Annotated in this window: 114 protein-coding genes, 2 tRNA genes, 1 other RNA gene and 1 riboswitch (1 of these 118 only partly in view); of the genes, 52 read left to right on the top strand and 65 right to left on the bottom strand. The window is 72.7% G+C overall.

What is annotated here, in order from left to right:
- From J3473_RS15930 to J3473_RS15895, 8 genes are all read right to left on the bottom strand, one after another.
- On the bottom strand, positions 1–388 hold the start of the coding sequence (locus J3473_RS15930) for a histidinol-phosphate transaminase (RefSeq protein ID WP_207024885.1). The gene continues 737 nt to the left of window position 1, outside the view; only the first 388 of its 1125 coding nucleotides appear in the window; it begins with the start codon at positions 386–388; its stop codon lies beyond the left edge, outside the window.
- An 88-nt stretch (positions 389–476) separates the two neighbouring features.
- Positions 477–1526, bottom strand: coding sequence for a ribonucleotide-diphosphate reductase subunit beta (locus J3473_RS15925; protein ID WP_030529392.1), 1050 nt, complete (start codon positions 1524–1526; stop codon positions 477–479).
- Positions 1523–3949, bottom strand: a complete 2427-nt coding sequence (locus J3473_RS15920) for a ribonucleoside-diphosphate reductase subunit alpha (protein WP_207024884.1) — start codon at positions 3947–3949, stop codon at positions 1523–1525. Before J3473_RS15920 ends, J3473_RS15925 begins: the two co-directional genes overlap by 4 nt.
- 158 nt (positions 3950–4107) lie before the next feature.
- A riboswitch (cobalamin riboswitch) is annotated at positions 4108–4317 on the bottom strand.
- A gap of 376 nt (positions 4318–4693) precedes the next feature.
- Positions 4694–6043: a histidinol dehydrogenase gene (gene hisD / locus J3473_RS15915; RefSeq protein WP_207024883.1), complete on the bottom strand. Its 1350-nt coding sequence runs from the start codon at positions 6041–6043 to the stop codon at positions 4694–4696.
- Positions 6044–6110: 67 nt separating this feature from the next.
- On the bottom strand, positions 6111–6773 hold the full coding sequence (locus tag J3473_RS15910; protein WP_207024882.1) for a PAS and ANTAR domain-containing protein: 663 nt from the start codon (positions 6771–6773) through the stop codon (positions 6111–6113).
- Between the two features lie 57 nt (positions 6774–6830).
- Positions 6831–9821, bottom strand: coding sequence for a bifunctional [glutamine synthetase] adenylyltransferase/[glutamine synthetase]-adenylyl-L-tyrosine phosphorylase (locus tag J3473_RS15905; protein WP_207024881.1), 2991 nt, complete (start codon positions 9819–9821; stop codon positions 6831–6833).
- A gap of 10 nt (positions 9822–9831) precedes the next feature.
- Complete coding sequence (locus J3473_RS15900) at positions 9832–11169, bottom strand: glutamine synthetase family protein (RefSeq protein WP_030529397.1); 1338 nt, start codon at positions 11167–11169, stop codon at positions 9832–9834.
- A gap of 107 nt (positions 11170–11276) precedes the next feature.
- A complete protein-coding gene (locus J3473_RS15895; protein WP_084696904.1) occupies positions 11277–13550 on the bottom strand; it encodes an immune inhibitor A domain-containing protein in 2274 nt (757 codons plus the stop codon).
- Between the two features lie 308 nt (positions 13551–13858).
- Between J3473_RS15895 and panB the strand changes: the two genes are divergently transcribed.
- Complete coding sequence (panB, locus tag J3473_RS15890; RefSeq protein WP_207024880.1) at positions 13859–14734, top strand: 3-methyl-2-oxobutanoate hydroxymethyltransferase; 876 nt, start codon at positions 13859–13861, stop codon at positions 14732–14734.
- A complete protein-coding gene (locus J3473_RS15885; protein WP_207024879.1) occupies positions 14731–15420 on the top strand; it encodes a bifunctional 2-polyprenyl-6-hydroxyphenol methylase/3-demethylubiquinol 3-O-methyltransferase UbiG in 690 nt (229 codons plus the stop codon). Before panB ends, J3473_RS15885 begins: the two co-directional genes overlap by 4 nt.
- A 9-nt stretch (positions 15421–15429) precedes the next feature.
- Here J3473_RS15885 and J3473_RS15880 read toward each other — a convergent pair whose 3' ends face one another.
- Positions 15430–15621: a hypothetical protein gene (locus J3473_RS15880; protein ID WP_030529401.1), complete on the bottom strand. Its 192-nt coding sequence runs from the start codon at positions 15619–15621 to the stop codon at positions 15430–15432.
- A 44-nt stretch (positions 15622–15665) separates the two neighbouring features.
- Between J3473_RS15880 and map the strand changes: the two genes are divergently transcribed.
- The 3 genes from map to J3473_RS15865 are packed head-to-tail and all read left to right on the top strand — an operon-like array spanning position 15666 to position 17783.
- Positions 15666–16538, top strand: coding sequence for a type I methionyl aminopeptidase (map, locus tag J3473_RS15875; RefSeq protein WP_207024878.1), 873 nt, complete (start codon positions 15666–15668; stop codon positions 16536–16538).
- The gene (gene ppgK / locus J3473_RS15870) at positions 16535–17314 is read left to right on the top strand and encodes a polyphosphate--glucose phosphotransferase (protein ID WP_030529403.1); all 780 of its coding nucleotides are present in this window, start codon (positions 16535–16537) and stop codon (positions 17312–17314) included. The genes map and ppgK overlap by 4 nt, the downstream gene beginning before the upstream one ends.
- Positions 17315–17318: 4 nt before the next feature.
- Positions 17319–17783, top strand: a complete 465-nt coding sequence (locus J3473_RS15865; protein ID WP_207024877.1) for an anthrone oxygenase family protein — start codon at positions 17319–17321, stop codon at positions 17781–17783.
- Positions 17784–17790: 7 nt separating this feature from the next.
- On the opposite strand, the gene J3473_RS15860 is transcribed toward J3473_RS15865, so the two are convergent.
- The 4 genes from J3473_RS15860 to J3473_RS15845 form a co-directional block, all read right to left on the bottom strand.
- Complete coding sequence (locus J3473_RS15860; protein ID WP_207024876.1) at positions 17791–18447, bottom strand: MBL fold metallo-hydrolase; 657 nt, start codon at positions 18445–18447, stop codon at positions 17791–17793.
- A 20-nt stretch (positions 18448–18467) separates the two neighbouring features.
- Positions 18468–19181 (bottom strand): B12-binding domain-containing protein, encoded by a 714-nt coding sequence (locus J3473_RS15855; protein ID WP_207024875.1) that lies wholly within the window; start codon positions 19179–19181, stop codon positions 18468–18470.
- A 102-nt stretch (positions 19182–19283) separates the two neighbouring features.
- Positions 19284–19665, bottom strand: an RNA gene (gene rnpB, locus J3473_RS15850) — RNase P RNA component class A.
- Positions 19666–19678: 13 nt separating this feature from the next.
- Positions 19679–21130 (bottom strand): RNB domain-containing ribonuclease, encoded by a 1452-nt coding sequence (locus tag J3473_RS15845; protein ID WP_207024874.1) that lies wholly within the window; start codon positions 21128–21130, stop codon positions 19679–19681.
- 32 nt (positions 21131–21162) lie between these two features.
- Between J3473_RS15845 and J3473_RS15840 the strand changes: the two genes are divergently transcribed.
- The 3 genes from J3473_RS15840 to J3473_RS15830 all read left to right on the top strand — a co-directional run bounded on the left by J3473_RS15840 (position 21163) and on the right by J3473_RS15830 (position 24012).
- The gene (locus J3473_RS15840) at positions 21163–21909 is read left to right on the top strand and encodes a YaaA family protein (RefSeq protein ID WP_207024873.1); all 747 of its coding nucleotides are present in this window, start codon (positions 21163–21165) and stop codon (positions 21907–21909) included.
- Positions 21906–23000 carry an SLC13 family permease gene (locus J3473_RS15835; RefSeq protein WP_207024872.1) on the top strand — a complete coding sequence of 365 codons (1095 nt, stop codon included), beginning with the start codon at positions 21906–21908 and terminating at the stop codon, positions 22998–23000. The genes J3473_RS15840 and J3473_RS15835 overlap by 4 nt, the downstream gene beginning before the upstream one ends.
- 115 nt (positions 23001–23115) lie before the next feature.
- Entirely contained in the window at positions 23116–24012 is an 897-nt protein-coding gene (locus J3473_RS15830) for an oxygenase MpaB family protein (RefSeq protein WP_207024871.1), read from the top strand.
- Here J3473_RS15830 and J3473_RS15825 read toward each other — a convergent pair.
- Genes J3473_RS15825 through J3473_RS15815 form a run of 3 tightly spaced genes read right to left on the bottom strand, consistent with a single transcriptional unit; the run spans position 23996 to position 26143 of the window.
- On the bottom strand, positions 23996–24463 hold the full coding sequence (locus tag J3473_RS15825) for an SRPBCC family protein (protein WP_207024870.1): 468 nt from the start codon (positions 24461–24463) through the stop codon (positions 23996–23998). The genes J3473_RS15830 and J3473_RS15825 overlap by 17 nt on opposite strands.
- A 25-nt stretch (positions 24464–24488) precedes the next feature.
- Positions 24489–25733, bottom strand: coding sequence for an O-succinylhomoserine sulfhydrylase (locus tag J3473_RS15820; protein WP_242525912.1), 1245 nt, complete (start codon positions 25731–25733; stop codon positions 24489–24491).
- On the bottom strand, positions 25730–26143 hold the full coding sequence (locus J3473_RS15815) for a rhodanese-like domain-containing protein (RefSeq protein WP_030529413.1): 414 nt from the start codon (positions 26141–26143) through the stop codon (positions 25730–25732). Before J3473_RS15815 ends, J3473_RS15820 begins: the two co-directional genes overlap by 4 nt.
- Positions 26144–26668: 525 nt before the next feature.
- On the opposite strand from J3473_RS15815, the gene J3473_RS15810 reads away from it, so the two are divergent.
- Positions 26669–27235 carry a GNAT family N-acetyltransferase gene (locus J3473_RS15810; protein WP_207024869.1) on the top strand — a complete coding sequence of 189 codons (567 nt, stop codon included), beginning with the start codon at positions 26669–26671 and terminating at the stop codon, positions 27233–27235.
- Between the two features lie 24 nt (positions 27236–27259).
- Here the strand turns inward: J3473_RS15810 and J3473_RS15805 are convergent, their stop codons facing one another.
- Positions 27260–27733 carry a GNAT family N-acetyltransferase gene (locus J3473_RS15805; RefSeq protein ID WP_207024868.1) on the bottom strand — a complete coding sequence of 158 codons (474 nt, stop codon included), beginning with the start codon at positions 27731–27733 and terminating at the stop codon, positions 27260–27262.
- Between the two features lie 51 nt (positions 27734–27784).
- Between J3473_RS15805 and J3473_RS15800 the strand changes: the two genes are divergently transcribed.
- On the top strand, positions 27785–28372 hold the full coding sequence (locus tag J3473_RS15800) for a maleylpyruvate isomerase N-terminal domain-containing protein (protein WP_207024867.1): 588 nt from the start codon (positions 27785–27787) through the stop codon (positions 28370–28372).
- 43 nt (positions 28373–28415) lie between these two features.
- Here J3473_RS15800 and J3473_RS15795 read toward each other — a convergent pair whose 3' ends face one another.
- The 8 genes from J3473_RS15795 to J3473_RS15760 form a co-directional block, all read right to left on the bottom strand.
- Complete coding sequence (locus tag J3473_RS15795; protein WP_207024866.1) at positions 28416–29360, bottom strand: reverse transcriptase-like protein; 945 nt, start codon at positions 29358–29360, stop codon at positions 28416–28418.
- Positions 29357–30097, bottom strand: a complete 741-nt coding sequence (locus J3473_RS15790; protein WP_030529418.1) for a zinc ribbon domain-containing protein — start codon at positions 30095–30097, stop codon at positions 29357–29359. The genes J3473_RS15795 and J3473_RS15790 overlap by 4 nt, the downstream gene beginning before the upstream one ends.
- The gene (locus tag J3473_RS15785) at positions 30094–30942 is read right to left on the bottom strand and encodes a Nif3-like dinuclear metal center hexameric protein (RefSeq protein WP_207024865.1); all 849 of its coding nucleotides are present in this window, start codon (positions 30940–30942) and stop codon (positions 30094–30096) included. Before J3473_RS15785 ends, J3473_RS15790 begins: the two co-directional genes overlap by 4 nt.
- 1 nt (position 30943) lies before the next feature.
- Positions 30944–31016, bottom strand: a tRNA-Val gene (locus J3473_RS15780).
- An 83-nt stretch (positions 31017–31099) separates the two neighbouring features.
- Positions 31100–31579: a peroxiredoxin gene (locus J3473_RS15775; RefSeq protein WP_030529420.1), complete on the bottom strand. Its 480-nt coding sequence runs from the start codon at positions 31577–31579 to the stop codon at positions 31100–31102.
- Between the two features lie 73 nt (positions 31580–31652).
- The gene (locus J3473_RS15770; protein ID WP_030529421.1) at positions 31653–32093 is read right to left on the bottom strand and encodes a DUF3052 domain-containing protein; all 441 of its coding nucleotides are present in this window, start codon (positions 32091–32093) and stop codon (positions 31653–31655) included.
- A 12-nt stretch (positions 32094–32105) separates the two neighbouring features.
- A complete protein-coding gene (locus J3473_RS15765) occupies positions 32106–33623 on the bottom strand; it encodes a PH domain-containing protein (protein WP_207024864.1) in 1518 nt (505 codons plus the stop codon).
- Positions 33624–33658: 35 nt separating this feature from the next.
- Positions 33659–34192, bottom strand: a complete 534-nt coding sequence (locus J3473_RS15760; RefSeq protein ID WP_242525911.1) for a PH domain-containing protein — start codon at positions 34190–34192, stop codon at positions 33659–33661.
- A gap of 247 nt (positions 34193–34439) precedes the next feature.
- Here J3473_RS15760 and fdhD point away from each other — a divergent pair, with 247 nt between their 5' ends.
- From fdhD to J3473_RS15745, 3 genes are all read left to right on the top strand, one after another.
- Positions 34440–35279, top strand: coding sequence for a formate dehydrogenase accessory sulfurtransferase FdhD (gene fdhD / locus J3473_RS15755; RefSeq protein WP_207024863.1), 840 nt, complete (start codon positions 34440–34442; stop codon positions 35277–35279).
- 125 nt (positions 35280–35404) lie between these two features.
- Positions 35405–38188 (top strand): pyruvate dehydrogenase (acetyl-transferring), homodimeric type, encoded by a 2784-nt coding sequence (aceE, locus tag J3473_RS15750; RefSeq protein WP_207024862.1) that lies wholly within the window; start codon positions 35405–35407, stop codon positions 38186–38188.
- Between the two features lie 98 nt (positions 38189–38286).
- A complete protein-coding gene (locus J3473_RS15745) occupies positions 38287–38589 on the top strand; it encodes a thiamine-binding protein (protein WP_207024861.1) in 303 nt (100 codons plus the stop codon).
- A 34-nt stretch (positions 38590–38623) separates the two neighbouring features.
- On the opposite strand, the gene J3473_RS15740 is transcribed toward J3473_RS15745, so the two are convergent.
- The 5 genes from J3473_RS15740 to J3473_RS15720 are packed head-to-tail and all read right to left on the bottom strand — an operon-like array spanning position 38624 to position 43992.
- Complete coding sequence (locus J3473_RS15740) at positions 38624–39550, bottom strand: DUF4332 domain-containing protein (RefSeq protein WP_207024860.1); 927 nt, start codon at positions 39548–39550, stop codon at positions 38624–38626.
- Complete coding sequence (locus J3473_RS15735; RefSeq protein ID WP_207024859.1) at positions 39547–39969, bottom strand: hypothetical protein; 423 nt, start codon at positions 39967–39969, stop codon at positions 39547–39549. The genes J3473_RS15740 and J3473_RS15735 overlap by 4 nt, the downstream gene beginning before the upstream one ends.
- Positions 39970–39971: 2 nt before the next feature.
- A complete protein-coding gene (locus J3473_RS15730; RefSeq protein WP_207024858.1) occupies positions 39972–40829 on the bottom strand; it encodes a hypothetical protein in 858 nt (285 codons plus the stop codon).
- Between the two features lie 15 nt (positions 40830–40844).
- Complete coding sequence (locus J3473_RS15725; RefSeq protein ID WP_207024857.1) at positions 40845–41897, bottom strand: hypothetical protein; 1053 nt, start codon at positions 41895–41897, stop codon at positions 40845–40847.
- Between the two features lie 31 nt (positions 41898–41928).
- Positions 41929–43992, bottom strand: a complete 2064-nt coding sequence (locus J3473_RS15720) for a S8 family serine peptidase (RefSeq protein ID WP_207024856.1) — start codon at positions 43990–43992, stop codon at positions 41929–41931.
- Positions 43993–44065: 73 nt separating this feature from the next.
- Here J3473_RS15720 and argG point away from each other — a divergent pair, with 73 nt between their 5' ends.
- The 6 genes from argG to fabF all read left to right on the top strand — a co-directional run bounded on the left by argG (position 44066) and on the right by fabF (position 50496).
- A complete protein-coding gene (argG, locus tag J3473_RS15715; RefSeq protein ID WP_207024855.1) occupies positions 44066–45493 on the top strand; it encodes an argininosuccinate synthase in 1428 nt (475 codons plus the stop codon).
- A 170-nt stretch (positions 45494–45663) separates the two neighbouring features.
- Entirely contained in the window at positions 45664–46842 is a 1179-nt protein-coding gene (locus J3473_RS15710; protein ID WP_242525910.1) for a CdaR family transcriptional regulator, read from the top strand.
- Between the two features lie 102 nt (positions 46843–46944).
- A complete protein-coding gene (locus J3473_RS15705; protein WP_207024854.1) occupies positions 46945–47859 on the top strand; it encodes an ACP S-malonyltransferase in 915 nt (304 codons plus the stop codon).
- Entirely contained in the window at positions 47856–48869 is a 1014-nt protein-coding gene (locus J3473_RS15700) for a beta-ketoacyl-ACP synthase III (protein WP_207024853.1), read from the top strand. Before J3473_RS15705 ends, J3473_RS15700 begins: the two co-directional genes overlap by 4 nt.
- Positions 48870–48934: 65 nt before the next feature.
- Positions 48935–49180: an acyl carrier protein gene (locus tag J3473_RS15695; RefSeq protein ID WP_030529436.1), complete on the top strand. Its 246-nt coding sequence runs from the start codon at positions 48935–48937 to the stop codon at positions 49178–49180.
- 74 nt (positions 49181–49254) lie between these two features.
- Entirely contained in the window at positions 49255–50496 is a 1242-nt protein-coding gene (gene fabF / locus J3473_RS15690) for a beta-ketoacyl-ACP synthase II (RefSeq protein WP_207024852.1), read from the top strand.
- A 124-nt stretch (positions 50497–50620) separates the two neighbouring features.
- On the opposite strand, the gene J3473_RS15685 is transcribed toward fabF, so the two are convergent.
- Positions 50621–51133: a DUF3145 domain-containing protein gene (locus tag J3473_RS15685; RefSeq protein ID WP_207024851.1), complete on the bottom strand. Its 513-nt coding sequence runs from the start codon at positions 51131–51133 to the stop codon at positions 50621–50623.
- Positions 51134–51326: 193 nt separating this feature from the next.
- Positions 51327–51902, bottom strand: a complete 576-nt coding sequence (locus J3473_RS15680) for a hypothetical protein (RefSeq protein WP_207024850.1) — start codon at positions 51900–51902, stop codon at positions 51327–51329.
- Positions 51903–52073: 171 nt separating this feature from the next.
- On the opposite strand from J3473_RS15680, the gene J3473_RS15675 reads away from it, so the two are divergent.
- A tRNA-Ile gene (locus tag J3473_RS15675) sits at positions 52074–52150 on the top strand.
- Positions 52151–52279: 129 nt separating this feature from the next.
- Here J3473_RS15675 and J3473_RS15670 read toward each other — a convergent pair.
- Positions 52280–52942, bottom strand: a complete 663-nt coding sequence (locus J3473_RS15670; protein ID WP_207024849.1) for a hypothetical protein — start codon at positions 52940–52942, stop codon at positions 52280–52282.
- A gap of 53 nt (positions 52943–52995) precedes the next feature.
- Entirely contained in the window at positions 52996–53226 is a 231-nt protein-coding gene (locus tag J3473_RS15665) for a hypothetical protein (protein WP_207024848.1), read from the bottom strand.
- A gap of 148 nt (positions 53227–53374) precedes the next feature.
- Between J3473_RS15665 and J3473_RS15660 the strand changes: the two genes are divergently transcribed.
- The 4 genes from J3473_RS15660 to J3473_RS15645 all read left to right on the top strand — a co-directional run bounded on the left by J3473_RS15660 (position 53375) and on the right by J3473_RS15645 (position 55971).
- The gene (locus J3473_RS15660; RefSeq protein ID WP_207024847.1) at positions 53375–54376 is read left to right on the top strand and encodes an SDR family oxidoreductase; all 1002 of its coding nucleotides are present in this window, start codon (positions 53375–53377) and stop codon (positions 54374–54376) included.
- Entirely contained in the window at positions 54373–54723 is a 351-nt protein-coding gene (locus J3473_RS15655; protein ID WP_030529446.1) for a hypothetical protein, read from the top strand. The genes J3473_RS15660 and J3473_RS15655 overlap by 4 nt, the downstream gene beginning before the upstream one ends.
- A gap of 179 nt (positions 54724–54902) precedes the next feature.
- A complete protein-coding gene (locus J3473_RS15650; protein WP_207024846.1) occupies positions 54903–55070 on the top strand; it encodes a hypothetical protein in 168 nt (55 codons plus the stop codon).
- A 46-nt stretch (positions 55071–55116) separates the two neighbouring features.
- A complete protein-coding gene (locus J3473_RS15645; RefSeq protein ID WP_207024845.1) occupies positions 55117–55971 on the top strand; it encodes a potassium channel family protein in 855 nt (284 codons plus the stop codon).
- Here J3473_RS15645 and J3473_RS15640 read toward each other — a convergent pair.
- The 6 genes from J3473_RS15640 to J3473_RS15615 are packed head-to-tail and all read right to left on the bottom strand — an operon-like array spanning position 55863 to position 63392.
- Positions 55863–57770, bottom strand: coding sequence for a DUF6541 family protein (locus tag J3473_RS15640; protein ID WP_207024844.1), 1908 nt, complete (start codon positions 57768–57770; stop codon positions 55863–55865). The two genes, J3473_RS15645 and J3473_RS15640, sit on opposite strands and share 109 nt — an antisense overlap.
- Positions 57767–58498, bottom strand: coding sequence for an ABC transporter ATP-binding protein (locus J3473_RS15635; RefSeq protein ID WP_030529449.1), 732 nt, complete (start codon positions 58496–58498; stop codon positions 57767–57769). Before J3473_RS15635 ends, J3473_RS15640 begins: the two co-directional genes overlap by 4 nt.
- Before the next feature lies 1 nt (position 58499).
- Entirely contained in the window at positions 58500–59345 is an 846-nt protein-coding gene (locus J3473_RS15630) for an ABC transporter permease (protein ID WP_207024843.1), read from the bottom strand.
- Complete coding sequence (locus tag J3473_RS15625) at positions 59342–61273, bottom strand: glycosyltransferase (protein WP_207024842.1); 1932 nt, start codon at positions 61271–61273, stop codon at positions 59342–59344. The genes J3473_RS15630 and J3473_RS15625 overlap by 4 nt, the downstream gene beginning before the upstream one ends.
- Positions 61270–62448: a UDP-galactopyranose mutase gene (gene glf, locus J3473_RS15620; protein WP_207024841.1), complete on the bottom strand. Its 1179-nt coding sequence runs from the start codon at positions 62446–62448 to the stop codon at positions 61270–61272. The genes J3473_RS15625 and glf overlap by 4 nt, the downstream gene beginning before the upstream one ends.
- Positions 62445–63392, bottom strand: coding sequence for a glycosyltransferase (locus J3473_RS15615; protein WP_207024840.1), 948 nt, complete (start codon positions 63390–63392; stop codon positions 62445–62447). The genes glf and J3473_RS15615 overlap by 4 nt, the downstream gene beginning before the upstream one ends.
- Before the next feature lie 169 nt (positions 63393–63561).
- Here J3473_RS15615 and J3473_RS15610 point away from each other — a divergent pair, with 169 nt between their 5' ends.
- Complete coding sequence (locus tag J3473_RS15610) at positions 63562–64461, top strand: glycosyltransferase (RefSeq protein WP_207024839.1); 900 nt, start codon at positions 63562–63564, stop codon at positions 64459–64461.
- 182 nt (positions 64462–64643) lie between these two features.
- Positions 64644–65276 carry a hypothetical protein gene (locus tag J3473_RS15605; RefSeq protein WP_207024838.1) on the top strand — a complete coding sequence of 211 codons (633 nt, stop codon included), beginning with the start codon at positions 64644–64646 and terminating at the stop codon, positions 65274–65276.
- Positions 65277–65317: 41 nt separating this feature from the next.
- Here the strand turns inward: J3473_RS15605 and J3473_RS15600 are convergent, their stop codons facing one another.
- A complete protein-coding gene (locus tag J3473_RS15600; protein ID WP_207024837.1) occupies positions 65318–66724 on the bottom strand; it encodes an FAD-binding oxidoreductase in 1407 nt (468 codons plus the stop codon).
- Between the two features lie 141 nt (positions 66725–66865).
- Between J3473_RS15600 and J3473_RS15595 the strand changes: the two genes are divergently transcribed.
- From J3473_RS15595 to J3473_RS15575, 5 genes are all read left to right on the top strand, one after another.
- Positions 66866–67201 carry a cupin domain-containing protein gene (locus tag J3473_RS15595; RefSeq protein ID WP_207024836.1) on the top strand — a complete coding sequence of 112 codons (336 nt, stop codon included), beginning with the start codon at positions 66866–66868 and terminating at the stop codon, positions 67199–67201.
- A 133-nt stretch (positions 67202–67334) separates the two neighbouring features.
- Positions 67335–68063 (top strand): amino acid ABC transporter ATP-binding protein, encoded by a 729-nt coding sequence (locus J3473_RS15590; RefSeq protein ID WP_207024906.1) that lies wholly within the window; start codon positions 67335–67337, stop codon positions 68061–68063.
- A gap of 63 nt (positions 68064–68126) precedes the next feature.
- A complete protein-coding gene (locus J3473_RS15585) occupies positions 68127–68954 on the top strand; it encodes a glutamate ABC transporter substrate-binding protein (protein WP_030529458.1) in 828 nt (275 codons plus the stop codon).
- A 90-nt stretch (positions 68955–69044) separates the two neighbouring features.
- The gene (locus tag J3473_RS15580; protein WP_030529459.1) at positions 69045–69710 is read left to right on the top strand and encodes an amino acid ABC transporter permease; all 666 of its coding nucleotides are present in this window, start codon (positions 69045–69047) and stop codon (positions 69708–69710) included.
- On the top strand, positions 69707–70609 hold the full coding sequence (locus tag J3473_RS15575; protein WP_207024835.1) for an amino acid ABC transporter permease: 903 nt from the start codon (positions 69707–69709) through the stop codon (positions 70607–70609). The genes J3473_RS15580 and J3473_RS15575 overlap by 4 nt, the downstream gene beginning before the upstream one ends.
- A gap of 39 nt (positions 70610–70648) precedes the next feature.
- Here J3473_RS15575 and J3473_RS15570 read toward each other — a convergent pair whose 3' ends face one another.
- The 4 genes from J3473_RS15570 to J3473_RS15555 all read right to left on the bottom strand — a co-directional run bounded on the left by J3473_RS15570 (position 70649) and on the right by J3473_RS15555 (position 76966).
- Positions 70649–72025, bottom strand: coding sequence for an AbfB domain-containing protein (locus J3473_RS15570; RefSeq protein WP_207024834.1), 1377 nt, complete (start codon positions 72023–72025; stop codon positions 70649–70651).
- Positions 72022–72876 carry a S26 family signal peptidase gene (locus J3473_RS15565; RefSeq protein WP_207024833.1) on the bottom strand — a complete coding sequence of 285 codons (855 nt, stop codon included), beginning with the start codon at positions 72874–72876 and terminating at the stop codon, positions 72022–72024. The genes J3473_RS15570 and J3473_RS15565 overlap by 4 nt, the downstream gene beginning before the upstream one ends.
- A 26-nt stretch (positions 72877–72902) precedes the next feature.
- Positions 72903–73601, bottom strand: coding sequence for a hypothetical protein (locus J3473_RS15560; RefSeq protein WP_207024832.1), 699 nt, complete (start codon positions 73599–73601; stop codon positions 72903–72905).
- 278 nt (positions 73602–73879) lie between these two features.
- Positions 73880–76966, bottom strand: a complete 3087-nt coding sequence (locus J3473_RS15555) for a PAS domain S-box protein (protein WP_207024831.1) — start codon at positions 76964–76966, stop codon at positions 73880–73882.
- A gap of 159 nt (positions 76967–77125) precedes the next feature.
- Here J3473_RS15555 and J3473_RS15550 point away from each other — a divergent pair, with 159 nt between their 5' ends.
- The 4 genes from J3473_RS15550 (at position 77126) to J3473_RS19815 (ending at position 81469) form a co-directional block, all read left to right on the top strand.
- Positions 77126–77521 (top strand): response regulator, encoded by a 396-nt coding sequence (locus J3473_RS15550; protein WP_207024830.1) that lies wholly within the window; start codon positions 77126–77128, stop codon positions 77519–77521.
- Positions 77518–79611, top strand: coding sequence for a PAS domain-containing sensor histidine kinase (locus tag J3473_RS15545; RefSeq protein ID WP_207024829.1), 2094 nt, complete (start codon positions 77518–77520; stop codon positions 79609–79611). The genes J3473_RS15550 and J3473_RS15545 overlap by 4 nt, the downstream gene beginning before the upstream one ends.
- 9 nt (positions 79612–79620) lie before the next feature.
- The gene (locus tag J3473_RS15540; protein ID WP_207024828.1) at positions 79621–80391 is read left to right on the top strand and encodes a hypothetical protein; all 771 of its coding nucleotides are present in this window, start codon (positions 79621–79623) and stop codon (positions 80389–80391) included.
- A gap of 109 nt (positions 80392–80500) precedes the next feature.
- Positions 80501–81469 carry a cold-shock protein gene (locus tag J3473_RS19815; RefSeq protein ID WP_207024827.1) on the top strand — a complete coding sequence of 323 codons (969 nt, stop codon included), beginning with the start codon at positions 80501–80503 and terminating at the stop codon, positions 81467–81469.
- Positions 81470–81511: 42 nt separating this feature from the next.
- Here J3473_RS19815 and J3473_RS15530 read toward each other — a convergent pair whose 3' ends face one another.
- From J3473_RS15530 to J3473_RS15520, 3 genes are read right to left on the bottom strand one after another with little or no spacing between them, the layout of a single operon-like run.
- Positions 81512–81754: a hypothetical protein gene (locus tag J3473_RS15530; RefSeq protein WP_207024826.1), complete on the bottom strand. Its 243-nt coding sequence runs from the start codon at positions 81752–81754 to the stop codon at positions 81512–81514.
- Between the two features lie 48 nt (positions 81755–81802).
- On the bottom strand, positions 81803–82294 hold the full coding sequence (locus tag J3473_RS15525) for a hypothetical protein (RefSeq protein WP_207024825.1): 492 nt from the start codon (positions 82292–82294) through the stop codon (positions 81803–81805).
- Positions 82288–82581, bottom strand: a complete 294-nt coding sequence (locus J3473_RS15520; protein ID WP_207024824.1) for an STAS domain-containing protein — start codon at positions 82579–82581, stop codon at positions 82288–82290. The genes J3473_RS15525 and J3473_RS15520 overlap by 7 nt, the downstream gene beginning before the upstream one ends.
- 122 nt (positions 82582–82703) lie before the next feature.
- Between J3473_RS15520 and J3473_RS15515 the strand changes: the two genes are divergently transcribed.
- From J3473_RS15515 to J3473_RS15505, 3 genes are read left to right on the top strand one after another with little or no spacing between them, the layout of a single operon-like run.
- Entirely contained in the window at positions 82704–83414 is a 711-nt protein-coding gene (locus J3473_RS15515; protein WP_207024823.1) for a response regulator transcription factor, read from the top strand.
- Entirely contained in the window at positions 83411–84790 is a 1380-nt protein-coding gene (locus J3473_RS15510) for a HAMP domain-containing sensor histidine kinase (RefSeq protein WP_207024822.1), read from the top strand. The genes J3473_RS15515 and J3473_RS15510 overlap by 4 nt, the downstream gene beginning before the upstream one ends.
- The gene (locus J3473_RS15505; RefSeq protein ID WP_207024821.1) at positions 84787–85377 is read left to right on the top strand and encodes a GerMN domain-containing protein; all 591 of its coding nucleotides are present in this window, start codon (positions 84787–84789) and stop codon (positions 85375–85377) included. The genes J3473_RS15510 and J3473_RS15505 overlap by 4 nt, the downstream gene beginning before the upstream one ends.
- 104 nt (positions 85378–85481) lie before the next feature.
- Here the strand turns inward: J3473_RS15505 and J3473_RS15500 are convergent, their stop codons facing one another.
- Positions 85482–85739 carry a hypothetical protein gene (locus J3473_RS15500; RefSeq protein ID WP_207024820.1) on the bottom strand — a complete coding sequence of 86 codons (258 nt, stop codon included), beginning with the start codon at positions 85737–85739 and terminating at the stop codon, positions 85482–85484.
- A gap of 209 nt (positions 85740–85948) precedes the next feature.
- Between J3473_RS15500 and J3473_RS15495 the strand changes: the two genes are divergently transcribed.
- From J3473_RS15495 to J3473_RS15455, 9 genes are all read left to right on the top strand, one after another.
- A complete protein-coding gene (locus J3473_RS15495) occupies positions 85949–86632 on the top strand; it encodes a DUF4396 domain-containing protein (RefSeq protein WP_207024819.1) in 684 nt (227 codons plus the stop codon).
- A gap of 88 nt (positions 86633–86720) precedes the next feature.
- Positions 86721–87380 (top strand): Type 1 glutamine amidotransferase-like domain-containing protein, encoded by a 660-nt coding sequence (locus J3473_RS15490; RefSeq protein WP_207024818.1) that lies wholly within the window; start codon positions 86721–86723, stop codon positions 87378–87380.
- Between the two features lie 352 nt (positions 87381–87732).
- Positions 87733–88071 carry a hypothetical protein gene (locus J3473_RS15485; RefSeq protein ID WP_207024817.1) on the top strand — a complete coding sequence of 113 codons (339 nt, stop codon included), beginning with the start codon at positions 87733–87735 and terminating at the stop codon, positions 88069–88071.
- 6 nt (positions 88072–88077) lie between these two features.
- Positions 88078–88497 carry a hypothetical protein gene (locus J3473_RS15480; protein ID WP_207024816.1) on the top strand — a complete coding sequence of 140 codons (420 nt, stop codon included), beginning with the start codon at positions 88078–88080 and terminating at the stop codon, positions 88495–88497.
- 55 nt (positions 88498–88552) lie between these two features.
- Positions 88553–89002, top strand: coding sequence for a Mov34/MPN/PAD-1 family protein (locus J3473_RS15475; RefSeq protein WP_207024815.1), 450 nt, complete (start codon positions 88553–88555; stop codon positions 89000–89002).
- A complete protein-coding gene (locus J3473_RS15470; protein WP_207024814.1) occupies positions 88999–90621 on the top strand; it encodes a hypothetical protein in 1623 nt (540 codons plus the stop codon). Before J3473_RS15475 ends, J3473_RS15470 begins: the two co-directional genes overlap by 4 nt.
- A 62-nt stretch (positions 90622–90683) precedes the next feature.
- Positions 90684–91277, top strand: coding sequence for a sigma-70 family RNA polymerase sigma factor (locus tag J3473_RS15465; protein ID WP_207024813.1), 594 nt, complete (start codon positions 90684–90686; stop codon positions 91275–91277).
- Positions 91270–91971 carry a helix-turn-helix domain-containing protein gene (locus J3473_RS15460; RefSeq protein ID WP_207024812.1) on the top strand — a complete coding sequence of 234 codons (702 nt, stop codon included), beginning with the start codon at positions 91270–91272 and terminating at the stop codon, positions 91969–91971. Before J3473_RS15465 ends, J3473_RS15460 begins: the two co-directional genes overlap by 8 nt.
- Positions 91968–92966, top strand: a complete 999-nt coding sequence (locus J3473_RS15455; RefSeq protein WP_207024811.1) for an ImmA/IrrE family metallo-endopeptidase — start codon at positions 91968–91970, stop codon at positions 92964–92966. Before J3473_RS15460 ends, J3473_RS15455 begins: the two co-directional genes overlap by 4 nt.
- A gap of 120 nt (positions 92967–93086) precedes the next feature.
- On the opposite strand, the gene J3473_RS15450 is transcribed toward J3473_RS15455, so the two are convergent.
- A complete protein-coding gene (locus J3473_RS15450; RefSeq protein ID WP_207024810.1) occupies positions 93087–93566 on the bottom strand; it encodes a DUF4265 domain-containing protein in 480 nt (159 codons plus the stop codon).
- Positions 93567–94460: 894 nt separating this feature from the next.
- Positions 94461–94757 carry a hypothetical protein gene (locus J3473_RS15445; RefSeq protein ID WP_207024809.1) on the bottom strand — a complete coding sequence of 99 codons (297 nt, stop codon included), beginning with the start codon at positions 94755–94757 and terminating at the stop codon, positions 94461–94463.
- 138 nt (positions 94758–94895) lie between these two features.
- Between J3473_RS15445 and J3473_RS15440 the strand changes: the two genes are divergently transcribed.
- Positions 94896–96404, top strand: coding sequence for a type IV secretory system conjugative DNA transfer family protein (locus tag J3473_RS15440; RefSeq protein ID WP_306790190.1), 1509 nt, complete (start codon positions 94896–94898; stop codon positions 96402–96404).
- 104 nt (positions 96405–96508) lie between these two features.
- Here the strand turns inward: J3473_RS15440 and J3473_RS15435 are convergent, their stop codons facing one another.
- Positions 96509–97777 carry an ATP-binding protein gene (locus J3473_RS15435; RefSeq protein ID WP_256437951.1) on the bottom strand — a complete coding sequence of 423 codons (1269 nt, stop codon included), beginning with the start codon at positions 97775–97777 and terminating at the stop codon, positions 96509–96511.
- Between the two features lie 206 nt (positions 97778–97983).
- Between J3473_RS15435 and J3473_RS15430 the strand changes: the two genes are divergently transcribed.
- Positions 97984–98625, top strand: a complete 642-nt coding sequence (locus J3473_RS15430; RefSeq protein ID WP_207024806.1) for a hypothetical protein — start codon at positions 97984–97986, stop codon at positions 98623–98625.
- Positions 98626–98952: 327 nt separating this feature from the next.
- Positions 98953–99501, top strand: coding sequence for a dihydrofolate reductase family protein (locus J3473_RS15425; protein WP_207024805.1), 549 nt, complete (start codon positions 98953–98955; stop codon positions 99499–99501).
- A gap of 119 nt (positions 99502–99620) precedes the next feature.
- On the opposite strand, the gene J3473_RS15420 is transcribed toward J3473_RS15425, so the two are convergent.
- The 5 genes from J3473_RS15420 to J3473_RS15400 form a co-directional block, all read right to left on the bottom strand.
- Entirely contained in the window at positions 99621–99917 is a 297-nt protein-coding gene (locus J3473_RS15420; protein ID WP_207024804.1) for a putative quinol monooxygenase, read from the bottom strand.
- A 405-nt stretch (positions 99918–100322) separates the two neighbouring features.
- Entirely contained in the window at positions 100323–100598 is a 276-nt protein-coding gene (locus J3473_RS15415) for a helix-turn-helix domain-containing protein (protein ID WP_207024803.1), read from the bottom strand.
- Complete coding sequence (locus J3473_RS15410) at positions 100595–100999, bottom strand: VOC family protein (protein ID WP_207024802.1); 405 nt, start codon at positions 100997–100999, stop codon at positions 100595–100597. Before J3473_RS15410 ends, J3473_RS15415 begins: the two co-directional genes overlap by 4 nt.
- Before the next feature lie 210 nt (positions 101000–101209).
- Positions 101210–101767 carry a hypothetical protein gene (locus J3473_RS15405; protein WP_207024801.1) on the bottom strand — a complete coding sequence of 186 codons (558 nt, stop codon included), beginning with the start codon at positions 101765–101767 and terminating at the stop codon, positions 101210–101212.
- 174 nt (positions 101768–101941) lie between these two features.
- Positions 101942–102529: a TetR/AcrR family transcriptional regulator gene (locus J3473_RS15400; protein WP_207024800.1), complete on the bottom strand. Its 588-nt coding sequence runs from the start codon at positions 102527–102529 to the stop codon at positions 101942–101944.
- Between the two features lie 61 nt (positions 102530–102590).
- Here J3473_RS15400 and J3473_RS15395 point away from each other — a divergent pair, with 61 nt between their 5' ends.
- Entirely contained in the window at positions 102591–103760 is a 1170-nt protein-coding gene (locus J3473_RS15395) for an MFS transporter (protein ID WP_207024799.1), read from the top strand.
- A 411-nt stretch (positions 103761–104171) separates the two neighbouring features.
- On the opposite strand, the gene J3473_RS15390 is transcribed toward J3473_RS15395, so the two are convergent.
- The 5 genes from J3473_RS15390 to J3473_RS19670 form a co-directional block, all read right to left on the bottom strand.
- Complete coding sequence (locus J3473_RS15390) at positions 104172–104411, bottom strand: hypothetical protein (protein ID WP_207024798.1); 240 nt, start codon at positions 104409–104411, stop codon at positions 104172–104174.
- Positions 104408–105034: a DUF2306 domain-containing protein gene (locus J3473_RS15385; protein WP_207024797.1), complete on the bottom strand. Its 627-nt coding sequence runs from the start codon at positions 105032–105034 to the stop codon at positions 104408–104410. The genes J3473_RS15390 and J3473_RS15385 overlap by 4 nt, the downstream gene beginning before the upstream one ends.
- Before the next feature lie 56 nt (positions 105035–105090).
- Positions 105091–105777 (bottom strand): hypothetical protein, encoded by a 687-nt coding sequence (locus J3473_RS15380; RefSeq protein WP_207024796.1) that lies wholly within the window; start codon positions 105775–105777, stop codon positions 105091–105093.
- 112 nt (positions 105778–105889) lie between these two features.
- Positions 105890–106486: a LuxR C-terminal-related transcriptional regulator gene (locus J3473_RS19675; RefSeq protein WP_207024795.1), complete on the bottom strand. Its 597-nt coding sequence runs from the start codon at positions 106484–106486 to the stop codon at positions 105890–105892.
- Positions 106431–108599 (bottom strand): helix-turn-helix transcriptional regulator, encoded by a 2169-nt coding sequence (locus tag J3473_RS19670; protein ID WP_207024794.1) that lies wholly within the window; start codon positions 108597–108599, stop codon positions 106431–106433. The genes J3473_RS19675 and J3473_RS19670 overlap by 56 nt, the downstream gene beginning before the upstream one ends.
- A gap of 396 nt (positions 108600–108995) precedes the next feature.
- On the opposite strand from J3473_RS19670, the gene J3473_RS15365 reads away from it, so the two are divergent.
- Positions 108996–110231 carry a site-specific integrase gene (locus J3473_RS15365; RefSeq protein WP_207024793.1) on the top strand — a complete coding sequence of 412 codons (1236 nt, stop codon included), beginning with the start codon at positions 108996–108998 and terminating at the stop codon, positions 110229–110231.
- A 330-nt stretch (positions 110232–110561) separates the two neighbouring features.
- On the opposite strand, the gene J3473_RS15360 is transcribed toward J3473_RS15365, so the two are convergent.
- The 3 genes from J3473_RS15360 to J3473_RS15350 all read right to left on the bottom strand — a co-directional run bounded on the left by J3473_RS15360 (position 110562) and on the right by J3473_RS15350 (position 112945).
- Positions 110562–111179 (bottom strand): DUF305 domain-containing protein, encoded by a 618-nt coding sequence (locus tag J3473_RS15360; RefSeq protein ID WP_242525907.1) that lies wholly within the window; start codon positions 111177–111179, stop codon positions 110562–110564.
- Positions 111180–111290: 111 nt separating this feature from the next.
- A complete protein-coding gene (locus tag J3473_RS15355) occupies positions 111291–112784 on the bottom strand; it encodes a multicopper oxidase family protein (RefSeq protein ID WP_207024792.1) in 1494 nt (497 codons plus the stop codon).
- A complete protein-coding gene (locus J3473_RS15350) occupies positions 112781–112945 on the bottom strand; it encodes a hypothetical protein (RefSeq protein WP_207024791.1) in 165 nt (54 codons plus the stop codon). The genes J3473_RS15355 and J3473_RS15350 overlap by 4 nt, the downstream gene beginning before the upstream one ends.
- Positions 112946–113166: the final 221 nt, after the last annotated feature.

The raw sequence follows: 113166 nt of genomic DNA, 5'->3' as shown, positions 1-113166 counted from the left end.
TCGTGATGATCGGGTGCATCGAGTAGGCCGGGGTGAACCCGAGCGCCACCCGGCCCGGGCCGCCGAAGGCCTGGAGCAGGTGCAGGAGCACCTCGTTCGAGCCGTTGCCGGCCCAGACCTGCTCGGCCGTGAGGGCGGTGCCGCCGCGGGAAAGGTAAGAGGCGAGGTCGGTGCGCAGCGCGGTGAACTCGCGGTCCGGGTAGCGGTTGAGCCCGGTGGCCACCTCGGCCACCGCGCGCGTCATCGCCTCGGCGACGACCGCCGGCACCGGGTAGGAGTTCTCGTTGGTGTTGAGGGCCACCGGCACCTCGAGCTGGGGTGCCCCGTAGGCCGTCCGGCCCCGCAGGTCCGGCCGGAGCATCGCCTCGATCGTCGTGCGGGGGTCCATGCCGTGGAGTCTAGGAGGGCTGCCGGGAGGGGCTGCGCGGCGGACCACCCTGCGGCCCGCCGCGCCGCCCCGTCCCGGCCAGTCCCGGTCAGAAGTCGTCGTCGAACGTCACCGAGCCGCCGACCCCGACCTGGTAGGCCGAGACGCGACGCTCGAAGAAGTTCGAGAGCTCCTGGACGTCCTGCAGCTCCATGAACGCCAGCGGGTTCGGGGAGCCGTACAGGGGCGTGATGCCGAGCCGCTCCAGCCGCCGGTCCGCGACGTGCTCGAGGTAGGAGCGCATGTCGGCGGTCGACAGCCCTGCCACCCCTCCCCCGAGCAGGTCCTGCGCGAACTGCGCCTCGGCGTCGACGGCCTCGGCGAGCATCCGGCGCACGTCGTCGGCGAAGGCGTCGTCGACGAGGTCCGGCTCCTCGGCACGGGCGGTGTCGAAGACGTCGAAGGCGAACGCCATGTGCATCGACTCGTCGCGGAAGACCCAGTTCGTGCCGGAGGCGAGGCCGTTGAGCAGGCCGCGCGAGCGCAGGAAGTACACGTACGCGAAGGCGCCGTAGAAGAACAGCCCCTCGATGCACGCCGCGAAGCACACGAGGTTGAGCAGGAACGCCCGCCGGTCCTCACGGGTCTCGAGGGTCCGCAGGTCGGCCAGGGAGTCGATCCACCGGAAGCAGAAGTCGGCCTTGGCCTTGATCGACGGGATGTTCTCGACGGCCGCGAACGCCTCGAACCGCTCGCGCTCGTCGGGGACGTAGGTGTCGAGCAGCGTCAGGTAGAACTGCACGTGCACCGCCTCCTCGAAGAGCTGGCGCGAGAGGTAGAGGCGCGCCTCGGGGGCGTTGACGTGCTCGTAGAGGTTGAGCACGAGGTTGTTCGCGACGATCGTGTCGCCGGTCGCGAAGAACGCGACGAGGCGCTTGACGAGGTGCTGCTCGGCCGCGCTGAGCCTCCGGAGGTCCGCGAGGTCGGAGTGCAGGTCGACCTCCTCGACCGTCCACGTGTTCTTGATGGCGTCGCGGAACCGGTCGTAGAAGTGCGGGTAGCGCATCGGCCGCAGCGTGAGGCTCATGCCGGGGTCGAGCAGCCGCGCGTCCTGGCCGGAGGTCGAGGCGGTGGTGGGCGTGGTGGCGGGGGTGGTCACTGGCAGGCCTCGCAGCTCTCGGGGTTCTCGAGCGAGCAGGCGAGGGCCTCCTCGTCGGTCGGGGTGGTCGTCGTGGGCAGCGGTGCGGCGGAACGGGTCTCGGACACGGTCGCCTGCTGGATGCGCGTCGCCGGCCGGGAGCGCAGGTAGTACGTCGTCTTGAGGCCGGACTTCCACGCGTGGAGGTACATCGACGACAGCTTCCCGATCGTCGGGCTGGCCATGAAGAGGTTGAGCGACTGGCTCTGGTCGACGTACGGCTGGCGGGCGGCGGCCATCGCGATGAGCGCCCGCTGCGGCAGCTCCCACGCCGTGCGGTAGAGCGTGCGGACGTCCTCGGGCAGGTCGGTCAGGCCCTGCACCGACCCCTCGGCGCGCTTGACGGCGTCCCGCGTGGCCGCGGTCCACAGGCCGCGGGCCTTGAGCTCGCGCACGAGGTGGCCGTTGACCTGGAGGAACTCGCCCGACAGGGTCTCGCGCTTGAAGAGGTTCGAGACCTGCGGCTCGATGCACTCGCCGCATCCCGCGATCGAGGCGATCGTCGCGGTCGGGGCGATGGCGACGACGAGGCTGTTGCGCAGCCCGTGCTCGGCCACGTTCTCGCGCAACCGGTCCCAGCGCTCGGGCTGCGTCGGCGTGACGTCGAAGTGGTCCGGGTGCAGGACCCCGCGGGCCGCCCGGGTGCGCCGGAACGCCGGGTGCGGGCCGTGCGCCGCGGCGAGCTCGCTGGAGCGCTCGAGCGCCGTGAGCAGGACCTCCTCCGCGACCCGCGTCGAGAGGGCGAGGGCCTCCTCGGAGTCGAAGGGGAGCCGCAGCGCGAAGAGGACGTCCTGCAGGCCCATGTAGCCCAGGCCGACCGGGCGCCAGCGCGGGTTGGACGCCGCCGCCTGCTCGCTCGGGTAGTAGTTGACGTCGACGACGCGGTCGAGGAAGGTCACGGCCGTCCGGACGGTCGCGCGCAGCTTGGCCCAGTCGACGTCGGTGCGGTCGGCCGTCAGGTGCCGCGAGAGGTTGACCGAGCCGAGGTTGCAGACGGCGGTCTCCTCGTCGCTGCTCACCTCGAGGATCTCGGTGCAGAGGTTCGAGAGGTGCACGACCTGGCCGGGCTCGGCGGTCTGGTTGCACGCGCGGTTCGCGGCGTCCTTGAACGTCATCCAGCCGTTGCCGGTCTGGGCGAGCGTGCGCATCATCCGTCCCCACAGCTCGCGCGCGGGCACCTGGCGCACGATTCGGCCCTCGCGCTCGGCGGCGCGGTAGGCCTCGTCGAACTCCTCGCCCCAGAGGTCGGTCAGCCCGGGCACCTCGCTCGGGTCGACGAGGCTCCACGGCTCGTCGGCCTCGACCCGGCGCAGGAACTCGTCGGGCAGCCAGTTGGCGAGGTTGAGGTTGTGGGTGCGGCGGGCGTCCTCGCCGGTGTTGTCGCGCAGCTCCAGGAACTCCTCGACGTCGGGGTGCCACGGCTCGAGGTAGACGCACGCGGCGCCCTTGCGCCGGCCGCCCTGGTTGACGGCGGCGACGCTCGCGTCGAGGGTGCGCAGCCACGGGACGATGCCGTTGCTCGTGCCGTTCGTGCCGCGGATCAGCGCGCCGCGCCCGCGGACCCGCGAGAAGGCGATGCCGATGCCGCCGGCGAACTTCGACAGGCGCGCCACCTGCTGGTAGCGCTCGTAGATGGAGTCCAGCTCGTCGCGCGGGCTGTCGACGAGGTAGCAGGAGCTCATCTGCGTGTGGCGGGTGCCGGAGTTGAACAGGGTCGGGCTGCTCGGCAGGTAGTCCAGGCGCGCCATCAGCCGGTAGAGCTCGAGCGCCTCACGGGTGCTCGTCGCGAGCCCGCAGGCGACGCGCAGGAGGAAGTACTGCGGCGTCTCGAGGACCAGCCGGGTCGTCGGGTGGCGCAGCAGGTAGCGGTCGCAGACGGTCCGCAGCCCGAAGTACTCGAAGAGCCGGTCGTTGGCCGGGTCGACGGCGCGGTCGAGCTTGACGGCGTTGGCCGCGACGAACTCCGCCGTCGCGTCGCCGATGAGGCCCTCGGCGTGCCCGAGCGCGACCGACTGGCTGAAGGACGCGACCCCGTGGCCGCGCACCTCCTTGTCGACGTAGCCGGCGAGCAGCCGTGCTGCCAGGCGGCTGTACTCCGGCTCCTCGCCGATGAGCTCGGCGGCGGTCTGGATCGAGAGCCGGTCCAGCTCGGCGGTCGTCGCGCCGTCGTAGAGGCCGCTGATGGTGCGGGTCGCGACGCGCAACGGGTCGACCTCGTCGAGGCCGTCGCTGACGCGCTCGACCGCGCGGACGATCTTCGTCACGTCGACGGGCTCGGTGTCCCCGTCGCGCTTGCGCACGCGCATCGCGGTGCGGTGGGTCCCCGGTGCCGGCTGGTCGGGGGTCGTGGTCGCCGGGGCGGGGCCCTGGGCGGTGGTGGTCATGCTCTCTCCTCGCGAGCTCGATGAGCCTGCCGCGAGCCGCGCGAGGGGTGACGAGGAGCGTCGGGAGCGCCGGGTGGGCGGCGTCGCGCACCGTCCCCCGGACAACCCACCTGCCCTCCGTCGGCCGTCCCACGCGGCCGCGAAAGGTGCCGCCCCCGGGTGGGGACGGCGCGACTGGCAGGTCTTCGGACTCGTGGGCCCGGCTCGCGCCGCCTACTGCCCGTCGCTTCCCAGGCCTCTCGGCCCAGTGCTCTGACGGGGGTCGTTCCCACTCACCGCTGCGGGGCAGTCCCGGACTCTCACCGGGTTCCCTCTTGCCCCTCTCCCCACCCGGAGGTGGATCGAGGACCAGCTGCGAGACACACCATATGTGGGGTCACCGACAACACGTCGCACCCACATGTCGTGGCGTGTCGCCGTCGTCCGGGGCGCTTCTCCTCACCACGCCGGCTCGGGCCGTTCCCCTCCTCCCGGCGACCTGCGCAGGTCCCGGTGCGGTCGCACACGCAGCCGCGCAGAACGCGCGGAGAAGCGGACGGATGCCCGCTCCACGACGGAAAGCCCGCACGTGCGGGGACATCGCGCTCGCCGAACCGGCGCGACCACGGAAAGCCCGCACGTGCGGGGTATCCGTGGGCTCTGGTCCGGTCCGCCGGCTCTGGTCCGGTCCGCCGGCTCTGGCTCGGTTCGTGGGGTGGCGGCCAGATGTCGCCGCCATCCGGCGAACCGGACCAGAGGCGGGCGTCAGGCGCCGGGCTCGACCTCGGGGACGCGGGCCAGGACGGCCTCGCCGTGGCCGGGGAGGTCCTCGGCGCGGGCGAGCGAGACGACGTGCGCCCCGACCTCGCGCAGGGCGTCCTGCGAGTACTCGACGACGTGGATGCCGCGCAGGAAGGACTGCACCGACAGGCCGCTGCTGTGCGCCGCGCACCCGCCGGTCGGCAGGACGTGGTTGGACCCGGCGCAGTAGTCGCCGAGGCTGACCGGCGACCACGCGCCGACGAACACGGCGCCGGCGCTCGTGACCCGGGCGGCGACCGCGGCGGCGTCGGCCGTGATGACCTCGAGGTGCTCGGCGGCGTAGGCGTTGACGACGTCCAGCCCCACCTCGACGTCGTCGACGAGGACGATCGCCGACTGGCGGCCGGCGAGCGCCGTGGCCACGCGCTCGGTGTGCTTCGTCGCCGCGACCCGACGCTCGAGCGCCTCCTCGACGGCCTCGGCGAGCTCCGGGCTGTCGGTGACGAGCACGGCCGCGGCCAGCGGGTCGTGCTCGGCCTGCGAGACGAGGTCGGACGCGACGTGGTCGGCGTCCGCGGTGGCGTCGGCGAGGACGGCGATCTCGGTCGGGCCGGCCTCGGCGTCGATGCCGATGAGCCCCTTGAGCAGCCGCTTCGCCGCGGCGACGTAGATGTTGCCGGGGCCGGTGACGAGCGAGACCGGGTCGCAGACGTCGTCGCCGTCCTCGACCCCGTACGCGAACGCGGCCACGGCCTGCGCGCCGCCCATCGCCCACACCTCGTCGACGCCGAGCAGGTGGCAGGCCGCGAGGATGGTCGGGTGCGGCCACCCGCCGTGGTCGCGCTGCGGCGGGCTGGCGACCGCGAGCCCCGGCACGCCGGCGAGCTGGGCGGGCACGACGTTCATCACGACGCTGCTCGGGTACACCGCGAGACCGCCGGGGACGTAGAGGCCGACCCGGTCGACCGGCACCCAGCGCTCGGTGACGGTGCCGCCGTCGGCGACCTGCGTGGTCGTGTCGCGGCGGCGCTGGTCGGCGTGGACGAGGCGGGCGCGGCGGATGGACTCGTCGAGCGCGGCGCGCACGACCGGGTCCAGGGTCTCGACGGCTCGCGCGATGACGTCGGCGGGGACGCGCAGCGCCGGCGGGCGGACGCCGTCGAAGCGCTCGGCGGCCTCGTAGAGCGCGGCGGCGCCGCGGTCACGGACGTCCTCGACGATGGGGCGGACCGCCGCGAGGGCGGCCTCGACGTCGAACTCGGCGCGCGGCAGCGCGGCCCGCAGCTCGCGCAGGCCGGGGCGGCGTCCGCGCAGGTCGAGGCGGGGGACAACGGTCGTCGTGCGGTCGGGCATGGCGTCCAGTCTAGGTTCGGTGCGCGAGCGCCCCGCGCCGACGTTCGACAGCCGGCGTCCGTCCGGCTCAGCCGGTCTCGGCCTCGTCGTCGTCCCGACCCGCCGCGCGGCGCGGGGGACGCAGCGCCTGCTCCAGCACCTGGAGCAGCGAGCGCTCGGTGCCGGGCTCCGGCTGCGACGCCATCAGGTCCGTCACCCGGCTCGCGATCGTCGCGAGCTTGACGTTGCCCCGCTGCGAGTAGCGCGAGAGCAGCCCGAAGGCGGCGTCGGCGTCGAGCCCGTAGGCGAACATCACCGCGCCCTTGACCTGCTCGATGGCCGCGCGGTCGGCCGTGGCGGCGGCCACCGCCTCGGCCGACACCTGGCGGCTGGCCCGCGACACGTCGAAGGCGATGCCCCGCAGGGCGGTCGGCTCCCCCGCGGCGTCGCGGATGACGTCACCGACGAAGGCGATGACCCGCTCGCGCTCCTCGTCGTCGCGCAGCCGGTACTGCCCGGCGAACGGTCCGGGCTCGCGGACGGCCTGCTCGAGGACCTCCGCGACCACCGGCCGATCGGAGGGGTGCATCCGCTCGAAGACGAGGACCGACGGGTCCCGACCGGTGTCGCGGACGCCGATGAGGACGTACATCTCCGGTGACCACGTCCAGCGCGCGGACGCGATGTCGAACGTCGCCTCCGCGAAGACCGCGCCGCCCTGACCTGCAGGGACACCAGGAGTCGATGCCACGCCGGAAGCATGCCACGGGCCCGCGACACCCCGCACCGCGGTGTCGAAGGATGGGGGTCAGGCGTCGTAGAACTCGGCCTCGAAGGCCGCCCGCGCCCGGCGCGCCACCCGCCGGTAGCGCTCGGCGAGGTCCTGCGCGGTCCCCGAGTCCATCCCGAGGATGCGGGCCACGCCGTCGGCGTCGCGGTCGTAGGTGGGCACGGAGTCGACCCCCTTGCCCCGGAAGAGGACCCCGGCGTTGCGCATCGCGGACGCCAGCCGCCACGCGCCGGCCAGCGCCGACGCGTGCTCGGCGTCGACGAGCCCCAGCTCCGCCGCCGCCTCGAGGGCCGCGAGGGTGGACGGCGTCCGCAGCCCGGGGTGCGCGTGCGCGTGGCGCAGCTGGACGAGCTGGACGACCCACTCGACGTCCGACAGGCCGCCGTGGCCGAGCTTGAAGTGCGTCTTGCGGTCGGCGCCGCGCGGCAGCCGCTCGGACTCCATCCGGGCCTTGAGCGTGCGGATCTCGCGCACCTGCCCGGCGTCCAGACCGCCCTCGGGCCACCGGATGGGGGCGACGAGGTCGACGAAGCGCTGCGCGAGGTCGGGGTCGCCCGCGACGGGGGTGGCGCGCAGCAGCGCCTGGGCCTCCCAGACGAGCGACCAGCGGGCGTAGTACTCGCGGTACGAGGCGAGCGAGCGCACGAGCGGGCCCTGCTTGCCCTCGGGCCGCAGGCCGGCGTCGACGTCGAGGACCGGGTCGGGCCCGGGGCGTCCGAGCAGCGCGACGAGCCGGCGCACGACCTCCATCGCCTGGGCCTGCGCCGCGACCTCGTCGGCACCCGGCAGCGGGTCGTGGACGAAGAGGACGTCGGCGTCGGAGCCGTAGCCCTGCTCGCGTCCGCCGAGCCGGCCCATCCCGACGACGAGCAGCCGGGTCAGCGGCTCGCCCTCCCCCACGACCTCGCGCAGGCACACCTCGAGGGTCAGCTCGAGCAGCGCCGAGGTGAGGTCGGTCATCGCGGCGCCGAGGTCGAGCGGCCCGAGCGTGCCCGCGAGGTCGGCGACGGCGATGCGGAACAGCTCGGAGCGCCGGATGACGCGGGCGGCGAGGACCGCCGACTCGGCGTCGTCCTTGCGCCCGGCCGCCGACCGCATCCGCCGCAGCACGTCGTCGCGCGATCGCGGCGTGAGGCCGCTGGAGTCGCCGAGGAACTGCACGCACTCGGGCGCCTGCTCGAGCAGCGACGCCGCGTACCGGCTGCGGGCGAGGGTGTGCGCGAGGCGTTCCGCCGCGGACCCCTCGTCGCGCAGGAGCCGCAGGTACCAGTGGGTCGAGCCCAGCTCCTCGCTGATCCGGCGGAACGCGAGCAGCCCCGCGTCGGGGTCGGCCTCGTCGGCGAACCAGCCGAGCATGACCGGCAGGAGCTGCCGCTGGATGGCCGAGCGGCGGCTCACCCCGCCGGTCAGGGCCTCGAGGTGGCGCAGCGCGTTCGCCGGGTCGCGGAAGCCCAGCGCGGAGAAGCGCTCCCGGGCCGCCTCGGGGGTCAGGCGCACGTCCTGGTCGGACAGGCGCGCCACGGCCGAGAGCAGCGGCCGGTAGAAGATGCGCTCGTGGAGCCGGCGCACCTCGCGCCGCCGGGCCCGCCACTGCTCCATGACCGTCTCGCCCGGGGCGCTCCGGTGCCCCATCGACCGCCCGAGGCGGCGTAGGTCGTCCTCGCCGGTCGGCATGAGGTGCGTGCGGCGCAGCCGGTACAGCTGGATGCGGTGCTCGAGCGCGCGCAGGTAGCGGTAGGCGTTCTCGAGGACGGCGGCGTCCTCGCGGCCCACGTAGCCGCCGGCCGACAGCGCCGCGAGCCCCTCGAGGGTGGTCGCCGTCCGCAGCGACTCGTCGGCGCGGCCGTGGACGAGCTGGAGCAGCTGGACGGAGAACTCGACGTCGCGCAGGCCGCCGGCGCCGAGCTTGATCTGGCGGTCGGCCTCGGCCTTGGGGATGTGCTCCTCGACGCGGCGGCGCATGGCCTGGACGTCGTCGACGAAGTGCTCGCGGGTCGAGGCCTGCCAGACCATCGGCTGCACCGCGTCGCAGTAGGCGGCCCCGACCTCGACGTCGCCGGCGACCGGGCGCGCCTTGAGCAGCGCCTGGAACTCCCACGTCTTGGCCCAGCGCTCGTAGTAGGCGAGGTGGCTCGCGACGGTGCGAACGAGCGGGCCGTTCTTGCCCTCGGGCCGCAGCGCCGGGTCGACCTGCCAGAGCGACCCCGCGCCGGTCGAGGCCGAGCACAGCCGCATGAGCCGGGTCGCGAGGTCGGTGGCCACCGCCACGGCCTCCTCCTCCGGCACGCCGTCCGCGGGCTCCGCCGCGAAGATGACGTCGACGTCGGAGATGTAGTTCAGCTCGCGCCCACCGGTCTTGCCCATCGCGACCACCGCGAGACGGGTGCGCGCGGCGTCCGGTCCGACCTCCTGCCGGGCCAGGTGCAGGGCGGCCTCGAGGGCGGCGGCCGCGAGGTCGGCGAGCGCCTCCGCGGTGGACGGGAGCACCTCGAGCGGGTCGTCGGCGGTGAGGTCGAGGGCGGCGATGCCGATGAGCTGCTCGCGGTAGCCGATGCGCAGCGCGTCGGCGCCGGTCAGCTCCCCCGGCTCGGCCACCTGCCCGACGAGCCGGCGGACCCGCTCCGCCGCCGGCACGGGGGCGGCCTGCGTCGCCGCGGTCCACTGCTCCGGATGGGCGACGAGGTGGTCGGCCAGCGCGGTCGAGGCGCCGAGGACGGCGAGCAGGCGGTGCCGGGCGACGGGGTCGGACCCGACGACCCGCACCACCTCGGCCCGGCGCGCGCGGTCGACGGCGACGGCCTCCATGAACCGGACCAGCCCGAGCAGCGCCGCGTCGGGGTCGGCCGTGCGGGCCAGCGACTGGCTGAGCCCGCCGGTCTCGATCCGCGCGGGGTCCCCGGCGAGCTCGGCGACGGCGGGGTCGTCGAGCAGGGCGTTGGCGCGCCGGGGGTCGGCGAAGCCGAGGCGGGCGATCCCCGCCGGGACGGACTCGGGCGCTCGGGAGCTCACGGTCCGACGCTCAGAGCGCGGGCAGGTAGCGCTCGAGCTCGAAGGCGGTCACCTGGTTGCGGTAGTCGGCCCACTCGGCCCGCTTGTTGCGCAGGAAGAAGTCGAAGGTGTGCTCGCCGAGGGTCTCGGCCACGAGCTCGCTCGACTCCATCACCTCGATCGCCTCGGACAGGCTCGCCGGCAGCGGCTGGATGCCCATCGCGCGGCGCTCGGAGTCGGTGAGGCTCCACACGTCGTCCTCGGTCTCGGGCGGGAGGTCGTAGCCCTCCTCGATGCCCTTGAGCCCGGCGGCGAGCAGCACCGCGAAGGTGAGGTAGGGGTTGCACGCCGTGTCGATGCTGCGCACCTCGACGCGGGTGCTCTGCCCCTTGTCCGGCTTGTACATCGGGACCCGGACGAGCGCGGAGCGGTTGTTGTGGCCCCACGTGAGGTGCGCCGGCGCCTCGCCGCCGCCCCAGAGGCGCTTGTAGCTGTTGACCCACTGGTTGGTGACGGCCGCGGTCTCGGCGCCGTGGTGCAGCAGGCCGGCGATGAACTGCCGCCCGACCTTCGAGAGCTGGTAGGGCGCGCCGGGCTCGTGGAAGGCGTTGGTGTCGCCCTCGAAGAGCGACATGTGCGTGTGCATCCCCGAGCCGGGGTGCTCGGCGAACGGCTTCGGCATGAACGAGGCGTAGATGCCCTGCTCGAGCGCGACCTCCTTGACGACCGTCCGGAAGGTCATGATGTTGTCGGCCGTCGTCAGCGCGTCGGCGTAGCGCAGGTCGATCTCGTTCTGGCCCGGGGCGGCCTCGTGGTGGCTGAACTCGACCGAGATGCCCATCTCCTCGAGCATCGTGATCGCCGCCCGGCGGAAGTCGGCGCTCGAGCCGTGCGGCGTGTGGTCGAAGTACCCCGAGGTGTCGATCGGCGCGGGGCTCTGCCCCGGCACCCAGCCCTGCTTGAGGAGGAAGAACTCGATCTCGGGGTGGGTGTAGAAGGTGAAGCCCATGTCGGCGGCCTTCGCGAGGGCCCGCTGGAGCACGTGCCGCGGGTCGGCCATGCTCGGCGTGCCGTCGGGCAGCGTGATGTCGCAGAACATCCGGGCGGTGCCGTTGCTCTCGCCGCGCCAGGGCAGCACCTGGAACGTGGACGGGTCCGGCTTGGCGAGCATGTCCGACTCGTAGACGCGGGCGAAGCCCTCGATGACCGAGCCGTCGAACCCGATGCCCTCGGCGAAGGCCCCTTCGAGCTCGGCCGGGGCGACGGCCACCGACTTGAGGGTGCCGAGGACGTCGGTGAACCAGAGCCGGACGAACCGGATGTCGCGCTCTTCGATGGTGCGGAGGACGAACTCCTGCTGACGGTCCATGCGCAGCATCCTGCCGCATCCGTGCGTCACGGGGGCGACGGGACGCCGAAGGGGGCCCGGGCGTCTCGCCCGGGCCCCCTCCGTGTGTGAGCGGGATGCTCGTCAGGTCACTTGAAGGCAACCTTGACCATGAGCGTCCGACCACCGTTCTTCGACTTCTTGACGGTCATCGTCGTGCCCGAGCCCGCGACCTTGGTCGAGTTCCAGGGGTTGATCGAGGACCAGTACTTCGTCGGGTTGCTGTCGTCGAAGGTCGCGATGCCCTTCGAGGACGGCACCGTCGAGGCGGACCCGTTCTTGTGGAACGTCACGCGGTCGGTGCGCTCGAGGCCGAAGGTGGCGTCGAACGGCTGGCGACGGTTGCCGAGGAGCGAGCCGTCGGCGAAGGCCACCGGGTTCGGACGCGCGTCGACCGGGAGGACCTGGCCACCGCCCGGGTGGGCGCTGGTGTTGTTGTCGCCGTACTCACCGTTGGCGAACCAGACGAGCATGCCGTTCTGGTACGGGAAGCGCTCGACCCAGTCGGGACGCGTGTTGCTCCAGCCGAAGTTGTACGGACCCGTCTTGAGGGTCTTGTCGTACCCGCTGTAGGTGCGGTTCTCGGCGAAGTAGGTGTCCTGCACCTGGCGCTCGGTCGTGCCGTTGATGATCTCGAAGCCGCCCTTGGCGGTCCACGCGCCGGCGCCGGACTCGACGTCGTCGGTGGTCGTCATCGTGCCGACCTTGGTGGTGATGTCGTCGACGAAGGCCTCGGAGGCGACACCGCCGTCGGTGGACATCCGGAAGCGGAACTGGACCTTCTTGCCGGCCCAGTCGGAGAGGTCCCAGCTGGCCTTGGTCCAGGCGAGGGCGCTGTCGGTGTCACCGTCGAGCGAGCCGTCGATGCCGTCGCCGACCGGGGTCCAGGTGGCGCCGCCGTCGGCGGAGACCTCACCGTAGAGGTAGTCGTAGTCGACCTCGATGTTGCCCGAGACGAACGCCTCGACCGAGCCGGAGGTCGCCCCCGTGAGGTCGACGTCCTTGGTCAGCGTGGAGGACAGGTCGTTGCCGAGCCCGCTCCACCACTCGCCCTTGCCGGAGTGCGGCGTGTTCTTCTCGGTGACGACCGTGCGCTTGGGCAGCGGCACGATGATCGCCTGCGCCTCGCTGTTGGTCACCTTGTCGGCGGAGCCGAGCTTGACCGTGGTGTCCTGGCCGTAGGGCACGACCACCGGGTCGAGCCAGCCGAGCTGGAGCTTCTCCCACGGGCCCATGTAGCCGGGCGTGGTGCCGATGGAGTCCTTGCCGTGGTTCAGCCACGAGCCGCCGGACATGAGGGTCCAGAAGCCGGTGCCGTTGTCGCCACCCGCGGTGTCGTAGAGGTCCGGCAGACCGAGGTCGTGGCCGAACTCGTGGGTGAAGACGCCGAGGCCGCCGTTCTCGGGCTCGGTCGTGTAGTCACCGATCCACATGCCGGAGTCACCGAGCGGCACACCGCCGAGCTTGTTGCCCGCGGGGCCGGTCTTGCCCTGGTCGGTGGAGTAGGCGTACCAGCGGTGGGACCAGATGGCGTCCTCGCCCTGCGCGCCGCCACCGGCCTCCTCGCCCTCACCGGCGTGGATGGCCTGGAAGTGGTCGATGTAGCCGTCGGGCTCGTTGAAGTTGCCGTCGCCGTCGTAGTCGTAGCGGTCGACCTTGTCGAACTGGGCGAGGTACTTCTTGATCTGCTTGTCGGTCTTGCCCTGGGCCTTCTGGTCGTCGTACCAGGCCTGGGCGGTGTCCTTGACGAACGGCCAGTAGGTGGTCGCGTCCGAGTACTTGTTCGAGCCGTAGCGCGCCTCGTTGTAGGGCACCTTGACCCAGTCGGAGACGTCGCCCTTGGCGAGGAAGCGGCCGTTGGACTGCTTGAGGTAGAAGTCCTTGAAGGACTCGCCGTTGCCGAACATCATGTCGAGGTAGTGCTGGCGGTTGAAGTCCGCGAGCCAGTACGTCGAGTTGTCGTTCTTGCGGTCCGGCTTCGGGATCTGGTTGTGCACGGGGCCGGCGGTGCCGCCGGTCGCCGCGTTGACCTTGTCACCGAAGTCGACGAGGACGGTGAAGATGTCCTCCTCGCGGTCGACCGGGTAGTTGACGTACTTGGTCTTGCCCGCCGTCCTGCCCTTGCGGTTGGCGTCGCCCTTCTTGCTCTTGACCTCGATCACGCGGTTGCCGTTGATCGTGGTCGTCTTCGCCGTGCCGTTGACGAGCTGCTTGACGGCGTCCTCGCGCAGCTCGGCCTGCGCCTCGGCGAGGGGGTTGGGCAGGTTGTCGAGCTTCTTCGCAGTGCCCTTCTCCGGGGTGTCCGGACCGGCGGGGACCGCCTGTGCCGTGGTCGGGGCCAGCGTCAGCGCGAGGGCTGCCACCGCCACACCCGACACCACGTTCACGTGTCGTCTCTTCACGAGATCTCCTCCATGGGTGGATGCCCCGCGTCCTGTCAGCGCAAGGCACCGTGGACGTAACCACAGGATCGGCGGCAGATCGAGGGTTGACCGGTGGGTTTTTCGGCCAACGGTCGTCCGGACGGGACCGAAAGTCACCGTCGGGGGTATCGTCGAGATGGTCGAATTCGTTCGCCCGCACCGGAATTGCGCAAAAAGTCTGCACTTCACCGTGCAAAGGTAAATTCTTTACCAAGGCGCTCGACACGTGTCGGCCTACGATCGGGCCCATGAGCGAGCAGGCCGCGGGCTCCCCCGCACCCGAGTCCACCGCCCCCTACGGCACCGGAGCCCAGGCCGCGCCGCAGCGTCGCGTCCGGGTCCCGCACCTGCTCGCGATGAAGGAGCGCGGCGAGCGCTGGGCGATGCTCACCGCCTACGACATGTACACCGCCGAGATCTTCGACGAGGCCGGCATCCCCGTCCTGCTCGTCGGCGACTCGGCCGGCAACAACGTCTACGGCTTCGAGACGACCGTGCCGGTCACCGTCGACCACCTCGTCCCGCTCGTGCGCGCCGTCACGAGCGCCGCCCGCCGCGCGATGGTCGTCGCCGACCTGCCCTTCGGCAGCTACCAGGCGAGCCCGCAGCAGGCCCTGGCGACGGCGACCCGCTTCATGAAGGAGGGGATGGCCCACGCCGTCAAGCTCGAGGGCGGCGCCGCGATGGTGCCCGAGGTCGAGCTGCTCGTCCGCGCCGGGATCCCGGTCATGGGGCACATCGGCTTCACCCCGCAGAGCGAGCACGTGCTCGGCGGCTACAAGGTGCAGGGGCGCGGGGCGGGGGCCGAGAAGCTCCTCGCCGACGCCCTCGCCCTCGAGGCGGCCGGTTGCTTCGCCGTCGTCATGGAGATGGTCCCGGCGCCGGCCGCGGCCGAGGTCACGAAGGCCCTGCGCATCCCGACCATCGGCATCGGCGCCGGGCCGGAGTGCGACGCGCAGGTCCTCGTCTGGCAGGACATGGCCGGGCTGCGCGGCGGGCGGGCGCCCCGCTTCGTCAAGAAGTACGCCGACCTGCGCGGCGAGCTGCTCGGCGCCGCGCGTGCCTACGCCGACGACGTCGCCGGCGGCACCTTCCCCGCCGCCGAGCACTCCTTCGAGTCGTGACCGGGAACCCGGCCACCGGCAACGAGCGTCCCAGCGCCATGTGGAGCACGACCCCGCCCCCGCCCCGCCCGGGGCCGCCGACCCGCTGGTCGGCCCACCAGCACGGCCCGGAGGCCGCCCTCGCCTACCGCCAGCGCTTCCTCGACCTCGCGGCGTCCGGCCGCGACCTGCACGGCGAGGCCCGGTTCGTCACCGAGCTCGCGCCGCCGCCCTCCCGGGTCCTCGACGCCGGGTGCGGCTACGGACGGGTCGCGAGCGAGCTGACCCGGCTCGGCCACTACACCGTCGGGGTCGACGCCGACCCCGACCTCGTGGCCCTCGCCGAGGAGGACCACCGGACCCGGTTCGTCGTCGCCGACCTCGCGACGCTCGACCTGCGGACGGAGCAGGAGTTCCACGTCGTCGTCATGGCGGGCAACGTCGTGCCCTTCCTCGCGGACGGCACGCTCCCGGCGGTGCTCGAACGGCTGACCGCGCACCTGGCGCCCGGCGGGCACCTCGTCGCGGGCTTCTCGCTCGCGGGGTCGCTGCCCGACGGCGCCGCGGCGGTCGCGCCCGCCGACTACGACCGGTGGGCCCGCGCGGCCGGGCTCTCGTTCATCGGACGCTTCGCCGGGTGGGACCGCAGCCGGTTCACCCCCGACAGCGACTACTCGCTGTCGGTGCACCGCCGCCTCGGCGGCTGAGCCCTCCGCTCAGGACGAGGTGCTCCCGCGCTCGTCCCACTCCTTGTCCTCGGCGTCCCAGCGCTCGGAGTTCTCGCGCGCCTTCTGCAGGGCCCCCTCGGCCGCCTCGCGCGAGTCGTACGGGCCGAGGACGTTCGCGTCCTGGCTGCGGTCCGCGTCGGTCTCGACCTGGCCGGTGTCGACGTTGTACCAGTAGGACATCTCGGGTTCTCCTTCGCCGGGGCGCTCTGCCTAGACTCCAACCTATGCCCCTGACCCACGCCAGCGTGGCGCCCGGTGCGGTGTCCCCGCGTCGCGACGTGCCGGCCGACATCCCCCGGCCCGAGTACGTCGACCGCCCTGCACCCCAGCCGTACACCGGGCCGGAGGTCAAGGACGCCGAGACGATCGAGCGGATGCGCGTCGCGGGCCGCATCGCCGCGGACGCCATGGCCGCGGCCGCCGCCGTCATCGCCCCCGGCGTGACGACCGACGAGATCGACCGGGTCGGGCACGAGTACCTCCTCGACCACGGCGCCTACCCCTCGACCCTGGGCTACCGAGGCTTCCCGAAGTCGCTGTGCACCTCGGTCAACGAGGTCGTCTGCCACGGCATCCCGGACGACCGCCGGCTCGAGGACGGCGACATCGTCAACATCGACATCACCGCGTTCGTCGGCGGCGTCCACGGCGACACCGACGCCACCTACCTCGTCGGCGAGGTCGACGAGGAGTCACGCCTGCTCGTCGAGCGCACCCACGAGGCGATGATGCGGGGCATCCGCGCCGCCTGCCCGGGGCGCGAGATCAACGTGATCGGCCGGGTCATCGAGTCCTACGCGAAGCGCTTCGGCTACGGCGTGGTCCGCGACTTCACCGGGCACGGCATCGGCACCGCGTTCCACAGCGGGCTCATCGTCCCCCACTACGACGCCGCGCCCTCCTACGACACCGTCATCGAGCCCGGCATGACCTTCACGGTCGAGCCCATGCTCAACCTCGGCACCCACGAGTGGGAGATGTGGGACGACGGGTGGACGGTCGTCACGAAGGACCGCCGACGTTCGGCACAGTTCGAGCACACCGTCCTGGTCACCGAGGACGGTCCCGAGATCCTCACCCTGGGAGACGCAGCATGAGCACCGGACACCCCCTCGGCATCGACGTCGGCGGCAGCGGCATCAAGGGGGCGCCCGTCGACCTCGCGGAGGGCACCTTCGCCCAGAAGCGGCTGCGCATCGACACCCCGGCGGTCTCGACCCCCGAGGCCGTCTGCGACGTCATCGCCCAGGTCGTCGACCACTTCGACGAGGTGCGCAGCGACTCCCCCATCGGCGTGACGATCCCCGGCGTCGTCCAGCACGGCGTCGTCAAGACCGCGGCGAACATCGACAAGTCGTGGATCGGCTGCGAGATCGAGAAGCTGCTCGAGGACCGCCTCCAGCACGACGTCGTCGTCGTCAACGACGCGGACGCCGCCGGCGTGGGCGAGCTCAACTACGGCGCGGCCAAGGGGCACGACGGCCTCGTCGTCCTCACGACCCTCGGCACCGGCATCGGCACGGCGATCTTCAACGAAGGCGTGCTGGTGCCGAACTCGGAGCTCGGGCACCTCGAGATCGACGGGCACGACGCCGAGACGCGGGCGGCCAGCTCGGCCAAGACGCGCGAGGACCTCAGCTACCCCGAGTGGGCCGAGCGTCTCCAGCGCTACTACCGCGTCCTCGAGGACCTCATCTGGCCGGACCTCATCGTCGTCGGCGGCGGCGTCTCCAAGGACTCCGACGAGTTCCTGCCGCTCCTCGACATCCGCACCCCGATCGTCCCGGCGGTGCTGCGCAACAAGGCCGGCATCATCGGCGCCGCCGTGCTCGCCACCGCGAGCCAGCAGCGGCACGGCCGCCACACCGGCTGACGCCGTGGGCGGCGCGACCTGGCTCCTCGTCGTCGCGTCGGTCGCGGTCGCGGCGACCGCCGGGGTGTTCGTCGCCTTCTCGACGTTCGTCATGCGCGCCCTCGGCGACCTGCCGCCGGCGGACGCCGTCCGGGCGATGCAGGCGGTGAACCGGCGCGCCCCGTCGCCGGCGTTCATGGCGCTGCTCGTCGGCTCGACGCTGCTCGCGGTCGCGGGGGCGGTCGGGGCGGTGGTCACGGGAGGCCGCGTCGTCCCGGCCGTCGCCGCTGCGCTCCTGGCCGTGGTGGCGTTCGCCGTGACCGGTGTCGTCAACGTGCCGCTCAACGACCGGCTGGCCGCGACGGACCCGTCGGACGGGGCCCGGGCGTGGCCCGCCTACGCCGGCCCGTGGACCCGCGCCAACCACGCGCGGGCCGGGCTCGGGCTGCTGTCGGCGCTGCTGCTCGCCGTGGCCGCCGTCCCGGCCTGAGGCGGGGCTACTCGCCCTCGCGGAACTCGGTCGGGCCGGCGCCGGCGAGGTCGTGGATGCGGGTGTCGGGGCTGCCGAGCTGCTCGGCCTGCCCGAGGTAGAGGGCGCGGCCGCGGGCCTGGAGCAGCCCGTCGTGGACGGGCACCGCGTGGGGCGCCGCGTGCCGGCGCAGGAACGCGGTCATCTCGCGGCTGCGCGCCCACGGCGCCTGGAGCGGGAAGGCGAGGACGTCGACCGGGCCGGGGTCGGCGTCGAGCGCGTCGCCGGGGTGGAAGAACGAGGGCTCGCCGCCCGCGTCGAGACGTACGCCGACGTTGGGGATGCGCGGGATCTCGTCGTGGATGAGGGCGTGCACCTCGCCGACGGGCGTGACGGTCACCTCGCCGACCCGCGTCGGGCCGTCGTGCCCCTGTGCCTCGATGCCGGCCTGCACGAGGACCTCGAGGCTGCCGGGGTCGGCGACGACGAGCGCGCCGGGGTTGGCCGCGAGGAGGGCGGGGACGCGGCCGAGGTCGAGGTGGTCCGGGTGCTGGTGGGTGACGAGCACCGCGTCGAGGTCGCGGACGCCGGTGAGGTCGTCGGCGAAGGTCCCGGGGTCGATGAGCAGACGGGTGCCCGCGCACTCGACGAGGAGGCAGGCGTGACCGAGGTGGGTGATCCGCATGGACCCCACGCTAGGCCGCCTCAGCCCAGCGCGGGCTCCGCGTCGTCGTCCCGTCGGGAGCCGTTCGCCACGGCGGGGTCGGCGACCTCCGCGCTGTCGTGGCGCGGGACGCGGGCGTCGACGACGTCGGCCGCCGCGACGAGGTCGTCGGGCAGCACGGTGAGCTCGGGCGGGCAGCTGGTGAGCGCCTTGGCGCCCTCGCCGGCGACGAAGAGCGGCAGCGAGCGCCCGAGGCGCACGAGCGAGGGCATCCGGGCGTCGAAGGCGGTGCGCCGCACCCCGGCGAGGACGACGGCGTCGGCGCGCAGGAAGCGCGCGGCCTCGCCGATCGCGGTCATCGGGGAGTTGGCGCCGAGGCTCACGACGCGCCACCAGCGGGCGTGCAGCATCGCGCCGAACAGCTCGAGCGGCAGGTCGTGCAGCTCGCGCGGCGGGCAGGCCAGGACGACGGTGCGCGCCTGCGGGCCCGAGACCGGCAGCCGCAGCTCGCCGAGGACGCCGCGGAACGCGCTGGAGACGAAGTGCTCGTGGACGACCCCGAGGCGTCCGGCCTCCCAGTCGTCGCCGACCTCCTTGAGCACCGGCATGATGACGCCTGTCACCGTGTCGTCGACCCCCGAGACGAGCAGCGCGTCGAGGAGCACGTCGCGGACCGCCCCGCCGTCGAGCTCGCGGGTGGCGGCCATGACGCGCTCACGCGCGAGACCGAGGTCGATCGCCGGGTCACCGGGCACCGGAACGCCTGCTTTCTGTCGGGAACCCGAAGAGCCTAACCTTCGACAAGCGCCGATCCTGCATCGCGGGTCGGGGAAAACGCGCTGGTCACAAAGCCGCGGGGGACGAGCCGGGCTGTAGGCCGGGTTCTGTGCCGTGCGCCGTCGCCGGCCGCACGGTGACGGTCATCCATCTCGGGTGGCCGTTGCCGACCACCTCCAGCGCCCTACCCGGATGCTCGGGCGGGCCGCCCTCGAACGCATCCTGTCTGGGCTTGCTCCGGATGGGGTTTACCGAGCCGACCTGGTCACCCAGGCCGCTGGTGGTCTCTTACACCACCGTTTCACCCTTGCCCTGCTCGCTCGCGCGACCGGGGCGGTCTGTTCTCTGTGGCACTGTCCCGCGGGTCACCCCGGGTGGCTGTTGGCCACCATCCTGCCCTTCGGAGCCCGGACCTTCCTCGGCGGTGGGTCTCCCCACCGACGCGACCGTCCGCCCGGCTCGTCCGCGGTGGAGTCTAGCGGTCGTGGACGAAGGTGACGCGCCCCGCCGCGACGTCGGCCGCCTCGAGCCGCACCGGCACGGTCGACCCGAGGGCCGCGCGGTCACCGGTGACCTTCGCGAGGACGGGGAGGTCGACGAGCTGCACCTCCATCCCCTTCTCGAGGTGGTCGACGACGACGGCGTCGAACCGCTCGCCGACCCGGCCGGCGAGCACGGCGGCCTCGGTGGCGTCGGCGCAGGCGCGCTCGGCCGCCCGCGCGGTGCGGTCGGAGGCGGTCATCAGGCCCGGGACCTCCGGCAGGGCCGCCCGGATCTCCGGCGGCACCTCGGCGCCGCGGCAGAGGGCCTCGCACACGACGAGCCCGAAGCGGTCGACGAGCCGGCGCAGCGGCGCCGTGACGTGCGCGTACGGCGCGGCGACGGCGGCGTGCTCGCGCTCGGCCGGGGGCTCGCCGTCGAACGCGGTGTAGGACGCCCCGCGGAAGAGCGAGGTCGCCTCGTGGATGAGCGCGAGGTGGTGCGGGTCGCTGCGGTCCAGGCCGCGCACGAGGTCGCCGTAGGGCATCCCCTGCGGCCACTCGACCCGCAGCGCGCGGGCGGCGCGGCGGAAGCGGGCCACCGCGTCCTCGGTCGGCGCCGGCATGGTCCGCAGGACGCCCACGCCACCCTCGAGCATCATCGAGGCGGCGGCCATGCCGGTCAGGAGGCTCAGCTGGGCGTTCCACTCCTCGGAGGCGACCGGCGGCCGGAACTCGAGCGTGAAGCCGCCGTCGGGTCGCTCGCTCACCTGCTGCTCGGGCATCGGGAGGCTGGCGCCCCCGCGCGCCTGCTCCTGGGCGATGCGCCGCTCCCCCACCTCCCGCAGGAGGACGAGCACCTCGTCGGCGGTGCCGGCGTCGACGTCGGCCTGCACGCCGGCGTAGTCGAGGCGGGCGCGGCTGCGGACCATCGCCCGGTGCACCTCGGCGCCCGTCAGCACGCCCTCGCCGTCGAGCCGCAGGTCCCAGACGAACGCCGGGCGGGTCTCGCCGGGCAGCAGGCTGGCGGCCGCCTCGGACAGCACCGGCGGGTGCAGCGGCACACGCTCGTCGGGGCAGTAGACGGTCTGGCCCCGCTCGCGCGTCACCCGGTCCAGGGCGCCGCCGGGGCGGACGAAGAGCGGGACGTCGGCGATGGCGTAGCGCACCCGGTGCCCCGCGCCGTCGCGCTCGATGTGCAGCGCCTGGTCGAGGTCCATCGAGCCGGGCGGGTCGAGCGTCACGTAGGGCACGTCGGTCTCGTCGGGGCGCGCGACGCGGGGCTGCTCGGCCGCCACGCGCTCGGCCTCGGCGAGGGCGTCGGCGGGGTACGGGGCGTCGAGGCCGAGCTCGGCGCGGACGGCGGCGAACCGGTCCCGGAGGGCCTGCTCGACGGTGCGCGGGGTGTCGGCGTCGGTCGGCCGCAGCGCGACCCTGGGATGCGGCATGGCAGCCAACCTAACCTCCGTAGGCTGTGCCGGTGCTCATCCTGCTCCCGCCGTCGGAGTCGAAGTGGAACCGTCCCCGCGGTGGCCCGGCCGACCCCGGCACATGGTCCTTCCCCGACCTCGCCCCGGCCCGCGCCGCCGTCGCCCGCGACCTCGCCGCGGTGAGCGCCTCGCCCGACGCGGCGGCGGCGCTCGGCGTCTCGGAGGGCCTGCTCGACGAGGTCGCCCGCAACCTGGCGCTCGACCGGCTGCCCGCGACCCCGGCCGCGCAGGTCTACACGGGCGTGCTCTACGACGCCCTCGACCTCGCCTCGCTCGACACCGCGGCGCGCCGGCGGGCCAACCGCTGGCTCGTCGTCGTCTCGGCGCTGCACGGCGCCGTCCGCCCGACCGACCGGATCACCGCCTACCGCCTCTCGATGGGCGTGACGCTGCCCGAGGTCGGTGCGCTGGCGTCGCACTGGCGGCCGGCGCTCGACGGGCCGCTGACCGAGGCCGCCGGACGCGGCGCGGTCGTCGACTGCCGCTCGGCCGCGTACGCCGCCGCGTGGCGTCCCGGCCCCGGGGTCGCCGAGCGCTGGGTGCAGGTGCGCGTCCCGGGGGCCAGCCACATGGCCAAGCACACCCGCGGGCTCGTCGCGCGCCACCTGTGCCTCGAGGGCGTCGCGGCCCGCTCCGTGCCGGCGGTCGCCGAGGTCGTGGCGCGGGCCTTCGACACCGAGCTGCACGAGCCGGCCCGGCGCGGGGCGCCCTGGGTGCTCGACGTGGTCGCGCCGTGACCGGCGCAGAGGCGCTCGACCTCGCCGGCCGCCTCGGCCCGGTCGTCGTCTTCCTCCTCGCGATCACCGTCACCGCCGAGCTCGCCGAGCGGGCCGGCGTCTTCGACGTCGCCGGTCACGCCGTGGCGCGGATGGGCGGGGGCCGACGCTGGGTGCTCTGGGTCCTCTTCTCGGTCTTCGCCGTCGGCGCGACGATCGTCCTCTCGCTCGACACGACGGCCGTGCTGCTGACCCCGGTCGGGCTCGCCATCGCCGCACAGGTCGGCCTCGACCCGCGGCTGCTCGCCGTGACGACCCTCTGGATCGCCAACACCGGGTCGCTCCTCCTGCCCGTCTCGAACCTCACCAACCTCCTGGCGCTGCACACCCTCGGCCGGGCCGGGCTGGGGCACACCGACTTCGTCAAGGCGTCGTGGGCACCGGCGATCGTCGCCGTGGTCGTGACGCTCCTCCTCGTCGCGCTGCTGCACCGGCGCAGCCTGCGCGGCTCCTACGACGTCGCTCCCCCGGCGGAGCCGCACGACGTCGTGCTCCTGCGCGTCGCCGCGGTCGTCTGCGTCGTACTCGGGCCGCTGTTCGCCCTCGGGGCCCCGCCGTGGCTCGTGTCGCTCGTCGCCGCCGCGGTGCTGCTCGCCACGACCTGGTGGCGCGGACGGTCCCTCCTGCGGGGCCTGCCGGTGCCGTGGCTGATGGCCGCCGGCTTCGTCGCCATCTCGGTCGTCGTCGAGGTCCTCCAGCAGCGGGGCCTCTCCGACCTCGTGACGGGGGCGCTCCCGGCGGGGACCGGGGCCGGGGCGCTGCTCGCCCTCGCCGGCGCCGGGGCCGGGCTGTCGAACGTCGTCAACAACCTGCCGGCCTACCTCGCGCTGGAGCCGGCCGCGGCCGGGTCGGTCGAGCGGCTCGTCGCCCTGCTCGTCGGGACGAACGCCGGCCCGCTCGTCACGCCGTGGGCCTCGCTCGCCACCCTGCTGTGGATCCAGCGCTGCCGGGCGCGCGACGTGGTCATCCCGTGGCGGTGGCTCGTGCCCGCCGGGCTGGCCTGCGCGGTGCTCGTCGTCGTCAGCGCGACCCTGTCGCTCACCCTCGTCTGAGCCGACCGCCCACCGGTCCGACCTTCGACAGCCGGAAGCCGGAGGGTGCCGTCGCCCGTTGGGTGGGTAGGAAGGAAGCCCCGGGCGACGTGTCGCCCCCGACGGACGGAGGACGATGAGCGTCGTCGACGACATCGGCAGGCAGGCGCAGCGCCGCCTCGGCAACGCCCTGCGGGCCCGCGTGGCCGGTGACGACGCGTCGGAGCGCGCGGCCGTCATCTGGGGGCGTGTCGGGGAGCGCCGCTTCACCCCGGACGACCCGGTGTGGCGGGTTCACGCGGACGCCGCGATGTTCCCCGGCGGCGTGGGGGCCCTGCTCCTGCAGTCCCTGCACCCGTCGGCGATGGCCGGCGTCGCGGGGCACAGCGGCTACCGCAGCGACCCGTGGGGGCGCCTGCAGCGCACGTCCCACTTCCTCGCGACGACGACCTTCGGGACGGTCGAGGACGCCGACGAGGCCATCGCCCGGGTCCGGTCCATCCACGAGCGCGTGCGCGGCAAGGACGAGGACGGCGTGCCCTACCGTGCCTCCGACCCGGACCTGCTGTCGTGGGTGCACGTCGCCGAGGCGTGGAGCTTCCTCACGGCCTACCAGCGCTACGCGTCGACGCCGCTCGACCCCGACGAGGCCGACGCCTACGTCGAGCAGTCGGCCGTCGTCGCACGCCTGCTGGGCGCCGACGCCGTGCCGACCGACGTCGCGGGGCTGCACGCCGCGCTCGAGGCGTACCGGCCGGTCCTGCGCGCCACGGACGCCGCGCGCGACGCCGCCCGGTTCCTGCTCCTCGACCCCCCGCTGCCCTGGACGCAGCGCGCCGGCTACGGGCTGCTGGCCTCGGGCGGGGTCGCCATCCTGCCGGACTGGGCGCGGCGCGAGCTGCGGCTGCCGGTGCACGGGCCGGTGCGCGGGGCCGCCGGCGTGCTCGGCCTCGTCGGCACCAAGGCGGTGCGGTGGGCGATGGCCGGCGTCGCCGAGGAGCGACAGGTGGAGGGGCTCAGCCCGTCGTCGTGACGAGCGCCTCGATGCGCTCGAGGGTGGCCGCCATGTTCTTGCGGGTCATCCCCTCCATCCGGCGGACGAACGGCTTGCTCATCGCCGCCTCCTCGGAGATGTCCCAGGACTCGGTGACGAGGGTGCCGCCCTCGACCGGCTCGAGGTCGTAGCGCCAGATCCGGCCGCCGACGACCTTGCCGACGGGACCGGAGGCGGTCGTCTGCCACGCGATGCGCCGGTTCTCCTCGAGCTCGATGATGGTGTTGAGGGTCGAGTACGCGAGGCCGATCTTCATGTCCATCCCGAAGCGGTCGCCGAGGGCGAGCCGCCGGCCGCCGCTGCGGGCACCCTGCACCGAGCCGCCGCCGTCGATGCGCGCGTGGCCCGACGGGTCGTCGAGCAGCGCGAAGATCGGCTCGGGGTCGGACGGGATGAGTCGCTGCACGGAGACGACGTCGCGGGAGGTCATGCGCGCGACGCTAACAGCCTGTGGGTCACCGGCGGTGGGTGGCCTCCGCGGCGGCCAGGGCCCGGTCGAGGTCCTCGACGAGGTCGTCCGGGTCCTCCAGCCCGAGGGAGACGCGGACGGTGCCGTCGGTGATCCCGACGGCCGCACGGTCCTCGTGCGAGAGGCGGCGGTGGGTCGTCGTCGCCGGGTGCGTCGTCAGGGACTTGGCGTCGCCGAGGTTGTTGCTGATGTCGACCAGCCGCAGCGCGTCGAGCAGCGCGAACGCCGCGTCCTTGCCCCCCTCGACCTCGAAGGTCACGACGGTGCCGGCGCCGCCCTCGAGCTGGCGCAGGGCGAGCTCGTGCTGGGGGTGGCTCGGCAGGTGCGGGTAGACGACCCGGACGAGGCCGCGCCCCTCCTCCCGCCACTGCTCGAGGGTCTCGGCGACGCGCAGCGCCGTGGCCGCCATCGCGCGGACCCGCAGGTCGAGGGTCTCGAGGCCCTTGGTCATCACCCAGGCGTTGAACGGCGACATCGACGGGCCGGTGTGCCGCATGAGGTTCTTGACCGGGCCCTCGATGAACTCCCTCGGCCCGAGGATCGCCCCGCCGAGCGCGCGGCCCTGGCCGTCGATGTGCTTGGTGGCCGAGTACACGACGACGTCGGCGCCGTGGGCCAGCGGGTGGCTGAACACCGGTGTGCCGAAGACGTTGTCGACGACGACGGTGGCCCCGGCGGCGTGGGCCAGCTCGGAGACGGCGGCGACGTCGACGAGCTCCTGCATGGGGTTGCTGGGGGTCTCGAAGAAGACGGCGGTGGTGGGGACGGCGAGCGCCTCGCGCCACTGGTCGAGGTCGGTGCCGTCGACGAAGACGGTCTCGACCCCCCAGCGCGGGAGGATCTCGTCGACGATGACGAAGCAGGACCCGAAGAGCGCGCGCGAGGCGACGACGCGGTCACCGGCCCCGCAGAGGGCGGCCATCGCCGTGAAGACGGCCGACATCCCCGAGGCGGTGGCGAAGCAGGCCTCGGCGCCCTCGAGGAGGCGCATCCGCTCCTCGAAGGTCGAGACGGTGGGGTTGCCGTACCGGCTGTAGATGTAGTGCTCGACCTCGTCCTTGAAGGCCGCCTCGGCCTGCGCCGCGGACTCGTAGACGAAGCCGGAGGTGAGGTACAGCGCCTCCGCGGTCTCGTCGAAGCCGCTGCGCTGCAGGCCGCCCCGGACCGCGAGGGTCCGCGGGCGCAGCGTCGGCTCGGGGTGGGGGTCGGTGTGCGGGTCGGGAGCCGTCACTGCTGGCTCCACGGCAGGCCGTCGACCTTCCAGCCCGAGACGTGGCGGTGGCCGGCGTGGTCGACCGGGCCCTCGAAGCCCTCGAGGACGTTGTAGGCGGGGCCGAGGCCGGCGGCGGTGGCGGCGTTCGCCGCGGCGACCGAGCGGACGCCCGAGCGGCAGAGGAAGTAGACGGGGCGACCGGGCGTGACACCGGCGGCGCGCAGGTCGTCCACGAAGGAGTCGTTGACGGCGCCGCCGGGGAAGCGGCTCCACTCGACGAAGACGACGTCCTTGCCGGCGCCGGCGAGGTCCGGGACACCGACGAACGACCACTCGGCGCTCGTGCGGACGTCGACGAGCACGGCGTCGTCGGGGCCGGTCACGGCGGCGTAGGCCTCCGGCGGGGTCACGTCTCCTGCGTACGTCATGCCCACGAGGGTAGGACGGTCGCTGCCGGGCCCGCACGACGTCTCAGCCCCGCCGGGTCGAGGTGAAACCCGACCACGACAGGGTCGACCATCACCTCGACTCGCCGATCCCCTGCCGATTCGAGGTGAAACCCGACCACCCCAGCGTCGAACATCACCTCGACTCGCCGATCCCCCGCCGATTCGAGGTGAAACCCGACCACCCCAGCGTCGACCATCACCTCCACCCGCCGACTCCGCTGCCGATTCGAGGTGAAACCCGACCACCCCAGCGTCGACCATCACCTCCACCCGCCGCCTCCCCCGGCAGCACGGGGGTCCGGCGGCCGCTGCCGGTTGCTCCACCCCTCGAAGCAACCGGGACGAGCGGTCCGACCGCTCATCATGACTGCGTCAGGGGGTGACGCGAACAACAGCGGGTCGCGCTCCTCTGCGTCCTCGGGACGGCGCGGCAGGGACCCGGGCGTCGGACGGCGCCGAGAACCCGCTTGATCGCCCGACCGTCCGGCGGGGAGGCTGACGGGCATGGCCCCTGCGACGCCGTTCAGCGAGAAGCCCACCCTCTGCGGCGAGCTCGTGACGCTCCGGCCGGTCACGGGGGATGACGCCGCTCTCCTCGACGCCGTCGTCCGCGACGACCCGGAGGTCGCCGAGCTCACCGGCTCCGTCCACCGCACCGGCGACTCGCCGCCGCCGATCGACCCCGCCCGGCTCCGCGCGATCTACGAGTCCTGGGCCGTCGCCGACGACCGGCTCGTGCTCGCCGTCGTCGACCACGCCACGGACGCCGTCGTCGGCGAGGTCGTCCTCGACGACTGGGACCCCGCCAACCGCTCGTGCGGCTTCCGGACCTTCGTCGGTCGCGCCGGACGCGGGCGCGGCCTCGGCACCGAGGCCACGCGGCTCGTCGTCGAGCACGGCCTGCGCACGATGGGCCTGCACCGCATCACGCTCGAGGTGTACGCCTTCAACCCGCGCGCCCGCCACGTCTACGAGAAGGTCGGCTTCGTCCACGAGGGGACCGGCCGCGACGCCCTGCGCTTCGACGACGGGTGGGTCGACGTGCACCTCATGGCGATCCTCGGCGACTGAGGCGCCGTCCGCCCGGGCGGGGGCTCACCGCAGCGGCAGCTCGAACCGCCGCAGGACGGGGTGCGGCGGGAAGAGCGACCACGACACCTCGTCGGTCGCCACCCATCCCCGCCGCTCGTAGAACCGGATGGCGCGCCGGTTCTCCTCGAACACCCGCAGCCACGCCACCGCGTGCCCGTCGCGGGAGATCGCCGCGACGACCTCGTCGTGCAGCCGGGCCGCGAGCCCGCTCCCCCACGTCGGGCGCGCCGTCCCGAGGTGGAACAGCTCCGCCCCGCGCACCGCCGCGAACCCGACGAGCTCGCCGTCCTCGACCGCCGCGAACGACCGGATGCCCGGGTCCGCCAGCTCGTGCACCCAGCGCGAGCGCACCTCGGCCGCCGGGAAGGGGTGGGTCTCCTGCGGGAAGATGTGACCGAGCGCGGCGACCGCCCCCGCCTCCTGGAGCGGCAGCAGGGCGTCGAGGTCGTCCGGGGTCAGCGGTCGGGTCAGCGGCATCGGCGCGACCGTACCCGCCCGCACCGGTCGAGGCGGTGCGAGGGTGGTCGGGTGCCCACGCTGACCGTCCCCCACGCCGAGGGTCTGACCGCGTTCCGTGCGTCCGTCGTCGCCGTCGCCGACGCCGTCCGCGACCTCCCGGAGCCCGCGCTCTTCGAGCCCTCGCGCTGCGCGGGATGGACCCGGTTCGACGTCGTGGCCCACGTGCTCGCCGGATGGGAGGAGCTGCTCGGCGGTTTCGCCCGGCGGACGGCGGGCCCCGCCACCGTCGATGCCGCGAGCTACTGGGCGGCCTACGCCGAGGCCGGCTCGGGCGACGACCCCGTGCTCGTGCTCATGGACCAGCGGCGATGGACCGACGCCCACCGCCGACCGTCGGCAGCCGTCGCCCGGCTCCTCGACGTCGCCGACCGCGTGCTCGCGGCCTCGGACGCCCTGCCCGACGGGCACCACGGCTTCCAGGGCCACGTGATGACCAGCGGCGACCTGCTCGCGTCCTGGGCCGTCGAGGACGTCGTCCACCTCGTCGACCTCGACCTCGGCGCCACCCCACCCCCGGCCGCCCTCGACCTGGCCCGCCGCACGGCCGAGGCGCTCCCGCGCGACGCCGTGCCCTGGGACCCCGACGCGCTGGGCTGAGGCCCCGGCCGGCACGTCATCGGCCGCACCGGCCGGAGACTCCTCAGGTGCGGTTGGTGAAGGCCACCGAGACGTCGCCGCCGGTCCAGACCTCGACCCCGGTGAGCGACCCCGGCGCCGCCGCGAGCCGGTCGTGGCGCTCGGCCGGCATCCCGAGGACGTGCCCCAGGGCCGCCTGCACGACGGCGGCCGGGCAGACGACGACCGTCGTGCCGCCACGGGAGACGACCCGCTCCCAGGCCGTCGGAGCACCGGCGGCCGAGGCCCAGGCCGCGTCGACGACCGCGTCGACGCCGAGCGCGTCACCGACCTCCGCGGCCGTCTCGGTCGAGGCCTCGGTGCCCGCCTCGAGCAGGCACCGGGGCGCGCCGCCCAGCAGGCGCTCGACGGACCGCGCGGCCTGCTGCGCCGCGCTCCCCTCCGCCTCGGTCACGAGCACGACCCGCACCGGCGTGCCGTCGCGACGCGGGACCGGCGCGCACGCCGCGCCGCCCGACGCCTCGTCGTCACCACCGGCAGCGTCGGCCTCACCCGACGACGCCCCACCCTCGTGGTCGCGATGGACGGTGAGGCCGTCCATGCCGTCGTTCGAGAGGGCGTCGGCGTCCTTGTTCTCGGCGCGCGGGATCCACTCGTAGCGCACCGCGCCGCCCGCGGCCCTGATGGCCTCGACGACGTCGCGGGCCTCGAGCGCCAGCCGGCGCATGTCCTCGTGCTTGATCTTCCAGCGCCCGGCCATCTGCTCGACGACGAGCTTGGAGTCCATCCGCACGAGCACGACCGCCCCGGGGTCGATCGCGTGCGCCGCGGTGAGACCCGCGATGAGGCCGCGGTACTCGGCGACGTTGTTCGACGCCTTGCCCAGCGGCTCCGCACGCTCGGCGAGCAGCGCGCCGGTCTCGGTGTCGCGCACCAGCGCCCCGTACCCGGCGACGCCCGGGTTGCCGCGCGACCCGCCGTCGGCCTCGACGGTGAGCCGGCGGCTCACAGGCCGGACTCGGGCGTGCGCACGAGGATCCGGTTGCACTCCTCGCAGCGCAGCACCTCGTCCTCGTCGGCCGAGCGCAGGCGCTGGATCTCGACGGGGTTGAGCTCGAGCCGGCAGCCGCCGCAACGGCGCTGGTGCAGCGCTGCCGCGCCGGTCCCGCCGGAGCTCTTGCGGATCTTCTCGTAGAGCGCGACGAGGTCCTCCCCGACCTCGGCGGCGACGGTGTCGCGCGGGGCGGCCACGTGGCCGGCCTCGTCGTCGAGGCGCGCGGTCTCACGGTCGCGGGCGGTCTCGAGCGCGGTGATGCGGGCGGTCAGCTCACCCATCCCGCGCTCGAGCTCGGCGACGTCGTGCTCGGCGGCCTCGGCGCGCTCCATCACCTCGAGCTCGACCTCCTCGAGCTCGCCCTGACGACGCGCGAGCGAGACGATCTCGTGCTGCAGCGCCTGGAGGTCCTTGGCCGTGCCGGTGCCCGAGTCGAGCCGGGCCTGGTCGCGCGCCGCACGGTCGCGGACCAGCTGGACGTCGGCCTCGGCCTTGGCGACCTCGCGCTGGACGTCGCCGAGCTCGGTGCGCGAGCGGACGAGCTGGTCCTCGAGGAGGCGTGCCTTGCCGGCGAGGTCCTCGAGCTCCGCGAGCTGCGGCAGGGTCCGGCGGGCGTGCGCCAGCTGGTCCAGCCGCGTGTCGATGGCCTGGAGGTCGAGCAGCCGCTGCTGACGGGACGAGTCGGCTCTCACGGGGTACCTCCAAGGTCGGCACCGACGAGGAAGGTCCACGGGTCGGTGCGCACTGTGCTGATGTGGGTCTCCACCCTAGTCACGTCGTCGCCGAGGGCCGCACCCAGCGCCTGCTGCGCACGGGCCAGCCACAGCCACTCGCTCGCCCAGTGCCCGGCGTCGACGAGGTACGGGGTGCCGCCGCGCGCCTCCTCGCGGGCCTCGAGCGCCGGGTGGTGGCGCAGGTCGGCCGTCACGTACACGTCGGCGCCGCTGGCCCGGACCTCGTCGAACAGGTCGTCCCCCGCCCCGCCGAGCAGCGCCACGCGGCGCACCGGGGCGTCCGGCGGACCGGAGACCCGGACCCCGCCGGCGGTCGGCGGCAGGTGCCGCGCCAGCCCCTCGACGAACGCGCGCAGCGGCAGCGCCGACGGCAGGTCGCCGACGCGGCCGAGCGCCTGGCCCTCGACGACGGCCAGCGGCTCGGTCGCGGCCAGCCCGCACGCGTCGGCGAGCGCCGCGCAGACGCCCTCGTCGGCGACGTCGGCGTTCGTGTGGGCGACGTACAGCGCGACGTCACCGACGACGAGGCCGGTCACCGTCGCGCCCTTGGCCGAGGTCGTCGCGACGGAGTGGACGCCCCGCAGGAGCAGCGGGTGGTGGGTGAGCAGCAGGTCGGCCCCGAGCGAGCGGGCCTCCTCGACGACCTCGAGCGTCGGGTCGACCGCGAGGAGGACGCGGCGAACGGGCTGTTCGGGGTCGCCGGTCACGAGACCGACCCGGTCCCACGACTGCGCGGTGGCCGGCGGGTAGAGGCGCTCGAGCACCTCGAGCACCTCGCGGAGGGTCAGGGCGTCGTCGCTCATGTGGGCCCGGCCGGGATCGAACCGACGACCGACGCGGTGTAAACGCGGCGCTCTACCAGCTGAGCTACAGGCCCCGGGCGGTGGCCCGCCGTGCGCGGCGCCACCGACCGCCGACATCATGGCAGGTCCGGGTGCGGACCGGTCGGTCCACCCGGGCTCAGACCGCCAGCGCGGCGACGGCGGAGGGGATGGCCGAGAAGTCGCGCGGCTCCCCCGGGCCGTTGACGAGCGTCCACGCGACCCGGCCGTCGCGGCCGACGAGGAAGGTGCCCCGCAGCGAGGCCCCGTTGGCCTCGTTGAGCACGCCGTAGGCGCGGGCGACCTCGCCGTGCGGCCAGGCGTCCGACAGCAGCGGGAAGAAGTAGCCCTGGATGTCGGCCCACGCGCGGTTGCTGAACACGGCGTCGCACGAGACGCAGAGCACCTGGAGGTCGTCGGTGACGTACCGCTCGAGGTGGTCGCGGATCTCGTCGAGCTCCCCGGTGCAGATGCCCGAGAACGCCCACGGGTAGAAGACGACCACCACGTTCTTCTCCGCCGTGAGCTCCGAGAGGGTCACGTCGGCGCCGTTCTGGTCGCGCAGCGTGAAGTCCGGGGCGACGTCGCCGACGGCGAGGGGGCTCGGAGCGGGGGTCATGCGTCCATCCTGCCAGTTGGGGAGTGGTCGCGGCCGACCGGTGACGAGTACCCCCCACGGTGTGCAACCCCGGTCAGCGGCGGCCGTTGCCCTTCGGGGCCACGAGCTTGTGCGCCCGCCACTCCCCCGACGCGTTGTAGGTCCCCGCGAGGTGCAGGCCGGCGGTCACCGCGGCCTCGTCGATCTCGGTCGGGTCGACCTCACCCCCCTCGCGCGGCGTGAGGAGCACGACGAACCCGCCCTCCTCGAGGACGCCGACCATGTCGACGAGCGCGTCGCCGAGGTCACCGTCCTCCTCGCGGAACCACAGGAGCACGGCGTCGGCGGCGCCGGTGTACTCGTCGTCCTCGAGCTCACCGCCACAGGCCTCCTCGACGGCGACGCGCAGCGCCTCGTCGACGTCGGCGTCCCAGCCGAACTCCTGGACGACCTGCTCGGGGGCGAAGCCGAGTCGCTCGACGGCTCCGGGGGCGCTGGACCCGGGGTCGACCGGGGGCGGCGTCGGGGTGTTCACGGTGTCAACCTCTCACGTTCGGGGATCGTTCTGGGGAAAGTCCACCAACGGCGCGTGGCCGGGTGCAAGGGGGTGGCCGGCGAGTCGCCGCGCCTCGCGGGCGCGGCGACCGACGAGCTCGAGCAGCTCCTCGGCGTCCGCCTGCGCGAGGTGCGGGACGTCCGGGCCGACCGGGCCGGGCGTGGAGACGAGGCGGGCGCTGGCGAGGCCGAGTCGCTGCTGGAGCGGACCCTGGGCCAGGCCGAGGGACTGGATGCGCGCGTGCGGCACGACGACGGTGCGCCGGGTGAACCGCCCGGTGCGCAGGTAGACGGCGTGCTCGGCGAGGGCGTAGCCGGTCCGCCGCCAGCTCCATGGGTCGAGCCAGCGCGCGACGCGCGGAGGTCCGACCCATCCGTGCTCCCCGCCGGCGCCGTGCAGGGCCTCGAGCAGGACGGGGTCCTCGGGGTGGGCGCCGAGCGCGGCGAGGACGGCGAGCGCCTCGTCGGCGGTGCCGACGGGCAGCATCACGGTCTCGTCGTCGTCGTTGTCGCCGCCGTGGACGCCGGCGACGTTGACGCGCACGCGCCACCATCCCCACGGCCGCCACCAGAGGGGCTGGAGCACCTCGACCGCCTGGACGCGGTGCACCGGCACGGTCGAGACGCGCAGGTCCGTCAGGCCGTGCCGGACGCGCAGGGCCGTGCCGGTGCGGGCGATGGAGAAGTTGCCGTGGACGAGGAGCTCCTTGACCCGGCTGACGCCGAGGCCGAAGACGACGGGCAGCAGGGCCGGCGCCCCGGCCAGGACGGCGAGGCCGGCCTCGGCGACCCCCACCGTGACGGCGGCGCCGAGCAGGATGACCCCGAGGACGATGGTCGAGCCGTGGAGGATCGTCGCGACGAACAGGCGCCCGTTGGGCACGACGACGAGCGGGGGCGGCTCGACCGCCGGGGCCCGGGGCGCGGCACCGGCCGGGACCCCGGGGTCGTGCTCGGCGGCAGGAGGCATCCCCGGCCGGGCGGCCTCGTCGGAGCGGCCGGCCAGCTCGAGCAGGTGCGCGCGCACCTCCTCCGCGCGGTCGGCGCCGAGGAAGGCGAGGGTCAGGTGCGAGTCGGAGCCGCCGGCGGACTGGACGACGACCTGGCTCAGCCCGACGAGGCGCGCGAGCAGCGGGCGCGTCGTCTCCACGGCCTGGACCCGCTCGAGCCGCACCTGTCGGTGCTGGCGGAAGAGGACACCGGTGCGCAGCTCGACCTGCCCCGCGGCCACGCGGAAGCGCGAGAACCGCCAGCTGACCCAGCCGACGGCCGCGACGGCGGCGATGACGACGACGAGCGCGCCGAGGGCGAGGAGCGGGTGGCTCGTCCACGCGAGCTCGTAGTCGGCGCCTGGGTCGGGCTCGGCGGTGGGGTCGAGCGAGGAGAGCACGGAGTCGACGAGGCGGCTGACGGCGTAGCCGAGCACGGCGATGAGCACGACGCCGCCGCGCAGCAGCGGCGAGAGCGGGTGCAGCCGCTGCCAGCCGTCCACGTCCTCGGAGTCCTGCACGGTCCCGACCTCGTCGGGCGCTCCCCCCGGTGTGGTCACAGACCCGCCCGCTGGGTCTCGCCGCGCGCCGCGAGCCGCGCCCGCAGGGCCTCGGCCTCCTCGGTGGGCAGCCCCGGCAACGAGCCGCCGCTCTCGGGGGAGGCGGTGTGGATCTCGCACGAGGCGATGCCGAACGCCCGGGCCAGCGGCCCGGACTGGATGTCGACGTACTGCAGCCGTCCATAGGGGACGCTGACGAGGCTGCGGAACAGGCGTCCCTTGCGGATGACGAGCTCCTCGTCGAGCTCGACCCACGAGATGGCGCTCACCTGGCGCGAGATCAGCCAGGCCGCCCAGGCGCCGAGCAGGACGAGCCCGAGGGTGCCGAGCCACACCCACGGCGTGACGAGCAGCGCGACGACGACGGTCGCGAGCAGCGGCACCGCGAGGACGACCGCGAGGGTGATGAGCCGCACCGTCGCGAGCTGCGGGGCGACCGTGCGCCAGGGCAGGTCGCCGCCGCGCAGGGTGACGGGCCCGGAGGGCGCACCGGGGTCGGCGGTCACGGCGGGAGGCGGGGTCTCGGGCACGCGCCCAGTCTGCCCCAGCGCCCCGACGGCGGTGGGGTGCCCGGGCCGTCAGGGCGCGGAGAGGACGTCGGTGACGACCCGGTGGTCGTTGGTGCCGATGCCGTCGACATCGACCCGCAGGCCGACCTCCGGCGGGGTCGTGGTCTCCGTCGCGCTCACCCGCCCGACGCCAGGACGCGGCCGGCAGGTCGGCACCCGCCGTTCCGCTCCGCGCAACACCGGCGGCCCGGTGTGCTCGAATGGGGCCGTGGGACGGGTGACGACACGGGTGCCGCGGACGCGGATGGACCTCGGCCGCGCGGTCGTCGACCGGCGCCCCGACACCGTGGCCGTCGAGGAGCCCCTCGAGGTCCGGGTCGACGGCAGCTCCGTGACGACGACGATGCGCACCCCCGGCGACGACTTCGACCTCGCCCTCGGTCACCTGCTCACCGAGGGGATGGTCGCGTCGGCCCACGACGTCGCGACGATGATGCACTGCACCGACGTCGGGCCCGACGGCTCGCCGACCTTCAACGTCGTCGAGGCGGCCCTCTCCCCCGGCGTCTCCCTCCTGCGCCCGGCCCGCGAGCGCACGGAGTCGATGACGAGCGCCTGCGGCGTGTGCGGCTCGGCGTCCCTCGACGCCGTGCGCACCGCGAGCCGCTTCGACGTCGCCGCCGACGCGGTGCGGGTCGAGGCCTCCGTCCTCGCCGGCCTGCCCGACGCGCTGCGCACCCACCAGGCGACCTTCGAGCGCACCGGCGGCGTGCACGCGGCGGGCGTCGCGGACGCCGACGGCACGCTGCTCGCCGTCCGCGAGGACGTCGGCCGGCACAACGCCGTCGACAAGGTGATCGGCGGGCTGGCCCGCGAGCGCGAGCTGCCGCTGTCCGGCACCGTCCTCGTCGTCAGCGCCCGGGCGAGCTTCGAGATCGTCCAGAAGGCGGCGGTCGCGGGCATCCCCGTCGTCGTCGCGGTGGGCGCGGCCACCTCACTGGCCGTCGAGCTCGCGGTCGACGCGGGCATCACGCTCGCCGCCTTCGCCCGCGAGGGGCGCATCTCGCTGTACTCCCGCCCGGACCGGGTGCCCGACCCCGCGGCGTGACCTGCGGCTCGACGTACCGTCCAGTAGCACGGACCCGGATTGTGACGCGGGCCGCTCGTGGGTGAAGGATGGGTGGTCCGGCCCCCGACCGGGGCACGGACCGCGACCGCTGAAAGGACGTGCGCGTGGCCCTCCACGAAGACGTCGGCCCCATCCTCAACGGCATCCCGACGCACCTGCCGGACATCGACCCGAGCGAGACCGACGAGTGGCTCGCCAGCCTCGACGCCGTCATCGACGGCCCGGGACGGATGCGCGCCCGCTACCTCATGCTCCGCCTGCTCGAGCGGGCCCGGTCGATGCAGGTCGGCGTCCCGTCGCTGACGACGACCGACTACGTCAACACGATCGGCCCGGAGCAGGAGCCGTGGTTCCCCGGCGACGAGGACACCGAGCGCCGTTTCCGCGCCCTCCTGCGCTGGAACGCCGCGATGGTCGTGCACCGCGCGCAGAAGCCGGGCATCGGCGTCGGCGGCCACATCTCGACGTACGCGTCGGCCGCGACGCTCTACGAGGTGGGCATGAACCACTTCTTCCGCGGCAAGGACCACCCGGGCGGCGGCGACCACGTCTTCTTCCAGGGCCACGCCTCCCCCGGCATGTACGCCCGCGCCTTCCTCGAGGGCCGGATCAGCGCCGACCGCCTCGACGGGTTCCGCCAGGAGCACAGCCACGTCGTCGACGGCTCGCCGCTCGCGCTGCCCAGCTACCCGCACCCGCGCCTCATGTCGGACTTCTGGGAGTTCCCGACGGTGTCGATGGGCCTCGGCCCGATGAACGCCATCTACCAGGCGCAGTTCGACAAGTACCTGCACAACCGCGGCATCAAGGACACGAGCCAGCAGCACACGTGGGCCTTCCTCGGCGACGGCGAGATGGACGAGCCCGAGTCGCGGGGCGCCCTGCAGATCGCGGCGCAGGAGGAGCTCGACAACCTCACGTTCGTCGTCAACTGCAACCTCCAGCGGCTCGACGGCCCGGTGCGCGGCAACGGCAAGATCGTCCAGGAGCTCGAGGCGTTCTTCCGCGGCGCCGGCTGGAACGTCATCAAGGTCGTGTGGGGCCGCGGCTGGGACCCGCTGCTCGCCGCCGACGGCGACGGCGCCCTCGTCCACCTCATGAACTCGACGTCGGACGGCGACTACCAGACCTTCCGCGCCAACGACGGCAAGTACGTCCGCGACCACTTCTTCGCGCGCGACCCGCGCACCCGCAAGATGGTCGCCGACTGGTCCGACGAGGACATCTGGTGGAAGCTCAAGCGCGGCGGCCACGACTACCGCAAGGTGTACGCCGCCTACAAGGCCGCGGTCGAGCACACCGGCCAGCCGACCGTCATCCTCGCGAAGACGATCAAGGGCTACGGCCTCGGCACCTCGTTCGCCGGCCGCAACGCGACGCACCAGATGAAGAAGTTCACGCTCGACGACCTCAAGAAGCTGCGTGACTCGCTGAACATCCCGGTCAGCGACGAGCAGCTCGAGAAGGACCCGTACAACGCGCCGTACTTCCACCCGGGCGCCGACGACGAGGTCATCCAGTACGCGATGGAGCGCCGCGCCAAGCTCGGTGGCGGTGTGCCGGAGCGGCGTTCGACGCACGTCCCGATCCACCTGCCCGACGACTCCGCCTACGGCCAGGTCAAGAAGGGCTCCGGCAAGCAGCAGGTCGCGACGACGATGGCGTTCGTCCGGCTGCTCAAGGACCTCATGCGCGACAAGGAGTTCGGCAAGCGGATCGTGCCGATCATCCCCGACGAGGCGCGCACCTTCGGGATGGACAGCTTCTTCTCGACGATCAAGATCTACAACCCGCACGGGCAGCGCTACACGCCGGTCGACGCGGAGCTGATGCTCGCCTACCGCGAGGCCAAGGACGGCCAGATCCTCCACCTCGGCATCAACGAGGGCGGCTCGATGGCAGCGTTCACGGCCTCCGGCACGTCGTACGCGACGCACGGCGAGCCGATGATCCCGATCTACGTCTTCTACTCGATGTTCGGCTTCCAGCGCACCGGTGACTCGGTGTGGGCCGCGGCCGACCAGATGACGCGCGGCTTCCTCATCGGGGCCACCGCCGGCCGCACGACGCTGACCGGCGAGGGCCTCCAGCACGCCGACGGCCACAGCCCGCTGCTCGCGGCGACCAACCCCGCCGTCGTGCACTACGACCCGGCGTTCGCGTACGAGATCGCGCACATCGTCCAGGACGGTCTGCACCGGATGTACGGCACGGACGAGTCGCTGACCGACGACCAGCGCAACGTCATCTACTACCTGACGGTCTACAACGAGCCGATGGCGCAGCCGGCCGAGCCCGAGAACCTCGACCGCGAGGGCCTGCTCAAGGGCATGTACCTCTACGCCGAGGGCTCGACCGAGGGCATCGGCGACGACGCCCCCCGCGTGCAGCTGCTCGCGTCGGGTGTCGGGATGCCGTGGGCGCTCGAGGCGCAGGAGCTGCTGCGCAACGACTGGCACGTCGCGGCCGACGTGTGGTCGGTGACGTCGTGGAACGAGCTGCGGCGTGACGGGCTCCGGTGCGACGAGGCGAAGTTCCTGCACCCGGAGCAGGAGGCGCCCACCCCGTGGGTGACCTCGCAGCTGTCCGGGCGCCAGGGCCCGGTCCTCGCGGTGTCCGACTACATGCGGGCCGTCCAGGACCAGATCGCGCAGTGGGTGCCCGGCGACTTCTCGTCGCTCGGCGCCGACGGCTTCGGCTTCTCCGACACCCGCCCCGCGGCGCGGCGCTACTTCCACATCGACGGCCCGTCGATGGCGGTGCGCGCCCTCCAGGTGCTCGCCGAGCGCGGCGAGGTCGAGGCGTCGGTGCCGGCCGAGGCCGCCAAGCGCTACCGGCTGCACGACGTGACCGCCGGCGCGTCCGGCAACGAGGGCGGCGACAGCTGACCGCCCACCCCGTCGAGTGAACAGGACACGCCGCCCGCGCACCGTCGCGGGCGGCGTGTTCTCTACTCTCGACGGGTGAGCACCCCAGGAGCAGCCCGATGATCGTCGCCTTCAGCATCGCCCCCGCGAGCCCGGACGACACCGGCTCCTACGCCGAGGCCGTCGCGGAGGCGGTCGGCATCGTCCGCGCCTCCGGCCTCCCCCACGAGACGAACGCGATGTTCACCAACCTCGAGGGCGAGTGGGACGAGGTGTTCGCCGTCCTCAAGCGGTGCACCGAGGCGATGACCGCGCGCCACCCGCGCGTCTCGCTCGTCGTCAAGGCCGACATCCGGCCCGGGCACACGGGGATGCTCACCTCGAAGGTGCAGCGCATCGACGAGGTGCTCGGCGAGGGCTGAGCCCCACCGCTGGTCCCGCCCGAGCGGACGCCGCTCAGGCCGGGGTGGTGGTCAGCGCGGCGGCCGCCTCGACCCAGCGGGTGGCCTCGGCGAGGCTCGGCGTCGTGCCGAGCGCCCGCCGGGGCTTCGCGGCCACCCGGTAGCGCTCGACGAGGTCCGCCGGGTCGGCGGCCGCGAGCGCCGCGACGTCGGTGACACCGGCGTCGTGCAGCACCGCGGCGTTCGTCCGGTCGACCCCGGGGACGCCGAGCAGCCCGGCGAGCACGGTGAACCGGCCGAGCTCCTCGCGGTCGACGCCGAGCAGGCTGACGAGGCTCGCCGAGGCGGTCGCGCGGGTCGCCAGCCGGGCGAACCCGCTCGTCGTCGTCACGTGCGCCCCGCGCAGCGTCGCCACCTGGGCGTCGGTCAGCCCGTCGATGTCCTCGACCGGACGCTCGACGACCGGCGCGGCCACGACCTCGTCCGGCGGCGGCTTGGGGACCGGGACGACGGTCATCGAGACGGTCGAGAGCGCGGCCGCGTTGACCTGGTCACCGGGGCGCACGAACTGGAAGCCGATGGTCCCGACGGCGGTGACGTCGACGTGCACCTTGGACTCCAGGGTGAACTCGCGCACGGCGAAGTTCGACGTGCCGTTGCCCATCGTCCCGAGGCGCTCGGCGATGCCGTCGAGCGCGTGCTGCAACCCGTCGGCGAGGTCGTCGGACGAGCGCGGCGGGTCCGCGAGCGCGGCGAGCTTCGCCTCGAGGGCGGCGTTCTCGGCGCGGGCCGAGGCCAGCTCGCCGCGGAGGGCGTCGACGATCTTCTCGAGGTTCTCCCCGGACGCGGCGGGGTCGGCGCCCGTGACCGGCGTGAAGACACCGGTGATGCCGTCGACCGTGACGAGGCGGTCGACGCCGATGCGGTCGAGGGCCGGGAGCCGGCCGGGGTCGAGCGTCGTGCGGACCTGGGGTGGGGTCATGGCGACGGGCGTCCTTCCTCGGTCGCCGGGAGCGGGGTCGGGGCGACGCGCTGGGGGGTCAGGGTGAGCCGGACGCGGGTGCCGGCGGCGGAGCGGTAGCCGTAGACGCCGACGGTCACGGGGTTGACCGTCCGGCACAGCAGGCGCGTGCGGGCCGGGCCACCGTCGTCCGACGCGACGCGGACGGCCTCGGTCGAGAGCTCGAGGTCGACCGACGCCTCGTCGAACGCGTACCAGAGCGGCGGGAGGGCGAGGCTGCCCGGCGCGGCGGCCGCGTACTCCGCGGCCCGGGCGCGGGCGTGCTCGTCGAGGAGGTCCTGCGCCTCGACGACGGCGGTGACCGTGCCCGCGAGGAGGGCACCCAGCTCGGTCTGCCGGGTGCCGCTCCCCGCGGTCGGCGAGGGGTCGCCGGTGGCCACGGTCAGAACGTGACGGTCGTGGACTCGGACACGATGCCCTTGCGGACGCTGACGACGACGTCGACCGGGGTGCGGTCGGCGGTCTCGTCGACGAAGGTCCGGGTCAGGAGGATCGTCAGCTGCCCGTCCCCGTCGGTCTGGTCGACGCCACCGACGTACTCCCAGGCGACACCCGCCGAGTCGACAGCGAGCGTCTTGCCCGGGATGGGGTCGCCGTCGGCGTTCTCGTAGGTGATGACGACCTCCATCGTCCTCGACTCCGCCGGCGGCCCGCCCACGTCGGTGATCGGGCCGGCGTCGATGCTGATCGACGGCCCGACGACCGCCTGGCGCGGGCGCGGCACCCCGATGTCGTGGCGCGGCTCGAGGATGGCGTTCATCCGCAGGAGGCCGACCGAGCTCTCGGAGCGGTAGCGCGTGTCGACGTGCGCCTGCGAGGAGTCGTACTGGAAGTTGTTGTAGCCGCCTCCGAAGATCAGGCCGATGCCGGCCTGTCCGTGCGAGTCGGTGTTGCTGTGCACGTAGCTGTCGCTCGACTGCGTCGTCGCGAACTGCGACGCCGAGAAGCGGCCCTGGAGGCGCACCTGCTTCCACTCGTAGAGGACGGGGTCGACGACGTCGATGAGCGGCAGCTTCTGGGTGAAGGTCTGCGCGCCCGTCACGGTGCCGGCGTCGTCGTACTCGACCTCCTGGACCGCGATGACGTCGACGAGCGTCTGCGACAGCGCGGACGTGGTGTCCGCCGCGGTCTTGTTGAGCTCCTGCTGCGTGCTGGCGACGGCCTGCCCGGTGAGCCGGACGAGGTCGCCGAAGGCCATACCGGCGGTGTTGAGCTGACCGCTCACGTCGGTGTCTGCCATGGGACTCTCCTTCTCTCAGATCGTGAGCGCGTAGCTCTGGCTCATCGCGCCGAGCCGGGCGACGAGGGTGACGCGGGCGCCGGCGGCGCCGGCGTTCGGGACGTTGCGGGTGACGGTGACGAGCACCTGGCCCTCCGCGTTCGTGCTGTTGCCGGTGAACGGCGCGGTGGTCGAGAAGCTGGTGCGCAGCCTCCCGGCCTCGATCCGCAGCGGCACACCGGGGTTGACGTCGCCACCGGCCTTGCGCACCGTGACGACGACGTCGACCGAGCGGTTGACGCCCGCGCCGGCGACGGCGGTCTCCTTGACCGGCCCCTGCGAGAAGACGATCTGCGGGCCGATGGCGACCTGGCTGGGCACCGGCAGCTTGCCGGTCGTGCGCGGGCCGAGGATGGCATCCAGCCGCACCTCGCCGGAGGACCAGCTGGCCTCCTGCTCGTGCGAGGTCCGCACGTCCTGGGTGTTCTCGTACCCGTACTCGTAGTTGACCCCGAGGAAGCCCCAGAACAGGCCCGCTCCCCCGATCCCGCCGCCGGACTGCTTGGCGCTGAAGGTCAGCCCGTCGCTCTCGTTGAACGCCCCGCACGAGAGGTCCATCGAGAGGGCGACGCGCTTCCACTCGTGGACGGTCGGCATGAAGAAGTTGAGGACCGAGAGGTCGGTGCTCACGAGCTCGGTGTCGGCGGCGACGGGGAGGCCGTCGTCGTCGAGGTGCTGGATGACGTCCGTGACGACGGTGATGTTCGTGTCGGCGAGCTCGTTGACGGTGTCGATGACGCCCTGGTCGAGCGCGGCCTGCGAGTCGGCGACGCCGATGCCGATGGACTTCAGGACGTCGCCGAAGGTGGGCGCGACGGCCCGGAGCTGGCCGCTGACGTCGGCGGCCGCGACCCCGGCCCCGAGGCCGGCGGGTGCGCCGAGGCCGGCGAGGGCCGCGGCGGGGGCGGGGACGACGGGCGCCGCGGTGCGCGGCGCCGGGGTCACCGGGACGGTGGTCGTGGGTTCGCGCTCGGGCGTGCGGGCCCGGGCGGCCGTCTTCGCCGGACGGCGGCGGGTGGTGCTGGCCATGGTGGCTCTCCTTGCGGTGGGTGGGGTGCGGTCAGCCCGCGGGCCACGTCCTGACGACGAGGGCGTAGGGCTGCGGCCCCTGGGGGATGTTCGCGCCGTGGACGGCGAGCACCCAGGTGCCGCCGGCCAGCCCGTCGACGTCGACGACCTCGACCGTGTTCACGCGGTCGGGGACGCCGGGCCGGTCGGGTCGGCCGGGCTCGTGGTTGCCGTGGACCGGCGGCGACGCAGGGAGGGGTCCGGTGAGCGAGAGGTCGAGGTCGCAGACGAGGCGCTCCCCCGGGAGGTCGTACCAGCACAGGGCGGCCCGGAGCCGGCCCCCGTCGGGGACGCGCACCCTGAAGCCACGCGTCCCGCCGGTCCGCAGCGCCTTGGAGGTGGTGGCGTTCTCGAGGATGCGCACCTCGCTGCCGTCGGCCGGCCGGGGCAGCGACCCGTCGACGTCGACGCGGCCGAAGCCGCACCAGCGCGGGTCCTCCGGGCGGGAGCCGTCGCGGCTGCGGACGGTCGTCGCCCCGACGACGAGCAGCGCCTTGAGCGTCGCCCCCGCCGGTGCGTGGCCGCCCCGCTCCCGGCGCCAGCCTTGGCGCACGAGGGCGACGGCGCCCGCGGCGGCGGCCACGGCGGCGCTCGTCCCGCCGTCGACGACGTAGTGCGGTGCGGGAGAGGCCAGCCCCCAGCCGCGGCCGGTGGCGACGGTCGAGCGGGGTCCGACGAGGTTGGTGCCCGGTGCACAGAGGTCGGGCTTGCGCCGGCCGTCCCGCGTGGGCCCGGCGGCGGACAGCGGAGCCATCCGGTCGGGCTGCCCGCTCGTGGCGTCGGCGCGGTCGCGGGGGTCGGCGAAGCGCCGGCCCTCGGTCTGCAGCCGGTCCCACGTGCCGGGGAACCCGTTCGGCGTCGACCCCTCGGTGGCCCCCACGGCGAGGACGTTCTTGGCGCAGGCCGGCGACTCGACGGACCCGGGGTCCGCGACCCGGTCGCCGCCCCGGTCGGACCCTCCGTTGCCCGCCGCGACGAGGAGCACGGTGTCGGGGTGCTCGTGGAGGAAGAGGTCGGCCTCGTACGCGTCGTTGTCGTAGGCGCCCCCGGCGGGTGTCCCCCAGGCGGCGACGTGGATGCGGGCGCCGCGCCTGCGTCCGTCGTCGAAGAGCTCGCGCAGGTCGGTCGGACGCCCGGCGAGGGCGTGCCGTGACGGGCCGACCTCGGGGTGCCCCGGCGCGACGGCGACGAACTGCTCGATCGCCTCGACGACGACCTCGACCCCGGGGGCGACGCCGCGGTTGCGTCCGCCGCTCTGCGCGCCGTCGCCGGCCACGACGCCCGTGACGAACGTGCCGTGGCCGCTCGCGACGTCGGCGGGGCCGTCGTCCGCGCCGGGGTTGGTGACGTACGGCGTCCACGAGGGGCCGAGGGGCCAGGAGCGCAGGTGGCGCAGCCGCCCGCGCAGGTCGGCGACCGCCGTGCGGGGGTCGCCCGTGTCGAACCCGGTGTCGCACACCGCCACGACCTCGCCGTCACCGTCGAGGTCGTCACGCCATCCGCCGGCCGCGGCCCACCCGAGGTCGGGGGCGAGGCCGGCGGTGGCGGTGCGCGGCAGGCGGGGCCGCTCGACGAGCTTGACGCCGACGAGGGCCCGCACCGGCGCGGGGTCCCCCGGCCACTCGATGCGCACCTTGCTGCGTCCCTGGTCGAGGACCGTCGCCCCCAGCTCGCGCAGCCGGGCCACGACGAGGGGGCGCACGGAGTGCGAGAAGCACACGACGTCGAGCCAGGTCCGCCCGGGCCCGTCGTCCGGCGGGGTGAGTGGCCTGCGGCACAGCGCCTCGTCGTACGGGACGAACCCGCTGACGAACGGCAGGCGGCCGACGGCCTCGGCGGTCCGGTCGCGCCGGACCGTGAGGCAGGCCCCCCGCGGCGGGCACCAGAAGGCGACCTCGGCGCCGGCCCGCCGCAGCGCCGGGACCCAGTGCCCCAGCACGGGTCCGCTGAAGCGGGCCACGACGCGCGGACCGCTCCCGCGCCGCCGGGCGCCGTCGGGGACCTCGACGGGGACGCCGTTGACGTGGACCGCTGGGGGTCGGTGAGGGGTGGCCACGACGGGAGGAGCACCGGACCGGGCTCCGTGATACGAGTTTGGATGTATGCAGAAGTCTGTATATCCTTGCACCATGTCCAAGGTCCTCACCTCCCTCCCCGTCGGCGAGCGCGTCGGCATCGCCTTCTCCGGGGGTCTCGACACCTCCGTCGCGGTCGCGTGGATGCGCGACAAGGGGGCGGTGCCCTGCACCTACACCGCCGACCTCGGCCAGTACGACGAGCCCGAGATCGACACCGTCCCCGACCGCGCCGGCCAGTACGGCGCCGAGGTCGCGCGCCTCGTCGACTGCCGGGCCGCGCTCGTCGAGGAGGGCCTGTCGGCCATCGCCTGCGGCGCGTTCCACATCCGCACCGGCGGGCGCACGTACTTCAACACGACGCCGCTCGGCCGGGCCGTGACCGGCACGCTGCTCGTGCGCGCGATGCAGGCCGACGACGTCGAGATCTGGGGCGACGGGTCGACCTTCAAGGGCAACGACATCGAGCGCTTCTACCGCTACGGGCTGCTCGCCAACCCCAACCTGCGGGTCTACAAGCCGTGGCTCGACGCCGACTTCGTCCACGAGCTCGGCGGGCGGCACGAGATGAGCGCCTGGCTGACCGAGCGCGACCTGCCCTACCGGCAGAGCCAGGAGAAGGCGTACTCGACGGACGCCAACATCTGGGGAGCGACCCACGAGGCGAAGACGCTCGAGCACCTCGAGGAGTCGATGGAGGTCGTCGAGCCGATCATGGGCGTCCGCTTCTGGGACCCCGCCGTCGCCATCGAGAGCGAGGACGTGACCATCGCGTTCGTCGAGGGCCGCCCGGTCGCGATCAACGGCAAGGCGCTCGACCCCGTCGCGCTCGTGCACGAGGCCAACACCATCGGCGGCCGGCACGGCATCGGGATGTCGGACCAGATCGAGAACCGCATCATCGAGGCGAAGTCGCGCGGCATCTACGAGGCCCCCGGCATGGCGCTGCTGCACATCGCCTACGAGCGGCTGCTCAACGCCGTGCACAACGAGGACACGATCGCGAACTACCACAACGAGGGTCGCCGCCTCGGCCGGCTGCTGTACGAGGGCCGCTGGCTCGACCCGCAGAGCCTCATGCTCCGCGAGGCCATCCAGCGCTGGATCGCCTCCGTCGTCACCGGCCAGGTCACCCTGCGGCTGCGGCGCGGCGAGGACTACTCCATCGTCGACACCCGCGGCGAGAACTTCAGCTACCACCCGGACAAGCTGTCGATGGAGCGCGTCGAGAACGCCGCCTTCGGCCCGCAGGACCGGATCGGGCAGCTGACGATGCGCAACCTCGACATCGCCGACAGCCGCGCCAAGCTCGAGCTCTACGCCGAGCAGCCGAACGACCAGGGCCAGCTGCTCGTCGAGAACGGCACCCTGTTCGGCGAGCTGCCCGCCGGCGGCTACGACCGCATCACCGACAACCCGCAGGCCTCGGGCGACGCCGAGCAGGCGCTCGACCACGCGGCGATGGAGTCCGGCACCGACTGACGCCCCACCCGCCTCGACATTTCGGGGTCACCCCGAAATGTCCGCGAGACCCCGGATCCGTTCCGGGGTCTCGCGGACGTTCCGGGGTCTCGGGCCGTCGGTGTCCACCGGCCGCGGCCCGGGACGTCGCCTGCCGCTCCTTGTCCGGGCCGCACAAATAGACTCACCGCGTGCCGCCCACCGCCTCGCAGGACACCCGCACCCGGGTCAGCCGCGCCGCCGGTGACCTCGGGGCGGCCGCGGTCCGGCAGATGGAGACCGACCACGAGTGGTTCCGCGCCCTGAGCGCCGAGAACCGCTCGTGGGTCGGGCTCGTGGCGCAGGCGGGCATCACGAGCTTCATCGACTGGTTCGGCGGCGACCAGGAGCGCGCGCCGGCCACGGCCGACGTCTTCGGCACCGCCCCGCGCGAGCTGACCCGCTCGATCAGCCTCGCACAGACCCTCGACCTCCTCCGGACGAGCATCGGCGTCGTGGAGCGCGAGATCGCCGGCATCGCCGCCCCCGGCGAGGGCGACCTCGCCCGCGAGGCCGTCCTGCGCTACAGCCGCGAGGTCGCCTTCGCCGCGGCCGAGGTCTACGCCGAGGCTGCCGAGGCGCGCGGCGCGTGGGACGCCCGGCTGGAGTCCCTCGTCGTGGACGCCGTGATCCGCGGCGAGGCGGACGAGTCGATGCAGTCGCGGGCCGCGGCGCTCGGCTGGGGCGCGGTGAGCGGCGTCGCGGTCGTCGTCGGCTCGACACCGTCGGGCGCGACCGGACCGGTGCTCGGCGAGCTGCACCGCACGGCCCGCCGCCGCGGGGTGGAGCTGCTCGTGGCCATCCACGGCCCGCGGGTGGTGTGCATCGGCGGCGGCGTCGTCGACCCCGTCGCCCTCGCCGAGACCCTCGACCCGCACCTCGGCGACGGCCCCCTCGTCGTCGGCCCGACGGTCCCCCACCTCTTCGCCGCCGGGCGCTCGGCCCGGGCCGCGATCTCCGGCCACACCGCCGCGCCCGCGTGGCCGGCCGCGCCCCGCCCGGTCCTCGCCGACGACCTCCTCGGCGAACGCGCCCTCCTCGGCGACCTCCCGGCCCGCAACGCCCTCACCGCCCGGATCGTGCGCCCGCTGCTCGAGGCGAGCGGTGGCTCGCTGCTCGAGACCGCGCAGGCGTGGCTCGACGGGGGCCTCGGGGTCGAGGGCACCGCGCGGGCGCTCATCGTCCACCCGAACACCGTGCGCTACCGGCTCCAGGGCATCGCCAAGGCCACCGGCTACGACCTGACCGACGCCCACGACGCCCAGACGGTGCGGCTCGCCCTGGCCTTCCACCGCCTCGGCCCGGCCGCCCGCACCGCCCCGCGTCCCTGAGGCCCCGCTGACAGAGATTGTGGGGATCCCACAAAAGGCGCCCGACAGGTTCGTCCCCGCCCGTCCCGGGCCGCGACCCCGCCGGATAGCAGGCTGGGGCACGTGATCATCATCGTCTGCCCCGGTCAGGGCTCCCAGACCCCGGGCTTCCTCGCCCCGTGGCTCGAGCTGCCCGGTGCCCGCGAGCACCTCACCGCCCTGTCGGATGCCGCCGGTGTCGACCTCGTCGCCCACGGCACGACCTCGGACGAGGACACGATCAAGGACACCGCGGTCGCCCAGCCCCTCCTCGTCGGTGCCGGCCTCCTCGCCGTGCGCGCCCTCGGCGGAACCAGCCGCGTCGGCGCGCTCGCCGGCCACTCCGTCGGCGAGATCACCGCGGCCGCCGCGGCCGGGGTCCTCGCCGAGGACGACGCGATGCGCCTCGTCGCCCTGCGCGGGCGCGAGATGGCGCAGGCCAGCGCCGCGACCCCCACGGGGATGAGCGCGGTCGTCGGCGGGGACCCGACCGAGGTCCTCGCGGCCATCGAGTCGCACGGCCTCACGCCGGCCAACGTCAACGCCGCCGGCCAGGTCGTGGCCGCCGGCGAGCTCGACGCCCTGGCGGCCCTCGCCGCCGAGCCGCCCACGCGCGCCCGGGTCATCCCGCTCAAGGTCGCCGGCGCCTTCCACACCTCGTTCATGCAGCCCGCGGTCGACGCCCTGGCCAGCGCGGCCGGCGACCTGTCCCCCGCCGACGCCGCCGTGCCGCTGGTCTCCAACCGCGACGGCGAGGTCGTCACCGACGGCCACGAGGTCCTCGACCGGATCGTCGCCCAGGTCTCCAACCCGGTCCGCTGGGACCTCTGCTCCGACCGGTTCGCCAAGCTCGGCGTCACCGCGATCATCGAGCTGCCCCCGGCGGGCACGCTCGTCGGGCTCGCCAAGCGCGCCCTCAAGGGGGTCGAGCTGCTCGCGGTCAAGGGACCCGAGGACCTCGACGCCGCTCGCACCCTCATCGAGGAGCACTCCGCATGAGCCCCACCCCCAAGGGCACCGGCCACCTCACCGCCGGCCCGGTCACGCACTCCCGGATCGCCGGCATCGGCGGATACCGGCCGCGCCGGGTCGTCCCGAACAGCGAGCTCGTCGAGCGCATCGACTCCTCCGACGAGTGGATCCGCGAGCGCTCGGGCATCATCGAGCGCCGCTTCGCCGGCGAGGGCGAGTCGGTCATCGACATGTCCGTGTTCGCCGCCACCCCCGCGCTCGAGATGGCCGGCATCACCGGCGCCGACCTCGGTGCGGTCATCGTCGCGACGGTCAGCTGGCCCTACCAGACCCCCGCCGCCGCACCGCTGGTCGCCGAGCGCCTCGGGTCCACGGCTGCGGCGTTCGACATCTCGGCCGCGTGCGCCGGGTACTGCCACGGCATCTCGCTCGCCTCGGACATGGTCCGCACCGGCCAGGCCGAGCACGTGCTCGTCGTCGGCGTCGAGCGCCTCTCCGACTTCACCTCCCTCGACGACCGCGGCACCGCCTTCATCTTCGCGGACGGCGCCGGCGCCGCCGTCGTCAGCCGGTCCGACACCGTCGGCATCGGCCCGACCGTGTGGGGCTCGGACGGCGCGCAGTGGGAGGCCATCTCGCAGACCGAGTCCTGGATCGACGTCCACGAGAAGCAGCTCGGCTGGCCGCACATCGGGATGGCCGGCCAGACCGTCTTCCGCTGGGCGGTCTGGGGCATGGCCCCCGTGGCCCAGCAGGCGCTCGACGCCGCCGGCATCACCGCCGACCAGCTCGACGCGTTCATCCCCCACCAGGCCAACGTCCGCATCATCGACGCGATGGCCAAGAAGCTCGGGCTGCCCGCGGACCTCCCCATCGCCCGCGACATCGCCTACACCGGCAACACCTCCGCGGCCTCCGTGCCGCTGGCGATGGAACGGATGGTCCGCCACGGCGAGATCCCGAGCGGCGGCCTCGCGCTGCAGATCGGGTTCGGCGCGGGCCTGTCCTACGCGGCGCAGGTCGTCGTCATCCCCTGACTCCCGTGGGCCCACGGGTCACCCGGGCCGAAGCACCACCCCACCCACACCGAAGGAGACAGCACATGGCTGACCAGCAGGAGATCCTCAGCGGCCTCGCCGAGATCGTCAACGAGGAGACCGGCCTCGACCCGGCCGAGGTCCAGATGGACAAGTCCTTCACCGACGACCTCGACATCGACTCGCTGTCGATGATGACGATCGTCGTCAACGCCGAGGAGAAGTTCGGCGTCCGCATCCCCGACGACGAGGTCAAGAACCTCACGACGGTCGGCGACGCGGTCACGTTCATCCAGTCCAACCAGGGCTGACCCACCGGGCGCGGCCTCCCCGACCGGGAGGCCGCGCCGGTCCCCACCCGCACCCACAAGGAGCTGCAGCACCCATGAGCGAGCGTCGCGTCGTCGTCACCGGACTCGGTGCCACCACGCCCCTCGGCGGCACGATCGCCGAGACGTGGGAGGGCATCCTCGCCGGACGGTCCGGGGCCAAGCCCCTGCCCCAGGAGATGCTCGACCGGTACGAGATGCCGGTCCACTTCGCGTGCACCATCGCGCAGGACCCGCTCGAGGTCCTCACGAAGGTGCAGGTCCGCCGGATGGACCCGAGCGCGCAGTACGCCGTGATCGCCTCGCAGGCCGCCATGGAGGACGCCGGCTCGCCGGAGGTCGACCCGGAGCGCCTCGGCGTCGCGATCGGCACCGGCATCGGGGGCGTGTGGACGCTGCTCGACCAGTGGGACAACCTGCGCGAGAAGGGCGTCCGCCGCGTCTTCCCGCTCGCCGTGCCGATGCTCATGCCCAACACCTCCTCCGGCAACGTGTCGCTGCTGCTCGGCGCGCGCGCCGGTGCCCACACGACCGTCTCGGCCTGCGCGTCGGGTGCGGAGTCGATGGGCACCGCCTACGACATGATCCGCGACGGCCGCGCCGACGTCGTCGTCGCCGGCGGCACGGAGGCCGCGACGCACCCCATCTGCTTCGCGGGCTTCGCCCAGATGCAGGCCCTCTCGACCCGCAACGACGACCCCGCCGGCGCCTCGCGCCCCTACGACACCGGCCGCGACGGCTTCGTCATGGGCGAGGGCGCGGCCGTCATGGTCCTCGAGGAGTACGAGCACGCGAAGGCCCGCGGCGCGCGCATCTACGCCGAGTTCGCCTCGATCGGGATGTCCGCCGACGCCCACCACATCACCGCCCCCGAGCCCGAGGGCGCCGGCGCCTCCCGCGCGATGCGGGCCGCCGTCGAGCGGGCCGGGCTGACCGACAGCGACATCGTGCACATCAACGCGCACGCGACCTCGACCCCGGTCGGCGACGTGGCCGAGGCCAACGCCATCCGCCGCGCCTTCGGGTCCGCGGCCGACGCGATGCCGGTCAGCGCGACGAAGTCGATGACCGGGCACCTGCTCGGCGCGGCCGGCGCGCTCGAGGGCCTGCTCACGGTCCTCGCGGTGCACCACCGCACGGCGCCGGCGGCCATCAACGTCGAGAACCTCGACCCGCAGATCGACCTCGACGTCATCCGCGGCGAGCACCGCACCCTGCCCGACGGCGACATCGCGGCGCTCAACAACTCCTTCGGGTTCGGCGGCCACAACGTCGCGCTCGTCGTCAAGAGCATCTGAGCCACAGCCGAAACGCCCCCGGACCGACCAGGTCCGGGGGCGTTCGCCGCGCTCGGGGGTGCCGGCTACACCGCAGTACGTGTCGTTCCAGCGACACTTACTGCGGTGTAGCACGGGATGAGCGTCAGCCGACCTTGTGCAGCCAGCGGACCGGCGCGCCCTCGCCGGCGTAGCGGAACGGCTCGAGCTCCTCGTCCCACTCGAGCCCGAGCAGCTCCTCGATCATCTCCTGCATCGCCTCGGGGCTGCCCTGGGCGAGGACGACGACCTCGCGCAGCCGGTCCTCGTTGACGACCGCGTCGCCGTTGGCCGAGGTCCACGTGTGGTGGATGCCGAGGCGGGGGGTGTGCGACCAGCGCGAGCCGTCGGAGCCGGGGCTCGGCTCCTCGGTCACCTCGTAGCGCAGGTGCTCCCAGCCGCGCAGCGCCGACGCGATGCGGGCGCCGCTGCCGGCCTCGCCGGCCCAGCTGAGCTCGCCACGGACCATCCCGGGAGCGGCCGGCTGGGCGGTCCAGTCCACGCTGACGCGGACGCCGAGGACTCCCTCGATCGCCCAGATCACGTGCGGGCACAGCGCCTTGGGCGTGGAGTGGACGTAGACCACTCCACGCGTGGTGGCGCGCTGCATCGCTGACATCCCGGTCTCCTTGTCGTGCGGTGGACGTCTTCCCCAACGTCGCCGCCCGAGCCGTGGGCCGGTTCGTGCCGTGTCGTGCGTCTGCGGGCACGCCACGCGTGCCGGTTGTCTGCGGCCAGTCTGCCCCACGCGACGCACCCGCACCAGAGATCACACGGATTCGTGGTGCGGGTGCGCCGGGCGCGGTGGCCCGTCAGACCGTCGTCGCGCCCGAGGTCGTCGTGCTGCTCGTACCGTTGGCGTCGCTCGGGTCGCTCGAGCCGGTGCCCTGCCCGCCGCCGGTGCCCTGCCCGCCGCCGGGCATCCCGCCCGGGCCGCCGTGCTCCTCGGTGCCGGTGACGGCGAACTGCGCCGAGACCAGCACGTCGACACGGCCGGCGTCGGACGTGACGGTCACCTCGTAGCTGCCGTCGGACAGGGCGCGGACGCCGCTGACCGTCCCGCCGTCGACGGCCCCCTGCGCCGCCGCGACCGCCTTGCTCGCGGCCTCGGCCGTCAGCGTGCCGCCCTCATCCATCATGCCTCCGCGGCCTCCGTCGGGCATGCCGCGGCCGCCGGCCTGACCTCCGTCGGGCAGGGTTCCGCTCGACGAGCCCCCGCCGTTCGCGTCGGCGCCGGTGCCGGGCGAGGCCGACGCGGACGCCGACGGCGCGGCGGTGCTCGTCGTCGTGTCGGCCGCCCCGGCGAGCGAGGCGCCGGTGAGGCCGAGCGCGACGGCGGCGGCGATACCGACCCCGCCGATCGCGAGGGTCCTGGTCTGTCGGTCCATGGGGTGCTCCTTCATCGTGGGGACCATCTGTTCCCACGGTCACGGGCCGGGCTGTGCCGCACCTGTCGCCGCAACGTCCCTGCCCTGTGTCCTCACGGCCGCCCACCGCCGACGGGGCGACGGCGTGCCGCCGCTAGGCTCGGCGCACCCGTGGCCGACGCGTCACGGCCAGGGGCGTTAGCTCAGTCGGTCAGAGCAGCGGACTCATAATCCGTCGGTCGTCGGTTCAAGCCCGACACGCCCCACCACGCTGCGCGGATGCACCGGCCACGCTGCCCTGACGCCCTCGCGGCGCCCCCGCTGGCGCGAGAGGTGGGGCGATCACCCCACCTCCGACGCCACGTGTGCCACCACCACTGCCACCGCGGGCATCGGCGTCAGCCGGACGGCGGCGGGTGGCCGGTCAGGGGTCCGAGGCTCGTGAGGGAGGAGACGGCGGGCTCGAGCCGAGCCACGAGGTGGCTCTCGCGCAGGACGTCCTCGGCGGGAGCGATGACCGCGAGGTCGGTGAACGCGGTGTCGCTGAGGACGTGCTCGAGCACACCGGCGCACGACGCCGACGCGAGCACCGCCTCGTCACGTGCCTCGGCCGGGGTCGCGCCGGCGACGACGGCGAGCAGGTGACGACGGAGCGGCTGGACGACCTCACGTCGGGGGCGGCAGCGCGGTGACCTCCACCGGCGCACCCCGCGCGGCACGGCCAGCGCTGCCCCGCGCCGGACGACATCGGTCCCCAGCCGGTCCCACAAGTCCGGGCCGATGGCGTCGAGCGCCTGCACGACCGGTACCGGTCCGGGGCCGGACACCGCCATCGCGGCGCCCCACGACGCGACGAGACCGTCGTCCCCGGCGCCGGCCGTGGGTCCCGGTCGGACCGCGGCACCCCCGGGGCCGTCGACCCATTCGGCCGCACCGCTCGCCACGACGTCGCAGAGCGCGGCGGCGCGGGCCGCGGTGACGACGGCGTGGTGGCGCGGACGCAGCCACTGCTCGTCCTGGCCGAGCAGCCAGACCACGAGCGCGGCCGGCAGGTCATCCACGGCCCCACCCTCCCGGACCCGGTCGCCGAGAGGCGGCCGCGTGTCGTCGCCGCCTACGATCTCGCCTCCGCCCTGGACTCGCGCCGGTTGCGCAGGGCCACCTCCACCGCGGCCCCGACGACCAGCAGCTCGGCGACGACCGCCGCCGCGACCCACCACCCCCGGTGCTCGTGCGTCGCCTCGATGACCTTCAGTGAGCTGAGCAGCAGGCCGACCTGGATGAGCCCCAGTGACAGCCACCGGCGGCGTCGTCGCTCCACCGCGTCGTGCACGTCCGACGTCATCGCTCCACCCCCGTCGCTCCCCGGCCGCGGTCCCCGGGGCCCTTCCGCCCGGCGAGTCTGGTGCCGGCCCCCGCACGCGTCAACCCGGCCCGGTCGGGGTAGCACCGGGATGACGCATCCGCGCCGTACCCGAGCGAGAGGAACCGACGTGTCCAGAGTCGTCGTCGTCACCGGAGCCAGTGGGGGGATCGGGCGGGCCACCGTCCGCGAGTTCGCCAGACGGGGCGACACGCTCGCCCTGGTCGCCCGCGGTGAGCGCGGGCTGGAGGCCGCAGCCGAGGAGGTCCGCGGGCTCGGGGCGCGAGCGCTCGTCGTGCCGACCGACGTCGCGGACGCCGACGCCGTCGAGGCCGCCGTCGAGCGCATCGAGAGCGAGCTCGGCCCGGTCGACGTGTGGGTCAACGTCGCGTTCACCTCGGTCTTCGCCCGCGTCGACGACATCCGACCCGAGGAGTTCCGGCGGGTCACCGAGGTCAGCTATCTCGGCTACGTCTACGCGACGATGAGCATCCTGCGCCGGATGAAGGAGCGCGACCGCGGCACGATCGTCCACGTGGGGTCGGCCCTGGCCTACCGCGGCATCCCCCTCCAGAGCGCGTACTGCGGCGCGAAGCACGCCATCCAGGGGTTCCACGAGGCCGTCCGCGCCGAGCTGCTGCACGAACGCAGCGCCGTCCGGGTGACGATGGTGCAGATGCCGGCGGTCAACACGCCGCAGTTCTCCTGGGTGCTCTCGCGCCTCCCCCAGCAGGCCCAGCCCGTGCCCCCGATCTACCAGCCGGAGGTGGCCGCCCGGGCGGTCGTGTTCGCGGCCGACCACCCCCGGCGCCGCGAGTACTGGGTCGGCGCGAGCACCGTCGGCACGCTGGCGGCCAACGCGGTCGTCCCGGGACTGCTCGACCGCTACCTCGGCCGGACCGGCTTCGGCTCGCAGCAGACCGGTGAGCGCAAGCCCGACGACCAGCCGAGCAACCTCTGGGAGCCCGCCGACGGCCCGGACGGCCGCGACTTCGGCGCCCACGGCGCGTTCGACGACCGCGCCCACGCGCACAGCCCCCAGCAGTGGGTCGCGCAGCACTACCCGCTGCTCACCGGCGCCGCCGCCGCCCTCGTGGCCACCGGTGCCGCGGTCGCCCGGAGGCGTCGGTGAGCGGCGGCTCCGCGCTCCTGCGGCTCGCGGGCGTCGCGGGGACCGCCTGGGGCGGGGTGCTCCTCGCACGGGGTGACGACGTGTGGCGCCGGCTCGAGGGCCGCTCGCCCGACTCCGTCGAGGAGCTCGCCATCCGGGCACTCGGCGGCCGCCACCTCGTCCAGGGCGGCGTCCAGCTCCTCGCCCCCCGCGCCAGTCGCCGCGTCGCGGTCGGGGTCGACGTGGTCCACGCCGCGACGATGTTCGCCCTGGCCCTCGCGTCACCGTCCCGGCGCACCGTCGCCACGACCACCGGGGCCGTCGCCCTCGTCGGCGCCGCCCTCGGGGTGGCTGCCGGTCCCCGCTGACGCCCGCACCGTCCGCCGCCGGCCTCGTGCGACTGCGGAATCGCCGTGGGTGCCCGAGGCCCCGGCAGCGGCACTCGCGTGGCACTCTTCCCCCGGGGTTCGTCCACGTCATGGTCCCGGAGACCGCCCGGTCACGAGCCCACGCACCGACCACCGTCACTCGACCCCTGGGGACCTCCGTGATCCTGCTCGTCATCGCCGTGCTGCTCGTCGTCGCCGTGGTGCTCGCCTCGCGGGGCCGCCGCGCGGGTGGGGCCTCGCGGCTCCCGCAGGTGCTCGCCGGTGTCGTCGTGCTCGGCGTCGTCGTCTGGGTCGTCGTCATCGCGGTGCAGGCGAACGGCGCCTGACCCGAGCGTCCACCGGCACCGACGGACCGCGTGCCAGCATGACGCCATGAGCGACGACCTGCGCCGCGCCCGGTGGGAGCGGGCGACGGAGTGGCCGCTGACCGTGGCCGCCCTCTTCTTCCTCGTGGCGTACGCGTGGCCGATCCTCGACCCGACGCTCTCCGGGGGATGGCTGTCGGCCCTCGAGGTCCTGTCGTGGACGGCGTGGGCGGCCTTCCTCGTGGACTACCTCGTGCGCCTCCGGCTGGCCTCGCACCGGGTCGAGTTCGTCCGGCACAACCTCATCGACCTCGCGGTGGTCGTGCTGCCGCTGCTCCGGCCGCTGCGGCTCCTGCGGCTCGTCACCCTGCTCGCCGTCCTCAACCGCAAGGCCGGCGGGTCGCTGCGCGGCCGGGTGTCGGTCTACGTCGCGGGCGCGGCGCTCATGGTCATCCTCGTCGCGAGCCTCGCGGAGCTCCAGGCCGAGCGCGGCGCACCGGGCGCCCTCATCCGGACCTTCGGCGACGCGCTCTGGTGGGCCGCGACCACCGTGACGACGGTCGGGTACGGCGACCTCTACCCCGTGACGACGCAGGGTCGGTGGGTCGCGGTCGGCCTCATGCTCGCCGGAATCGCGCTCATCGGTGTCGTGACGGCGACCTTCGCCAGCTGGCTCATCGAGCAGGTGGCCGAGATCGAGGAGACCTCGCGGTCCGCGACCGCCTCGGACGTCGAGGCGCTGTCGACGCAGATCGCCCGCCTCCAGCGGACGGTCGACGAGCTGCGGGCCGGCTCCACCGGCGGTGACGCGGGTCAGCCGTCCGCGCCGGCGCCGCAGGCGGTCACCCGCCAGAGCACCATGGCACCGCCCGCGTCGACCCGCTCGAACCCCGGCGATCCCTCGACCTCGAGCCCGGCGTAGCCCTGGCGGCGACGGTCGTCCGTCCAGAAGCGCGAGCCTCCCGTCAGCACGTGGGTGACCCCGAGCCGACGGACGGCGGCGCAGACCTCGGGCCGCCGGGCGGCCTCGTCGAGCGAGCTGCCGACGAGGACGCGGTCGGGGTCCCAGGCACCGGTGAGGTGCGGGAAGAGCGCACGACGGTCGCCGAGCGGCCCGGTGAGGGCTGCGCCGTCGAACGGGTTGCCCGCGACGACGGCGTCCGGCCCGACCTCGCGCGGAAGCCGTCCGAGGAGGGCCGCGGCCGCGGGGTCGAGCATCGGCTCGGACCGGTACCACCGCGCGACGACGGACGCCGTGTCGGCCCACGACAGACCGCTCGTCGCGACCGCCACCGCGGCGAGCAGCGCTCCGCCCACGACCGCCGGAGACACCCCGCGGCGCTGGGCCGCCAGGCGCGCCGCGACCGCCTCGACGGCGAGCGCGGCCAGGGGCACGGCGCCCACCGCCGCGAGCGCGGCGAGGCGGAAGGCGTCGTCGTACCAGGGTCCGCTCGCCAGCCGCGCGACGACGGAGTCGCTGCCGGCGACGAGCGCGAAGAGCCCGCCACCGACGACGTGCACCGCCAGGAGCCAGCGCAGGTGGGCCCGCTGCCAGGCCACGACGCACCCGACGAGGGTCAGGCCGGCGAGCAGAAGGGGCACGGGGAGCCGCTGCGGCGAGAGGAGCGCCCACTCCCCCAACGCCTGCGGAACCGTCTCGCGGGCCGGCCAGGACGTGCGCCGCGTGGCGGCGAACAGCGGTGACCACGCGACGAGCCAGACGGTGGCGGCGGCCGCGACGAGCGCGAGGACCCGTCCGCGTCCGCCCGCCGGCCACCGGGTCACGAGGGCGACGACGACCCCGAGGACGAGCCACGTGACCGCGGTGTTGGGATGGGCGAGCACGAGCCCCGCCGCGGCGACCGGCAGCAGCACGACCGACGTGGGGGCGCCGACGGCGACGTCGCGCCCCGCCCCCAGGACCACGACGAGCAGGGCGAGCGCCGCGGGCAGCAGGGCCGTCCCCAGCGCGTTGGGCCAGAGGGTGCCGTAGGAGGAGAGGACGACCGGTGACGCGGTGACGCCGGCGGCGAGCGCCCCGGCGGCCGCGACGGCGACCGGACGGGGCCCGAGGGCGACGCGGGCGAGGGCGACGCACCCGAGCGGATGGACGACGGCGACCACGACGAGCGCGACGGCGGTGGAGGAGACGACGACCGTCGAGCCGGTGACGCCGGCCACGAGCGCGACGAGGTCGTGCCAGGCCGCGGGGTAGAAGGCATGCGTCAGCCCCGGCGCGTTGAGCGTGCCGAGGTCGAGCGAGGACCCGTCGCCGGTGGTCAGCACCCGCCAGGACGCGGACAGGTGGAAGACCGCGTCGAACGTCTGCGGCCAGCGGGAGGGCTCGCCGACCCCGCGCACGTACCCGGCCACGAGCGCCGCACCCCCGGCCACCACGCCGACGACGGCCGCGACCCGGACGGACGCAGGCTCCGCGGCGTCCACCACCCCATCCGGCCGGACCGTCCGCACGAGGTGTCCTACGCCGGCCGCGGCGGCCACGACGACGAGCGCCCCGACCCCGGCGGCCACCGGCCCCCACGGCACCTCGACGACGGACGCGGCGACCGCCGTCACCGCGAGCGTGCCCACGGACAGCACCGGCGCCAGGCCCACGCCGAGCACGCCCCGGACCCCCACGACCCGGCCCACCAGCAGCCCGGGCAGGAGCAGCGCCAGGAGCGCGGTGCCGACGGCCGGGGCGGTGCCCCACCACGTCACAGGACCGCCCGGAGGTGCTCGACCGCCGCGACGACCGGGCCGTCGTGCACGACGCGGCCGGCGTCGAGGACGACACCGCGGTCGCAGAGCCGCTCGACGAGCGGCAGGTCGTGGCTGACGACCACGAGCGTGCGCCCCTCGGCCGAGAGCTGCCCGATCCGCGCGATGCACTTGTCCCGGAACGCCTCGTCCCCGACGGCGAGGACCTCGTCGACGAGGAAGACGTCGGGGTCGGTGTGCACGGCCACGCTGAAGGCGAGGCGGAGGAACATCCCGGAGGAGTAGAAGCGCACCTGGGTGTCGAGGAACGGACCGACGTCGGCGAACTCGACGATGTCGTCGAAGCGGGCGCGGATGGCGCCCGGGTCCATCCCGAGGATCGCGGCGTTGAGGTGCACGTTCTCGCGGCCGGTGAGGTCGGGATGGAAGCCGGCCCCCACCTCGAGCAGCCCGGCGAGCCTGCCGCGCACCCTCACCCGTCCGCTGTCGGGGGACATGACCCCGGCGACGAGCTTGAGGAGCGTCGACTTCCCCGACCCGTTGCGGCCGAGCAGCGCCACCGACTCGCCCTCCCGGATGTCCAGGTCCAGCGTCTCGAGGGCCCGGAAGTCCTCGTGCCGCGGCCGGCCCTGGACCGCCCAGACCAGCCCTTCCTTGAGGGAGTGCGTGTGCCGCAGCCGGAAGTGCTTCGAGGCACCCTCGACCGAGACCGCGACCTGGTGCGCCACCTCAGAGCTCCTGCGCGAAGCGCCCGGAGAGGCGGCGGAAGACGAGCTGCCCGACCGCGAGCAGCACGAGCGACGTGGCGAGCGCGACGACCGTGCGGCCGACGAGCCCGTCGGGCAGCGCACCCGGCGCGGTCGCGGCGGGCCACGTCGCGCGGTGCACGAGATCGACCGCGACGGTCAGCGGGCTGTGCTGGTAGAGAGCGAAGCCCCACGACCCCGGCCCGAGGAGGCTCTCGACGAGGTGCGTCGGGTAGAGCACCGGCGAGGTCCACACGATGACGGCCAGCACGAGGTCGACGACGTTCTCGACGTCGCGGAAGAGGACGTCGACCGCGGACAGCACGAGCCCGAGACCCGTCGACAGGAGCGCGACGAGCACCACGCAGGCGAGCAGCGCCAGGACGCCCACGCCGTCGGGTCGCCACCCGGACACGAGCGCGCCGACGACGAGGACGAGCACCTGCGGCAGCAGGTGGACGCCCGCGACGCACACGCTGGCGACGGGGAACAGCTCGCGCGGGAGGAAGACCTTGCGCACCAGCTCGCCGTTCGTGACGACCGAGCGGGTGGCGTTGCCCACCGCCTCCGAGAAGGCCGTGACGACGACGAGCCCCCCGAAGAGGTAGACGGCGTAGTCGGCGATCGTGTTCTGCCGCAGCACGAGACCGAGGCCGACGAAGTAGACGCCGAAGGTGACCGCGGGCTTGACGTACGACCAGCCCAGCCCGAGCACGGAGGCCCGGTAGCGGACGCGCAGCTCCTTGCGGACGAGGAGCGAGAGCAGGTACCGCCGCCGCGCCACCTCCGCCAGCCCACCGCCGACGCCCTGGACGACGAGCTCGCTCACCGCCGGTCCATCCCGAGCGTGCGGCGCCAGGCGTCCTCGCCGGTCAGCTCCGGCAGCGCGCCGCGGTAGCGGGAGGCGAGCTCCGGCCAGCGCTGGAGCAGCTCGCGGTGCACGGCCACGGCCTCGGCGGTCGCGCGGGCCGCCTCCCCCCGCGAGCGGCGCAGCCACGCGAGCCCCGAGCCGTCCGCCGTCGCGACGAGGGCTGAGTCCATCCGCGCGAGGGACCACCACTTGGCGTCCGCGGCGGCGAGCTCGTGCTCGGGGGCCTCGACCGCCCGGGGCGGCACCGGGCGGGCCTGGTGCACCAGCCCGGCGCCACCGGCCAGCACCGTCCCCAGCCGGCCGGCCGGCGCGGTGGTGGCCGGCTCGCGACGGCGTCGCTGGCGCGGGGTCACCGGCTCGAAGTCGTGGGCGTCGGGACGGACGCGGGCGTCGTCGTGGCCGGCCCGCAGGCGGCGCACCTCGGCCAGAGTGGAGCCCAGCTCGGGGTGCAGCGCCTCGGGTCCGCGCAGCACGTCGCGCAGAGCCCGGGTGCGCAGCGCGGCCGCGCCGTACTGCATCGCGAGGACGTGCTTGACCGACACGAGCAGGCTCTCGCGGACCAGCCGCCCGCCGCGGTCGTAGCGCGAGTGCAGCAGCGCGGCGACGATGCGGTTGCGCGCGTGGAAGTACGCCTGCCAGTCGGTGCTGTCGTCCTTGTCCGTCCACGGCACGTGCCAGACCGCGGCGCCGGGCAGCGAGACCGTCGGGTGGCCCGCCGCGCCGGCCCGCAGCCCGAACTCGGCGTCGTCCCACTTGATGAAGAACGGCAGCGACAGCCCGACGTCGCGCAGCACGGTGACCGGGACGAGGCACATCCACCAGCCGGTGTAGTCGGCGTGGAGGCGGCGGTGCAGCCAGGGGGTGCCGCGCAGAGTCCGGCGCGCCAGGTCGTGGTCGTGCACCGACGGCCCGGCCGGCGCCCACCGGAACTGCCACGGGCGCACGACCTCGGCGACGGCGTGCAGCACCGAGCGCTCGTGCATCGAGAACATGTGGCCGCCGACGACGGTCGGGCGGCGGCAGTGCCGGGCGAAGGCGACGGCCCGCGCGATGCCCTCGGGCTCGCACACGACGTCGTCGTCGAGGAGCAGCACGTGCTCGGAGCGTCCGGCGTCGAGCGTCTCGAGCATCGCGCGCGAGAAGCCGCCCGAGCCACCGAGGTTCGGCTGACGGATGACGCGCAGCCGGTCGCCGAGGAGACGCTGCGCCTCCTCGAAACCGGGGTCCGCCTCGACCGTGCGGGTGCCCTGGTCGACGACGAGCACCTCGTCGAGGACGTCGGCGAGCTCGTCGGCGGCGCCGAGCTGGGCGAGCAGCGCGGCGCACGAGGAGGGTCGGTCGAACGTCGTGATGCCGACCGTCGTGCCGCCCGCGGGCCGCGGCCCGTCGTCGTCGACCGGCGCGGCCCAGTCGGCCTGCTCGAGGACGAGGTCCTCGTCGCCGGCCACGAGGTCGAACCAGTACCAGCCGCCGTCGGCGAAGGTGTCCAGCGGCAGGCGGAGCTCGTGCGTCACGTCGCCCTCGAGCCGGCAGGAGGTCACCCGCGCACTCGCGCCGCGGGCCGAGGACCGGTAGACCATGAGCACCCCGCGGCCGCTCGTCCGGACCCGCAGGACGACCTCGCGCACACCGGTCCACCGACGCCAGTACGAGGCCGGGAAGGCGTTGAGGTAGGTGCCGAACGACGTCCCCCCGCCGGCGGGGACCCGGTAGGACCGTCGGCCCAGCACCTGGTCGGGATGCTGGTCGGACGGCAGGGACGGGGGCGGCGGCTCGTCCGCGGCCACCGGCTCCTGGACGTGGCGCCCGTCGACGTAGAGGGGCAGCACGTCGAGGTCGCCGTCCAGCGGGAGGACGACCCGCGCGACGACGTCGAGCGCGCTCACCGGGCCCCCACCGCGGAGCGCGAGACGAGGGCGTCGAGCTCGTTGTCGACGAAGGTGAGGGCCGAGGCGATCGCCATGTGCATGTCGAGGTACTTGTAGGTGCCGAGGCGCCCGCCGAAGTGCACGCCGACGGCGCGCTCGGTCGCGGCCAGCTCGCGGTAGGCGGCGAGCCGCTCCCGGTCGGCGGAGGCCGCGACCGGGTAGTACGGCTCGTCGTCGGGCCCGGCGAACCGCGAGTGCTCGCGCACGACGACGGTCCGGTCGCTCGGGTAGTGGGTGCGCTCGGGGTGGAAGTGGCGGAACTCGAGCACCCGCGTCCACGGGACCGACTCGTCGGCCTCGTTGAGGACGGCCGTGCCCTGGTGGTCGCCGACCGGGAGGACCTCCTGCTCGAAGTCCAGTGTGCGCCAGCCCAGCCGACCGTGCGCGTGGTCGAACCAGCGGTCGACGGGCGCGGTGACGACGACGGGCACCTGCCCCACGAGCCGGTCGCGGTGCAGCGCGTGACCGCGCTCGAGGACGTCGGTCTCGAGACGCACCTCGATGCGCGGGTGGTCGAGCATCCGGGTGAGCCAGGCGGCGTAGCCGTCGACCGGCAGGCCCTCCCAGGTGTCGTTGAAGTACCGGTTGTCGTAGGTGAAGCGGACCGGGAGGCGGCTGATGACCTCGGCGGGCAGCTGCGTCGGGTCGGTCTGCCACTGCTTGGCCGTGTACCCGCGGACGAAGGCCTCGTAGAGCGGCCGGCCGATGAGCGAGACCGCCTTCTCCTCGAGGTTGCGCGGCTCGCCGGTCAGCTCGGCGGCCTGCTCCGCGACGAGGGCTCGGGCCGCCTCCGGCCCGTGGGCGCTGCGGAAGAACTGGTTGAGCGTGCCGAGGTTGATCGGCATCGGGTAGACCTCGCCGCGGTGGACGGTCCAGACGCGGTGGACGTAGTCGGTGAAGGCCGTGAACCGGTTGACGTACTCCCAGACCCGTGCGTTGCTCGTGTGGAAGAGGTGGGCGCCGTACCGGTGCACCTCGATGCCCGTCTCCGGCTCGGTCTCGCTCCAGGCGTTGCCGCCGACGTGGTCCCGGCGCTCCACGACGAGCACGTCCAGGCCACGACGGGCCGCCTGCTCGGCGACGGTCAGCCCGTAGAGCCCCGACCCGACGACGACGAGGTCCGCGCGCGTCACGCCTGCTCCTCCGTCGTGCGCGCGGACGGCGGGACGGCCCGGCCCACGGTCGGCGGGCGGTTCCGGTCCGTCGCCACGGGCAGGGTGAGCTCCGGGCTCGCCGTCGCCGTCGCGGCGGTGGTCGTGAAGGTGTGTCGGTAGGCCCGGCGGCGCAGCGTGGTCGGGACGAGCCGGTAGCCACCCCTGACCACGGTGTTGCGCACCATCTGCCCGGGGGTGGTGAAGCCCTCGTCGTGCAGCCGGCGCTGGAGCCGCAGCTCCGAGCGCAGCTGTCCTAGACCGCCCTTGCGCTCGTAGGCGCCCGCTCCCACGCGGTAGCGCACGAGGGGCTCGGCGAGGTTGGCGACGCGTGCGCCGTGGGCGATCATCCGGGCGAAGACCCAGTAGTCCTCCATGAGCGGGAGCTCGCGGTAGCCGCCGGCCGCGAGGACCGCGCTGCGGCGGTAGACGACGGTCGGGTGGTTGAACGGGTTGCGCCAGCGCGCGACCTCGGCGATCTCGCGGGGCGTGGTGGGCGGGACGCGCAGCACACCGCCCTCGCCGGCCCGCACGTCCGTCTCCTCCACCTCGAGCACCGCGGCACCGACGAGGTCGGCCCCCGCCTCGATGACCGGCAGCTGGACGAGGAAGCGGTGGGGCAGCGAGATGTCGTCGGCGTCCATCCGGGCGACCACGTCGTGGCGGCAGGCCGCCAGCCCGCACTGGAGGGCCTGCGCCAGACCGACGTTGTGCGACAGGCGGAGCCGACGCACGGGCACCGGCGACCCGGACTCGAGCCGCTCCAGGGTGGAGGCGAGGTCGGGCCCGACGTGGCCGTCCTGCACGACGACGACCTCGTCGGGTCGACGCAGCTGTTCGTGCACGGTGCTGCGGAACGCCGTGACCAGGTGGTCGGGACGGTCCCCGCGGTAGACGGGGAGGAGCAGGGAGAAGGGTTCGCTCACGTCGTGGACGCTAGGGACGGCAGGGGTCCGGACGGTGAACCCGCCACGACCGGGAGGTGATCGCTGACCGGCCGTCCGCCCACGGACGCCACGGACCGACACGTCCCGCTCCCCCGCCGTTCACCTGCGGGTCGCGCCGGCGCCGCGACGCGGTCCTAGCGTCGGGGACGTGGCACCACTCGAACCCCGCGTCGTGGCCGTCGTCGTCACCTACCGGCGCCCGGAGCTGCTGTCCGTGGGCCTGGCCGCGCTCGCCGGCCAGGACCGCCGCCCGGACCACCTCGTCGTCGTCGACAACGCCGACGACCCGGCGACCCGCGAGGTCGTCGAGCGCTGCGACCTCCCGACCACCTACCTGCCGTCCTCGACGAACCTCGGCGGGGCGGGCGGCTTCGCCTACGGGGTGCTCACGGCCCGCGCCCTCGGTGCCGACCTGGTCTGGCTGGCCGACGACGACGGCCGCCCGGCGACGCCGTCGACCCTCGCCACCCTGCTGGCCGCGGCCGACGCCGAGGGACTGGAGGTCGCCGCCCCGCTGGTCCTCGACGTCGACGCCCCGGAGCGCCTCGCCTTCGGGCTGCGCCGGGGGACGCGGCGTGCGTCGCTGCGCTCCGACCTGCCCACCACGGGCGTGGTCCGCGGGGTGGCCAACCCCGTCAACGGGATGCTCCTGTCGACCCGGGCCCTCGACGCGATCGGCGTGCCGGACCCCCGCCTCGTCGTGCGCGGCGACGAGGTCGAGATGCACCGCCGCCTCGTGCGCAGCGGCCTGCCCTTCGCGACCGTCCTCGACGCGACCTGGCTGCACCCGTCCGGCACCCGCGACGTCGTGCCGCTGCTCGGCGGGTCGGTGCCGGTCTACGTCCCCGCCGACCCGGAGCGGGCCAGGGTGGCCTACCGCAACCTCGGCTGGCTGACGAGCCAGCCCGGGATGCGCTGGCGCCGCTGGCCGGACGAGGCGCGCTACGCCTGGTACCACCTCGTCGTGCAGCGCGACCCCGACGGCTGGCGCGTCTGGCGCGAGCGCTCGGCCGCCGGGCGCCGAGAGCAGTTCGCCCCGTCACGCTGACGGCGGGGAAGCTCGGGGGTGACGCGGATGTATCCCCGTCACGACCGATGTTCCGCGTCATCACCGTGACGACGGGGAAGCTCGGACCCCCCGTCGAGCGCACGGGACCCCGTCCCTCGACCTGGCCGACGACGACGCAACGAGCGGCTAGCCTCCCCGATGTGAGAGCTCGAGGGGTGCTGGTGACCAGCATCGTCGTCGCCGCACTGTCCGGGTGCGGCACCGCCGCCGACCGGACGGAGGTGGCTGACGCGTCGGCCGCCGTCCGGTCGTCGCCCACCTCCTCCAGCTCGGAGACCTCCACCGGGCGACCAGGACTGACCGCGCCCCGGGCAGGCTGGAGCATCGGGCTGCCTGCCGGCTGGGTGGCCGTCAACCGGGACGAACTGCGTGCGCTGGACGACGCGTCGGTGGCGCAGCTGGCGACGACGATGAACGTCGACCCCGGCTTTCTCGAGCGTTTCACGGAGCTCGGGCCGTTCGAGGCCTACGCGGCGGACCCGGAGAACCGGCGGGAGCTGCGGGTGGTGTTCGGCCCTCAGCGCCTGCTGCCTGGACGCGAGACGGTCGAGGCCCTGATCGAACCCTTCGACGGAAGCGTGGACTCCTCGACCAGCGTGCGAACGCCGGCAGGAAACCTCGCCGTGACGTTCTTCCAGGGCGGCGACACGGTGAATGGTTCGTTCGGCGCCCTGATCATGGGGAGCGGCGCCGACGCGTCGTCGACCATCGTCCTCTACCTGTTCGCGGAAAGTCCCGCGGCGCTCAAGACGCTGCTCGACGAGGTCGCACCCCGCCTGCGTCTCACCGCCTGAGGAAGCGCCTCGGCCACGCGCTCGGCACCGGCCCGGGACCGTCAGCTGTCGAAGCCGATGCCGACGGCGTCCATCGCCCGCAGCCAGAGGTTGCGACGCCCGGTGCGGTCCTCCGCGGCGAGGCTCGCCCGGGTCAGCCGCACCCCGAGGCCGCGCACCGGCTCCGGCGGGAACGGCAGCGGCTTGCGGCGCACCATCCCGAGCCGGGTGACCTCGGTGTCGCGACCGTGGACGAGGTCGAGCGCCACCCGCGCGCCGAAGCGCGTCGAGGCGACGCCCAGGCCGGTGTACCCGACGGCATAGGCGAGCCGGCCCCCCATCGCCGTCCCGAAGACCGGGGTGAAGCGCGACGTCGTGTCGATGACGCCCGCCCACCGGTGCGTGAACCGGACGCCCTCGAGCTGCGGGAAGATCCCGAGGAAGTGGCGGGCGAGCAGGTCGTGCGACCCCGACTGCTCCAGCCGCGGGTCGATGCGCCCCGGGAAGTGGTAGTTGGCGTCGTAGCCGCCGAAGAGCACGCGGTCGTCGAGCGTGCGCCGGTAGTAGTGGAACTGGTTGCCGGCATCGGTCAGCCCCTCGCGCCCCTCCCAGCCGACCGACGCGAGCTGCGCCGGGGACAGCGGCTCGGTCATGAGCACGTGGTCGTAGACGGGCAGCGTGTACAGCGCGAGCCGCTTGAGCACGCCCCTGAACGCGCCAGTGCCGAGCACGACCCGGCGCCCGTGGACGCTCCCCCACTCGGTCCCGACGCGCACGCCGTCGCCGTCCTCGTCGAGGCCGGTGACCGCGGTGTCCTCGTGCAGGCGCACCCCGAGCCGCTCGGCGGCCTCGGCCAGGCCCCACACCAGCCTCGCCGGGTCGACGAGGCCGACGGTGGGGTCGTGCATCCCGGCGAGGTAGCGCGGCGAGTCCACCCGGGCCCGCGCCTCCTGCGCCGTCAGCAGCTCGGTCGGCACCCCGTGCGCCCGGTGCAACGCGTGCGCCTCGCGGACGGTCTCGACCTGGCGCTCGTCGAGGGCGAGGGTCAGCTCGCCGGGGACGTGCAGGTCGCAGTCGATGCCGTACCGCTCGACGGTGGCGGCGAGCGCGGCGAAGTTCTCGGCCCCGAGCCGCTCGAGGGTGGGCACCTCGTCCGGCCAGCAGGCCACCCCCTGACCGAGCCCGTGGGTCAGCGACGGCGAGACGAACCCGCCGTTGCGTCCGGAGGCCGCGACCCCGAGGCGCCCGCGCTCGAGCAGCACGACGTCGCACGACGGGTCGTCCTCCTTGGCCTGGACCGCCGCCCACAGCCCGGTGAACCCGCCGCCGACGACGACGAGGTCGGCGCGGTGGCCGTGCCCGGTGAGCGGCGCGCGGGCCGGCGGCCGCAGCGCCGGGCGGTCGGTCCAGAACACGTCCGGGACGGCGTCGGCGAGGGAGGCGTGCGCGGCACCCGGGGAGACGGCCATGCCCCGCATCATGCCCGAGCGGCACCGTCGGCGGCGAGGGGTCGTCCACGGGATCCGTCACCGCGGGACGAGGACACCTCCGGATCGGGACGGTCACACGCACCCCTGGCTTCTCGATCCGTCGCGTGGCAGCATCCGGGGATGCCCCAGCGCCTCCTCGCCGACGACGTGACCCGGCTGCCGCTCGCCCACGAGGCCCTGCCGGCCGAGGAGGTCGTCGACGGCGACCCGACGGCCGCCGTGCAGACGCTCGGCGCCGTCGGCGGGGTCGAGGTCGGGGTCTGGGAGATGTCCGCCGGCACCGCCCGTGACACCGAGGTGGACGAGGTGTTCGTCGTCCTGTCCGGTTCGGGCACAGTCGAGTTCGAGGACGGGGAGCGCATCCGCCTGACCCCGGGAACGGCCGTCCGGCTGCACGCCGGCGAGCGCACGGTGTGGAGCATCGAGGAACCGCTCCGGAAGGTGTGGGTCGCCTGAGGGCTCCGGCGGGCGCTGGAGGTGCGGGGAGGTCTCGGAACGGTCACAATGCGCCCCATCCGCCCCATCGGACGACCCCGGCTTGCCACGGACCGCACCGGCATCAGTAGGTTCCCTGTGCATGAGCGAAGCCCTGGTCGTCCTCAAGGACGTCAACAAGCACTTCGGTGACCTCCACGTGCTCAAGGACATCACCCTCGAGGTCGGCCGCGGCGAGGTCGTCATCCTCATCGGACCGTCCGGGTCCGGGAAGTCCACCCTCTGCCGGACGATCAACCGCCTCGAGACCTTCGAGTCCGGCTCGATCACCATCGACGGCAAGGCCCTGCCCGAGGAGGGCAAGGAGCTCGCCGCGCTGCGGGCCGACGTCGGGATGGTCTTCCAGTCCTTCAACCTCTTCGCCCACAAGACGATCCTCGAGAACGTCACGCTCGGGCCGATCAAGGTCCGTGGGATGAAGAAGGCCGACGCCGAGAAGCGCGCCACCGAGCTGCTCGAGCGCGTCGGTGTCGCGCACCAGGCGCAGAAGTACCCCGCGCAGCTGTCGGGCGGCCAGCAGCAGCGCGTGGCGATCGCCCGCTCCCTCGCGATGGACCCCAAGGTCATGCTCTTCGACGAGCCGACCTCCGCGCTCGACCCCGAGATGATCACCGAGGTCCTCGACGTCATGGTCGAGCTCGCGAAGAGCGGCATGACGATGATCGTCGTCACCCACGAGATGGGCTTCGCCCGCAAGGCCGCCAACCGCGTCGTGTTCCTCTCCGACGGGCAGATCGTCGAGGAGAACACGCCGGAGGAGTTCTTCACCAACCCCCGCAGCGAGCGCGCCAAGGACTTCCTCGGGAAGATCCTGACCCACTGACCGGGGCGGCCGACCGGGCCACCCGACGACCACGAGTCGACCAACACCAGGAGGAACACCGACATGAAGAGCACCCGGATCGGACTCGTCGCCGCGGCGGCGGTCCTCGCGCTCACGGCGAGCGCCTGTGGCTCCGACGACGGCGGGGAGGGCTCCGGCGGCGACGGCATCAAGATCGGCATCAAGTTCGACCAGCCCGGTCTCGGCCTGAAGAAGGGCAGCGACTACGCCGGCATGGACGTCGACGTCGCGAAGTACGTGGCCAAGCAGCTCGGCCACGAGGAGGGCGACATCCAGTGGGTGCAGGCCCCGAGCGCCCAGCGCGAGAACCTGCTGAGCACCGGCCAGGTCGACATGATCGTCGCGACCTACTCGATCACCGACGAGCGCAAGGAGAAGGTCGGGTTCGCCGGGCCGTACTTCGTCGCCGGCCAGGACCTCCTCGTGCGCGCCGACGACTCCTCCATCACCGGCCCCGACAGCCTCGACGGCAAGAAGCTGTGCTCGGTCACCGGCTCGACCTCGGCGCAGAAGGTCAAGGACGAGGTCGCGGGCGTCAACCTCCGCGAGTTCGGCACCTACTCCGAGTGCGTCACCGCCCTCGTCTCCGGCGGCGTCGACGCGCTGACCACCGACGACACGATCCTCGCCGGCTACGCCGCGCAGGACCAGTACAAGGGCAAGCTCAAGGTCGTCGGCCAGCCGTTCTCGCAGGAGAACTACGGCATCGGCCTCAAGAAGGGCGACACCGCCACCTGCCAGAAGGTCACCGACGCCATCAACAAGATGATCACCGACGGCGACTGGCAGAAGATCGTCGACGCGAACCTGGGCCCGGCGGGCTACAAGCCGCCGGCGGGCAACCCGCCCACCCCGGACGCCTGCTCCTGACCGCAGCCCGTCCGGACCCGCGCACCGCCCGCCCCTCGGGGCGGGCGGTGCCGGGCCCGAGGGCCACCGCCCCGGCCGAAAGGTGAGGTGATGGGCGACATCATCGGCAACTACGACATCCTCGGCGCCTTCTGGGTGACGATCCAGCTCTCGGTGCTCTCCGCGCTGGGCTCGCTCGTCATCGGCACCGTGCTCGCGGTCTTCCGCGTCTCCCCCGTCCGCGTCCTGCGGGCCCTCGGGGCGTTCTACGTCAACGTCCTGCGCAACACGCCGCTGACGCTCCTCATGGTCTTCAGCATCCTCGGGATGAGCATCATCCTCGGGCTGCAGCTGAGCCAGGACCAGGCCCGCGACTCCTACTGGTGGGCGGTCATCATGCTGTCGGTCTACCACGCGGCCTTCGTCTGCGAGGCGATCCGCAGCGGCGTCAACACCATCCCCGCCGGGCAGGCCGAGGCCGCCCGCTCCATCGGGCTGACCTTCGGCCAGTCGATGCGCGAGGTGCTGCTGCCGCAGGCGTTCCGTGGCGCCATCGCGCCGCTCGGCTCGACCCTCATCGCGCTCATCAAGAACACGACGGTCGCCGCGGTCATCCTCGGCACCGCCGAGGCCGCCGGCCTGCTCGCGCAGATCACCGAGAACGAGGGCGCGAGCCTGCCGACGTTCTTCCTCTTCGCGCTCGGCTTCGTCATCCTCACGCTGCCGATCGGCCTCGCGGTCACCTCCCTCTCCCGACGTCTGGCGGTCAAGCGATGAGCAGCGACAGCGTCCTCTTCGACGCCCCCGGCCCGCGGGCCCGACTGCGGCACAGCGTCCTCACGGTCATCGGGGTCCTCCTCGTGGTCGCCGCCGGGTGGATCGTGTACCGCAAGATGTCGGAGGCCGGCCAGCTCGACCCGGCGCTGTGGACCCCCTTCGTCACGGACCCCGCCGTGTGGACCGAGTACCTGCTCCCCGGCTTCTGGGAGACCCTCAAGGCCGCGGCCGCGTCGGTCGTCCTCGCGGGCGTGTACGGCCTGGTCTTCGGGATGGGCCGCCTCTCGCACGTGCGCGCGGTGCGCTGGGTGAGCGGTGTCGTCGTGGAGTTCTTCCGCTCGGTGCCGGTCCTCCTCATGATGGTCTTCCTCTTCTTCGGCTACTTCGCGACCGCGACGTGGCTGCCCAACCAGTACGCCCCGATGGCCGCCGTCGTCGTCGGCCTGACGCTCTACAACGGCTCGGTCATCGCCGAGCTCGTGCGCTCGGGCGTGCACTCGCTGCCCGCCGGGCAAGCCGAGGCCGGCCTCTCGATCGGCCTCTCCCCCAGCCAGACCCTGCGCAGCATCCAGCTGCCGCAGGCGCTGCGCGCGATGCTGCCCGCGCTCGTCGGGCAGCTCGTCGTCGTCCTCAAGGACACCGCGCTCGGCACCGTCGTGCTCTACCCGGAGCTCCTCACCGCCGCGAAGACGCTGGGGTCCGCGTACGCCAACACGCTGCAGGCGTACATCGTCGCGGCGGCGGTGTTCGTGCTGGTCAACTACGCGCTGACCGTCCTCGCGGGCCGCGTGGAACGCTGGCTCGGCCGGCGCGGACGCTCGGCCGGTAAGCCCCGCTCGGCGGCGGTGCCCTCGGACACGGTGCCGACCGCGGAGGCCACGAGCAGCAGCGCCCGCTGACGTCTCGGTGCCGCCCCGCGATGGGGCGGCACCGAGGTCTCAGGGCACGACGGGTGGACGGGTGTTCCAGCTCGTCTCGTCGGCCCAGTTCGTGTGGTCGTCGAACCAGTTCGGGCCGCCGTCCGAGGCCAGCCACACCTCGTTGCCGTACGAGCGCCAGTAGCGCGTGGGGGTGTCGTAGGCCGACCACGACGTGCCCTCGCCGTTGTTGCCGAGGTGGGGGCAGAACGTCGCCGACTGGTCCCACGCCGTCGACCCGTCCGGCACCTCGATGACCATCCGCATCTCGCCCGTGTGGCGGATCAGGCGGTCCGGGTAGTTCGTCGACCGGAACGAGAAGCACCGGGGGTCCGCGAGCCCGGACTCGACCTTCCACGTCGAGTCGTACGTCCCGACCGGGTCGCTCATCGAGATCGGGTCGACGTAGAGACGGAAGGCCCAGTGGCGGAGGTAGGAGGTGCTGTCTCCCACCGTCGCCCGGGAGAAGGACCACCGGCCGGTCTTCGGGTAGCCGGCGCGGCCTGCCGCGTAGTGCCGCAGGACGTCGGTCGGGCCGAGCGCGGAGGTGTAGTAGGACGCGAACGCGAGGGTGCCGGCGAGGGCAGTGGTCGACGTCTCGCCGGGCCAGCGGGTCGCGGCGGCGCCGTGGCCGCTGTTGCCGATCCGCCAGTACTGCGCGAGACCGGAGCTCGTGGTGACGGTGGTGTCGGAGGCGACGAGGACGCCGTCGACGTAGAGCCGCAGCCCCGGCTGCGCGTCGGTCGGGGTCGCCTGGGTGACGACGACGTGGTGCCAGACGTCGTCGGTGTAGGTCCGCGGGCTCGTCACGGTCCTGACCGTCGTGCCGCCCGCCAGCACGCCCGCCACGAGACGGCCCGTCGAGGTGAGGTAGACGCGTCGGTCCACCGCGGTCCCGCTGTCGCCCGTCGCCGACGACGCGAAGGCCAGCAGGTCACCGGCCCCGCTCGTCCCGCGGAACCACACCTCCTCGCTCCAGCGGATGGCCGCGGCCAGGGTCGACGAGGGTCCGGCGACCATGCCGGTCGACCCGTCGAGGGTGACGGCGCGCGCCTTGTCGCGGGCGCAGGGACCCGTGGCCTGGTACGTCACGCCCTTCGCCGAGTACGTGCCGTCGCGGGGCGAGCCGACGGAGCCGGAGGTGTCCGCGGCCTTCGTGCCCGACGAGTCGGCGAAGGGGTAGGTGACGAGCGCGGCCGGGCCGGCCTGACCGGACGTCGCGGCGAGCTGGCAGGTGAAGCTCGGGTTCGCGCTCACGCTCGCGGTGTGCGGGACGGCCGAGGTGAAGGCCCCCGAGGCCGGCGGCACCGCCACCCACGCGAGCGCGGTGAGAACCGCGGCGACAGCCGTCGCCACGGTGCTGACGGCCCGGCGACGCCCGGCCCAGCGCGCCCTCATCCGGTCACCGGACGCACGACGTGCGCCCCGGGGGTCCGAGCAGGCCGTGGAGGCCGGGTCCGACGGTGCTCGGCGACGAGCGTCCACACGACGGGGAGCAGGCAGAGCCCCCAGAGGAGGAGCCATGCCGTCCGGGACAGGTCGGGGTGCACGTGGAGCCGCAGCCGGTCGCCGGCGGCGGCGACGTGGACGGCGAGCTCGCCCCGCTCGCCGTAGGAGAGGTGGCTCGGCCCGGACACCGCGTGCCCCAGCTGCTCGGTGACGGCGACGGGCAGCATCCCGGTCGAGACGAAGGAGACCCGTGACCCGTCGGGCGAGCTGCTGACCGCGACCTCGGTGACCCCCACGAAGGGACGCAGGCCCAGGACGGTCACCGCGTAGAGCAACGACCAGGCGACGAGCCGCACGGGCCCGCGGACCTCGGGTCGCAGCCAGAGCCCCGTGAGGAAGGCCACGAGCGCCCCGCCCAGGCCGAGCAGCGGGACCGCGCGGACGGCGTAGCCCCAGCCGGGCAGGAGGGCGACGGCGCGCCCGACGAGCCGTTCGTCCGTGACCGGGTGGGGGTCGTCGCTGCCGTTGATGTCCCCCCGGGTCACGAGGGTCGGCCCCGCCGGGGACGGCTCGGTCGCGACCACCCGGTGGACGACGGTGGGGCCGGACCCGTCGAGCGGCGAGTAGGCCACGACCTCCCCCCGCTGCACCGACGCCGTGCTCGCCGGACGGGTGACCACGAGCGTCCCCACGGGGGCGGCGGTGCCCATCGACGGCGAGGAGACGACGAACAGGCGCACCCCGGCCAGGAGGGGCACGGCGACGACGACGAGCGCGAGCGCCGCGGCTGCGCCCGTCACCAACCCGGCGGCACGGCGGTGGCTCGTCAGGACCCGGCGGTGAAGAGCCACGTCAGGCCCTGCGTGGCGGTGAGGCCCTGGTAGGTGTTGCCGGTCCCGGCGGGCAGGGTCACGGTGAAGGTGAAGGTGCGCGAGTCTCCGGCCGCGACCGCCCCGAGGGAGAGCGGCCCGGACGTGCCACCGGTGCGGTAGGCAGTCCGGAAGTCGTCCAGGTTGGTGGGCCGCAGGACGTTGGTCGTCACACCGCCCACGGTCTGGTCGATGGAGAGCACGAGGGTCTTGCACAGGTCGGTGGCGCTCCCGGTGACGGCGCCGGACTGGCTGCACGCCCCCGGCTCGAGGGTGAAGCTCGTGGCGGCGTGGGTCCCGGTGTTGGACAGCGTGACCGAGCTCGTCGAGCTCTCGCCCGGGACGAGCGTCGTCACGCCGCCGTAGGAGTTGATCGTGGAGCACGTCGCGGAGTTCGTCGCGACGGAGCCGCCGTCGGTGCTCGTGCACGTGGTGGTCGTGCCGCCGACGGACTGGGTCTCGGTCATCTGGAGCGTGCCGGCCCCGGCGGTCGACACGCTGTCGGTGATCTGGGCGGTGAAGGCCGAGAGCGCGTCGGTCGTCGAGAGCGAGAGGATGCTCGCCGCGACGAGGCCGGCCGCGGCGGGCAGGACGAGGGGGTGCAGGGCGCGACGCCGCCGGTGTCGGGGCTCGGGCTCGGGAGCGCTGTGGGACATGGGGGCCTTCCGTCGGTGCCTGGTGGCTCGGTGACACCGGAGGCCGGTGTCGGGGTGGTCGGTCGACCGCGCGCGGCAGGACCCGACACCTCGTCACCGACGAGCACGGCGGCGCACCCCGCGACGTCGCGGGAGCACCGCCCCCGGGATCCATCCCTCGGACGGTCACCACCGGCAGGCGCCGGTGGACGTCAGCACTCCCATCGGCCGTGCCGTCGGTGGCCCCAGAAAGATCCGCTCAAGAGGCCCTCAAGGCTCACGAATCCTCGTCGTCGCGCTCAGCCGGAGGTGCGACCCGTCCCCGGTAGGGGCAGCGTGAAGGTGAAGCAGGCACCGCCCTGAGCGCGCGTGCGACCGGTCAGGTCGCCGCCGTGGAGTCGGGCGATGTCGCGGGCGATCGCCAGCCCGAGGCCCGACCCGTTGTGAGCGCGGGTGTCGCTGGCGTCGGCCTGGACGAAGGGCTCGAAGATCCGCTCCTCCATGCCCGCCGGGATGCCCGGACCCTCGTCCTGCACCTCGACCCGCACCCACCGCGTGTCGTGCGAGACCCGCACCGTGACCGGCGCCCCGGCCGGGGAGAACTTCGCCGCGTTGACGAGCAGGTTGGTGACGACCTGCACGACGCGGTCGGGGTCGACGTGCACCGGGGTCGGCTCGGCGCCGCCGTGCACGACCACGTCGGTGGCCCCCCGCGCGGCCGAGGAGTCGGCGACCGCCGACTGGACGAGGTCCTCGACGACCTCGTCGCGGTGGCGCAGCACGATCCGCCCGGTCCGCAGCCGCTCGGTGTCGAGGATGTCCCCGACGAGCCGCACGAGCCGGTCCGCGCTCGCGGTCGCGACGTCGACGAGCCGGGACGCCGGCGCCGGCAGCTCACCGACCGCGCCGCCCCCGAGGAGCCCGAGCGCCCCGCGCAGCGACGTGAGCGGGGTGCGCAGCTCGTGGCTGGCCATCGCCATGAACTGGTCCTTCATCCGCTCGACCGCCCGGGCGGCCTCGACGTCGCGCAGGATGACGACCGCGCCGCGGCCGGTCTGCATCGGTGAGACCATCCACTCGGCCGCGAAGGAGGTGCCGTCGGGTCGGACGTGGCGGGCGCGCGTGGGCAGCCGCGGGTCGGACATCGCCTCGTCCGGGGCGCTCGGGCGGTTCAGCACGTCGGTGTCGAGGCTGCCGAGCACGTCCTCCCGCGCCAGCCCCAGCAGGTCCGCGCCGGCCCGGTTGACGAAGGTGACGACGCCGTGGTCGTCGACGCCGAAGATGCCCTCCTCGACCGAGTCGAGCACCGTCGAGAGGCGGTCGCTGAGGTCGCGCAGGTCGGCCGCCCGGGCCGCGAGCTCGGCCTCGGCGTGGTGCCTCTCGACACTCCGCCCGAGCTGGACGCCGACCTGCGCCATCACGTCGAGCAGGCCGGGCTCGACCTCGGTCTCCTCGCGCGAGAACACCTGCACCACACCGACGGTCCGGTCCCTGACCGTGATCGGCAGCGCCATCGCCGTGCGCAGCCCGAGGGCGCGGACGGCCTGCGCAGAGGCCGAGCCGTCCGACGCGTCGACCGCGTCCCAGGCGGGACCGCCGCGCCGCATCGCCTCGGCGACGACCGGGAGGGAGGCGACGCCGGCCGCCTCGACCTCGCGCCGCAGGCCCTCGGTGCACAGCCCGTCGACGGCGAGCCACAGGTGCGTCGGGTCCGCACCGCAGGGGCGTCCGTCCGACCGGCCGTCGCCGGACGGCGCGCCGTCCGGGGCGAGGCAGGCATGCGCGAGGTCCCACCCGCCGAGGTCGAGCAGCGCCCGGAGGGTCTGGTGCACGGCCGACTCCACGTCCGGCGCGGCGTTCGCCGCGGACGCGACGGTGCCGAGCAGCTCGAGGACCTGGCGCTGCGCGCGCAGCGCCTCGGCCGCGGCGCGCCGGTCCGTCAGGTCCTGGGCGACCTCGGCGTAGCCCTGCAGCCCGCCCCGGGCGTCGCGCAGCGCGGTGACGGTCGAGCTCATCCAGCCGAGCGAGCCGTCCCGTCGCACCCGCCAGCCCTCGTCGCGCGAGACCCCCTCGGCGCGGGCCCGGCGCAGGATCTCCTCGGACGCCGTGTCACCCTCCCCCGGGTGCAGGACGGCCACGTGCCGGCCCACCACCTCGGCCGCCTCGTAGCCGAACACCTGCGTGGCGCCCGCGTTCCAGCTCGTGACGACGCCGTCCTCGTCGAGGTGGACGATCGCGTGGTCCCTGACCTGCTCGACGAGCATCCGGAACCGCTGCTGCTGCGACGAGAGCGCCTCCTGCAGTGCGCGCCCGTCGGTGATGTCCCGGAAGCTCCAGACCCGCCCGACGACCTCCCCGTCGACGGACTGGGGCCGCGAGTAGCGCTGGAAGACACGGCCGTCCTCGAAGAGGATCTCGTCGAAGCTGGTCTCCTCGGTCGCGGAGTAGAGGTACTCGATGCGCGCCATGAACGCCACCGGGTCGGCGACCTGGGCCACGACCGCCTCGAGGACCGCCTTGTCGTCGCCGGCCGCGAGCAGCGCCGACGGCACCCGCCACATCGTCGCCCACTTCTCGTTCCACCCCGCGAGCCGGCCGTGCCGGTCGACGACGAGGATGCCGTCGACCGTCGACTCGAGCGTCGCGCTGAGCAGGGCCGCCGACTCCAGGGAGCGGGCGCGGTCCTCGAGCATCCGCTGGGCCCGCAGGGTCATCAGCTCGAGCCACTCCAGCGTGTCGTCGGTCTCGGGCGAGGGCATCGCCACGAGCCGCACCGACTCGCCGCGCGACCCGGTCCGGGTCACGTCCTCCGGCACGGCCGCCCCTGCGTCGAACGCCGCCGCCGTCACCGAGACGAGCAGGCCGTCGGAGAAGGACACCTCACAGCGCTCGGCCGCGCACAGCTCCATCGCGGTGTGCACGAGCGGCTCGAGGGCCTCCCCCAACGTGCTCCCGGCGCTGGTGAGGTCGACGAGCCGGCCGTGCGCCGCCACCTTCAGCTCGGAGCGTCGCAGCGAGGTCACGTCGACGAAGACGCCGTCGAACACGGGGCCGTGCACCGGGTCGTCGACGACGGTCGCCTCGTCGAGCACCCAGACGAGCCGGCCGTCGTGGCGCACGAAGCGGTACTCCGAGACGAGGACCCCGAGCTCGAGCCCCGACTCCTCCCGCAGCAGCGCCGCGTCGCGGTCCGCCGGGTGCAGGCGCGACTCCCAGAAGTCGACGTCGGCGAGCAGCTCGTCGCGGTCGAGCCCGAACATCTCGCGGACGCCACCGCCTACCGACACGAACCGCCCCCGGGCGCCCGGGACCGACCGGTAGGTCATGACCCGCCGGGCGGGGACGCGGTCGACCGCCGGCGCGCGGACCGCCGTCTCCGTTGGCATCGAGGCCCTCCTTGGCGCCGGACGACCACCTCGCCGGTCAGGCGGCAGCGTAGGACGCGGCCCCGCCTCCTGATGCCTCGCGCACGCAGACACTGGCCGAACGGCTGTCCCCCAGAGTTTCCGCAGACACGGCCTTGACCGGTCCTTCACACTGCCGCCATGAACATCTCGGAGGGAACGGACTCCCCCTGGCACGTGCTGGTCGTCGACGACGACGAGCTGGTCCTCGAGGTCGCGGCCCTGAGCCTGCGCGCCGTCGGAGGGTTCACCGTCGAGACGGCCGTCGACGGGGCCCACGCCGTCGAGGCCTGCCGCCACCGGCTGCCCGACCTGGTGCTGCTCGACATGATGATGCCGGGGATGGACGGCGCCGAGACGGCGCGGGCCATCAACGGCCTGCCCGGCGCCTCCACGCTCCCCGTCGTCGTGCTCACGGCCAAGGGCGAGGCCGTGCGGGACGGCATCGACGGCACCTCCGTCCTCGCGGTCCTCGAGAAGCCCTTCGACCCGATGACGCTGCCCGACCGCCTCCGCGAGGTGCTGGTCCGCGCATGAGCACCGCACCCTCGACCACCTCGCCGGACGAGCTCGGGCACCCACCGCAGGCGTGGGCGGCCCGGGGCCGTCGACGCCTGACCCGCTCGCTCGGCGTCGCCCTCGTGACGTCCGTCCTCGCCCTCGTCGCCGTCCTCGCCCTGCTGGGGGCCGTCGACACCGGCTCGGGCGGACGGGCCGCGCTCGCCCTCGTCGCCGTCGTCGCCTCCGCCTCCGGGGCCGTGGTCGCGCTCCTGGCCTGCCGGTCGCTGCTGCGCGACGTCGACCGCGAGGCGGGACGACTCCGCTCCGCCGCCGGCGCCGCCCGCGCCGCCGCCGTCGAGATGGAGGCCGCGCAGTCGCTCTCGCACGTCGGCTCGTGGTCCTGGGACCCGACGTCCGATGACGTCACCGTCAGCCCGGAGTTCCGACGGATCCTCGGGATCCGTTCCACCACAGGCCATCTCACGACGCAACAAGTCCTGAAGGCGGTGCACCCGGACGACCGCGACCGCCTCGCCGTACCCGAGCTGCGCCGCAGCACGGATACCGGTGAACCCGTCGACTTCACCTGCCGGGTCTCCGCGCCGCGCGGCGACCTCCTCGAGGTGCGGGTGCGAGCGCGCGTCGACGCGCCGGGCGGCATCCTGCGCGGCACGCTCCAGGACGTGACCGAGGAGCGGCACGCCGAGCTGCTGCGGGCCCAGTTCCTCTCGGTCGTCAGCCACGAGATGCGGACGCCGCTGACCTCCATCCGCGGCGCGCTCGGGCTCATCACCGGTGGCGCCGCCGGTCCGGCGAGCCCGGCGGTCCACCGGATGGCCAGCGTCGCCCTCAGCGGCACCGAGCGCCTCGTCCGCACCGTCAACGGCGTCCTCGACCTCGAGCGCGCCCGCACCGGTTCGGACGGGCTCACCCTCGACCTCGTCCCCGTCGACCTCGACGAGGTGGTCCGGGCCGCCGTCGACGAGGTCGAGCCCCAGGCCGACAGCCGCAACGTCCGGATCCGGGTGACCTCGGCCGGACCCACGCACCTCATGGCGGACGCCGACCGGCTCGTCCAGGCTCTCGTCAACGTCCTCGGCAGCGCCGTCCGGCACAGCCCGGTCGACGGCTCGGTACGCGTGTCCGCGGAGGTCCGCGACACGACGGCCGTCATCGCCGTCACCGACCTCGGGCCGCTCGTGTCCACCGCCGCGCTGGCGACCCTCTTCGACCGCTCGACGGGTGCCTCGGGCCCGGCGTCGGGCCGCGGCGGCGACGGGGCCAACCTCGGCCTGAGCATCAGCCGGGCGATCGTCGAGGCCCACGCCGGCCGGGTCACGGCCACCTCGCGCCCGGACGCCGGGACGACCCTCACGCTCGAGCTGCCGCTGCCCGTGACGGCCTCCGACGCCGCGCCGGCGTCGACGGCCGGCGTCGTCGTCGTCGACACCGACGGCGCCGCCGCCGACCGGGTCGCGGGTCTGCTCGCTGCCGCTCCCGCGGACGTCGTCAGCCGCTCCGGCCCGGCGACGGTGGCCGCCGCTGCGGCCGCGCGCCGCCCCACCGCCGTCGTGGCCGGCGACCGCGTCCCGGGCGAGCCCCGCTGGGACCTCGTCGAGCGGCTGCAGGCCGACCGCCAGCTGGCCGACGTGCCCGTCGTGCTCGTCGCCGGCCCGGACGGCGTCCGCGCGGGGGAAGGTCCCGCCCCGTCGACCGAGCCCGAGGGGACCTCGGTGGCCGAGCTGCTCGCCGGGTCGCGCCGGGCGCTCGTCCTCGCCGACACCGCCGACCGCGCCGAGGAGCTGCGCCAGCGCTACACCGACCGAGGCCTCCTGTGCCGCACCGTGACCCGGGCGGCGAAGGTTTCCGCGGTCGTCGACCACCACGACTTCCACCTCGTCGTCGTCGACGCACCGCTCGCCGCGCACGACCGCAGCGGGCTGCTCCGCTCCTGCCTCGCGGCCCCCCGTCTGGCCGGCGTCCCCGTCCTCGTCGTCCTGCCCACCGCCGAGGACACCGCGGCAGAGGTCCTCGGGGCCTCCGACGCCGACGCCGCGGCGGCCGTCGCCCACACCATCGACACCCTGCGCGAGGTCCGTGCACGCCGGGCCGTCGTCCCGGCCTGAGGAGCAGCCATGATGCCCGGTCACACCCTCCCGGCGACCCGCCGCGACCGCCACGGGCGCCCGCTCACCGCGGGCGCGGTGGCGGCCCTGCTCGAGGAGGACACCTCCCCCGACTGGTGCTCGCTCCTCGACGTGGAACGGAGCTCGCGACGGGCTGCCGCCTACGGCCTGCGCGGCGTGACCTGCGTGCCCGAGCGGGTGGCGGCGGTCCGGTCCTTCCTGCCGGACGCCCAGCGCGTCACCGCCCACCTGGAGTCCACGGAGCCGCTGCGCGACTGGTGCTCCTTCCAGCTGCTCCTCGCGCAGGCCGAGGACGCCGTCGCCGACGGGGCCGACCAGGTCCGGGTGACCGCCGCCCTCGACGACCTCGACCGCCGGCACCTGCGGACCGTCGTGTCCCGGCTCGAGACGCTGCGCGACCTGACCCGCGCCGCCACCGCGGACCTGCGGCTCCACCTCGTCGGGCTCACGCAGGAGCGGGTCGACGACGTGGTCGCCGTCGCCGCCCACGTCGGGCTCGACTCCCTCGAGGTGGGAGGGACGCGGCCGGACACCCGGGTGCTCGCCCGCCTCGCCGGCACGCTCCCCGACACCCTCGAGCTCAAGCTCACCACCCCGATGGCCGACCTCGACCGGCTCCTGCTGACCTACGCCGCCGGCGTGGACACCTTCGGCGCCGACCCCGCGACCGTCATGGCCGCGGCCCGGGCCCGCGAGGAGCGCGGCACCCTCGCCGTGCCGGACGCCCCCGCGGCGGACGAGGGCGCCGCGGCCGGCTGACGGTCACGGTCCGGCGGGTCCTGGTGGTCCGGCAGGGCCGGCGGACGTGCGCACCCCGCGCGTCGGCGACAATGGGTGCGCACCGTCCACGCACCGCCGAGGAGTCACCGTGACCGAAGGAACCGTCCGCTGGTTCGACGCCGACCGGGGCTTCGGCTTCATCGCCCTGGGCGAGGACGCCGAGGACCTGTACGTCCACGCGTCCGACGTCGTCGGGGGTGACGGGACGCGGGTGCTGCGGGAGGGCCAGGTCGTCGAGCTCGAGGTCGGGGAGGGCGACCGCGGCCCGATCGCCCGCCGCGTCCGCGTCGTCGCCGAGCGCGACGAGTCGACGCTCGGCGTGCTCGGCACGGTCGCCTGGTACGAGCCCACCAAGGGCTACGGCTTCGTCACGCCGGACGACGGTGACGCCGAGGTCTTCCTCCACGCCTCCGCCGTCGTCGGCGGTGGCGTCGTGTCCGAGGGGCAGCGCGTGGCCTTCCTCGTCGTCGACGGGCCGAAGGGTCCGCAGGCCGACCACCTCCTCCCCCTCGCCGCGCAGGCCGCCGGGTCCGGCCCGGCGTCGGACGGGGCCGACGGCACGGTGTCCTGGTACGACTGGGACAAGGGGTTCGGGTTCATCACGCCGGAGGACGGTGGGCCGGACGCGTTCGTCCACGTCCGTGAGCTGGCCGACGGCCTCCAGGAGCTCGAGGAGGGCGACCGCGTCACCTACGACGTCGTCATGGGCGAGAAGGGGCCGCAGGCCCGCGACGTGCGCCTCGCCGGCCGCCCGGCCCGCCGGAGCGCGCCCGCACCGTCCGCCCGTGGGCGCTCCGACCGCGGAGGGTCCGACCGCGGACGGTCCGACCGCCGGGAGTCCTCGGCCCCGCCTGCACGGGGCGGCACGGGCGTCGTCGCCCGGTACGACGACGAGCGCGGCTTCGGCTTCATCGCCCCGGACGCCGGCGGGCCGGACCTCTTCGTCCACGTGTCCGTCATCCGCGGCGCGGAGGCGCTCTACCAAGGCGACCGGGTGCGTTTCCAGGTGCGACAGAGCGACCGCGGACCGCAGGCCGACCGCGTCGAGCTCCTCTGAGCCGCAGGCCCGCTCGGCGGTCGCCGTCGAGTCGGGACCCGCTCAGCCCCGGCGCCGACCGAGGAGGGCTCCCCCGGCCGCGCCGAGCAGCACCAGGGCGAGGCCGGTCAGAGCGAGGCCGACCCCGCGCCGTGGCGTGACGACGGTGAACCCCGGCGAGAGGACATCCACGGGGCCCGCGTACGCGAACCAGCCGAACTCCACCGGCTCGGCCCACAGGACCGCCGCGGAGAGGAGGCAGGCGAGCGCGACGAGCACCGCACCGACCACCACCCGGGTTCGCACCGGCCCACCGTAGTGCGCCCTGCCGCTCGGTGAGCCGCTCTGCACCGGTCAGGGAGTCGTGTCGATGACGGCTCCGGCGCCCCGCCCCCCGGCCCCGACGAGCGCGAGGAGCAGAGCCTCTGGATCGTCGCCCGCGAGCGCACCGGTCCCGGAGCGCACCCCCTCGGCGAGCAGGTCGGGCGCGGCCTCGAGCGCGTCGGCCGACAGGAGCACGAGTCGTTCGCCGACGACCGGGAAGCGGCTGTCCCAGGGTCGGCCGTCCGCCGGCGCCGTCGAGCAGCCACCGGGGGTGACGACGATCGCCGGCGGCGCAGCCCGCACCGCGACGACGAGCTCGCCGTCGTGCGTGCACGCGGCCGCCGCGTAGCACCCCCCGGCGACGCCGCCGCCGCTCTCCGTCCGGTCGCTGACGACGACCTGCGTCAGGCGGGTGCGGGGCCGGATCTCGGCCACGCCGCCCGGGTACTCGACCGTCGTGACCGTCCAGCCGCAGGCCGCGTGCCGGTGCACGAGGGCCGGTCCGACCACGTGGCTCAGCACGCGTCCGCGTCCTCGACGACGACGCCGCAGCCGCGCAGCACGCGGCGGGTCGGCCCGTGGTCCCCGACGACCGAGAAGGTGACGTTGCGTCCGGCGCAGCTGCGGCGCGCCCAGAGGATGGTCGCGACGGTCTCGGAGCTGGGCCGCTCCACCCCCGAGAGGTCGACCCGCACCGGCCGGCCCGTCCGCAGGCCCCGGGCGAGCGCCTCGCGCACCCTCCGCAGGTCCCCACCGGCCACCGCCCCGTCGAGGTGGACGGTCAGCGTCTCGGCGCTCGTCGTGGTCATCCCGCGAGGCTCCCAGCGCGGGATGACGACGGGGCGGCCCGCTTCTTTGCAGTCGTGTGACGACTGAGGGCGGACCGCCCTCACGAGGCGGTCCGGGCGCCGCGTGCTGGCAGACTGCCGGGATGTCCGTGAGGCTCCTGGTGCTCGACGACGACGACGGCATCCGCACGTCGCTGTCGATGGCGCTCGAGGACGAGGGCTACGCCGTCGTCGCGCACGCCAGCGCCGAGGACGCCCTCCAGGAGCCGTCGCTCGCCGAGGTCGACGTCTTCCTCGTCGACCTCATGCTCGGCGGGATGGACGGCTTCGGCTTCGTCCGCGAGATCCGCCGGCGCTCGGACGTGCCGATCATCGTCATCAGCGCCAAGGCCGACACGCACGACATCGTCGCGGCCCTCGAGGCCGGCGCCGACGACTACGTGACCAAGCCCTTCGAGATCAAGGAGGTCGGGGCGCGGCTGCGGGCCCTGCGGCGACGGCCCCCGATGGCGGCGCCGGCACCCGCCTCCCCGTCCGGTGGTGTCGTGGTCCTCGACGCCGCCCACGGACCGCTCGTCCTCGACACCCTCGCGGGCCGCGTCCGCCGCGGTGACGACGAGGTCCACGTGACGGTGACGGAGTACCACCTGCTGCGCGAGCTCGCCGACTCCGCCGGGCGCGTCCTCAGCCGGCAGGTCCTGCTCGACCGGGTCTGGGACCGCGGCTACTTCGGGGACGAGCGCATCGTCGACGTCCACGTCCGGCGCCTGCGCACGAAGATCGAGGCCGACCCGTCGGAGCCGACGCTGCTCGTCACGGTGCGCGGGCTCGGCTACCGGCTGGACCCCGGGTGAGGCCGGCGCTGCCCGTCCTCGGCATCCGCGCCACCTCCGCGGCGTCCTTCGCCGTGCTCGCCCTCACTGTGTCCGCGCTGCTCGCCGCCGGCACCTACCTGACGGCCCGGCACTACCTCGTCGGCCAGCGGGAGGCGACGGCCGCCCGCCAGGCCTTCGTCGACGCCTCGCTCGTGCGCGAGGGCCTGCTGACCGCGGGGGCCTCGGTGAGCGACGTCCTCGACGAGACCTCGCCGCCCCCGGGGGCCGTCGTCGTCGTCAACCGCGGCGGGCAGTGGTTCACCTCCTCGCTCGAGACCGGCGCCGACGACGTGCCGGACCGCGTGCGCGGGCTCGTCGCCGACGGCACGGCCGCCCGCGCGTGGACGGTGGTGCGTGGGGAGCCCGCGGTCGTGGTCGGCGTCCCCGTCCCGGCCGTCGGCGTGCAGTTCTACGAGCTCTCCCCCACGACCGAGCTCGAGTCGACCCTGCGCACGCTCGCGGTCGTCCTCGGCTCCTTCGCCCTCGTGACGGCGGCGGCCGGGGCGCTGCTCGGTGGCGCCGCGTCCCGCCGCGTGGTGGCGCCGCTGCGCGACGTGGCGTCCGCCGCGGCCGCCATCGCCGCCGGTCGGATGACGACGCGGCTGCCCCGCACCTCGGACCCGGACCTCGCCGTCATCGTCGGGTCGTTCAACACGATGGTCGAGGCGCTCGACGAGCGCATGCAGCGCGACGCCCGGTTCGCCGCCGACGTGGCCCACGAGCTGCGCTCCCCGGTCACGACGCTGATGACGAGCATCGACGTCCTCGACGCCGCGCCCGAGGGGGACACCGAGCGTCGGCGGGCCGCCACACAGCTCGTCCGGCGTGAGGTGCGTCGCCTCCACCGCTCGCTCGAGCACCTGCTCGAGCTGGGACGCCTCGACGCAGGGGTGCTCGAGCGGGAGCCGGAGCCGGTCGACCTCGAGGAGCTGGTGCGCCACACCCTCGCGGAGACGTCGCGCCCCGACGTCCCGGTCGACACCGACGCAGGCCTCGGCCCGGTCCTCGGCAGCAAGGCCCAGCTCCACCGCGCCGTCGTCAACCTCCTCGACAACGCCGACCTGCACGGCGGCGGCGCCGAGCGGCTGGAGCTGCGCCGCGAGGACTCCCTCGTTCTCGTGCGCGTCGTCGACCGGGGGCCCGGTGTACCGCCGTCGGAGCGCGAGCGGGTGTTCGAGCGCTTCGCACGGGTCGGGTCGCGGGGGTCGGCACCCGGTTCGGGGCTGGGGCTCAGCCTCGTCGCGGAGATCGCCCGGGCGCACGAGGGCTGGGTCCGCTGCGAGGAGACACCGGGCGGCGGCGCCACCTTCGTGCTCGGCCTCCCGCTCGCGCCGTCGTCGGGGGCCGGAGCATGACGGGCCGGCGCCGCGCGGCGCTCCTCCTCACCGCTGCCGTCCTGCTGGCCGGCTGCGGCGCCCCACGCAGCTCGCCGGCGACCACGCTCGAGAGCGTGCCCTACGACCTGCTCGCGCCCTCGCAGGCGCCCGAGCCGTCGCCGACCGAGGCGGACCGCGGCGGAGGGCGCGCGTTCCTCGTGCGGGGAGACGCCCTCGTGCCGACCTCGCCGGTGTCGCCGGGCTCGTCCACCGCGGACACCGTGCGGCGCACGCTGGCCCGCCTGACCGCGGGTCCGACCGAGGACGACCGGGCGGCCGGCCGCTCCTCCGCCCTGGGACCCGACGTGCCCGTCTCCCTCGTGGCCCTGTCCGGGCGCAGGGCGGTCGTCGACATCGGCACCAAGGACCTGCCCCCGGGGGCCGGTCGGCTCACCCTGGCGGTCGGCCAGCTCGTGCTGACGGTGACCTCGGTGCCCGGCGTGGACGAGGTGACACTGACCTCCGACGGCGCCTCGGTCCCCGCGCCCCTTCCCGGTGGAGCCCTGACCGACCGCCCCCTCACCGCCGACGACTACCGCTCACTGACGGCTGCCTCGGCGTCCTGACCTCGCGGGCGGCGCGCCGGAGGCCGCGAGGTGGACGAACCACGTCGCGGCCTCCGGCCCTCTCCGCCCCGGACCACCCTCTGACCCGGAAGCGGTGGCGGCGCTCAGCCCGCCCGGGTGGCCGGCGCGTCCTCGATCCACTCCGGCAGCCGGGGTGCGCCCGCCTGGTAGCGCCGCGAGAGCTCGGTGACGTTCGGGTGCAGCCCGATCCCCCGGATCTCGCGGGCGATGGACTCGACCACCTGCCCCGGCGCGCGTCCCTTGGCGCGCGACTCCCCCTTGAGCTGGGCGGCGGCGAGGGCGTGCGAGGTGCGCTCGTCGATGGTGTCGCTGGTCTCGAGGACGATGGAACCGGTGGTCATGTGAACTCCCTGTCTCGCTCGGACCCGCTCCGTGTGGGCGGGTCGGTCTGACTCCTCCACAGTGGCAAGGAGATGCTGCGAGCGACCGGACGGCTTCTTTGCGGTTGCGTGACGAATGCGCTCGGACGGTTCCGCAGTCCTTCCGACGCCCGGTGGCGGGGGTATCACGGTCGTGTCGCCGTCCTACCGCCCGCGTCCCGAGGAGCCCCGTGCCCACCTGGCTGACCGCCGTCTCCCTCACCTCACTCGCCCTGGCGCTGGCCTGCGGCGTGTGGATCGCCGTCGATGTCGTCCGCCGGCCGCCCCGCATGGGTGTGATGGCCGTGGTCTGGCCGGTGACTGCGCTGTTCGGCAGCGTCGCCGCGCTCTGGTTCTATCGTCGCCACGGGCGTGCCGGGGTCGACGACGACCCGACGATGGCGGTCTCCGTCGGCAAGGGGGCGCTGCACTGCGGCGCCGGCTGCACCCTGGGCGACGTGGTCGCGGAGACGACCGCGTTCCTCCTGCCCTCCGTGCTCGTCCCGTTCGGGTACCCCGGTCTCCTCCCCGACCGGATGTTCGCCGTGTGGGGGCTCGACTTCGTCGCGGCCTTCGCCATCGGGATCGCGTTCCAGTACTTCGCGATCGTGCCGATGCGCGACCTCTCCCCCGGCCGTGGGCTGCTCGCCGCGCTCAAGGCCGACGCGCTCTCGCTCACCGCGTGGCAGGTGGGCATGTACGGGATGATGGCGCTGCTCGTGTTCGGGGTCTTCCAGCCGCTGCTCGGCGTGCGGCCGGAGGCGTCCTCGCCGGTCTTCTGGTGCGCGATGCAGCTGGCGATGCTCGCCGGCTTCGCCACGGCGTACCCGATGAACTGGCGGCTGGTCCGCCGGGGCGTCAAGGAGCGCATGTGACGCAGCCCGCGCCGACGCCGATGAGTCCGGTGGCCCGCACCGGTCTGCACACCGACCCACCCCGGCCGACCATCCGACGGGAGACCCCGTGAAGCTGCTCCTCACCTCCGGAGGCGTCACGAACCCGAGCATCCGCAATGCGCTGGTCGGCCTGCTGGACAGGCCGATCGACGAGTGCACGGCCCTGGCCGTCCCCACGGCGCAGTGGGGTCACCCGATGTGCGGTCCCGCCTCAGTGCGGGGGTTCGTCGCGGGCGACCGCCAAGGCGTGGGTCTCACCGCGCTGGGCTGGGCCTCGGTGGGCGTCCTCGAGCTGACCGCGCTGCCGAGCATCGGGGAGGACCGCTGGGTGCCGTGGGTGCGGGACGCGGACGTCCTGCTCGTCGACGGCGGTGACGCGACGTATCTGGCCCACTGGATGCGCACGTCCGGGCTCGCCGACCTGCTGCCCTCGCTGACGGACACGGTCTGGGTCGGTGTGAGCGCCGGCAGCATGGTGCTGACCCCGCGCATCGGGTCCGAGTTCGTGGCGTGGGCGGAGGCACCGGACGACCGGACGCTGGGGCTCGTCGACTTCTCGCTTTTCCCGCACCTCGACGTCTTCCCGACGAACACGATGGCCGACGCCGAGCAGTGGGCCACCGCGATCGACGGCCCTGCCTACGTCATCGACGACCAGACGGCCATCACGGTCGTGGGCGACGTCGTCGACGTCGTCTCCGAGGGCACCTGGATGAGGCTGCCGTAGCAGTCCCGATTCGTGGGCGCAGGGCACGAACTGCGGCGTCAGAGATCCGTTGGTGGCCGGTGATCCAACCCGCTGCTTACCGCCCAGATTGACGTTGGCCTGGGTCCAATGGGTCGCAGCACGGCCGGACGTCGGCCGCTCGGCTACACCGGCCGTTCGCTGACCGTAATCCGGGACCGAGACGTTCGACGGTGCCCGGTCTGCGGGTGACGCCTCCGTCGACGTTCTCACCGAGATCGCCCAAGAGACGCGGGAAGAGGCGTGTCGCGGAAATCTTGCTGCCGGAGGCTTTCACGGGCCCCTGCGACGACGTCTAACAGCCAGAGCGGGCACAAACAGGAAGGAGCCCACAGTGAGCACTCACTCCGAGAGCGACACGACGTCCAAGCCGGGTCACGGCGACGACCACCCCTTCAAGGTGACCTTCCGGTCCCTGGCGGGGCACAGCGACAAGGTGACGGTCAAGCCGTCAAACACCATCGGCGAGGTCACCGACAAGGAGGTCAAGCAGTTCATCAACCAGGGCTGGCTGACCGCCGGCGACTACTCGCTGAGCCTGCCCCGCGTCTCCGACAACGAGCTCGACCCATCGGCCAACTTCGGCGACCTCGGAATCGTCGAGGGCGACGTCCTCATCCTGATCAACCGCAAGCCCCAGGTCGACGGCGCCGGCGCCACCGTCACCAAGTAGCGGGCGGTGGCTCTCCACCCGGCTGTCCTGGCCGACCTCCTCGACGCGGAGGTCGGCCGGGCCCGCATGAAGCTCGGCGACCTGACCGGCGACCTCCACCGGGAAGGGTCGAACGTTGTCATGACCCTGACGCGAGACGACGGTTCATGGAACCTGCTGCTGGACGGCTCCCGCTACGACTCCGAGCCGTTCGACGCGACCCTCGTCGACGACGACGGCGAGATCCTGGCGTTAGAGCAGTGGATCCCTGGCTTTTGCCACGGCGTCCATCCCAGCCTCGGCGTTCCGTTCGTGTGCGTCAGCGGCACCCGCGGCTACTACGCCCACGAGAGCCACTTCACCGAACGCTGGGACTCCCACCGCTTCAGCATGCGGCTCGACTCCCTGATCGAATCCCTTCTCCGGAAGGCAGGCATCAATGCGTAATCACCACAGCTCTCCAACACCTTCAACGACGCCACCGACCGAGGGAGCACCACTCGTGCTGACCTCAAGGGTCCTCCAGGACGCCCGCACCTTCTTCGAGAACCGCGGAACCCTCGGCCTCGAAGGCACCGCAATGATCAACAAGGGCAAGGGTCTCGAGCTGGTCATCCCACGGCAGAACGCGCGCCGCGACGCCTTCGGAAGCGTCAACGTCGAAGTTCCCCGGGCAGGTCAGATGGACCTCGCTCTCGCACTGGGCCCTGACGAGTTGTACGTGGCGCGCATCCACAGCCACCCCGGTAACGCGTTCCACTCCCCGGCGGACGACGCCAACCCCGTCATCACCTTTGAGGGCGGCATCTCGATCGTCGTTCCGTACTTCGGCCTAGGCCTGCGTCGCGGCCTGGACGCCTGCGCCGTCTACCGCTTCTGCGACGGGTCCTGGGACGAGCTGATGGCTGGACCGGATCGCGACCGATGGATCGTCGCTGAGGAGTCGTCGTGAACTCCTGGTCCGAGGACCCGCGGCTGCGGCTCCTCGGAAGCCAGACCGCCGGCGGCGTGCAGGAGCCGGCTATCCAGGTTCTGCAACGACTCAATGAGACCGAAGTCTCCGTGACTGTGTCAGCAGAAGCCAATGACGCTGCGCGCGTCGCTGTCGCGGCGTTCGTGACGATGATTGCCCGTCTGGTGCCGCGCGTTGTTGTCTACGACCCGTCTGGCGACGGTCGCTTACCGAATAACTGGTGGCAGGCGGCTTCGTGGGCTGACCTGCTCCACAGGCTGACGCCGGTGCGCCCAGTCACCGAACTGCCCCCCACCCGACGCATCTCGGTGGGTTTCGGCGTCGTCGAGCCTGGCTGCGATGTCTACGTCGGCGGCGGTGATTGGAACGTCGTTCTCGCCGACCGCCCCGTCTCTATGGAGATCGGCGCCAACCACGGCCTCGGACTTCATGCCGCAGGGTGCTTGGCGGTCAGCCAGGTCCTCATCAAGGTCCTCGCCGACCTGGGCTTCCCGGGCGTAGAGGTGACTGGGACGGTCGAAACCAACCTGATCGACCACCGTCTGCGCCTGGTCAACGACCAGGACCTCGCGGTCACTGACCCAGCGGCCGGGTTCGAGGTTGGGCGAACCGGGTTCCTGGGGGTCGGATCGGTGGGTACCAGCGCCATGGCCCTGCTTGCAACGGCGTGCTCGCCGGTGCTGAACGGGTCGCTGCCGGCAGCCGCGTGGTCCGCAGCACTGGAGGTGACTGCGGTCGACAACGATGCATTCGACCCTGACCGTAACCCGTACCGTTACCCGGCCCTGCTGGGAGGCGAGACCGGCAAGAAGGCCACAGAGATGGTCAAGCGTCTACAGCAGCTTGGGCTGACCGCCGAGGCTCACGACACGGACGTCGCCATCTGGAACACCAGCAAGAAGGAGCCCGGCTGGCACGGCGTCGTGATCTCGAGCGTCGACACTCTTAGTGGGCGGCTCGACGTCGCCGACGTGCTCAGCAAGGCGACCTTGTCTGCGGGGGTGTTGGGCACCGAACTTCACGTTCAGTGGGAGCGGTTTGCCGACAGGTTCAGCTGCCCGTTCTGCGACTTCGTCCGCGCTGAACCGCCGCTCACCCAAGCCGGCGTGTATTCCCAGGTCACCGGCATCCCGATCCCGCGAGTGCTCGCTCTGCTCCAGGACGGAGCCGTCTTGGAGCCCTCCGATGTCGACATGGCGATTGCTGCTGGCCGCGTTCCCGCGCCGCGACGTGATGCTCTGGTCAGCGCCCCGCTAAGCGATTTGATCCGTCAGGCGTACGCCGAGGCCGAGATGCGTTCCCACGCCGACGCCAGTGCCGATGTGGCGAACGGTGACCGCGAGGTCATCGCGGTGGCGTCGCCACAGGTGTCCTGGTTCGCCGGTGCCCTGATCGCCGCCGAGCTGGTGAAGCACATGCTCGGCCTACCCACCGTTGACCGGCGGGTCGACCTTGACGTCGCCGGCCTGCCAGCCGGGATTGTGCGCCGGCCGCCCGCCGACGCAACCGGCACGTGCATCTGTCATTCCGGCGTACGCCGACGCTGGTACCGGACGATGTATGGCGACAGCGCTGCGACGGAAGGCGGATGTTCCTGATTCCTCAGCGGATCGAGCCGAAACTCACCCGTCCCATCCGGTGCATCGCCGATACTTGAAGAATGACCGACGCGCTGGCCGACGACCCGGATGACCCGGATGACCCGGGTGAGGGTCCGCGCGTCTGCACCCCATCCGACGTCGGCGCACAGTACCTGCAGCACCACGAGTGGCTGCGCAAGGTTGCGAACCGATTCTTCGACGGCAGGCGGCCCGACATGGCCGATGAGGCGATCGGCCTCGTGTTTGCCCACCTTCTAGAGCTAGTCGAGGAGCAGAAGCTCACCGACCGGGGCGAGGGGTGGCGCGGCTACCTCCGCAGGGCGGTCCTGAATCGGTGCGTCGATCTGGTGCGCAGCGAGAAGAAGACCCAGGAGCGGTTCCCTCCCGGCGACCCCGAACAACCCCGCGTTATCGACCACGACCCGCTCGGGGAGCACGTCGCGGCTGAGGACGTCGCGAGAGGACGGCAGGAGAGACTGAACGCCGCTGTCGAGAAGCTGACCGAGCGGCAGGTCACGATCCTCCGGTACGTCTTGAACGGCACGACGAACAAGCAGATCGGCGAGGAACTCGGCATCACTGGTCAGGGAGTCGGCGACCAGCTCAAGACCATCATCAAGAAGTGCCATGAGGAGGTGACGAGGGATGACTAAACCAGACCACGAGAAGACGTCCTCCGCGACCGACCCGTTCGTCGAAGCACTGCTCGACACAGTGGCCGGGCACCCAACGTCGGACGACCTCACCGACGACGAACGTGACTTGATCGCCGCCATCGCACAATGGGCACCTGGGCTTCCAGAAGCACTTGCCGAACTCGACGCCGATACGAATGAGACGGGGGCGGCACCCGTGCGAGTCGACGACCCGATTGCTCAGATGCTTGGCCTCGTGGAAGACCCAGGAGTTGTCATCAACGGCCGCCAGGTCGCTGCCTTGCGAAAGTCAGCTGGCCTCACTGTCGGCGACCTCGCACAGCGCCTGAAGCAACGGGGCTGGGACGTCACTGCGAACACTGTCTTCTCGTGGGAACGCGACAAGCTCAATGCACCACCAGCAACCATCAACGCAGTTGCCGAGGTCCTCAATGTCGACACTGATTCGATCTTGACGACCAATCCACAGCGCGCCCAGACCCTGGATGTCCTCTTCGATGACGAAATGATTGCAGCCTTCTTCGACCAATGGTCCCGGGAGAGGAAGGTCCCCGTCGAACGACTCGCTGAGCATTCCAAGCGACTACTTGCCACCGCTGGCAAACGCAACGCCACGTCTGCGACGCCTCAGACCCTCTTGGCGATCCTTCAGCACTTCAAGAACCTGCCCGATTTCGAGCATCCGGCGTGAGCACCCGCCGCGACCACGCACGTCGCCTCGTCGACGCTATCGAGCCGGCGCAACGTGCCGCCATTGCCAAGCACCCCATCACCGGCATCGAGAGCTTGGGCTACACCGTGGTTGCCGAGCCGGCTCTTACATCCGGGCGAGGCGCCGGCGGCTTATGCGACGGGCTGTCCTTCGCCAAGCACAACACCGTCATGTACTCACCGACCCCAGGATCGAGAAAGGAGAACTTCACCCTCCTTCACGAGGTAGGGCACATTCTGGTCGAACGCGACGACGACGCCCTCAACTGGCTTGCCGACCGTGACGACCCGGACTCCGAGGTCGAGCGCCTCTGCGAGGAAGTCGCCGCCAATCTGGTTATTCCTGAGAGCCTGCTTGATGACGTTGTCGGCACCGGCCCCATCACGGGCGAAGACCTGAAGGCGCTTGTTGCCCGGTCGGCCGCCAGTGGCCCGGCATGCGCAATCGCGCTGTCGAATCGCCTGTCTTCAGGAGCGGTGGTAATAATCGACCGCGCCACGGGCCGGGTCGTCCACTCGGCGCTCCGTGGCGACAACCTCACGGTCTACCCGTGGAGCAACACCAACGTTCCAAGGAACCATCCATTGCTGGCGTTGCAGTCAGGTGACACGGCGACCAGGAAGACGTTCTGGACCGACGAGTGGGAACGCCGCCAAGAGTATTACGTGAGCGCAATCGCGACCGAGAAGCGCCTCTATGCAGTCTTCAGCACCTCCGACCTCTGGGGCGTTGAAGTATTCCACGGAGGTCCCCTCCCTCCCGCGAAGTCGGAGGCACCTCGCCTCGGACTCCGCTGCCATTGCGGGTACGTTGGTCGGGCCTTCGGGTGGCCTTGTGCGACATGCAAGCGCCAGTATTGCCCAAGGTGCGGCGAGTGCGACTGCCCACGACGTGACCGAGCCCAAGGCATATGTACCAAGTGCTTCCTGCAAGCGCCCGACCTGGAGAACGGCGTGTGCGGTGAATGCAGGTAGCGCAATCCCCAGGTGGATCGTTTTGCATTGGATTTATCCGACGCCCGCTCCGCCGTGCCTTGGCTGTGGAGTAGTGGTGCGTCCTTCCGCCGCTTGTCGAGTCTGCGCCCGGCGCCCGGCTCATGCCGTGGCGTCGAACCAGGCCTGAGTGATCCGTCCCTCCTCGAACTTCCAGGAGCCATCGGCTACGCCAGCTCGCAGGACCCTGATGACGTCCTCGACAGGATCCGTGGGGCTGATATCGAGCGCGATCATCTCGTATTGGCTGGCTCTCTCGGCATAGATGCTGAGCCGCTTAAACGGCTCGATGGCTCTTTTCAGGTCTCCCTGCACCGGCCCAGGTCGGAAGCTGATCAAACGAATCGTGACGTGATGGGAGGGCTGCAGCATCTCAGTGAACACAGGATGAGTACTCGCGCCTGGGCTGCCCGCGCGGACCACGTCACCCCCAGCGAGATCCCAGACAAACCACGGTGGATTGTCGATGACGTAGGTGTCCTCCCCAGACCGATAGGCCAGACGCGTTCCGACCCACCGGGGGCCACCCCTCCTGCACCTCGAGCTCGAAGACGACGCGAGCGTCAGGACCCTCGGCCTCATTTGCCTCACCCATCCGCGCAGTACCTAGGGAGACTTGTCTTGTTCAGAGCTAGACCTGGAGTGGGTGGCTCCACTGAAGCAATCCGCCCAGTCCAGGGCGTAGTGCTACGTCGCATCCAGACCCGAAAGTATCCCTAGGACAAAGTAGCCCGATTCTGACGCCCCGCTGCCAGAGGCTTCCAGGGTTGTAAGGTGCCGATAAATCACGATAACGTCACCAAATCGTGCGGACTGGTATGCGGGCGGTAGGTTCGCCTCCCCGGGAATGGCCGCTTGGAACTCGGGCTCAGCTAGAGATGTCATAACTCGACGACCAAGCGCTAGTGCAAGGTTCGGAGGAAGGTGCTGCAAGGACCGCCTCGCAGAGGGCGACAGGATCACCGTTTCGGCACCTGCGCCATCTAGATCATTTGCGGACATGCTGCTGGCGGAATCCGGAGGGTGGTCGAATGTTTCAGATTCAGTAACTTCGCTCTCCCCGGCTCGTACCGACTCTCTAACCCTGCGCGCAAGAGTGGTCTCGATTCCCGTTAATCCAACCTTAGTCTGCCCTTCGGATCTGTCTACAATCTTCGATGAGTAAACGAATAGGAATCCAGCGGTGATCAGGGCTATAGTAACATTCGCGTCCCTTTCGGTGAAATAGCCATATACTCCTACCCCCAAGAGGGTCGTGCCGACGATCGCAAGCAACCAAGACGTATCGCCCGTTGAAGGGCGTGGGAGCCCTGCGCTTTTCATCCATCGCTCCGGTCGCGATCGTCGCGCTCTCGGTCACGCGCAAGCTCTTCACGCTCCAGCGCGAGCTCGATCGAACGAAGGGCCAAATTCAGGTCAAACGTCATGCCGTCCGCTGCATCACGCTCTGCCTCAGCGAGTAGTGATTCCAGATCTCTACTCATCGGTTTCGCCGTCCTTCACCACGGCCATCACCAAAACGCCTTGCCCTGCATGACCGGACGCGTCGGGCGTCTCGAAGCGGGTGGGCTTCAGAAACACGCGATAGCCATCCGTCATCAGAACGCGGTAACGGTGGCTATCCGACTCAAGCTCCGGCAAGTCTTCGAAGCGGACGGCGACCAGCAGCGCCTGCAAGTGCCTCAGACGATCCAATCCAGCATGGCTGGCGAACCGCAGCAACCCCTCACGGGCCGTCTGGGTTACCTCAACGCGTTGCGAGGGCTCATCCATTGGCTTCCAATCGTCCAGCGGGCCACGGGACACCGGGCTCTTCCGTGCGCGCCGGTTGGCTGGCAGAGTAGAGGCTGCGTGCGGATATGGCCACACAGTAGCCAACTCAAGTCGATTGGACTGTCGCAAGGGGGCTGAGTGACTCAGGGGCGATGGATACTTTTCACTGTTGTGGCGTTTATCTTCCTCGCGGTCGTGCTCATCATTCGAGGTCGGAGTCGCAGCAAGAGTCGGGAAGCAGGAAGACAGCAGCGAGCAGTCCGCGAGTACGAACAGTTGCTCAGGACCCGACCGGATCTGCTACTTGAAGGTTCCCCCAACCCTGCCGTCGCACTTTCGCACATTTGGCGCCTCTACCCGGGAGGAGCGTTCTTGGGGTTGCGGACTCCGCATTTCGGGTGGTGCACGGTTGATCCCGAACACGCAGTTCTGGTCATAGGCCCGCCCCGGTCTGGGAAGACGCAGAGCATTATCATCCCATCCGTCTTGAATGCATGGGGTGCGGTTGTGGCGACCTCCACCAAGGCCGACGTTCTTGCAGCAACAGTCCAGGCGAGGGCGACCCGCGGCAGAGTTTGGGTGTACGACCCATCTCTGCAATTTCCAAATGCGGCCCCCGGTGTCAACGTGCTGCAATGGTCGCCCGTGCGCGCCGGGCGAGCCTGGGACGTCACGCTGCAGACCGCGTTCGCGATGGTCGATGCCTCTTTCAGCGCTGGCAGACCGCCAGACCCCCACTGGGGTGAGCGAGCGGGGACACTGCTTGCCGCCCTGCTGCACGCAGCCGCTTTGGAGCAACTCCCTCTTGGGGCAGTGCGGCGCTGGGTCTTGACAGGTGACTTGGATTCGGCGCTCGCGATCCTGGAAGGTCACACCGACCGCATGGCGATGGATGTGCTTCGGGGCCTTCTGCGGACATCCGAGCGAGAGTTGTCCGGGATCATCTCCACGGCGGCCAACGTCCTCAGTGCCTACAACTCCTCCAGCGTGCTCGAAAGCACACAGTGTCCCAACTTTGACCCACACCAGTTCGTACGTTCTTCAGACACCCTTTATGTTCTTTCACCCTCACATATGCAGGAGCGGCTCGCTCCACTAGTCGTAGGGCTGCTCGAGGAGATTCGTGATGCTAGCTTCATGCGTGAACGTAGCCAACCGCGGCAGTTTCACAATGTGATGTGGGCCCTGGATGAAGTCACCAAGATCGCGCCCCTAAGGAGCTTGCCGGACATCGTTTCCGAAGCGGGTAGTCAGGGGCTACACGTCATTGCGTGCCTTCAGGATCTGTCGCAGGCACGCGCGCGATGGGGTGAGGCCGCGCGCGGGTTCCTAACATTGTTTTCTATAAAGGTGATATTTCCTGGTATTGGCGATTTGGAAACTCTCACGAATTTGAGCCAGATCATGGGCGTCAAACGTAGTTCGTACCCCTCCGAAACGACTAGCCGCGACGCGGCCGGAAACGTCACCATCTCAAGATCGCAGAGCTGGGTGCCGGAGCCCGTCATGGACGTAGGTGCCATCGCTTCCCTACAGCAAGGGACGGCGTTAGTGGCTATGGGAGCGACGTTCTGGTTCGTCCGGCTAACGCCACTGCACAGTTCGAAGGCTTGGTGGCGAGTGGCGAGCGGCGGCAAGGACACCTAACCGAGTGGCGGCATGTTTGGGCGTTCAGGCGCTGACGTGAAGGGTGGAGCAGACGGCTTGGCTGCGATGCTGACCCTCAAGAAGGATCCCGGCCGTGCACCGGATTAATCAGCGCCCTCTCGGGGCCCGCGCCGCCTCAGCGCCGGAACCACCAGCTCCGGAATGGCCCTGAGCAGGAACCGGTCGAAGTGAGGAACGGTGAAGGCCGCGTATCCGTGCTCGGGGGTGTAGAGCAAACCCATGTTGATGAGTTCGGCCCGGGTGGGGCCCAGGTTCTGTGAGGTGCGACCCATGAGGTCGGCGACGTCCGAGGCCTTCTGCGGGGCCGCGCCGAGCTGGGCCATCGCGCGCAGGTACGCCCGCTGCAGTTCGGTGGCTCGGTCTAGTCGCACTCGGAAGAAGGACTCATCCAGTTTGGCCTCGTAGCCCGGCACAGTCAGCATGAGTTCGTCGCGAGTGATGGCGGGGCCCGCGGCGACGGTCCAGACGGCGTAGCCGAGTTCTTGAAGGAAGTAGGGATAACCGCCGGTGATGGTCACTGCCTCGTCTAGGGCGTCCTCGGTGAACGTCACCCCCTCGTCGGCAGCGGGTCGGGAGAGCGCCGTCCTCGCGTCCTCGGCTGACAGGTTGCCGATGGCCGGGAACTTGAACAATCGTTCGGCGTAAGACTTGGCGTCGCCGGCGAGCTCGGCAATCTGAGGAAGCCCGGCGCCCACCATGGTTATGGGCAACTTTCGCTGCACCATCTTGTGCAGGGCCTCGATGACTGCCTCGAGCTGCGGCTTGCTTAGGAACTGGACCTCATCAAGGAGCAGAACGACCCCACGGCGGCGCTCGGCGGCCGCCTCGCCGATGGCCAAGAGTACGTCGGTGAGGTCGAGGGCCAAGTTGGCGTGGTCGGCGAACCCTTCCGCCGCCTCGACGTCCAGCCCAGCTGACCAGTTCCCCGCGGCGTCGACACTGACGGTGAAGGATTTCAGCACGGCGGCAGCGTGCTTGAAGCGGTCCGTCCACCGGGCCTTGGGGGAGAGTTCGAAGAGTGCCGTGCGCAACCGCGTCGCCAGGTCGCGACGGAACTCCGACTCGTCGTTCTTGCTCACCTCCAGCTCGAGGACCACCCACTCCCTGGCCAGCGCCTTGCTACGAAACTGGCCCAGCAAGACGGTCTTCCCGACCCCTCGGAGTCCTGTAATGATCATGGACTGCTCGGTGCGGCCGGACTCGATGCGGGCCAGCAGGAGGTCGAACGAGCTGAGCTGGTCGTCGCGGCCCACGACCGCCTGGGGCTCGGCCCCGGCGTTCGGGGTGTAAGGGTTCGTCAGCGCCTGCACCATCGGAACGTTACTCCTTTTAGGACGCTTTACCTGTCTCAAATAAAACCTTCTAAACAGGTAACGCGTCCAGTCGCAGCGGCCGAGCCAAGCCGGAACCTACACCGCTTCTCGGCAACGGCGATCCCTTCGACCTGACCCACTCCGCCGCGAGAAGTCGGCAACCTGGTCGCATACCCATGCCTGAGGCCTAAGCCCCTTCGGTCCTGAGCCGGCCCGGACCTAGGCTCGGCACACAGTGCGGGCAAGTGAAGGGCGTGCAGATGCAGGACGACGAGCTCTCATCCCGCTATCCGAGGTGCTACCACCTAGCTCACGGGCCGGATGCTTGGCCGAGCATCAAGGAGCACGGGCTGCTCAGCGTCGCTGCCCTCCTGGAGCGCTGGGAGGTTCCATTGGATCAACGCCCCCGCCTACTGCGTGAGCGCCGCTCGGTGACCGTCCCCTTGTCGCACCCCGTATACGGCGTCGTGTACCTACGCGACCAACACCCCATGAACGTCAAGATGCTCGAGCGCGCTCTGACCGACATGACCGTCCCGGACTGGCTCGAGCAGCTCAACCGGCATGTCTTCTTCACGCCGACGCCGAAGCGCTTGAAAGATCTGCACGCGGCCTACGCCGACCAACCACGGCTTGTGCTGACACTCGATACCCGGTCCCTGCTGACAGAGCACAGGTATCAAACTCGACTGGCCGCGATTAACACTGGCGCGGTGCGACACGTCAATCACACCCGCGGTAGCAACACTCTGCAGCGAGTTTCGGTATTCGACGCGAAGCGCGAGGTCGCCGAGATCGCTGTGATCAACGCTGTCCCCGATATCGCTCAACACACGAGACGCGTCGAGGTCTGGTACCCCGATGGGACTCGGACGACTTTGGCCTAAGCGCACGGCGCCGACACGTCATCAGTGGCGGTCGAGGGCAGAGCCTCGCGGAGAACGCCGCGCCAGCGAGTGACCTCACGTGCGTCTTTCCGCCGCCAGACGGGCGTGTGGTGGCCCGAGCTGCGCGTCGTGGCTGAAAAGCGATGCCATGAGGCGGCGCGTTCGTCGTGGGTCGCCGGTAGTCGTGGGACTTTTCCGCCCTTGCTCGAGTGGTCGGGGTACGTTCTCTTGATCCCCACGGGCGAGGGAGTCTGGCGATGCCGCCAAACGGAGCGAGGATGCTCTGGTCCTCATGCTCCGACCCGGCCCACACCACTGGAGCCTTCCATGCGCAAACTGGCTGTGACTCAGAACATCACCATGGACGGCCGCATCGACATGCTGGGCGACTGGTTCGTCGCCCAAGACCAAGACGATGAGCTGCTGGCCGAGAACGCTCGGCAGCGCGACAGCGCCGACGCCGTCCTGCTCGGGCGGGGCACCTTCGAGTCCATGCGCGGCTACTGGCGAGACCTGGTCGACGACAGCACCGGCGTCAGCGACTACTTGAACCGGGTCGACAAGTACGTCGTGTCGAGCACGCTCACACAGCCCGCCTGGAGGGGCACCACCGTGCTTGGCGACGACTGGCTCGACTCCGTTCGAGAGCTCAAGGCCAACACCGGTGGTGACATCGTCTGCACCGGGTCCGTCAGCCTGACTCATGCCTTGTTCGAGGCCGGGCTGGTGGACGAGATCCGACTCTTCCGGTACCCGGTGGTGCAAGGCGAGGGTCGCTACCTCTTCCCAGACGACCTCTCGATACGCGACGCGCGGGTGGCCGAGGCCGCCGCCTGGCCCAGCGGTACCGGCTACGAACGCTGGACGATGAGCTAACTCTGCGTCACCCTCGGCACGCACAATCCACGGTCGCCCCCCTCGACCGCCGCCGCCAAAACCGCGCCTCGGTGCGTCATTTCGCCGCCACGGGGCGACGACGCCGAGCGCGCGGATCGCTACTTGACCGCGAGCACGTCGATCGGTGAGATCACGGCATCCTCGGCCAGCAGATCTGAGGCGACATCCTGGAGTGCAGCCGGGATCTGGCCGTTCACGTGGGCCTGGCGGGCGTCTTCGCTCTCGAAGGTGTCGAAGATCCCGTACGTCGTGTCGTCGAGTCGAAACGCGTACCAGGTGACGGTGCCGCCCTCCTGAGCTGCCAGCTCTCGGCCCTTCCTCAGGAACTCTCCCAGCTCATCCCCCTTGCCCGGCTTGGCCTTCAACGTCGCCAACAGTCCTCGGTCGACAGCCATGACTGGTCCTCTCATCGGGATACCCCGTAACCGGCAGAGCGATGTCGGATGTGGCATCGCGGCTCGGCGGAACTTCGACCGTACGCCCTCGGTAGCACTCACGTGACCCTCCCGAGCGTGCGCGTTCATGCCACGACCGAGTCGAGCCCCGGACGCTGATCAAACGACGTGTCCTCGCTCGCTGGACCGCAGGCGTCCCCGGACCTGGGGCGTCACCGGGACCGCGTCGCGACGCGCGCCGGAGGCACCACGGCATCGACTACCAGAGCGCTGCCACCACCGAGCCGAGGCGCACCCCTGCGTCCTCCGCAGAATGGGACCTCGCGCCCTGCGTCTCTTCGCCGCCTGCTGACCTGACGGCTGGGCCTGCCTCCACTACTTGTGCTCGTCGCAGGCATGGGGTGATTACCCGCGGGCCCAGCGCGCGAGCTCCTCGATGGCGCCACGCAGAGCGAGGCCCCGGTCGGTCAAGGCGTAAGCCCTGGTGTTGTGGTGCAGCGGCAGTCGGCGCAGCACGCCGGCTGCCTCGAGCTCGCGCAGGCGCGTGGCGAGCATGTTCGTCGGGACTCCGAGGTCACGCCGCAGGTCGCCGTAGCGCTGCGGACCCTCGAGCAACCTCTCCACGATGAGCAGGGCCCATCGGCGTCCGACGACGTCCAGGGCCGCGGCGAGGTCGCTCACTCGGCGGGGTCGGCGAGCGGCTTCATCCAGAACGGTGAGTAGTGGTAGCCGTCGAGGTCGTCGAACTGCCGCTGGTACATGAAGGGATAGTCGTCCGTGTCACCCACCCGACCGCCCGCGGCGACGGCCCGCTCGACCAGGTCGTCGACCGCCTCGCGGCTGAGGAGGTCGAAGGAGACGGTGACCTTCGAGGGCGTGCCCGGGCCGCCGATCAGCTCTTCGACGCCACCGACCTGCGCGTACATCTCACGGCTGCCGAGCATGACGTACTGCTCGGGCGCGATCGCGAAGCACGAGACGTTGTGGTCCGACATCTCGGCATTGAAGGTCCAGCCGAGCGCGGTGTAGAAGGCGGAGGCGCGCGCGACATCCTCCACAGGACACGTGATGAAGAGGCTCATGGCAAGACACTTGCAAAATGCAAGTGCCTTGTCAATGGCACGTCTTGAGCGAGTGGACCGGGCTCTCGTCTGGAGAGCTTCGCGCCACTCGATATCCGCATTCGAACAACCCCGAGGTGCGTCACCTCGCCGCTGTCCGCGCACATGGACAGGGTCCGGCAGTGCTCGTCACCGGGGCCGGCATGACGCGGTGGCCGCGTGTGGTGCCGGCTACCAGTTGCCGACGATCAAGCCGACGACCAACGCCCAGATTCCGTCCTCGACCGCGGCTCGCTTCAGGCCCTTGATGGGCGGGAGGCGGTACGCCAGCGGGGGTTCTTCTCCCCGTGCCTCAGCGGCTGCCACCAAGACGGCGCGGGCAGCGAGGTCCGCCCTGCTCGCTGTAGCGCGACGGTGCGCCCAGGCAGTGTTCCCCAGGGCCCCGAACGACTCGGTGCTCCCGTCGTCCAGGACGAACGTGAGGCCCTCTCGTGGGACGACCTTTGCCTCGACGATCCTGCGAAGCTCGATGCGCCGCACGCGCAGGAACACCAAGGACACGACATCTGAGCCCAGCACCATCCGCCAGCGGAACAACACAACAGGCGAGAGCGAGATGAAGGCGATGTCAGCGCAGGCGAAGAGGAGCCCATCCTTCGTCGGCAGCGGACCACTCATCGCGAGCGACGTCGTACCCACGAGGAAGACCGTCACGAGGAGGACCCAGCTCAGCCTGGCTCGCACGCTTGGACGCCAGACGTTCACGCCGTGTCGCCGGACCTCGCTCACCCGCAGAACAGTAGGACTGACCGCGGCGCCGTCGGTGGCGAACCAGTTCGAATGGAGTCCGACTTCGAGGTGAGGCCCAGCGGCGGGGCTTCGTGACGACAGGCCCACTCCGCCGCCAGTCGCTCGTCGCACATGGCCACCGCCGCCGAGAGGTCACGCGGGCCGTCCTCTGGTTCACGCGGTGCGCGGGGCCTTGGGTGACGAGAGACGCCACCTGGCGAGCCTGCGGGCGCGGTTCACCGGGTCGGGGTCCAGCTCGAGGGCCAGCAGGGTGAAAGTCCCCTCGTAGACGAGCAGCAGGTCCCGGGCCACCTCGGCAGCGTCGCCGACGCCGGTCTCGCGCACCAGCTCCTCGAGCCGACGTGCGACGTGCTCCTTGTGCCGGCGCGCGACGACCCGTCCGGGATGCTCGTCGGGGAGCTGCAGGCTGGCCGATACGTGCGCGCAGCCCCGGCTGGCGCGACGCCCGTCCCAGCCGTCCATCGCGGTGAAGAGCGCGAGCACCCGCTGCACCGGGTCGGTCTCGCCGTCGATGCAGGACTCCCAGTGCCGGCGCCACCGCTCGTCTCGCTCAGCGAGGTAGGCCGCGACCAGGTCGTCCTTGCCGTGGAAATTCTTGTACAGCGAGGCCGTGGCCACGCCGGCGCGGGCGATGACGGCGTCGACACCGGTCGACGCGATGCCGCCGGCGTAGAAGAGCTCGTCCGCGGCCTCGAGGAGACGAGCGCGCGCGGACCGGCGGGGCAGGTGCGACGTACTCATGCGGCTACTCTAGCCGCATGAGTAGAACGATCGTTCTAGCAGCTCGTCTCCGAGGATGTTCGTGACCGGCGCCGCACGGTCAGCCGTGCCGGCGGCCGCGACGGTCGCCGCCGGCGCGGCCCTGGTCGCCGTCTGCTACGGGTTCGCCCGGTTCGCCTACGGTCTCTTCGCTCCCGAGCTGCAGGCGGAGTTCGACCTCAGCGACACGTGGTCCGCGGTCATCGGAGCAGGGGGCTACGTCGGCTACTGCGTCGCGATCCTCGTGAGCACCTGGCTCACCCCGCGGTGGGGTCCTCGCCGCGTGGCGTCGCTGGCCGGGGCGGTCGCGACCGTAGGAATGGCCGGGGTCGCGGTGGCCCCGTCCGCCACGGCGCTCGCCGTCGCGCTGCTGGTCGCCGGCTCCAGCACCGGCATCGCCTCTCCTCCCCTGGCCGCGGCGGTCGAGCAGTGCGTCCGGCGAGCCCGACGGGACCGCGCCCAAACCCTCGTCAACGCCGGCACCGGCTTCGGGGTCCTGCTGTCCGGACCCGTGGTCCTCCTCCTGTCAGCGCAGTGGCGCCTCGCATGGTTGGTGTACGCGGGCGGCGCGGCAGTGGTCACGTGGTGGGTTCGCCGTACCGTGCCCGGCCGCGATCCCCGAGACGGCGCGACGATCCCTGCACGCACCCGTGGCGGGCACGATGTCGCGCTCCTGGTCGCCTCCTTCACGCTGGGCGTGGGCAGCGTGGCGGTCTGGACCTCCGGGCGCAGCATCGTCGAAGCCGGCACGCCGGGTGACGACGCCATCGGTGCCCTCGTGTGGGTCGTCATCGGCGCTGCCGGGATCGCCGGGGCGCTGAGCGGCCCTCTGGTGCAGCGCATCGGCGTCGCGAGGTCATGGGCACTCCTCATGGTGCTGCTCGCGGGCGCGACCGCAGTGATCGGCTCAGCCCCGTCCCACCGGTCGGCCGTCCTCGTCGCCGCGGCCGCCTTCGGCGCCGCCTACATCGCGCTGACTGGCGTCGCGCTCGTGTGGGCCACCCGCCGCTACCCGCGCCGGACCGAGCAAGGCGTCGGCGCCTCGTTCTTCCTCATCGCCCTCGGACAGGCGATCGGGGCGCTCGTCGTCGGCGTAGTCGTCGACCTCCTCGGGCTCGCCGCCGCATTCCACGTGTGCGCGGCGGTCGCCCTGCTCGGCGCCCTCACCCCTGCGCGAGCGGCCATGGTGGGGCGGGCTGCCGTCCGACCTTGACCGGAGTCCATCCCGGCCCGGCCGTCCCGACAGGCATCGCAGGTGCACTGCCGACGAGCGATCCACGTGACGGCACGAGGAGGCCTTCCGCCCGCGGCACACCGCCGCGAAGCTGCCACCTCGGCTGGAAGGCGATTGCCGAGAGCGTCAGGTCACCCACCTGGCTCTCCGACGCTTTGCGCGATCGGGGCATCGAGGTGTCGTCGGCGGATGCGCCGGACTTCGGCGTAGGTCATGACCCGTGGCCCTTGGGCGGCAGGCCGAAGCCCCGTGCGGTGAGGAAGAAGAGCGCCACCAGCCAGGACATGGCCCGCAGCCAGCGTCGGCGGCCGGGGTGGAGCACTCGTCGTCGACCCAGCTGCCCCGGCGGCACGCCACATCGCGGCACTGACCAGCTCGAACCGGCGGTTGTCACGGCGTCGACCCCGGGTCGATGGCGACCACGGAGATGAGCGTGACGCCGAGGTCGCGGATTCGCGCAAGGGTGCCGTGCAGTGCGGCTTGGTCGGTCACGGCGCCGGTGAGGGTTGTGGTGCCGTCCGGGTCGTGGACCAGGACCATCCCGAACATCGCCGCCCAGGGCGGGTCGAGGTGACCGCTGACCCGGAGGACATAGGCGGTTGGCCGACCGCCCGGTGAGAGCGTGGTCATGGGGTGCCCACGAGGGTGACGACGGCCGGAACAGTGGGTCGCCTGTCGCGGTGGATGACGACCTCGGCGACCGCCACGTTGATCAGCCAGGCGGCGCCCAGGCTCAGGTCCTTGGTGAGGGCACCGGGTCCGAAGAGCGCAGGTCCGACGGCCAAGGTGAGGGTCTGCGTTCCGGCGGCGAGGGCGATGGCGTAGCCCCTCGTCATCCAGGCCCGGTGGGTCGGCGTGTCGCCGCGGCGGATCGCCGCGAAACCGAGCGCGATGCAGGCGGTCAGGGCCGAGCCGAAGAGGAGTCGGAAGAGGAACGACAGCTCGCCGGTGCCGGGCTGGCGGGCGTAGAACAACGTCATCCACATCCCCGAGAGCGCGACGAGCAGGCCGAGGACCACGACGGCCTTCCCGGCCGTGCGGTGCCAGTGTGGGTGCCGGCGGCGCAGCGTCGACGAGAACTGGGAGGCCCCCAGCACGGCGTAGGGCACGGCGCTCAGCACGTGGACGACGACGGGCACGGGTGAGGCCGTCATCCGTGGGTTGGCGGGAAGCAGGAGCGGGCCGCCTGCGAGCTCGAGCAGACGGAGGGACCCGGCGACGGCTGGAATCGCCACGAGGGCGAGCAGCGCCATCGGCACCCACCCGATCGGCCGGGCCGGCCGGGCGGGGTTCGTTGCGGCCGGGAGAGTCATCGGGCGCCGGCCGGGTCGAGCGGCGCGTCGACGGTGGTCGCGGGCGGGACGGCCGCGGCGCGCTGCTCGCGCCACAGCGACCATCCCAGCCCGATGAGGGCGATGGCGTTCGGAAGGGCGAACAGACGCTGGTTGGCCACCGGGAGGAAGAGCGGCGCCAGGGTGGCCAGGGCGGCGACCGCGAGCAGGGCTGCGGCCCAGCGGGCCAGGACGCCTGAACGGTACAACGCGACACCGAACACGAGTCCGCCAACGATGTAGCCGAGCCCCTGGACACCGTTGAGCGCCCCGAACAGGCCCAGGTCTGCACTCGAGCCGCGGTTGGTGGCGAGTGCGACCACGCCGTTGACGTATTCGGAGGAGCTCTGGGTGATCGTGGGGATGACGACCAGACCGATCGCCTCGACGCACAGCATGGCCAGGTAGCCCAGGCTGAACAGCAGCCAGCCGAGCAGGCCGAGCACGCCGCTCTGGCGCACCTGTCGCAGGTACATCCCGGCGATGCCGGCCAGCGCGAGGGCGGCCATCGCGATCTTCATGCCCTGGCGCACCTTCCACTGGGTGCTCTGGATGAAGTCCACCGTGATCTCAGGGTGCTTGACCTGCACGGCGATGAACAGGGTGCCTGCCGCCATGGCAGCCAGGCCGGCGGCCCGGGTGAGCGTGGTGGTGGTGATCTCCATGACGTCCTCCGTGGGACCCGTGTCCCGGGCGGTTGCCGGGGCTGGTCCGGAACCTACGAAGGGAACGGGTGACCCGACATCACCCGATGAGGTGATCGACCGGGTGAGATCGTCAGCCGTCGGGTTGCGACAGCAGGCCGCGTTCGCGGGCCCGGGCCACGGCTTCCCGGCGGCTGGAGGCGCCGAGCTTGGTGAAGACGTGCTTGGTGTGGCTTCGCAGCGTGTTGGGAGAGATGAACAGGACTCGGGCGATCTCGGGCCCACTCAGCTCGCTGTCGAGCAGCCGGAGCACCTGCTGCTCGCGCGCACTCAGCGGGTCGGCCGAACGCGCCGCACGGGGCCAGGAGTCGGCTGGCCGGGCGCGGCTGGGGGCACCGCTCGTGAGCACGCGTCGGGCCTGGTGCCCGGCGGTCGTGGCGGGGTCGACCGCCCTGAGCAAGGCCTTGGCGGGGGCGCCTTCGTCGAGGAACAGCCGGATGAAACCCTCGGGCTCGGGAGCTGCCGTGAGCGCTTCGGCGACCGCGGTCAGCGCCGGCTGCTGCCGACCGGCGATGTCGTGCGCGAGTGCGCTCATCAAGGCGATCTCGACCAGGCTGCCGTGCCGCCCGTCCTCCAGGGCGGCCGCGCGAAGCCGCTCGAGCAGGCTGAGCACCTCATCGAGCGCTCCCCCGACGGGATGGGCGCGGTGCTGCGCGAGCGCGAGCCGCACCCACGTGAGGTGGTCGTACTCGCGCAGCGGCTCGGGGGCATCCGTCAGCGAGACCGCCCGCGCGCGCCCAGTCTGCCGCCGCAGGAAGTGCTCCCTGGCGCACGAGCAGCCGCGCCCTCATCGCGGGGATGGGCCGCACGTCCGGGAGGAAGCCGGGGCGGTAGAGCTCTTCGGCCCGGTCGAGGTGGACGAGCGCACCGGGCAGGTTCCCTTCGGCCGCCGCGAGCTGCGCGGCGGACACGAAGTACCTGAAGTGCATCTCGTTCAGCGGTGCCCGGCTGATCAGCCCGTCAGCGACCTGCAGGTGCGTGCGGGCACGGTCGAGCTCGTTGGCCTCCACGTCGAGCTCGGCCAGGGCCACGTGGAGCTCGCCCGTCGCCCGCGACACCGCCTCACCGTGCCCCTCGGCCTGGCGCAGCCCCTGCACGCAGCGCTCCCGGGCCGTCGCCGGTCGCCCCGAAACGCGCCACAGATCAGCGAGGACGACAGCGGCGCTGAGCGCGTCGACGAGGTTGCCGGCCGCGCGCAGGCTCTCGACAGCCTGCCCGAAGGTCTCCAACGCCTGATGGACGTCGCCGCGCGCCCAGTGGGCGAGGCCGAGGAACCCCGCCGCGCCACCCCGGGCAAGGTGGTCTCCCGGTCCGGCGACGTCGAGGGCGCGCCGAGCGTGCGCCGCCGTTCCCTCGACGTCACCGCGGGCCTGTGCCACGGACGCCCGGTAGATGGCGATCGTCGACGGGAGGGTGCGCAGCTCATCCGTCCGGGACCAGGGCTGGACGCCGTCCGCCTCGGCAGCGACGAGAGCGCGCTCCGCGTCGTCGAGCCGACTCTCCACGGCGGCCACGTCGCCGGCGACCATCTCGAGGGCGCCGGCGAAGACGCTCAGCACCGGGCTGCGCCGCACGGTGTCCTCGGGCAGCGCAGCCAGCCAGCCCGCCACCACGGCCTCGCGTCGATGCCGACGGATCATCGGTATCGCCCGCTCCATCAGCCGGGCGGATCGCTCGACGTCGCGCGCAGACAGCGCGTGGCGCACGGCCTCCTCGAGAAGGTCGTGGCGTTCGTACCACGTGCTCGCGCGCTCGTGCAGCACCGGCACCAGCTCGGGCTGCTCACCGACGAGCCGGGCCCGCAGCACGTCGGCGAAGAGCTGGTGGTAGCGGTACCACTCCCGGCGGTCGTCCAACGCCTGCAGGAAGAGGTTGGCACGCTCACAGGTCTGCAGCATCGCGCCGGACTCGTCGCGGTCGAGAACGGCGTCGCACAGTGGGCCGGTGAGTCGGTCGAGCACCGCCGAGCGCAGCAGGAAGTCCCGCACCGCCGGCGGCTGGTGGTCCAGAACCTCCTCGATGAGATAGTCCACGACGAACCGGTGGTCGCCGTCGAAGCCGTCGATGAATGCCGCGACGTCGCTACGCCCCTGCAGGGAAACGGCCGCCAGCTGCAGAGCGGCGATCCACCCCTCGGTGCGGCTCTCGAGGGTGTCCACCTGCGTGGACGTCAGGGGCTTGCTGGTGGCTTCCTCGAAGTACGCCGCGATCTCCACGGGAGTGAAGCGCAGGTCGACGGCGCGGATCTCCACCAGCTCGCCGCGCGCGCGCCATCGTGCCAGTGGGAGGTCCGGATCGGCGCGCGTGGTGAGCACCAGGTGAGCGTGGGGAGGCAGTCGGTCGACCAGGTACGCCATTCCGCGCGCCACCTCGGGCACGTCGGCCAGGTGGTAGTCGTCGAGGACCAGCAACACCTCCGCCGGGGTGTCGGCGAGCGTATTGAGCACGGATGACACCGTCACGTCGGTCGCGACACCGAAGGCCGACAGTTGACCCGGTGCAGCTGCGCCAGGCGGCCCGAGCCCTCTGTGGAGGGCTGCCGCCACCCCTGGCCAGAACAGCGTGGGGTCGGCGTCTGCGGCATCGAGCGACAGCCACGCCACGGTGCGGGGATTCGTCATCCTGGGCAGCCACGAGGCCACCAAGGTGGTCTTGCCGAACCCTGCTGGGGCCGACACGACCGTCAGCCGTCGAGAGGCGCCATCCTCGAGGCGGCTGAGCAGCCGGTCTCGCGACACGAGACCGGCACGGGCGGCGGGGACGTACACCTTGGTCGCGACCATCTGCAGTGTCACGAGCGTTCACCCCAACCCATCCGCCGTGTGGTCGGCTTCCACCGAACACTACGCGGGCTCCGGTGCGGACCCCGGAGCTGTCGAGGTGAACGGCATCCCGCAGAGGCGTGATGGCGACAGCCGGTCCACGGTTGACCGATCCTCGATGTGACGGGGCCGGGCGGCCTACCGCGAAAGGGCCTCTGATCAGCGTTTCCGCTGTTCAGAGGCCCTTTCACGACGCTCCCCCGGTTGGACTCGAACGAACGATTGGTCCTGTTGGACCAACGTGGACTCTCAGGGTCACGAATGCCCTCCGACCTGCACGTTTGCCTGATCGTACGGCTGCGCTAACTGTCCATCGAGGGGTCGAATATGGACAGGAATGGCCCTACGATCCGATGCATGAACGATGCAAAACGGGGGCGTCACCGATTCGGGCAAGTGTCCCGGATGCGGTCGGGGCGCTGGCAGGCGCGCTACAGCGTGCCTACCAATCACCCTTCGGGTCGGGGCGGACAGCTCATCGCCGCGCCCCACACGTTCGAGCCGACCACGTATGGGCGAGAGGCGGCGCGGGACTGGCTTCGCGACGAAGAGCGCCGCCTCATCGCCGAGGGAGCGCAGTGGACCACCTTGGCTGAGCGAGCGGAGGTGGAGAGGCGGAAAGCCGAACGTGAGGCCGTCGTCACCTTCGCGGAGTACTCGGCCACATGGCTGCGGACGCGCCGAACGCGGAACGGCCCCCTTCAGGAGTCCACGCGCCGGTCATACGGTCTCTGGCTCAGGAAGTACCTCTTGCCCTCCCTGGGTCCACTCTCTCTCGACGAGATCACACCGACGGTCGTCCTTCGCTGGTACGAGCAGAGCCTCCCCCACGACAAGCCCAAGACCACTCGGGAGTGCTACGCGTTGGGCTCAGCCATCTTGCGAAGCGCAACCGCAGCCGACGGTGTCCTTCCGGGGGCCATCAACCCCTTCAAGATCGACGGAGCCGGCTCCATTGGCAGCCGGTCAGAGTCCCGGACCGAAGTGATCGACGACGACGACCTGCGCCTCATCCTTACCACCATCCGCCCCGAGTGGCGAGCCATGGTCGCGCTCGCTCTCGGCTGTGGCCTCCGCTTCGGGGAGATCATCGCGCTGCGCCGCTCGGACATCGAGCTGAAGGCCAAAGTCCCGGTCGTCCGAGTGACGCGAGCCATCGGTACCGGGCCCAATGGACGTCGCTACGAGAAGGGCCCCAAGAGCCAAGCGGGCAGGCGAGACCAGCGGATTCCCGTCCCCGTGCTCGAGGTGCTGACGCATCACATGGACACCTGGATCGTCGGGCGAAACGGACTGCTCTTCCCCGCCGATGACGGTGGATGGCTCTCTGAGACCACCTTTCGCAAGGGCAGAGGCGGGTGGGCCGCCGTGCGCGACGCGGTCGGCAGGCCGATCAACTTCCATGACCTGCGCGCAACAGGAGCGACCCGCATGGCTCAGCGGGGAGCGCATGTCGCAGAGGTCAAACTGTTCCTTGGGGACAGTTCGACCCAAGCAGCCGAGCGATACGTCCGAGCCACCCAAAGTCGCATGGACGAACTCACCACCGCCGCGTTCTCCGACATCCACTTCGGCAGCACAACGACTGCGTGAGCGGCCGCCGCTGGTCGATCAGCCAACCCCTGGAGGGGCGTGCACTGCCACAGGTGGAGTTCTGCCCGGGGGTCACTGTCAATCATTATCTGTGAGCTGCACGCGTATCACTCGAGAACCCGGCGCGTGCCCACTCGGCTCGCTCAGCCTGGAGGCCGCCCGGCTCTCACGGTGCGCCACACCCCCAGGATCGCGTCCAAGAGACCTCGAGTCCCCGCGACGACAGCTGACCCCGCGACGGCCCGATCTAGGCCAACTCGACATCCCAGCACCGTGACTGCGCGAACGGGGCCCCACCGTCGCGGTGGGGCCCCGTTCGCACAGGCTGGGTCAGCCGAGAAGGTCCTGCATGGTGGTGATCTCCTGCTGCTGTGCCTCGATGATGGCCTCGGCGAGGGTGCGAACCTCGGCGTCCTTGGTGCTGCTGAGGACATCCTGGGCCATGGTGATAGCGCCTTCATGGTGGGCGATCATCATCGTGAGCCACTGACGGTCGAAGTCGGTGCCGGTGGCGTCCTTGAGCGAGGCCATCTCGGTCTCGCCCATCATGCCGGGCATGCTGTGGTCCATGCCGGCGCCGGCGGGGGCACCCCAGGAGGTGAGCCAGCCCTGCATAGTCTGGATCTCGGGGTCCTGGGCGGCCTTGATGTCGGTGGCGAGGGCGCGCACCTGCTCGGAGGCGTCGGCCTTGGCGTCGAGGGCGAGGTCGGCCATCTCGACGGCCTGCTGGTGGTGAGGGATCATCATCTGCGCGAACATCACGTCGCCGGGCGCGCTCTGGCCCGCCGAACCACCGGCCGTGGCGGACGCGCTCGAGGAAGCCATCCCGGACATGCCCGGCATGGCGGAGTGGTCGGTGTCGGAGCCGCAGGCGGCGAGCAGGGTCGCGGCGGTGAGAGCGACGGCGCCGAGTGCGAGCCGACGGGTGGCACGGGTGGTGGAGGGCACGGGTGTCCTTCGGTGGTGGAGAACAGGAACATTCCCCACCGTCTCGCGGGCGTGCGGTCGTTCCCCGAAGGCTCCATGAAGGTTCGGTGAAGAAGCTCGACCGCAGCCCAGTCAGGTGACGTAGCCGAGCGTGGTCATCATGCCGGTCTCGGCGTGGTAGGCGTTGTGGCAGTGGGCGGCCCACTGGCCGGGGTTGTCGGCGTCGAGGTCCAGCAGCAGTCGCTGCATCGGTCGTAGCAGGACCGTGTCCTTACGGACTCCGCTGCCGCGCACGGAGAAGGTGTGCCCGTGCAGGTGGAAGGGGTGGACCATCATCGACATGTTGCTCACGGCCAGCGAGACCCGCTCGCTCGAGCGGACCTCGAGGGGGTCGGTGTCGGGGAAGCTGCGGCCGTTGATGGTCCAGCGGTAGGGGTTCATCGACCCGGAGAGCGCCAGGTCGTGCGTGCGGTCACTCTCGCGGGCGACGATCGTGGTGCCCGCCAGCGGGCGGAGGCTCTCCAGCGACAGGACGGTGCCGGACGTGGTGGTCGCCGCTGCGGAGGCCGAGGGCGTGCCGCTCGCGGTCCGCACCAGGGCCAGGGCCTGCCCGTCCTTGCCCTCGGGGGTCGCCGTGAGCAGGAAGGCGCCGTCGCCCAGGGTGACGAGCAGGTCGTAGCGCTCGCCCATCGCGATGAGGAGCGCGTCGCCCTCGACCGGCTCCACGGGCCAGCCGTCGCTGTGGGTGACCGTCAGGCGGTGGCCGGCGAGGGAGAGCCGGAAGACGGTGTCCGAGGCGGCGTTGACGACGCGCAGGCGGATGCGGTCACCGGGTCGGGCCCGCAGCACGTCGGGGTCGGCCGGGACGCGACCGTTGACGAGGTAGTGGGGGTAGACGACGTCACCGCCGCCGGACATCCCACCCATCCCACCAGAGCCCATGCCCCCCATGCCGCTCATCGAGCCACCCATCATGCCGCCCATACCGTGCCCTCCGGAGGCGTCGGCCGAACCGGAGCCGGCGGTCAGCCCGGCCAGCACGTCGTCCGGTGTGCGCCCGGTGCCGTCGACCCAGTCGTCCAGGACGAGGACCCACTCGTCGTCGTAGCGGCCGGGCTCGTGCGGGTCCTCGACGACGAGGACGCCGTACAGCCCGCGGTCGAGCTGGACGCCGACGTGGGGGTGGAAGAAGTAGGTACCGGGGTCAGGTGCGGTGAACTCGTACCGGAAGGCCCCACCGGGGCGGATCGCGTCCTGCGTCATCATCGGCACGCCGTCCATGTCGTTGCGCAGCCGGATGCCGTGCCAGTGCACCGAGGTGTCGGCAGGCAGGTCGTTGCGCACGTCGACGCGCAGGACCTGGCCCGCGTCGACCCGCAGTGTCGGCCCGGGCACCGTGTCCCCGAAGGCCCAGGTGTCGACGACGACGCCGCCGAGGTCGACGCTGCTCGGGGCAGCGCGCAGCGAGGTGGTGACCAGCCCGCGCGCGTGACGGGCGGCCTCGGTGGAGGCCACCGCGGCCGAGTGCGGCCCGACAGACCGGGCCCCACCACCGCAGGCGCTCAGCGCGCCCAGGCCCAGCAGGCCCAGCCCACCGGTGAGCAAGCTGCGGCGGGTGGCGCTCATCGGCGCGCCACCGTGTCCTGCGAGGCGGTCTCGTCGACTGCGGCCCGCGCGCCGGGGCGCACCAGCGCCACGACGGCGAGGACCACCAGGACCCACAGTGCGGCGACCACGCCACCCATCACCAGCCACATCCCCCAGCCGGCGCCCACGAACCCGTTCATCATCGGGACCATCTCCTTCGTCTCCTCACCGAGGGTCCGCGCCGAGCCCGACGGTCGTGTCGAGGTGGCGTGAAGGTTCGATGAAGATGCCCGCGGGGGTACCGGCGCCAGGGCGCACGGGCGGTGGCCGCGTGACACGATCAACACCATGCAGAGCGTCCCGACCTCGCCGACCACGCCGGGAGTGCGCGCGCTGGTGGTCGAGGACGAGGTCCACATGG

Origin of the sequence: Phycicoccus sp. DTK01 (genome assembly GCF_017312765.1) — a bacterium.
GTDB lineage: Bacteria > Actinomycetota > Actinomycetes > Actinomycetales > Dermatophilaceae > Phycicoccus > Phycicoccus jejuensis.
Note: the sequence above shows the minus strand (reverse complement) of the source record. Positions and strands in the feature narration are given on the sequence as shown.

Bases quoted from the DNA above. Each gene is read 5' to 3' on its own strand.
- J3473_RS15380 (WP_207024796.1), bottom strand. From the start codon at position 105,777: ATGGAGATCACCACCACCACGCTCACCCGGGCCGCCGGCCTGGCTGCC.
- J3473_RS15825 (WP_207024870.1), bottom strand. From the start codon at position 24,463: ATGACCTCCCGCGACGTCGTCTCCGTGCAGCGACTCATCCCGTCCGAC.
- J3473_RS15700 (WP_207024853.1), top strand. From the start codon at position 47,856: ATGAGCCCCACCCCCAAGGGCACCGGCCACCTCACCGCCGGCCCGGTC.
- J3473_RS15595 (WP_207024836.1), top strand. From the start codon at position 66,866: ATGCCCCAGCGCCTCCTCGCCGACGACGTGACCCGGCTGCCGCTCGCC.
- J3473_RS19670 (WP_207024794.1), bottom strand. From the start codon at position 108,599: ATGGTCGCGACCAAGGTGTACGTCCCCGCCGCCCGTGCCGGTCTCGTG.
- J3473_RS15465 (WP_207024813.1), top strand. From the start codon at position 90,684: ATGACCGACGCGCTGGCCGACGACCCGGATGACCCGGATGACCCGGGT.
- map (WP_207024878.1), top strand. From the start codon at position 15,666: ATGCCCCTGACCCACGCCAGCGTGGCGCCCGGTGCGGTGTCCCCGCGT.
- J3473_RS15520 (WP_207024824.1), bottom strand. From the start codon at position 82,581: ATGACCACGACGAGCGCCGAGACGCTGACCGTCCACCTCGACGGGGCG.
- ppgK (WP_030529403.1), top strand. From the start codon at position 16,535: ATGAGCACCGGACACCCCCTCGGCATCGACGTCGGCGGCAGCGGCATC.
- J3473_RS15450 (WP_207024810.1), bottom strand. From the start codon at position 93,566: ATGAGGCCGAGGGTCCTGACGCTCGCGTCGTCTTCGAGCTCGAGGTGC.
- J3473_RS15425 (WP_207024805.1), top strand. From the start codon at position 98,953: ATGCGCAAACTGGCTGTGACTCAGAACATCACCATGGACGGCCGCATC.
- hisD (WP_207024883.1), bottom strand. From the start codon at position 6,043: ATGCCCGACCGCACGACGACCGTTGTCCCCCGCCTCGACCTGCGCGGA.
- J3473_RS15355 (WP_207024792.1), bottom strand. From the start codon at position 112,784: ATGAGCGCCACCCGCCGCAGCTTGCTCACCGGTGGGCTGGGCCTGCTG.
- J3473_RS15805 (WP_207024868.1), bottom strand. From the start codon at position 27,733: ATGCCGCTGACCCGACCGCTGACCCCGGACGACCTCGACGCCCTGCTG.
- J3473_RS15730 (WP_207024858.1), bottom strand. From the start codon at position 40,829: ATGGCAGACACCGACGTGAGCGGTCAGCTCAACACCGCCGGTATGGCC.
- panB (WP_207024880.1), top strand. From the start codon at position 13,859: ATGAGCGAGCAGGCCGCGGGCTCCCCCGCACCCGAGTCCACCGCCCCC.
- J3473_RS15400 (WP_207024800.1), bottom strand. From the start codon at position 102,529: ATGAGTACGTCGCACCTGCCCCGCCGGTCCGCGCGCGCTCGTCTCCTC.
- J3473_RS15785 (WP_207024865.1), bottom strand. From the start codon at position 30,942: ATGAGCGACGACGCCCTGACCCTCCGCGAGGTGCTCGAGGTGCTCGAG.
- J3473_RS15365 (WP_207024793.1), top strand. From the start codon at position 108,996: ATGAACGATGCAAAACGGGGGCGTCACCGATTCGGGCAAGTGTCCCGG.
- J3473_RS15645 (WP_207024845.1), top strand. From the start codon at position 55,117: ATGAGCGACGACCTGCGCCGCGCCCGGTGGGAGCGGGCGACGGAGTGG.
- J3473_RS15505 (WP_207024821.1), top strand. From the start codon at position 84,787: ATGACGGGCCGGCGCCGCGCGGCGCTCCTCCTCACCGCTGCCGTCCTG.
- J3473_RS15460 (WP_207024812.1), top strand. From the start codon at position 91,270: ATGACTAAACCAGACCACGAGAAGACGTCCTCCGCGACCGACCCGTTC.
- J3473_RS15550 (WP_207024830.1), top strand. From the start codon at position 77,126: ATGAACATCTCGGAGGGAACGGACTCCCCCTGGCACGTGCTGGTCGTC.
- J3473_RS15515 (WP_207024823.1), top strand. From the start codon at position 82,704: ATGTCCGTGAGGCTCCTGGTGCTCGACGACGACGACGGCATCCGCACG.
- argG (WP_207024855.1), top strand. From the start codon at position 44,066: ATGTCCAAGGTCCTCACCTCCCTCCCCGTCGGCGAGCGCGTCGGCATC.
- J3473_RS15695 (WP_030529436.1), top strand. From the start codon at position 48,935: ATGGCTGACCAGCAGGAGATCCTCAGCGGCCTCGCCGAGATCGTCAAC.
- J3473_RS15745 (WP_207024861.1), top strand. From the start codon at position 38,287: ATGATCGTCGCCTTCAGCATCGCCCCCGCGAGCCCGGACGACACCGGC.
- J3473_RS15920 (WP_207024884.1), bottom strand. From the start codon at position 3,949: ATGACCACCACCGCCCAGGGCCCCGCCCCGGCGACCACGACCCCCGAC.
- J3473_RS15685 (WP_207024851.1), bottom strand. From the start codon at position 51,133: ATGTCAGCGATGCAGCGCGCCACCACGCGTGGAGTGGTCTACGTCCAC.
- J3473_RS15665 (WP_207024848.1), bottom strand. From the start codon at position 53,226: ATGACGTCGGACGTGCACGACGCGGTGGAGCGACGACGCCGCCGGTGG.
- J3473_RS15880 (WP_030529401.1), bottom strand. From the start codon at position 15,621: ATGTCCTACTGGTACAACGTCGACACCGGCCAGGTCGAGACCGACGCG.
- J3473_RS15810 (WP_207024869.1), top strand. From the start codon at position 26,669: ATGGCCCCTGCGACGCCGTTCAGCGAGAAGCCCACCCTCTGCGGCGAG.
- J3473_RS15680 (WP_207024850.1), bottom strand. From the start codon at position 51,902: ATGGACCGACAGACCAGGACCCTCGCGATCGGCGGGGTCGGTATCGCC.
- J3473_RS15900 (WP_030529397.1), bottom strand. From the start codon at position 11,169: ATGGACCGTCAGCAGGAGTTCGTCCTCCGCACCATCGAAGAGCGCGAC.
- J3473_RS15420 (WP_207024804.1), bottom strand. From the start codon at position 99,917: ATGGCTGTCGACCGAGGACTGTTGGCGACGTTGAAGGCCAAGCCGGGC.
- J3473_RS15410 (WP_207024802.1), bottom strand. From the start codon at position 100,999: ATGAGCCTCTTCATCACGTGTCCTGTGGAGGATGTCGCGCGCGCCTCC.
- J3473_RS15580 (WP_030529459.1), top strand. From the start codon at position 69,045: ATGGGCGACATCATCGGCAACTACGACATCCTCGGCGCCTTCTGGGTG.
- fabF (WP_207024852.1), top strand. From the start codon at position 49,255: ATGAGCGAGCGTCGCGTCGTCGTCACCGGACTCGGTGCCACCACGCCC.
- J3473_RS15845 (WP_207024874.1), bottom strand. From the start codon at position 21,130: ATGCCGCATCCCAGGGTCGCGCTGCGGCCGACCGACGCCGACACCCCG.
- J3473_RS15860 (WP_207024876.1), bottom strand. From the start codon at position 18,447: ATGCGGATCACCCACCTCGGTCACGCCTGCCTCCTCGTCGAGTGCGCG.
- J3473_RS15540 (WP_207024828.1), top strand. From the start codon at position 79,621: ATGATGCCCGGTCACACCCTCCCGGCGACCCGCCGCGACCGCCACGGG.
- J3473_RS15350 (WP_207024791.1), bottom strand. From the start codon at position 112,945: ATGAACGGGTTCGTGGGCGCCGGCTGGGGGATGTGGCTGGTGATGGGT.
- J3473_RS15570 (WP_207024834.1), bottom strand. From the start codon at position 72,025: ATGAGGGCGCGCTGGGCCGGGCGTCGCCGGGCCGTCAGCACCGTGGCG.
- J3473_RS15500 (WP_207024820.1), bottom strand. From the start codon at position 85,739: ATGACCACCGGTTCCATCGTCCTCGAGACCAGCGACACCATCGACGAG.
- J3473_RS15725 (WP_207024857.1), bottom strand. From the start codon at position 41,897: ATGGCCAGCACCACCCGCCGCCGTCCGGCGAAGACGGCCGCCCGGGCC.
- J3473_RS15600 (WP_207024837.1), bottom strand. From the start codon at position 66,724: ATGGCCGTCTCCCCGGGTGCCGCGCACGCCTCCCTCGCCGACGCCGTC.
- J3473_RS15585 (WP_030529458.1), top strand. From the start codon at position 68,127: ATGAAGAGCACCCGGATCGGACTCGTCGCCGCGGCGGCGGTCCTCGCG.
- J3473_RS15445 (WP_207024809.1), bottom strand. From the start codon at position 94,757: ATGGATGAGCCCTCGCAACGCGTTGAGGTAACCCAGACGGCCCGTGAG.
- J3473_RS15830 (WP_207024871.1), top strand. From the start codon at position 23,116: ATGAGCGTCGTCGACGACATCGGCAGGCAGGCGCAGCGCCGCCTCGGC.
- J3473_RS15560 (WP_207024832.1), bottom strand. From the start codon at position 73,601: ATGTCCCACAGCGCTCCCGAGCCCGAGCCCCGACACCGGCGGCGTCGC.
- J3473_RS15575 (WP_207024835.1), top strand. From the start codon at position 69,707: ATGAGCAGCGACAGCGTCCTCTTCGACGCCCCCGGCCCGCGGGCCCGA.
- J3473_RS15545 (WP_207024829.1), top strand. From the start codon at position 77,518: ATGAGCACCGCACCCTCGACCACCTCGCCGGACGAGCTCGGGCACCCA.
- J3473_RS15390 (WP_207024798.1), bottom strand. From the start codon at position 104,411: ATGACCACGCTCTCACCGGGCGGTCGGCCAACCGCCTATGTCCTCCGG.
- J3473_RS15385 (WP_207024797.1), bottom strand. From the start codon at position 105,034: ATGGCGCTGCTCGCCCTCGTGGCGATTCCAGCCGTCGCCGGGTCCCTC.
- J3473_RS15775 (WP_030529420.1), bottom strand. From the start codon at position 31,579: ATGACCCCCGCTCCGAGCCCCCTCGCCGTCGGCGACGTCGCCCCGGAC.
- J3473_RS15740 (WP_207024860.1), bottom strand. From the start codon at position 39,550: ATGACCCCACCCCAGGTCCGCACGACGCTCGACCCCGGCCGGCTCCCG.
- J3473_RS15555 (WP_207024831.1), bottom strand. From the start codon at position 76,966: ATGCCAACGGAGACGGCGGTCCGCGCGCCGGCGGTCGACCGCGTCCCC.
- J3473_RS15815 (WP_030529413.1), bottom strand. From the start codon at position 26,143: ATGACGTACGCAGGAGACGTGACCCCGCCGGAGGCCTACGCCGCCGTG.